Annotated in this window: 109 protein-coding genes, 2 tRNA genes and 2 riboswitches (2 of these 113 only partly in view); of the genes, 73 read left to right on the top strand and 38 right to left on the bottom strand. The window is 69.6% G+C overall.

Annotated features, from left to right (window positions below; genetic code table 11):
• Positions 1-164, top strand: the 3' portion of a protein-coding gene (locus tag ACWGI2_RS15035; protein WP_453695635.1) for a collagen-like protein. The gene continues 628 nt to the left of window position 1, outside the view; the window shows 164 of its 792 coding nt (coding positions 629-792); the start codon falls outside the window, past its left edge; it ends in the stop codon at positions 162-164.
• A gap of 90 nt (positions 165-254) precedes the next feature.
• Complete coding sequence (dacB, locus tag ACWGI2_RS15030) at positions 255-1,847, top strand: D-alanyl-D-alanine carboxypeptidase/D-alanyl-D-alanine endopeptidase (RefSeq protein ID WP_453395816.1); 1,593 nt, start codon at positions 255-257, stop codon at positions 1,845-1,847.
• Here the strand turns inward: dacB and ACWGI2_RS15025 are convergent.
• Positions 1,771-3,033 (bottom strand): MFS transporter, encoded by a 1,263-nt coding sequence (locus ACWGI2_RS15025; RefSeq protein ID WP_453695634.1) that lies wholly within the window; start codon positions 3,031-3,033, stop codon positions 1,771-1,773. The genes dacB and ACWGI2_RS15025 overlap by 77 nt on opposite strands.
• 83 nt (positions 3,034-3,116) lie before the next feature.
• Between ACWGI2_RS15025 and ACWGI2_RS15020 the strand changes: the two genes are divergently transcribed.
• The 4 genes from ACWGI2_RS15020 to ACWGI2_RS15005 all read left to right on the top strand — a co-directional run bounded on the left by ACWGI2_RS15020 (position 3,117) and on the right by ACWGI2_RS15005 (position 8,651).
• Positions 3,117-4,130 (top strand): LysR family transcriptional regulator, encoded by a 1,014-nt coding sequence (locus ACWGI2_RS15020; RefSeq protein WP_453695632.1) that lies wholly within the window; start codon positions 3,117-3,119, stop codon positions 4,128-4,130.
• Between the two features lie 341 nt (positions 4,131-4,471).
• The gene (locus ACWGI2_RS15015; RefSeq protein WP_453395813.1) at positions 4,472-5,065 is read left to right on the top strand and encodes a hypothetical protein; all 594 of its coding nucleotides are present in this window, start codon (positions 4,472-4,474) and stop codon (positions 5,063-5,065) included.
• Positions 5,062-7,362 carry a glycosyltransferase gene (locus tag ACWGI2_RS15010; protein WP_453695630.1) on the top strand — a complete coding sequence of 767 codons (2,301 nt, stop codon included), beginning with the start codon at positions 5,062-5,064 and terminating at the stop codon, positions 7,360-7,362. The genes ACWGI2_RS15015 and ACWGI2_RS15010 overlap by 4 nt, the downstream gene beginning before the upstream one ends.
• Positions 7,359-8,651 (top strand): acyltransferase family protein, encoded by a 1,293-nt coding sequence (locus ACWGI2_RS15005; RefSeq protein ID WP_453695629.1) that lies wholly within the window; start codon positions 7,359-7,361, stop codon positions 8,649-8,651. The genes ACWGI2_RS15010 and ACWGI2_RS15005 overlap by 4 nt, the downstream gene beginning before the upstream one ends.
• 51 nt (positions 8,652-8,702) lie before the next feature.
• Here the strand turns inward: ACWGI2_RS15005 and ACWGI2_RS15000 are convergent, their stop codons facing one another.
• Together ACWGI2_RS15000 and ACWGI2_RS14995 are read right to left on the bottom strand one after the other, a co-directional pair.
• Positions 8,703-9,353: an NAD(P)-dependent oxidoreductase gene (locus ACWGI2_RS15000; RefSeq protein ID WP_453695627.1), complete on the bottom strand. Its 651-nt coding sequence runs from the start codon at positions 9,351-9,353 to the stop codon at positions 8,703-8,705.
• Between the two features lie 88 nt (positions 9,354-9,441).
• Positions 9,442-10,410 (bottom strand): EamA family transporter, encoded by a 969-nt coding sequence (locus ACWGI2_RS14995; RefSeq protein WP_453695625.1) that lies wholly within the window; start codon positions 10,408-10,410, stop codon positions 9,442-9,444.
• A 130-nt stretch (positions 10,411-10,540) separates the two neighbouring features.
• Between ACWGI2_RS14995 and ACWGI2_RS14990 the strand changes: the two genes are divergently transcribed.
• From ACWGI2_RS14990 to ACWGI2_RS14980, 3 genes are all read left to right on the top strand, one after another.
• Positions 10,541-11,086 (top strand): MarR family winged helix-turn-helix transcriptional regulator, encoded by a 546-nt coding sequence (locus ACWGI2_RS14990; RefSeq protein ID WP_453695624.1) that lies wholly within the window; start codon positions 10,541-10,543, stop codon positions 11,084-11,086.
• Between the two features lie 89 nt (positions 11,087-11,175).
• Entirely contained in the window at positions 11,176-11,559 is a 384-nt protein-coding gene (locus ACWGI2_RS14985) for a hypothetical protein (RefSeq protein WP_453695622.1), read from the top strand.
• Entirely contained in the window at positions 11,556-12,803 is a 1,248-nt protein-coding gene (locus ACWGI2_RS14980; protein ID WP_453695621.1) for a hypothetical protein, read from the top strand. Before ACWGI2_RS14985 ends, ACWGI2_RS14980 begins: the two co-directional genes overlap by 4 nt.
• Before the next feature lie 322 nt (positions 12,804-13,125).
• Here the strand turns inward: ACWGI2_RS14980 and ACWGI2_RS14975 are convergent, their stop codons facing one another.
• Complete coding sequence (locus ACWGI2_RS14975; RefSeq protein WP_453695619.1) at positions 13,126-13,620, bottom strand: cupin domain-containing protein; 495 nt, start codon at positions 13,618-13,620, stop codon at positions 13,126-13,128.
• A 237-nt stretch (positions 13,621-13,857) separates the two neighbouring features.
• On the opposite strand from ACWGI2_RS14975, the gene ACWGI2_RS14970 reads away from it, so the two are divergent.
• Together ACWGI2_RS14970 and ACWGI2_RS14965 are read left to right on the top strand one after the other, a co-directional pair.
• Positions 13,858-15,204 carry a nitrate/nitrite transporter gene (locus ACWGI2_RS14970; RefSeq protein ID WP_453395804.1) on the top strand — a complete coding sequence of 449 codons (1,347 nt, stop codon included), beginning with the start codon at positions 13,858-13,860 and terminating at the stop codon, positions 15,202-15,204.
• 131 nt (positions 15,205-15,335) lie between these two features.
• On the top strand, positions 15,336-16,493 hold the full coding sequence (locus tag ACWGI2_RS14965) for a uroporphyrinogen-III synthase (RefSeq protein ID WP_453395803.1): 1,158 nt from the start codon (positions 15,336-15,338) through the stop codon (positions 16,491-16,493).
• Here the strand turns inward: ACWGI2_RS14965 and ACWGI2_RS14960 are convergent.
• On the bottom strand, positions 16,445-17,056 hold the full coding sequence (locus ACWGI2_RS14960) for an anthrone oxygenase family protein (RefSeq protein ID WP_453695618.1): 612 nt from the start codon (positions 17,054-17,056) through the stop codon (positions 16,445-16,447). The genes ACWGI2_RS14965 and ACWGI2_RS14960 overlap by 49 nt on opposite strands.
• Before the next feature lie 165 nt (positions 17,057-17,221).
• Between ACWGI2_RS14960 and ACWGI2_RS14955 the strand changes: the two genes are divergently transcribed.
• The 6 genes from ACWGI2_RS14955 (at position 17,222) to ACWGI2_RS14930 (ending at position 24,152) form a co-directional block, all read left to right on the top strand.
• Positions 17,222-17,809 (top strand): CGNR zinc finger domain-containing protein, encoded by a 588-nt coding sequence (locus ACWGI2_RS14955; protein ID WP_453695617.1) that lies wholly within the window; start codon positions 17,222-17,224, stop codon positions 17,807-17,809.
• Between the two features lie 96 nt (positions 17,810-17,905).
• Positions 17,906-18,490 (top strand): sigma-70 family RNA polymerase sigma factor, encoded by a 585-nt coding sequence (locus ACWGI2_RS14950; protein ID WP_160505321.1) that lies wholly within the window; start codon positions 17,906-17,908, stop codon positions 18,488-18,490.
• The gene (locus tag ACWGI2_RS14945) at positions 18,487-19,278 is read left to right on the top strand and encodes an anti-sigma factor family protein (protein ID WP_453695616.1); all 792 of its coding nucleotides are present in this window, start codon (positions 18,487-18,489) and stop codon (positions 19,276-19,278) included. The genes ACWGI2_RS14950 and ACWGI2_RS14945 overlap by 4 nt, the downstream gene beginning before the upstream one ends.
• A gap of 93 nt (positions 19,279-19,371) precedes the next feature.
• Positions 19,372-21,750, top strand: a complete 2,379-nt coding sequence (locus ACWGI2_RS14940) for a HelD family protein (protein WP_453695614.1) — start codon at positions 19,372-19,374, stop codon at positions 21,748-21,750.
• A 379-nt stretch (positions 21,751-22,129) separates the two neighbouring features.
• Positions 22,130-23,575 carry a malic enzyme-like NAD(P)-binding protein gene (locus ACWGI2_RS14935; RefSeq protein ID WP_453695613.1) on the top strand — a complete coding sequence of 482 codons (1,446 nt, stop codon included), beginning with the start codon at positions 22,130-22,132 and terminating at the stop codon, positions 23,573-23,575.
• Positions 23,576-23,870: 295 nt separating this feature from the next.
• A complete protein-coding gene (locus ACWGI2_RS14930) occupies positions 23,871-24,152 on the top strand; it encodes an HU family DNA-binding protein (protein ID WP_016645140.1) in 282 nt (93 codons plus the stop codon).
• A gap of 70 nt (positions 24,153-24,222) precedes the next feature.
• Here the strand turns inward: ACWGI2_RS14930 and murA are convergent, their stop codons facing one another.
• Positions 24,223-25,566 carry a UDP-N-acetylglucosamine 1-carboxyvinyltransferase gene (gene murA, locus ACWGI2_RS14925; RefSeq protein ID WP_367042395.1) on the bottom strand — a complete coding sequence of 448 codons (1,344 nt, stop codon included), beginning with the start codon at positions 25,564-25,566 and terminating at the stop codon, positions 24,223-24,225.
• Positions 25,567-25,810: 244 nt separating this feature from the next.
• Between murA and ACWGI2_RS14920 the strand changes: the two genes are divergently transcribed.
• From ACWGI2_RS14920 to ACWGI2_RS14900, 5 genes are all read left to right on the top strand, one after another.
• The gene (locus tag ACWGI2_RS14920) at positions 25,811-26,419 is read left to right on the top strand and encodes a YqgE/AlgH family protein (protein WP_453695611.1); all 609 of its coding nucleotides are present in this window, start codon (positions 25,811-25,813) and stop codon (positions 26,417-26,419) included.
• A gap of 428 nt (positions 26,420-26,847) precedes the next feature.
• Positions 26,848-27,165, top strand: coding sequence for a hypothetical protein (locus ACWGI2_RS14915; protein ID WP_453695609.1), 318 nt, complete (start codon positions 26,848-26,850; stop codon positions 27,163-27,165).
• On the top strand, positions 27,162-28,508 hold the full coding sequence (locus tag ACWGI2_RS14910) for a putative T7SS-secreted protein (RefSeq protein ID WP_453695608.1): 1,347 nt from the start codon (positions 27,162-27,164) through the stop codon (positions 28,506-28,508). Before ACWGI2_RS14915 ends, ACWGI2_RS14910 begins: the two co-directional genes overlap by 4 nt.
• 146 nt (positions 28,509-28,654) lie before the next feature.
• A complete protein-coding gene (locus tag ACWGI2_RS14905) occupies positions 28,655-29,221 on the top strand; it encodes a hypothetical protein (RefSeq protein WP_453695606.1) in 567 nt (188 codons plus the stop codon).
• Complete coding sequence (locus ACWGI2_RS14900; RefSeq protein ID WP_453695605.1) at positions 29,218-29,907, top strand: hypothetical protein; 690 nt, start codon at positions 29,218-29,220, stop codon at positions 29,905-29,907. Before ACWGI2_RS14905 ends, ACWGI2_RS14900 begins: the two co-directional genes overlap by 4 nt.
• Before the next feature lie 7 nt (positions 29,908-29,914).
• On the opposite strand, the gene ACWGI2_RS14895 is transcribed toward ACWGI2_RS14900, so the two are convergent.
• Complete coding sequence (locus ACWGI2_RS14895) at positions 29,915-30,805, bottom strand: LysR family transcriptional regulator (RefSeq protein WP_453695603.1); 891 nt, start codon at positions 30,803-30,805, stop codon at positions 29,915-29,917.
• Positions 30,806-30,934: 129 nt separating this feature from the next.
• Here ACWGI2_RS14895 and ACWGI2_RS14890 point away from each other — a divergent pair, with 129 nt between their 5' ends.
• The 7 genes from ACWGI2_RS14890 to ACWGI2_RS14860 all read left to right on the top strand — a co-directional run bounded on the left by ACWGI2_RS14890 (position 30,935) and on the right by ACWGI2_RS14860 (position 40,158).
• A complete protein-coding gene (locus tag ACWGI2_RS14890; protein ID WP_453695602.1) occupies positions 30,935-32,158 on the top strand; it encodes an MFS transporter in 1,224 nt (407 codons plus the stop codon).
• A gap of 224 nt (positions 32,159-32,382) precedes the next feature.
• Positions 32,383-32,691: a DUF3039 domain-containing protein gene (locus ACWGI2_RS14885; protein ID WP_160505308.1), complete on the top strand. Its 309-nt coding sequence runs from the start codon at positions 32,383-32,385 to the stop codon at positions 32,689-32,691.
• 112 nt (positions 32,692-32,803) lie between these two features.
• Positions 32,804-34,429: a beta-N-acetylhexosaminidase gene (locus ACWGI2_RS14880; RefSeq protein ID WP_453695600.1), complete on the top strand. Its 1,626-nt coding sequence runs from the start codon at positions 32,804-32,806 to the stop codon at positions 34,427-34,429.
• A 297-nt stretch (positions 34,430-34,726) separates the two neighbouring features.
• Entirely contained in the window at positions 34,727-35,629 is a 903-nt protein-coding gene (locus ACWGI2_RS14875) for an FAD binding domain-containing protein (protein WP_453395789.1), read from the top strand.
• Positions 35,626-37,242, top strand: coding sequence for a (2Fe-2S)-binding protein (locus tag ACWGI2_RS14870; protein WP_453695599.1), 1,617 nt, complete (start codon positions 35,626-35,628; stop codon positions 37,240-37,242). Before ACWGI2_RS14875 ends, ACWGI2_RS14870 begins: the two co-directional genes overlap by 4 nt.
• Positions 37,239-39,551, top strand: a complete 2,313-nt coding sequence (locus tag ACWGI2_RS14865) for a xanthine dehydrogenase family protein molybdopterin-binding subunit (protein ID WP_453695598.1) — start codon at positions 37,239-37,241, stop codon at positions 39,549-39,551. The genes ACWGI2_RS14870 and ACWGI2_RS14865 overlap by 4 nt, the downstream gene beginning before the upstream one ends.
• Before the next feature lie 52 nt (positions 39,552-39,603).
• A complete protein-coding gene (locus ACWGI2_RS14860; protein ID WP_453695596.1) occupies positions 39,604-40,158 on the top strand; it encodes an AAA family ATPase in 555 nt (184 codons plus the stop codon).
• Positions 40,159-40,200: 42 nt separating this feature from the next.
• On the opposite strand, the gene ACWGI2_RS14855 is transcribed toward ACWGI2_RS14860, so the two are convergent.
• The gene (locus ACWGI2_RS14855; RefSeq protein WP_453695595.1) at positions 40,201-40,725 is read right to left on the bottom strand and encodes a hypothetical protein; all 525 of its coding nucleotides are present in this window, start codon (positions 40,723-40,725) and stop codon (positions 40,201-40,203) included.
• Between the two features lie 102 nt (positions 40,726-40,827).
• A tRNA-Cys gene (locus ACWGI2_RS14850) sits at positions 40,828-40,902 on the bottom strand.
• A gap of 180 nt (positions 40,903-41,082) precedes the next feature.
• Here ACWGI2_RS14850 and ACWGI2_RS14845 point away from each other — a divergent pair.
• The 6 genes from ACWGI2_RS14845 (at position 41,083) to ACWGI2_RS14820 (ending at position 46,962) form a co-directional block, all read left to right on the top strand.
• Positions 41,083-42,537, top strand: coding sequence for an MFS transporter (locus ACWGI2_RS14845; RefSeq protein ID WP_453695594.1), 1,455 nt, complete (start codon positions 41,083-41,085; stop codon positions 42,535-42,537).
• 40 nt (positions 42,538-42,577) lie between these two features.
• Positions 42,578-42,778 carry a CopG family transcriptional regulator gene (locus tag ACWGI2_RS14840; protein WP_453395784.1) on the top strand — a complete coding sequence of 67 codons (201 nt, stop codon included), beginning with the start codon at positions 42,578-42,580 and terminating at the stop codon, positions 42,776-42,778.
• Positions 42,775-43,164, top strand: coding sequence for a type II toxin-antitoxin system death-on-curing family toxin (locus ACWGI2_RS14835; protein WP_453395783.1), 390 nt, complete (start codon positions 42,775-42,777; stop codon positions 43,162-43,164). Before ACWGI2_RS14840 ends, ACWGI2_RS14835 begins: the two co-directional genes overlap by 4 nt.
• A 116-nt stretch (positions 43,165-43,280) precedes the next feature.
• Complete coding sequence (locus ACWGI2_RS14830) at positions 43,281-45,077, top strand: DEAD/DEAH box helicase (RefSeq protein WP_453395782.1); 1,797 nt, start codon at positions 43,281-43,283, stop codon at positions 45,075-45,077.
• Between the two features lie 325 nt (positions 45,078-45,402).
• Positions 45,403-46,044 (top strand): helix-turn-helix domain-containing protein, encoded by a 642-nt coding sequence (locus tag ACWGI2_RS14825; protein WP_160505296.1) that lies wholly within the window; start codon positions 45,403-45,405, stop codon positions 46,042-46,044.
• A 111-nt stretch (positions 46,045-46,155) separates the two neighbouring features.
• Positions 46,156-46,962, top strand: coding sequence for a S16 family serine protease (locus tag ACWGI2_RS14820; RefSeq protein WP_453695593.1), 807 nt, complete (start codon positions 46,156-46,158; stop codon positions 46,960-46,962).
• Positions 46,963-47,110: 148 nt separating this feature from the next.
• Here the strand turns inward: ACWGI2_RS14820 and ACWGI2_RS14815 are convergent, their stop codons facing one another.
• The 6 genes from ACWGI2_RS14815 to ACWGI2_RS14790 form a co-directional block, all read right to left on the bottom strand.
• On the bottom strand, positions 47,111-47,710 hold the full coding sequence (locus tag ACWGI2_RS14815; protein WP_453695591.1) for an ArsR/SmtB family transcription factor: 600 nt from the start codon (positions 47,708-47,710) through the stop codon (positions 47,111-47,113).
• A 96-nt stretch (positions 47,711-47,806) separates the two neighbouring features.
• Complete coding sequence (locus ACWGI2_RS14810) at positions 47,807-48,778, bottom strand: glycine betaine ABC transporter substrate-binding protein (RefSeq protein WP_453695589.1); 972 nt, start codon at positions 48,776-48,778, stop codon at positions 47,807-47,809.
• Entirely contained in the window at positions 48,775-49,674 is a 900-nt protein-coding gene (locus tag ACWGI2_RS14805) for an ABC transporter permease (RefSeq protein ID WP_453695771.1), read from the bottom strand. Before ACWGI2_RS14805 ends, ACWGI2_RS14810 begins: the two co-directional genes overlap by 4 nt.
• Before the next feature lie 5 nt (positions 49,675-49,679).
• Positions 49,680-50,888, bottom strand: coding sequence for a betaine/proline/choline family ABC transporter ATP-binding protein (locus ACWGI2_RS14800; RefSeq protein WP_453395928.1), 1,209 nt, complete (start codon positions 50,886-50,888; stop codon positions 49,680-49,682).
• A 73-nt stretch (positions 50,889-50,961) separates the two neighbouring features.
• Positions 50,962-51,609, bottom strand: a complete 648-nt coding sequence (locus ACWGI2_RS14795; RefSeq protein ID WP_160510291.1) for an ABC transporter permease subunit — start codon at positions 51,607-51,609, stop codon at positions 50,962-50,964.
• A gap of 146 nt (positions 51,610-51,755) precedes the next feature.
• A complete protein-coding gene (locus ACWGI2_RS14790; RefSeq protein ID WP_160505290.1) occupies positions 51,756-52,226 on the bottom strand; it encodes an Lrp/AsnC family transcriptional regulator in 471 nt (156 codons plus the stop codon).
• A 133-nt stretch (positions 52,227-52,359) separates the two neighbouring features.
• Between ACWGI2_RS14790 and hppD the strand changes: the two genes are divergently transcribed.
• From hppD to nthA, 4 genes are read left to right on the top strand one after another with little or no spacing between them, the layout of a single operon-like run.
• Positions 52,360-53,529: a 4-hydroxyphenylpyruvate dioxygenase gene (gene hppD, locus ACWGI2_RS14785; protein WP_453395778.1), complete on the top strand. Its 1,170-nt coding sequence runs from the start codon at positions 52,360-52,362 to the stop codon at positions 53,527-53,529.
• A 22-nt stretch (positions 53,530-53,551) separates the two neighbouring features.
• Entirely contained in the window at positions 53,552-53,845 is a 294-nt protein-coding gene (locus ACWGI2_RS14780) for a hypothetical protein (protein WP_453395777.1), read from the top strand.
• Positions 53,838-54,128, top strand: coding sequence for an SH3-like domain-containing protein (locus ACWGI2_RS14775; protein ID WP_453395776.1), 291 nt, complete (start codon positions 53,838-53,840; stop codon positions 54,126-54,128). Before ACWGI2_RS14780 ends, ACWGI2_RS14775 begins: the two co-directional genes overlap by 8 nt.
• Positions 54,128-54,715 carry a nitrile hydratase subunit alpha gene (nthA, locus tag ACWGI2_RS14770; protein ID WP_453695587.1) on the top strand — a complete coding sequence of 196 codons (588 nt, stop codon included), beginning with the start codon at positions 54,128-54,130 and terminating at the stop codon, positions 54,713-54,715. Before ACWGI2_RS14775 ends, nthA begins: the two co-directional genes overlap by 1 nt.
• A gap of 527 nt (positions 54,716-55,242) precedes the next feature.
• On the opposite strand, the gene ACWGI2_RS14765 is transcribed toward nthA, so the two are convergent.
• Complete coding sequence (locus ACWGI2_RS14765; protein WP_453695586.1) at positions 55,243-56,811, bottom strand: tetratricopeptide repeat protein; 1,569 nt, start codon at positions 56,809-56,811, stop codon at positions 55,243-55,245.
• Between the two features lie 98 nt (positions 56,812-56,909).
• On the opposite strand from ACWGI2_RS14765, the gene ACWGI2_RS14760 reads away from it, so the two are divergent.
• Complete coding sequence (locus tag ACWGI2_RS14760; RefSeq protein ID WP_453395773.1) at positions 56,910-58,289, top strand: FAD-binding oxidoreductase; 1,380 nt, start codon at positions 56,910-56,912, stop codon at positions 58,287-58,289.
• A gap of 46 nt (positions 58,290-58,335) precedes the next feature.
• On the opposite strand, the gene ACWGI2_RS14755 is transcribed toward ACWGI2_RS14760, so the two are convergent.
• Positions 58,336-58,815 (bottom strand): SsgA family sporulation/cell division regulator, encoded by a 480-nt coding sequence (locus ACWGI2_RS14755; protein ID WP_409057942.1) that lies wholly within the window; start codon positions 58,813-58,815, stop codon positions 58,336-58,338.
• Between the two features lie 233 nt (positions 58,816-59,048).
• On the opposite strand from ACWGI2_RS14755, the gene ACWGI2_RS14750 reads away from it, so the two are divergent.
• Together ACWGI2_RS14750 and ACWGI2_RS14745 are read left to right on the top strand one after the other, a co-directional pair.
• Positions 59,049-60,512 (top strand): RDD family protein, encoded by a 1,464-nt coding sequence (locus ACWGI2_RS14750; protein ID WP_453695585.1) that lies wholly within the window; start codon positions 59,049-59,051, stop codon positions 60,510-60,512.
• Between the two features lie 149 nt (positions 60,513-60,661).
• Positions 60,662-61,312, top strand: a complete 651-nt coding sequence (locus ACWGI2_RS14745; protein WP_453395771.1) for an RDD family protein — start codon at positions 60,662-60,664, stop codon at positions 61,310-61,312.
• A gap of 57 nt (positions 61,313-61,369) precedes the next feature.
• On the opposite strand, the gene ACWGI2_RS14740 is transcribed toward ACWGI2_RS14745, so the two are convergent.
• Positions 61,370-61,663: a hypothetical protein gene (locus tag ACWGI2_RS14740; RefSeq protein ID WP_453395927.1), complete on the bottom strand. Its 294-nt coding sequence runs from the start codon at positions 61,661-61,663 to the stop codon at positions 61,370-61,372.
• Positions 61,664-62,149: 486 nt separating this feature from the next.
• Here ACWGI2_RS14740 and ACWGI2_RS14735 point away from each other — a divergent pair, with 486 nt between their 5' ends.
• Positions 62,150-64,567, top strand: coding sequence for an immune inhibitor A domain-containing protein (locus ACWGI2_RS14735; RefSeq protein WP_453695583.1), 2,418 nt, complete (start codon positions 62,150-62,152; stop codon positions 64,565-64,567).
• Between the two features lie 147 nt (positions 64,568-64,714).
• The gene (locus ACWGI2_RS14730) at positions 64,715-65,053 is read left to right on the top strand and encodes a hypothetical protein (RefSeq protein WP_453395769.1); all 339 of its coding nucleotides are present in this window, start codon (positions 64,715-64,717) and stop codon (positions 65,051-65,053) included.
• A 57-nt stretch (positions 65,054-65,110) separates the two neighbouring features.
• Here ACWGI2_RS14730 and ACWGI2_RS14725 read toward each other — a convergent pair whose 3' ends face one another.
• On the bottom strand, positions 65,111-65,695 hold the full coding sequence (locus ACWGI2_RS14725) for a nicotinamidase (RefSeq protein ID WP_453395768.1): 585 nt from the start codon (positions 65,693-65,695) through the stop codon (positions 65,111-65,113).
• A 160-nt stretch (positions 65,696-65,855) separates the two neighbouring features.
• A complete protein-coding gene (locus ACWGI2_RS14720) occupies positions 65,856-67,184 on the bottom strand; it encodes a nicotinate phosphoribosyltransferase (RefSeq protein WP_453695581.1) in 1,329 nt (442 codons plus the stop codon).
• An 80-nt stretch (positions 67,185-67,264) separates the two neighbouring features.
• Here ACWGI2_RS14720 and clpS point away from each other — a divergent pair, with 80 nt between their 5' ends.
• The 10 genes from clpS to ACWGI2_RS14670 all read left to right on the top strand — a co-directional run bounded on the left by clpS (position 67,265) and on the right by ACWGI2_RS14670 (position 75,193).
• Positions 67,265-67,579, top strand: coding sequence for an ATP-dependent Clp protease adapter ClpS (gene clpS, locus ACWGI2_RS14715; RefSeq protein WP_160505277.1), 315 nt, complete (start codon positions 67,265-67,267; stop codon positions 67,577-67,579).
• 11 nt (positions 67,580-67,590) lie between these two features.
• Complete coding sequence (locus tag ACWGI2_RS14710; RefSeq protein WP_453395766.1) at positions 67,591-68,187, top strand: DUF2017 domain-containing protein; 597 nt, start codon at positions 67,591-67,593, stop codon at positions 68,185-68,187.
• Positions 68,188-68,538: 351 nt separating this feature from the next.
• Complete coding sequence (locus ACWGI2_RS14705; protein ID WP_453695580.1) at positions 68,539-70,011, top strand: amino acid permease; 1,473 nt, start codon at positions 68,539-68,541, stop codon at positions 70,009-70,011.
• 104 nt (positions 70,012-70,115) lie between these two features.
• Entirely contained in the window at positions 70,116-70,538 is a 423-nt protein-coding gene (locus tag ACWGI2_RS14700; RefSeq protein WP_160505274.1) for a Mov34/MPN/PAD-1 family protein, read from the top strand.
• Positions 70,539-70,656: riboswitch (cobalamin riboswitch) on the top strand. It abuts the gene before it with no gap.
• 45 nt (positions 70,657-70,701) lie between these two features.
• Positions 70,702-71,661: an ABC transporter substrate-binding protein gene (locus ACWGI2_RS14695; protein ID WP_453695578.1), complete on the top strand. Its 960-nt coding sequence runs from the start codon at positions 70,702-70,704 to the stop codon at positions 71,659-71,661.
• Between the two features lie 149 nt (positions 71,662-71,810).
• A complete protein-coding gene (locus ACWGI2_RS14690; protein WP_453695577.1) occupies positions 71,811-72,839 on the top strand; it encodes a FecCD family ABC transporter permease in 1,029 nt (342 codons plus the stop codon).
• A complete protein-coding gene (locus tag ACWGI2_RS14685; RefSeq protein ID WP_453695575.1) occupies positions 72,836-73,630 on the top strand; it encodes an ABC transporter ATP-binding protein in 795 nt (264 codons plus the stop codon). Before ACWGI2_RS14690 ends, ACWGI2_RS14685 begins: the two co-directional genes overlap by 4 nt.
• A gap of 69 nt (positions 73,631-73,699) precedes the next feature.
• Positions 73,700-73,801 (top strand): putative leader peptide, encoded by a 102-nt coding sequence (locus tag ACWGI2_RS14680; RefSeq protein WP_336605789.1) that lies wholly within the window; start codon positions 73,700-73,702, stop codon positions 73,799-73,801.
• A gap of 153 nt (positions 73,802-73,954) precedes the next feature.
• Complete coding sequence (locus ACWGI2_RS14675) at positions 73,955-74,233, top strand: MoaD/ThiS family protein (protein WP_453395761.1); 279 nt, start codon at positions 73,955-73,957, stop codon at positions 74,231-74,233.
• 6 nt (positions 74,234-74,239) lie between these two features.
• Positions 74,240-75,193 (top strand): PLP-dependent cysteine synthase family protein, encoded by a 954-nt coding sequence (locus tag ACWGI2_RS14670; RefSeq protein WP_453695574.1) that lies wholly within the window; start codon positions 74,240-74,242, stop codon positions 75,191-75,193.
• 86 nt (positions 75,194-75,279) lie between these two features.
• Here the strand turns inward: ACWGI2_RS14670 and ACWGI2_RS14665 are convergent, their stop codons facing one another.
• Positions 75,280-75,741 (bottom strand): type II toxin-antitoxin system PemK/MazF family toxin, encoded by a 462-nt coding sequence (locus ACWGI2_RS14665; protein WP_160505268.1) that lies wholly within the window; start codon positions 75,739-75,741, stop codon positions 75,280-75,282.
• Between the two features lie 224 nt (positions 75,742-75,965).
• On the opposite strand from ACWGI2_RS14665, the gene ACWGI2_RS14660 reads away from it, so the two are divergent.
• Positions 75,966-76,718 carry an MBL fold metallo-hydrolase gene (locus ACWGI2_RS14660; RefSeq protein WP_453695573.1) on the top strand — a complete coding sequence of 251 codons (753 nt, stop codon included), beginning with the start codon at positions 75,966-75,968 and terminating at the stop codon, positions 76,716-76,718.
• Here ACWGI2_RS14660 and ACWGI2_RS14655 read toward each other — a convergent pair.
• From ACWGI2_RS14655 to ACWGI2_RS14645, 3 genes are all read right to left on the bottom strand, one after another.
• Positions 76,715-77,641 (bottom strand): DUF7916 family protein, encoded by a 927-nt coding sequence (locus ACWGI2_RS14655; protein ID WP_453695571.1) that lies wholly within the window; start codon positions 77,639-77,641, stop codon positions 76,715-76,717. The two genes, ACWGI2_RS14660 and ACWGI2_RS14655, sit on opposite strands and share 4 nt — an antisense overlap.
• A gap of 88 nt (positions 77,642-77,729) precedes the next feature.
• Positions 77,730-78,995 carry a PTS transporter subunit EIIC gene (locus tag ACWGI2_RS14650; RefSeq protein ID WP_453695570.1) on the bottom strand — a complete coding sequence of 422 codons (1,266 nt, stop codon included), beginning with the start codon at positions 78,993-78,995 and terminating at the stop codon, positions 77,730-77,732.
• 265 nt (positions 78,996-79,260) lie between these two features.
• Positions 79,261-80,574, bottom strand: coding sequence for a PTS transporter subunit EIIC (locus ACWGI2_RS14645; RefSeq protein WP_453695568.1), 1,314 nt, complete (start codon positions 80,572-80,574; stop codon positions 79,261-79,263).
• A gap of 178 nt (positions 80,575-80,752) precedes the next feature.
• On the opposite strand from ACWGI2_RS14645, the gene ACWGI2_RS14640 reads away from it, so the two are divergent.
• The 4 genes from ACWGI2_RS14640 (at position 80,753) to rdgB (ending at position 83,105) form a co-directional block, all read left to right on the top strand.
• Entirely contained in the window at positions 80,753-81,055 is a 303-nt protein-coding gene (locus ACWGI2_RS14640; protein WP_453695566.1) for a glucose PTS transporter subunit EIIB, read from the top strand.
• Between the two features lie 180 nt (positions 81,056-81,235).
• Complete coding sequence (gene rph / locus ACWGI2_RS14635) at positions 81,236-81,967, top strand: ribonuclease PH (RefSeq protein WP_453395926.1); 732 nt, start codon at positions 81,236-81,238, stop codon at positions 81,965-81,967.
• Between the two features lie 93 nt (positions 81,968-82,060).
• Positions 82,061-82,456: a hypothetical protein gene (locus ACWGI2_RS14630; RefSeq protein ID WP_160505262.1), complete on the top strand. Its 396-nt coding sequence runs from the start codon at positions 82,061-82,063 to the stop codon at positions 82,454-82,456.
• Positions 82,457-82,499: 43 nt separating this feature from the next.
• Entirely contained in the window at positions 82,500-83,105 is a 606-nt protein-coding gene (gene rdgB, locus ACWGI2_RS14625; protein ID WP_453695564.1) for an RdgB/HAM1 family non-canonical purine NTP pyrophosphatase, read from the top strand.
• A gap of 68 nt (positions 83,106-83,173) precedes the next feature.
• On the opposite strand, the gene ACWGI2_RS14620 is transcribed toward rdgB, so the two are convergent.
• The 4 genes from ACWGI2_RS14620 to bcp all read right to left on the bottom strand — a co-directional run bounded on the left by ACWGI2_RS14620 (position 83,174) and on the right by bcp (position 86,543).
• Positions 83,174-83,257 (bottom strand) — tRNA-Leu (locus ACWGI2_RS14620).
• 53 nt (positions 83,258-83,310) lie between these two features.
• A complete protein-coding gene (locus ACWGI2_RS14615) occupies positions 83,311-84,315 on the bottom strand; it encodes an HNH endonuclease signature motif containing protein (RefSeq protein WP_453695563.1) in 1,005 nt (334 codons plus the stop codon).
• 142 nt (positions 84,316-84,457) lie between these two features.
• A complete protein-coding gene (proP, locus tag ACWGI2_RS14610; RefSeq protein WP_453695562.1) occupies positions 84,458-85,954 on the bottom strand; it encodes a glycine betaine/L-proline transporter ProP in 1,497 nt (498 codons plus the stop codon).
• A gap of 121 nt (positions 85,955-86,075) precedes the next feature.
• Entirely contained in the window at positions 86,076-86,543 is a 468-nt protein-coding gene (gene bcp / locus ACWGI2_RS14605) for a thioredoxin-dependent thiol peroxidase (RefSeq protein ID WP_351164763.1), read from the bottom strand.
• Between the two features lie 185 nt (positions 86,544-86,728).
• Between bcp and ACWGI2_RS14600 the strand changes: the two genes are divergently transcribed.
• The 3 genes from ACWGI2_RS14600 to ACWGI2_RS14590 all read left to right on the top strand — a co-directional run bounded on the left by ACWGI2_RS14600 (position 86,729) and on the right by ACWGI2_RS14590 (position 87,958).
• Positions 86,729-87,058 carry a DUF3618 domain-containing protein gene (locus ACWGI2_RS14600; protein ID WP_160505257.1) on the top strand — a complete coding sequence of 110 codons (330 nt, stop codon included), beginning with the start codon at positions 86,729-86,731 and terminating at the stop codon, positions 87,056-87,058.
• A gap of 97 nt (positions 87,059-87,155) precedes the next feature.
• Positions 87,156-87,458, top strand: coding sequence for a GroES family chaperonin (locus tag ACWGI2_RS14595; protein ID WP_190080540.1), 303 nt, complete (start codon positions 87,156-87,158; stop codon positions 87,456-87,458).
• Between the two features lie 68 nt (positions 87,459-87,526).
• A riboswitch (guanidine-III (ykkC-III) riboswitch) is annotated at positions 87,527-87,588 on the top strand.
• 49 nt (positions 87,589-87,637) lie between these two features.
• Positions 87,638-87,958, top strand: coding sequence for a DMT family transporter (locus ACWGI2_RS14590; RefSeq protein ID WP_160505255.1), 321 nt, complete (start codon positions 87,638-87,640; stop codon positions 87,956-87,958).
• Positions 87,959-87,994: 36 nt separating this feature from the next.
• Here ACWGI2_RS14590 and ACWGI2_RS14585 read toward each other — a convergent pair whose 3' ends face one another.
• Positions 87,995-90,487, bottom strand: a complete 2,493-nt coding sequence (locus tag ACWGI2_RS14585; protein WP_453695560.1) for a transglycosylase domain-containing protein — start codon at positions 90,485-90,487, stop codon at positions 87,995-87,997.
• A 196-nt stretch (positions 90,488-90,683) separates the two neighbouring features.
• Here ACWGI2_RS14585 and ACWGI2_RS14580 point away from each other — a divergent pair, with 196 nt between their 5' ends.
• The 4 genes from ACWGI2_RS14580 to ACWGI2_RS14565 are packed head-to-tail and all read left to right on the top strand — an operon-like array spanning position 90,684 to position 94,123.
• Complete coding sequence (locus ACWGI2_RS14580) at positions 90,684-91,505, top strand: ABC transporter permease (RefSeq protein ID WP_453695558.1); 822 nt, start codon at positions 90,684-90,686, stop codon at positions 91,503-91,505.
• Between the two features lie 49 nt (positions 91,506-91,554).
• On the top strand, positions 91,555-92,319 hold the full coding sequence (locus tag ACWGI2_RS14575; protein ID WP_453695770.1) for an ABC transporter permease: 765 nt from the start codon (positions 91,555-91,557) through the stop codon (positions 92,317-92,319).
• Between the two features lie 6 nt (positions 92,320-92,325).
• Complete coding sequence (locus ACWGI2_RS14570; protein WP_453695557.1) at positions 92,326-93,291, top strand: ABC transporter ATP-binding protein; 966 nt, start codon at positions 92,326-92,328, stop codon at positions 93,289-93,291.
• A gap of 10 nt (positions 93,292-93,301) precedes the next feature.
• Positions 93,302-94,123, top strand: coding sequence for a DUF1707 SHOCT-like domain-containing protein (locus tag ACWGI2_RS14565; protein WP_453695556.1), 822 nt, complete (start codon positions 93,302-93,304; stop codon positions 94,121-94,123).
• 40 nt (positions 94,124-94,163) lie between these two features.
• On the opposite strand, the gene ACWGI2_RS14560 is transcribed toward ACWGI2_RS14565, so the two are convergent.
• Positions 94,164-95,483, bottom strand: coding sequence for an SGNH/GDSL hydrolase family protein (locus tag ACWGI2_RS14560; protein ID WP_453695554.1), 1,320 nt, complete (start codon positions 95,481-95,483; stop codon positions 94,164-94,166).
• A gap of 391 nt (positions 95,484-95,874) precedes the next feature.
• On the opposite strand from ACWGI2_RS14560, the gene ACWGI2_RS14555 reads away from it, so the two are divergent.
• The 4 genes from ACWGI2_RS14555 (at position 95,875) to ACWGI2_RS14540 (ending at position 100,366) form a co-directional block, all read left to right on the top strand.
• Entirely contained in the window at positions 95,875-97,086 is a 1,212-nt protein-coding gene (locus ACWGI2_RS14555) for a DUF445 domain-containing protein (protein WP_453395744.1), read from the top strand.
• Positions 97,087-97,262: 176 nt separating this feature from the next.
• The gene (locus ACWGI2_RS14550; RefSeq protein WP_453695553.1) at positions 97,263-98,762 is read left to right on the top strand and encodes an MFS transporter; all 1,500 of its coding nucleotides are present in this window, start codon (positions 97,263-97,265) and stop codon (positions 98,760-98,762) included.
• Positions 98,763-98,784: 22 nt separating this feature from the next.
• On the top strand, positions 98,785-99,771 hold the full coding sequence (locus ACWGI2_RS14545) for a GlxA family transcriptional regulator (RefSeq protein ID WP_453695552.1): 987 nt from the start codon (positions 98,785-98,787) through the stop codon (positions 99,769-99,771).
• Between the two features lie 79 nt (positions 99,772-99,850).
• Entirely contained in the window at positions 99,851-100,366 is a 516-nt protein-coding gene (locus ACWGI2_RS14540; RefSeq protein ID WP_453695550.1) for a hypothetical protein, read from the top strand.
• Positions 100,367-100,424: 58 nt separating this feature from the next.
• On the opposite strand, the gene ACWGI2_RS14535 is transcribed toward ACWGI2_RS14540, so the two are convergent.
• Entirely contained in the window at positions 100,425-100,736 is a 312-nt protein-coding gene (locus tag ACWGI2_RS14535; protein ID WP_453695549.1) for a hypothetical protein, read from the bottom strand.
• Between the two features lie 209 nt (positions 100,737-100,945).
• On the opposite strand from ACWGI2_RS14535, the gene ACWGI2_RS14530 reads away from it, so the two are divergent.
• Both ACWGI2_RS14530 and ACWGI2_RS14525 read left to right on the top strand, forming a co-directional pair.
• Complete coding sequence (locus ACWGI2_RS14530) at positions 100,946-102,223, top strand: FAD-dependent oxidoreductase (protein ID WP_453695548.1); 1,278 nt, start codon at positions 100,946-100,948, stop codon at positions 102,221-102,223.
• 195 nt (positions 102,224-102,418) lie between these two features.
• On the top strand, positions 102,419-102,718 hold the full coding sequence (locus ACWGI2_RS14525) for a hypothetical protein (RefSeq protein WP_453395739.1): 300 nt from the start codon (positions 102,419-102,421) through the stop codon (positions 102,716-102,718).
• 221 nt (positions 102,719-102,939) lie between these two features.
• On the opposite strand, the gene ACWGI2_RS14520 is transcribed toward ACWGI2_RS14525, so the two are convergent.
• The 5 genes from ACWGI2_RS14520 to ACWGI2_RS14500 form a co-directional block, all read right to left on the bottom strand.
• Entirely contained in the window at positions 102,940-103,452 is a 513-nt protein-coding gene (locus tag ACWGI2_RS14520; protein WP_453695546.1) for a nucleoside deaminase, read from the bottom strand.
• A 29-nt stretch (positions 103,453-103,481) separates the two neighbouring features.
• Complete coding sequence (locus ACWGI2_RS14515) at positions 103,482-104,003, bottom strand: hypothetical protein (RefSeq protein WP_453695545.1); 522 nt, start codon at positions 104,001-104,003, stop codon at positions 103,482-103,484.
• Positions 104,000-105,475 carry a hypothetical protein gene (locus tag ACWGI2_RS14510; RefSeq protein WP_453695544.1) on the bottom strand — a complete coding sequence of 492 codons (1,476 nt, stop codon included), beginning with the start codon at positions 105,473-105,475 and terminating at the stop codon, positions 104,000-104,002. Before ACWGI2_RS14510 ends, ACWGI2_RS14515 begins: the two co-directional genes overlap by 4 nt.
• A gap of 354 nt (positions 105,476-105,829) precedes the next feature.
• On the bottom strand, positions 105,830-106,027 hold the full coding sequence (locus ACWGI2_RS14505) for a DUF397 domain-containing protein (RefSeq protein WP_453695542.1): 198 nt from the start codon (positions 106,025-106,027) through the stop codon (positions 105,830-105,832).
• Positions 106,027-106,872 (bottom strand): helix-turn-helix domain-containing protein, encoded by an 846-nt coding sequence (locus ACWGI2_RS14500; protein ID WP_453695540.1) that lies wholly within the window; start codon positions 106,870-106,872, stop codon positions 106,027-106,029. Before ACWGI2_RS14500 ends, ACWGI2_RS14505 begins: the two co-directional genes overlap by 1 nt.
• Positions 106,873-107,076: 204 nt before the next feature.
• On the opposite strand from ACWGI2_RS14500, the gene ACWGI2_RS14495 reads away from it, so the two are divergent.
• A complete protein-coding gene (locus ACWGI2_RS14495) occupies positions 107,077-107,748 on the top strand; it encodes an ATP-binding protein (protein ID WP_453695539.1) in 672 nt (223 codons plus the stop codon).
• On the opposite strand, the gene drmB is transcribed toward ACWGI2_RS14495, so the two are convergent.
• Complete coding sequence (gene drmB / locus ACWGI2_RS14490) at positions 107,742-109,580, bottom strand: DrmB family protein (RefSeq protein ID WP_453395732.1); 1,839 nt, start codon at positions 109,578-109,580, stop codon at positions 107,742-107,744. The genes ACWGI2_RS14495 and drmB overlap by 7 nt on opposite strands.
• Positions 109,577-112,322, bottom strand: partial view of a helicase-related protein gene (locus ACWGI2_RS14485; RefSeq protein ID WP_453695537.1) — the 3' portion only. Its footprint extends 482 nt past the window's final position; 2,746 of the gene's 3,228 nt are visible here — the last part of the coding sequence; its start codon lies beyond the right edge, outside the window; it ends in the stop codon at positions 109,577-109,579. The genes drmB and ACWGI2_RS14485 overlap by 4 nt, the downstream gene beginning before the upstream one ends.

The following is a 112,322-nucleotide window of genomic DNA, read 5'->3' as shown; positions in this document are numbered from 1 at the left end:
GCCCCAACTGCCCCGACGGCTACAGCCTCCAGCAGCCACCGGGCGACCCCGACGCCCTGATCTGCCGCCGAACCAGCACAACCCCAACAGACCCGGCCCCCGCAGTCCTACTCCTGGCCACGCTGCTACCTCGCCGCCGCTGGACGCTGGAGGAGCCGGGCTGAGGGTGGGCAACCCCGCTCCTCCCGCCCCCGCCATACGTGGCCGGAGTGGGGGCTGTCGTGGAGGGGCGTAGTCGGGGATGCTGCTGGGTCATGAGTAGACCCGTGAGACGCGTCAACGCCCGTATGCGCCACTGGATCTGGCCCGCCGTGCTCGGCGTCGCCGCTGCCACCCTTTCCGTCAGTTCGCCCGCCGGGGCCGACTCCGAACGAAGCGGCCTGCCCGAAGCCATCGACACCATCCTCGGCGATCCCCGGATGGAGGGCGGCGCGGCGAGCGTCGTCGTCGCCGATGCCGCGTCCGGTGACGTGCTCTACCAACACCTGCCCAGCGGGCGCCTGATGCCCGCGTCCAACACCAAGCTGCTCACCTCCGCCGCGGCCATGGAGCAGCTCGGGCCCGACCACCGCTTCACCACCGATGTGCTCAGCGACGGCAAGCGGCACGGTTCCACCCTCTCCGGTGATCTGTATCTACGCGGCACCGGTGATCCGACCACCCTCGTCGGGGATTACGAGCGGCTCGCCGCGAAGATCGCCGACTCGGGCGTCCGGCGGGTCTCTGGGCGCCTCGTCGCTGACGACACCCGGTTCGACGACAAGCGCATCGGCGACACCTGGGCCGGCGACGACGAATTCGCGTACTACGCCGCCCAGATCTCCCCGCTGAGCGTCGCCCCGGACACCGACTACGACACCGGGACCGTCATCGTCGAGGCCTCGCCCGGTGCGAAGGCCGGGGACAGGCCGAAGGTGACGGTGACCCCGAAGACGGACTACGTGGACGTCGACAACAGTGCGAAGACCGTCCCCGCGGGCGGCGAGGACACGCTCACCATCGAGCGCGAGCACGGGACGAACACCATCACGGTCACCGGGACCGTACCCGTGGGAGGTGGTGCCACCAAGGAGTGGATCACCGTCTGGGAGCCGACCGGATACGCGGCCGCCATCTTCCGGGACGCGCTGAAAGCGCACGGGGTGCGCGTGAGCGGGCCCACCAAGGCCGGGATCGCCACCCCCAAGGGCGCGCGGCAGCTCGCGTCTCACGACTCCATGCCGTTGAAGGAGCTGATGATCCCCTTCATGAAGCTCTCCAACAACATGCACGCGGAGAACCTCACGAAGACCATGGGGTACGAGGCGACAGGGCGGCCCGGAAGCTGGCGGGACGGACTCGCCGCCATCAGTGGCTACTTGAAGACGGCCGGTGTCGATCCCGGCAGGCTCCGCCACGTCGACGGCTCCGGGCTCTCGCGCAAGAACAACGCCCCCGCCGACCAGCTGATCAAGCTGCTGCTCTCGGCGAAGGGCGAGCCCTGGTACGCCGACTGGTACAAGTCCCTTCCGGTGGCCTGCGACCCGGACAAGCTCGTCGGCGGCACCCTGCGTTCGCGGATGTGCGGAACTCCGGCGGCCCTCAACGTACGGGCGAAGACAGGGTCGTTGACCGGGGCGTCCGCTCTTTCGGGGTACGTGAAGGACGCGGGCGGGCGTGAGCTGGTGTTCAGCATCATCCTGAACAACTACCTGCCCTCTTCGGTGAAGGCCCTGGAGGACGCGATCGTCGTGACGCTCGCCAAGTCGACCGAGGACAAGGCCGTGTTGGTCAGGCCGCGCTCGGAGCGTGGGGCCGAGACGGGCGGGGACCTGGAGTGCTCGTGGCGCAAGCCTGCGCGATGCTGAGCAGCAGCGCGCAGCACGCGGCGGCGACCGGAACCGCGTAGCCCTGGGCGGCGCCGACGTGCTCCACCACCCAGCCGCCGCCCGCGGCGCCGCAGGCGATGCCCCCGAGGAGGCCGGTGACGGCGAGGGTCATGCCCTCGTTCAACCGGCCCTCGGGGGTGCGCTGTTGGATCAGGGACATGCCGGTGACCATCGTCGGTGCCGTCGCCATTCCGGCGACAAGGAGAGCCCCGGCGAGCACAAGGAGTGAGCCGGTGAGCGTGGCGGCCAGGAGCGGCAGCGTCATCAGGGCCGCCATCGCCACGGCGCACAGGACGTGGCGGCGGTGCGTCGGCCCGCTCGGCTCGACCGTCCCGTAGAGGAGGCCCGCCGCGCAGGAGCCCGCGGCCTGGAGCGCGAGGATCGCGCCCGCGGCGGCCTTGTGGCCCTGCGCGTCGGCGAAGGCGATCGTCACGACCTCCATCGAGCCGAAGACGGCGCCGGTGGCGAGGAACGCGGCGAGCAGGACGGGCATCCCGCGCGCGTGGAGGGGCGACTTCTCCTTGACCGTCGTACGTCCACGGGGAGGCGGTTCCGTCCCGCGCTGGGCGGCGAAGAGCAGCACGCCGGTCAGGAGGAGCACGACTCCGATGAGGGTGCCCGCCTCCGGGAAGAGCGCCCCGCACAGGAAGGCCGCGAGGACGGGGCCGAGCATGAAGCACAGCTCGTCCGCGGCCTGTTCGAAGGAGTTGGCGATGTGCACGGCCCGGTCGTCGTCCTTCAGGAGGTGGGCCCAGCGGGCCCGGGACATGCCGCCGGTGTTGGGGGTGGTGGCCGTCGCGGCGTATGCGGCGAACAGGGTCCAGTCGGGCGCTCCGTAGTGCACGCAGAGCAGCAGCGCGAGCGAGCCGAGCGCGGCGACAGCGGTGGCGGGGACGGCGATCCGCGCCTGGCCGTACCGGTCGACGAGGCGCGCCGTCCACGGGGCCACGACGGCGGTCGCGGCGAGACCCGTCGCGGTGACGGCGCCGGCGAGCGCGTACGAGTCGCGGGCCCCGGCGATCATGATGACGGCGCTCACGCTGAACATGCCCATGGGGAGGCGGGCGATGAGGTTGCCGATGGTGAAGGCGGTGGCTCCGGGTATCAGGAAGAGGCGGGCGTAAGGGTTGCGGCGGCGGGGCGCACGGGGTTCGGCGGGCGGCATGCGATCACCCTCACCGGAGCTGCGGTGTGGGGTCCAACACCTTCTGGAGCCCGACTCACGCACTTCTGTTGTAAGTTCCCCGAGTGACAGCAGAGCCACGGGTACCACCCCACGCACCCCGGGACCTGGAGCCCCGCCTCCTGCGCGCCTTCTTGGCCGTCTCCGAAGAGCTGCACTTCACGCGGGCCGCCGCCAGGCTGTACGTCGCCCAGCAGGCGCTCAGCCGTGATGTGCGGCGCCTGGAGCGGGAGTTGGGGGCCGAGCTGTTCGTGCGGACGACACGGCAGGTCACGCTGACCGCCGAGGGGGAGCGGCTGCTGCCGTACGCGCGGCGGGTCATCGAGGCACAGGACGACCTGACCGCCGCCTTCGCGCGCGGCACCGGAAGCGGCCGTGCGGCACGCCCGCTACTCGTGGACCTGAACAGCCCGGGGCTCACCTGCGGGCGCGTCCTGGAGCGGGCCCGCGAAATCGCCCCGGACTGCGAGCTGATGGCCCGCTTCGAGAGCGGGCTCACCGGGGCCGCGGCCGAGATCCTTGCCGGACGGCTCGACGTCTCCTTCGGGCGTTACGCCGGGCTCGAACCGGCGCTGCGGGCCCGGCTCGCCCAGCAGCCCGTGCGATACGAGCCGATGGCGGTGCTGCTGCCGCTCGGCCACCCCCTGGCCGAGCTCGACGCGGTGCCGCTCGGCGCGCTCGCGGGGGAGAGCGTGTACGCGGGGGCGGGAAACCCCCGGACGCTGGAGTGGACCGACCTGGCGCATCGCCTTTTCGAGGGACGCGGGATCGAGGTGGCGGCGCCCGCGCCCCTCGCCGTGGGCCCCGAGGAGTTCGGGCGGATCATGGCCAAGAATCGGACCCCCGTCCTCACCGCGGTGGACTTTCCGGCCATGCCCGAGTCGGTCCTGCGGCCCCTGATCGACCCCGTACCGCTCTCACCTGTGTCGTTGGTGTGGAGAAAGGGGCTCGCGCACCCGGGGGTCGACGCTCTGCGCACGGCCGCGGCCGAGCTCGCCGCCGCGGAGGGGTGGCTGCGGAGGCCCGAAGACGGGTGGGTTCCGGCCACAGATGCACTCATCATGATGAGCCTGGACTGACGGATTAGTACGACTGTCACCGCCGTGCGCTACATTCATGGTCCGGGCGCGGTGTGATAGGGGGGCGCTCGGACCGGGTGGGGGCCCGGTCCGAAGGCAAGTTGCCCGGAGTCGTGCGCGCCCGAGTCAGGTTATGTGGGGGGTTGTGCGTACGCATGGATAATTGGCGAGAAGATGCCCTACCGGAACACACCCATGATCCGAACGAGGTCACCGTTCAGATCGACGGGGTGGGGCGACAGCTGGCGGATCTGTCCGCCGAGAGTGACCAAGACGCGCCTGACGGGCCGGTTTTCGTCGATGAGACGGGCCGCCGCAGCCGGAGGTACCGCCGGATAGGCGTGATCGTCGGCATAGCCTGCGCCGTCTACGCGGTGATCATCGTGAGCACCCTGCTCTCGGGCAACTCGAACGCGCCCTGGCTGCCGATCGACCCCAAGGACGAGAAGCCGGCGAGCAAGGTGGACACACCGAACCGCCCGGCCGACTCCCTCGACCCCACGGCCTCACCCGGCGCGACCCCGTCGCCCGGAGCGTCGGAGAGCGGCAGCACCGCTCCCGCGACCGGCGACGACGGCAAGCCCGACCCCTCGAAGACGGACGACGGCAAGATCGAGCCCGGCGATTCGCCCGACCCCGACCCCACGGGCGACGGCAGGCCCGACCCCGACCCCACGGACGACGGCGGGAACCCCGACCCGACCGACGACCCCACGAAGCCGGACCCGGACCCGGAGCCGACCGACGACCCCACCACGCCGGACCCGGACCCCTCGACCGAGACCCCCGGCGACGCGGGCGGCGCGGGCGGAGGCGGCGAAGTCTCCGCAGTGCAACCCGTCGCCGCCCCCCAGTCCCCGCAGAGCGCCCAGGCGATCGGTCATCTGTCCCCGCGAGGCGCCGGCAAGCAGCCCTCGGAGGGCGCACAGCAATGAACTCCCGCACCAACAGGGGCCGGTCAGCCGGCTCCCGGAACAGCCACGCCCAGCCGCGGAACAGCCACGCCCAGCCCCGGAACACTCGCCCCCAGACCCGCGGCGGCGGTGGCGGTGGCGGCGGCCGACGCCGCGCGCAGCCCGCCCGCGGCGCCAAGCGGCGCAGAATCCCCCTGCGCTATCTCCTGCCCCTGCTGCTCCTGGTCGCCCTGATGGCGATGCTCATGCTGCGCGGCTACACCCACAGCGAGATCCTCGCCGACCACCGCGTGCAGCCGCCCGCGGCCACCGACAAGGTCCCGAAGAAGGTCCTCGAAGACGGCGGCCCGGTCATCGACACCCGCGGCGGCCACGAGGACACGCTGAGCGTCCCCCACCACCGCCTCGTGCTGACCTTCGACGACGGCCCTGACCCGGAGTGGACCCCCAAGGTCCTCGACGTACTGAAGAAGCACGAGGCGCACGGCGTCTTCTTCGTCACCGGCACCATGGCATCGCGCTACCCCGACCTGGTCGAGCGCATGGTGGACGAGGGCCACGAGGTCGGCCTGCACACGTTCAACCACCCCGACCTCTCGTACCAGTCCAAGAGCCGCATCGACTGGGAGCTCTCGCAGAACCAGCTCGCCCTCGCGGGCGCCGCGGGCGTCCGCACCTCCCTCTTCCGCCCGCCGTACTCCTCGTTCTCCGACGCCATGGACAACAAGTCCTGGCCGGTGACGAAGTACATAGGCAGCCGCGGCTATCTCACCGTCGTCAACAACACCGACAGCGAGGACTGGAAGCGCCCCGGCGTCGACGAGATCATCCGCCGCGCCACCCCCAAGGGCGGCAAGGGCGCCATCGTCCTGATGCACGACTCCGGAGGCGACCGCTCCCAGACGGTGGCCGCGCTCGACACGTTCCTGCCCGATCTGCAGGACAAGGGCTACCGGTTCACCAACCTCACCGAGGCCCTGGACGCCCCCAGCGCGCACGCGCCGGTCACCGGCCTCGACCTGTGGAAGGGCAAGGCCTGGGTCTTCCTGGTCGGCGCTTCGGAGAAGATCACCGGCGTACTCGTCGTCGCCCTCGCGGTGATCGGCTTCCTGGTCATGGCCCGCTTCGGCCTGATGCTGCTGCTCTCCGCGGTGCACGCGCGCAAGGTGCGCAAGAAGGGCTTCCGCTGGGGCCCCGACATCACCGAACCGGTATCGGTCCTCGTTCCCGCCTACAACGAAGCCAAGTGCATCGAGGCCACGGTCCGTTCGCTCATGACGAGCGACCACCCCATCGAGATCATCGTCATCGACGACGGTTCGTCGGACGGCACCGCACTGATCGTCGAGGGGCTTCGCCTGCCGAACGTACGCGTCGTACGCCAGCAGAACGCGGGCAAACCGGCCGCCCTCAACAGGGGCATAGCCAACGCCCGTTACGACCTCATCGTCATGATGGACGGCGACACCGTCTTCGAACAGTCCACCGTGCGCGAGCTCGTGCAGCCCTTCGGCGACCCGCGCGTGGGCGCCGTCGCGGGCAACGCGAAGGTCGGCAACAGGGACTCCCTGATCGGTGCCTGGCAGCACATCGAGTACGTGATGGGCTTCAACCTCGACCGCCGGATGTACGACATGCTCGGCTGCATGCCGACCATCCCCGGCGCCGTGGGAGCCTTCCGGCGTTCGGCGCTCGAACGGGTCGGCGGCATGAGCGACGACACGCTCGCCGAGGACACCGACATCACGATGGCGATGCACCGCGACGGCTGGCGGGTCGTGTACGCCGAGAAGGCGCGCGCGTGGACCGAGGCACCGGAGACGGTGCAGCAGCTGTGGTCGCAGCGCTACCGCTGGTCGTACGGCACGATGCAGGCGATCTGGAAGCACCGCCGCTCGGTGATCGAGTCGGGCCCTTCGGGCCGCTTCGGCCGGGTCGGCATGCCGCTGGTGTCGCTGTTCATGGTCCTGGCACCGCTGCTCGCGCCGTTGATCGACGTGTTCTTGCTGTACGGACTGGTCTTCGGCCCCACCCAGAAGACGATCATCGCGTGGCTCGGCGTGCTCGCCGTCCAGGCGGTGTGCGCGGCGTACGCCTTCCGGCTCGACCGCGAGCGCATGACCCATCTGATCTCGCTGCCCCTCCAGCAGATCCTCTACCGGCAGCTGATGTACGTCGTGCTGCTGCAGTCCTGGATCACCGCCCTGACCGGAGGGCGCCTTCGCTGGCAGAAGCTCCGGCGCACGGGCGTCCTTGGAACTCCGCCCTCGATCCCGCAGCAGCGGACGGGCAGCCCTGACCGGAGGCCCGTCGCATGACCTACCCCACGCAGCCGATGCCCCAGGTGCCGGCGCACTCCGCCGACCCCTGGGCTTCTGCGGCCCCGGCGCCTCCGGCGGCCCCGGCGGCTCCTGCTGTTGCCCCCAAGAAGCCGGGCCGCGACCGCTACTTCGACGTACTGCGCTCCCTCGCCCTGGTCCGCGTCGTCATCTACCACCTGTTCGGCTGGGCCTGGCTGACGATCCTGTTCCCGTCCATGGGCGTGATGTTCGCGCTGGCGGGCGCGCTGATGGCGCGCTCGCTGAAGCGCCCCGCGTGGGGCGTGATCAGGGGCCGAATACGCCGACTGCTGCCGCCCATGTGGGCGTTCAGCGCGGTGGCACTCTTCCTCCTGTTCTACGGCGGCTGGAACGTCACCAAGGACCCGGACCACGGCGACACCTGGGGCCTGGTGTCGATGCTCAACTACGTGTTCCCGATAGGCGCCCCGCCCTTCCCCTGGCACATCGGGGACAAGGCGGGCCTCCTGGAGGACACCTGGCCGGCCCAGGCGGCGGGCCCGCTCTGGTACATCCGCGCGTACCTGTGGTTCGTGATCGCCTCGCCGTTGCTGCTGTGGGCGTTCCGCCGGGTCCCGTGGGCGACGCTCTTCGCGCCCCTCGCCCTGACCGGGGTGCTCGCCACGGAGGTCGTCAAGATCCCCGGCGAGACGGGCAACGCGGTCTCGGACTTCGCGGTGTACGGCAGCTGCTGGGTCCTCGGCATGGCCCACCAGGAGGGCGTACTGGCCCGCGTACCGCGCTACGTGGCGGTGTCGGTCTCGGCCCTGATCATGGCCTTCGGCCTGTGGTGGGCGTCGGGTCATCTGGGCCCGGACGGCTGGGACCTGAACGACATCCCCCTCGCCCAGGCGGCGTGGTCCTTCGGCTTCGTGGTCATCCTCTTCCAGTACTCACCTTCCTGGCAGGAACTGCCGGGCCGCCTGAAGCGCTGGGACAAGCTCGTCACCCTCTCCAACAACCGAGCGGTGACGATCTACCTCTGGCACAACCTGCTGATCATGGCCACGGTGCCGATCATCGACATGGCGTACGACCTGCCGTTCATGGAGGACGAGCGTTGGAGCTCGGCGCTGGACTCGACGTACATGCTGTGGATGACGGTCCTGGTCTGGCCGCTGATCGGTCTGATGGTGATGGCCGTGGGCTGGCTGGAGGACATCGCCGCGAAGCGGAGTCCGAGGCTGTGGCCGAACGGGTCGAAGCCTGAAAAGGCCAGGCGGGCACGGGCACGGGCTGCGGCGAGGGGCGGGGCGCACCGGGGCTGAGGCTTCTCGGCTGGGACTCGTTCGGGCCCATGCAGATGGCGAAACGGTCGGTCAGTAGCCCGCGGTGAAGCGGGTGCGGTGGTGCTTGGGGCGTTCGGCCTCGTCCAGGAGCGCCACCGCCAGGTCCTCCATGGAGATGGATGACTTCCCCTCGGCGTCGACGATCAGCTCGTCGGCGCCGAGCCGGTAGGTGCCGGTGCGGACGCCCGGTTCGAGCAGGGCGGACGGGCTCAGGTACGTCCAGTCGACGTCGGTGTCGGCGGTGCGGACGGCGTCGTACTGGGCGTTGGAGGCGAGGGCGATGTGCCGCCAGGCGGTGGGGACGAAGGCGGGATCGTCGATGGCGAGGACGCTGCCGCTGCCGCTGCCGGGCACGGTGAGGCTTCCGGCTCCACCGACGATCATCAGCCGTACGCCGGTCTTGCTCAGCCCTGCGAGCAACGCCCTGCTGATGGCGGCGTGTTCGGCCTCGCGGCCGGGGGCGGGTCTGGTGGCGTTCACCACGAGGTCCTGCCCGGCGCTCAACTCGGCGACGTGCTCGGGGACTCCGGCGTCGCCGGTGCGGTGGATGGCGGCGGGGTGGAGTTCCCCGAACCGGGCGGGGTCGCGGACGACGGCGGTGACTTCGTGGCCGCGGGCGAGGGCTTCGGTGACGACGCGGCTGCCGACGTTGCCGGCTGCGCCGAGGACGGTGATGCGCATGGGTCTGCTCCTTGGGTTGGGCGGGTACCGCGGTCGGGACCACGGGATTACGAGGCCACGGGGCCACGGGGCCATGGGGTCAGGGGGGTTACGAGTGACGGGCCTTGCGGCGGCCCTGCTGCCCGACCACGACGCTCGCCACGACGAGCACGAGCCCGCCCACCTGCCAGAGGGTGAGTGTCTGCCCGAGCAGGAGCAGCCCGGCGAGGGTGGCGACGACGGGGTTGGTCAGCCCGAGGAACGACACGGACGAGGCGGGGAGCCGCTCGATGCCGCGGAACCAGAGGGCGTAGGCGACGGCGGTGCCGATGATCCCGAGGTAGGCGTATCCGGCGAGGTTGGCGCCGGTGAGGTGACCCGGCAGCCCTTCGAAGGCGAGCGCGATGGGAGCCAACACCAGCCCACCAGCGGTGAGTTGCCACCCTGTCAGGGAAAGCAGTGAGACACCTTCGGGCCGCCCCCAACGCTTGCTGAGTACGACGGCGAGGGCCATCAGCGTGGTGGCGACCAGCATGGCGGCGATCCCGACGGGGTCGACGGACGCGCTGCCGCGCAGGACGAGCAGCCCGACGCCGACAACACCGACGAGCCCGGCGACCAAGGTCCGCCGTGTGGGCCGCACCTTCAGAACCCCCACCCCGAAGCCGGCGACGAGCAGCGGCATGACGGCGCTGACGGTCGAGGCGACGCCGCCGGGAAGGTGGTAGGCGCCGAAGAAGAGGAGAGGGAAGAAGGCCCCGAAGTTGAGCAGCCCGAGAATCCCCGCCTTCCACCACCAGTCACCGCTGGGCAGCCGCCGGGTGAGGGCGAGCAGGATGAGCCCGGCGGGCAGCGCACGCAGGGCCGCGGCGAGCAAGGGGCGGTCCGGGGGCAGGAGTTCGGTGGTGGTGACGTAGGTGGTGCCCCAGGTGGCGGGACCGATGGCGGCGAGGCCTGCGGCGACGAGAGCGCGGTTTCGCGGTGCTGGACCGGGGCGGTGTTGGTCGGTGGGGCGGGGTGTGATGCGCGCGGCGCTTGCTGTGCCTGCTGTGCCTGCCTGCGGACTGCTGATGGACATGATGCCCTCCCCCTCGTTCCCTGAACGCTGTTATTCTCAACGTTGAGATAAATATGAACCCTGGGTCTGCGAACGTCAAGTATCTGAACGTTGAGAGATATTGCCCGGGGGTCCTGAGAGGAGTGCGGGAATGGCTGACCCTGTTGACCCGGCTGACCCTGAGGTGGTGGCCGACGCCATCGACGAGCTGCGCGGCCAGTGGCACCGGGAGCGTCCGGACATGGACGCGGCGGGCCTGGACGCGATGGCCCTGGTGGGCCGCATCAAACGGGCGGACCACCTGCTGAGCAAGGGAATGAAGCCGATCTTCGCCGAACACGGCCTGGAGTTCCCGGAGTTCGACGTCCTGGCGACGCTGCGGAGGGTGGGCGCCCCACACGAACTGACGGCGGGCGGCCTCATCAAGACGGCGATGGTGACCTCAGGCGCGATCACCAACCGCCTCGACAAGCTGGAACGCAAGGGCTTGATCGAACGCCACCCGGACCCGTCCGACCGCAGGGCCATCAAGGTCCGCCTGACGGAGGCGGGCCTGAAGCTGGTCGACCGTGCGGTGGTCGACCACGTGGCGAACGAGGAGCGAATGCTGGCGTCGCTGTCGGAGGAGGACCGTCGGGCGTTGGATGGGGCGTTGCGGAGGTTGCTGGTGTCGCTGGGGGATACGCATCTGGGCTGAGCTGAAAGTCCGGTGAGAAGAGAGAGTCGCCGTCTCCGACAGCATCCGACGACGGGGTCGAGCGGCCGGAGATCAAGCTGCCGAAGGACGTGAAGGACATCTTTGATGACAGTGAGACCGGTGACGCGAAGAAGGATGCGGTGCTGGCGGACAACGCGCGACGGCTCAGTTCGGTGACTGGGGCGGTCACTGTCGATGCGCCGAACCACCCGGCGCTTAAGTTCTATTCGTCCGGTGACGCGCTGCTGTCAGCAGCGAACCACGTTCAGGGTTACCTCAAGAAGAGCAAGAGCTTCGTCGGAACCACTCGGTATTACGACCGCGAGGTCACGTTCCTCAAGGACGGCGCCGCCGCGGTGACGTACTGCAAGGACACCAGCAAGACGTATCCCAAGAACCGTAAGACCGGCAAGGTCGATAGGCAGACGACAACCGTTTTGACCACGACGGCGGCAAAGCGGTGCATGCCGTGAACCAGTTTCGCGCGGCACCGCTTCCCGAGGGGCCCCGGTCGGCCGATTCCTGGCCGGACCGTGCCGCCCTTCTGCGGGCGCAGTCAGAGACCCTCAACGGACTGGTACGCGAGGATCTCTCACGTGGCCGTGGCCTTGCCTTCTTGCTGTGCTCCGGGGTGGTGACTCTGGTAGCCATACTGATTCCGGTCCTGGCGGCTGAATCGACCACGAGTGAAGACGGCGACGCCGCTGGGGTGGCGGTCACGGTTGCCGGGTGCTTGCTTCTGGTGGTCCTCGCGCTCCCCGCGCTGCTGGTCCTGCGTTCCCTGCGTGCTAGAGGGCTGCGGCGAAGTCAGCTGTTGAGCCAATGGGCCGCTGTGGATCGGGGCCACGACTCCGAGTTCCCCTCGGGCTACGGCTCGCAGGGCTCCCCGCACTCCCGCTTCTTCAACGCGGCACTGGTCCTCACTCTGGCGTTCATCTTGACGGTCGTGGTGCTGGCGAATGCGTCTGATGCAAACGCCCTTGTGATGCTGCCTGGGCTGATGGTCGCAGCAGCCTTTTCCTGGGCAACGGTGAGGAAGTACGCCACCCGCTATGGCTGGGCCGCGCGGGAGATGGTGATCCGGGGCCGCGAGCGCAGGCGACATCAACTCCGGGAGCGGATGTCCGGAGCGGTAGAGGCCCAGTTCAAGTCGCCTGGTATCCGTCCCGCCCTGCTCTACGTCGCTCTGTGTGTACCCGTTGCCATCGTCGCGGTGATTTTCGCGATCGCACGCCCGAGGAACGTACTAGGCCTGCTGCTGATCGCTCTCCTCGCCTTGGCCCTGGTGGTGATCGGCCTTCCGATGGCGGTGCTCAAGCGGCGCCGGGAACGGACTCGACTCGCAGGGGCCGCCACTGCTTTGGCCGGCTCTTTCGGCGCTGGAACCGTCGTGCATCCCATCCGCTACGGGCTCGGCGAAGCCGCTGGGCAGCGTCCCGCTGACGGGCCTGTCTCCTGGGACTGCGGCCCACCACGCGACGGTGTCGTGGCGCTCGGCGCGGGCATTTTGCACCTCCGTGGTGCGGATGGAACAGCGCTGGATCTCCCCTTCGCGGACCTTGTGGGCGTGGCCCATCTCGCTGCCACGGTGTCCTGGCTGGACCCGACCCTCGACCTGCTTCTTCGCTCCGGCGAGTCGATCGAGATCCGTACGGCCGACACCAAGGAGATCGCCGAGTCGCTGTCGAGCGCGGGGGTGCGGACGGTCACCGGGTAGGTGGCTGCCTCCACGGGGGCGTGTCTGTTGCAGGAAAGTCTCGGGGGTGCGCGGTATGTAGTGGTGTGTCGCTGGGATTTTCTTGCAACCGGTCAGAGGGCAGTGGCTTTGCGGGCGCGTATCAGGGCTTGGAGTCGGTCCGGGGTTGTCGTGAGGGTGTGAGGGTGAACTTCTGCCAGGCGAGTATGTGGTGGGTGGGCGTACGGGCTTGATCCCTTTAGCGGCGGTGCGCCGGGAGCGGGGAGTGGGGGGAAGTTGTTGTGGTTCGAGGTGCAGGTGCCTGTGGGGTGCGTGGGTGCGGCGGCCGGAGGGCTGGGAAGCTCTAGAAGATGAGGCCGTGCTTCGTGATGAGGGCCATCGTCGCTTCCATGTCCATCGAGCAGCCGTAGAGACCCGCCTCCCGCTGTACGGCCTCCGGGCTCAACTCCTCGTCCTGGTGGTCGATCCAACGGAACAGTTCCTCCAGGCCACCCGGAGAGATGATCTCCAGCAACCGAGCCGGGGCGTCACCCGCGTTCCAGAACGTGTGCCACTCGTCGCGCGGCTTGAAGACGAGGTCGCCGGGTCCGGCCACCACCTCCTCGTCACCGAACCTCGCACCGACCGAGCCTTCGAGGATGAAGCTGAACTCGTCCTCGCGCGTGTGCTTGTGCACCGGTGCCGCGAGAACCCTCGGCGGCAGACGATGCTCGACGAGCGCGAAGCGGCCGCCCTGCCCCCGGCTGTCGATCAGGAACCGGTCCCCGCATGCCCGCTCCGGCTGATGGAGCTCACCGTCCTCCGGCCCCAATATCCGATGCTCGATCACTGGGTCCACCGCCCTTCGGCCTACTTCGAAGGTACGCGTGCGGCCCGCCTCGTTCCAGGCAGTGGGTGAACAACTCCTGAAACAAGGCCTGACCTGCGCCGACGCCTCCCCGCAGCGCCCCCTCACCGCCCACCCCACCGCCACGTGAGAGCGAAGTTCCCCGCCGGTCACCGCGTGCCACAAGGCTGAAACCCGGCCTCCCTACCTTCGGGGCATCAGCCGCAAGCCGTGGAGATGAGGCCTGTCATGTGGATCCAGCGGTGGGACCCGGAGGACGAGAAGTTCTGGAAGGAGGAGGGAGGCGAGCGCGTCGCCCGGCGGAATCTGGTGTTCTCGATCCTCTCGGAGCACATCGGGTTCTCCATCTGGACCCTGTGGTCCGTGATGGTCCTGTTCATGGGGCCGGAGTACGGGATCGATCCCGCCGGGAAGTTCTTTCTCGTGTCGATGGCCACCCTGGTGGGGGCCGTAGTCCGCGTCCCTTACACCTTTGCCGTCGCCCGCTTCGGCGGGCGTAACTGGACGATCATCGCGGCCAGCGCGCTCCTTCTCCCGACCGTCGCGGCCTTCGTCGTCATGGAGCCCGGCACCTCCTACACCACCTTCATGGTGTGCGCCCTCCTCACCGGCGTCGGGGGCGGGAACTTCGCTTCTTCCATGACCAACATCAATTCCTTCTTCCCGTTGAGGAAGAAGGGGTGGGCTCTTGGGCTCAATGCCGGTGGCGGCAACATCGGCGTGCCCGTCGTGCAGCTCGCCGGGCTCGGGGTCATCGGGGCCGGAGGCGGGCCGCGCGTGCTTCTCGGGATCTACATCCCCTTCATCCTCGTCTCCGCCATCTGCGCCGCCCTCTTCATGGACAACCTCGCCACCGTGAAGAACGACACCGGGGCGGCGAAGGAGTCCGTCCGGGACGCGCACACCTGGATCATGGCGTTCCTGTACGTGGGGACCTTCGGATCCTTCATCGGGTACAGCTTCGCGTTCGGGCTCGTCCTTCAGACCCAGTTCGGGCGTACGCCGCTGCAGGCCGCCTCCGTCACCTTCATCGGGCCGCTCCTCGGCTCGCTGATCCGGCCCGTGGGCGGGCGGCTCGCCGACCGGTTCGGCGGGGCCCGCATCACCCTGTGGAACTTCGTCGGGATGGGCGCGGCCACCGCCGTCGTCGTCATCGCCTCCATGCGGGAATCGCTCGCCCTCTTCGTCGCCGCCTTCGTCGTGCTCTTCGTGCTCAGCGGCCTCGGCAACGGGTCGACCTACAAGATGATCCCGGGGATCTTCCAGGCCAAGGCCGTCCAGAAGGGGCTCGTCGGGGAAGCCGCCGCGGCCTACGGGCGGCGGCTCTCCGGGGCCTCCATGGGGCTCATCGGCGCCGTCGGCGCGCTCGGCGGGCTCGGGATCAACCTCGCCTTCCGGCAGTCCTTCCAGACCGTGGGGTCGGGAACCGGTGCCTTCGTCGCCTTCCTCGTCTTCTACGCGGCGTGCTTCTGCGTCACGTGGGCCGTATACCTTCGCCGCCCCGCGCCCGCCCCGGACTCCGGGCAGAGCGCCGACGCGGAGACGAAGCCCCAGCTCACGTACGCGGAAGTCTGACGGAAGGGTGGTCGTACGCTGGTGTAACACGTACGACATCGTGATGATCCGGGGTTGTCACGCGCCGTTGGCAGGCTCGTCCAACCCCGGACCACCCATTGCGCAGTACTAGCGGGACGAGAGCAGCTGCCATGCACGCGACCCCTCAGAACGGTCAGCAGAACCAGAACGGCCCCCTCGCCGGATTCACCGTCGGCGTCACCGCCGCCCGGCGCGCCGACGAGCTCGGCGCGCTGCTCCAGCGGCGTGGCGCCACCGTCCAGCACGCTCCCGCACTGCGCATCGTTCCACTCGCCGACGACAGCGAACTCCTCTCCGCCACCAAGGAGTTGATCGACCACGCGCCCGACGTGGTGATCGCCACCACCGCGATCGGGTTCCGCGGCTGGGTCGAGGCCGCCGACGGGTGGGGGTTCGGGGAAGCGCTCCTGAAGTGCCTGCGGGGCGTCGAGCTGCTCGCTCGCGGACCCAAGGTCAAAGGCGCCATACGTGCCGCCGGGCTCACCGAGAAGTGGTCGCCCTCCTCCGAGTCCATGGCGGAGGTGCTCGACCGGCTGCTCGATGAAGGCGTCGACGGCAAGCGCGTCGCGCTCCAGCTGCACGGCGAACCGCTGCCCGGCTTCGTCGAGTCGCTGCGTGCCGGGGGAGCGGAGGTGGTCGGCGTGCCCGTCTACCGGTGGATGCCGCCCGAGGACCTCGCGCCCGTCGATCGGCTCCTCGACGCCACCGTCGCGCGCGCCGTCGACGCGCTGACCTTCACCAGCGCACCCGCCGCCGCGTCCTTCCTGGCCCGCGCCGAGGAGCGCGGCATGTCCATCGAGCTCTTCGCCGCACTCCAGCACGACGTCCTGTCCGCCTGCGTGGGCCCCGTCACCGCGCTGCCGCTCCAGGCCCGCGGTGTCGACACGGTGCAGCCCGAACGCTTCCGGCTCGGCCCCCTCGTACAGGTCCTGTGCCAGGAACTGCCCGCCCGCGCCCGTACGTTGCCCGTCGCGGGGCACCGCGTCGAGATCCGCGGCCACGCCGTCCTGGTCGACGACGAGCTGCGGCCCGTGCCGCCCGCCGGCATGTCGCTGCTGCGGGCCCTCGCGCGGCGCCCGGGGTGGGTGGTGTCCCGCGCCGAACTCCTTCGCGCGCTGCCCGGCACGGGGCGCGACGAGCACGCCGTGGAGACCGCGATGGCCAGGCTGCGTACGGCACTTGGCGTTCCGAAGCTTGTCCAGACGGTGGTCAAGCGGGGCTACCGGCTCTCGCTCGATCCGGCCGCCGAGTCGAAGTACGCGGACTGACGCGCGCTGTCGCGGTCCGCACTGTCGCGCTCCGTGCCGCCCCGCCCCTCCCGTCCCCGCAGCACCAGCGCCCGCGCGAGCAGGCCGATCGCCACGGTGGAGAGCAGGGCCCGTACGGCGTTCCAGGCCAGCCACGGGCCCTCGAACTCCTCGCGCACGGCGGCCGGATCGCCGATCTTCGACGGATCGCCCGCGTCCGCGAGTTCGTCGTTCAGCGGCACGTTCACGGCCGACGTGATCACGAAGACCACGAGATAGGCGACGAGCGCGGCGAGGACCCACCGGTACGAGCTCGTGCCGCGCAGCTGCCACGCGGAGACCGCCGTGAAGAGCAGCGCCCCCATGAAGCTCGCGAAGAAGACCGGGTTGTTGAACGCGTCGTTCATGTTCTGCATGACCTCGATGAAGACGCGGTCGTCGCTGCGTCCGAGGCCTGGCATGACACCGCAGGAGAAGATGTAGAAGGTTCCGGAGATCAGGCCCATCGTGACGATGGCGGCCCCGAGGACGGCCCCGGCGGTGCCCTGTCCCCGTTGGTTCGTCTCGCGCCTCTTGTCTTTCATGGGACCAAGTCAACCGGGCGGCCGGACGCCGGACCATCGCTGCGAAGCGCACCCCCATAAGCGGGCGTCTCACCCGCGCCCGGTGGCAGGGGTTCCGCGCCCGCCCAAGGCGAGGCACTGTAGGGGGAGCACTCACCGGTAACCCCACAAGGCGGTGACAGGCGCATGGCACTGGGCATGGACCCGGCCACGTACGAGCTGCGATTCGACTCCGGGCGGAGCTGTCTGGACCTCGTGGCGACGAACCATCCCGTGGAACGGCTCGACACCGTGGACCGGCTGCGCGCCTGGCTCGCGGGCGCCGGGCTCATCCCGGATCGCACGGCACTGCCGGGTGCGGGCTCCGTATGGCTCGCGGCCTTCCGTGAACTGCGCGGCCACATCGGGCAGTTGGTGCTCGCCGAACTCGAAGGGCGGCCCGCCGACACCGCGTTGGCCCGGGTCAACGCCCTCGCCGCGGCCGCGCCGCCGGCCCCGCTCGCCGTCCGGCGCCCCGACGGCAGCCTCGCCCGCGCCCTGGACGGCGACCCCGGCTGCGCGGCCCTGCTCGCCGCCGTCGCCCGGGACGCCGTCGACCTGCTCACCGACCCCGCCGCGCGCGCCCTGCTGCGCCAGTGCGAGGGCGACAACTGCCCCATCGTGTACCTGGACACGTCACGCGGGCGCCGCCGCCGCTGGTGCTCGAGTGAGGTGTGCGGCAACCGCGAGCGGGTGGCCAGACACCGGCGGCGGGCGGCGCTCGCGCGGGCCTGATCAAATTTCTTCGGCGCACGGTTGAACACATCCGTTCCCGCCTACGTACATCCCCGGTGAGCCAGCCAAGACGAAGAGCGGACACCGGAGGCAGACGTGCGCAAGGATTCCGCCGTGGCCGATGAGCGCCCGCAGGAACGTCCTCGCCGACATCGCCTGGTCCCCCAACGCAACGGACCGGACGAGGAGTTGATGCGCGCCCTCTACCGCGAGCACGCGGGTCCACTTCTGGCCTATGTGCTCCGCCTGGTGGCGGGAGACCGGCAGCGCGCCGAAGATGTCGTACAGGAAACGCTCATCCGTGCCTGGAAGAACGCCGGTCAGCTCAATCGTGCGACCGGTTCGGTACGCCCCTGGCTGGTGACGGTCGCACGGCGCATCGTCATCGACGGCCACCGCAGCCGGCAGGCCCGGCCGCAGGAGGTCGATCCGTCGCCGCTGGAGGTCATCCCCGCGGAGGACGAGATCGATAAGGCGCTGTGGCTGATGACACTCTCGGACGCGCTCGACGACCTGACTCCCGCGCACCGGGAGGTACTTGTCGAGACCTATTTCAAGGGGCGTACGGTCAATGAGGCGGCCGAGACACTGGGTATACCGAGTGGGACGGTGCGCTCGCGGGTCTTCTACGCGCTGCGCTCGATGAAGCTGGCGCTCGAGGAGCGGGGGGTGACGGCATGAACGAGTCCGACTACACCAGTCATGGCGCGCAGGGCGACGTGCACGAGACCGTCGGCGCCTACGCCCTCGGCATCCTGGACGACGCGGAGGCCACGGCCTTCGAGGCACATCTGGCGGGCTGCGAGTTCTGCGCGCACCAGCTGGAGGAGTTCTCCGGCATGGAGCCGATGCTGGCCGCGCTCGCGGACTTCCCGGGGGCACACGGCGTACCGGCGATCGGCGAACAGCTCGCCGCCAGGCCGAGCCCGCGCCTCGCGGACCGGCTCGTGGACGAGGTCTCCGTGAAGCGTGCGCACAAGCGCAGGCGCGGCATGTACCTGGTGGCCGCGGCGGCGGCGCTGATCGTGGGCGGGCCGCTCGCGGTCCTCGCGGTGAACGACGGCGGCGGCACGAAGGACGTGGCGGGCGAGCCGCACCCCACGAGCCCCGCCGAGGACGCCTTCTTCAACCACATGGACGACAAGATCAAGGCCACCGACCCGACGACCAAGGTCAGCGCCACGGTCGGCACGGAGAAGAAGGCCTGGGGCACGCACACGGTCCTGGAGCTGAAGAACGTGAAGGGCCCGCTCAAGTGCTCCCTGGTCGCGGTCGGCAAGGACGGCGAGAAGGAGACGGTCACCACCTGGTCCGTCCCGAAGTGGGGCTACGGCATCGAGAACAGCCCGAACAAGTGGGCGCGCAGCCCCCTGTACGTCCACGGGGGCGCCGCGATGGACCGGAACGACATCGACCACTTCGAGGTGACCACCTTCGACGGTGACCGCCTCGTGGAGGTGGACGCGTAGGAGAAGCGCATACGGAGGTCACACAGGGGCCCCCTTTCGCGTACGGTAGACGGCTGCTCGATTGGGCAGCTGCACGTCCGGAAAGGGGCCTCGGTGGCCGACGTACGCGACCGCGAGATCAGCGTCGAACAAGAACATCTCGACCAGGTCTACCGGCGTCTCGAGGAGAAGATCCACGAGGCCGAGTTCCTCATGACCGACGCGGCCAAGCGCTCCCAGGTCGGCACGCCGGGCGCGCTCGCCGAGCGGGACGCGCAGGTGTTCCGCGCGGGAGTGCATCTCAACCGCCTGAACAACGAGTTCGAGGACTTCCTCTTCGGACGGATCGACCTGCTGCTCGGCAAGGACGGCAAGAAGGGCCCGGACGGCGCGTACACGTCGGTCGAGCCGGCCGAGGACGCGGTCAGCGAGAACAACACCGCCCAGATCGCCGAGACCCTGCACATCGGCCGCATCGGCGTCCTGGACGCCGACTACTCCCCGCTGGTGATCGACTGGCGTGCCCCGGCCGCCGCGCCGTTCTACCGCTCGACGCCGGTCGACCCGGGCCGTGTCGTGCGCCGCCGGGTCATCCGCTCCAAGGGCCGCAAGGTCCTCGGCGTCGAGGACGACCTGATGCGCCCGGAGCTCAAGGCGACGCTGAACGGCCAGGAGCTGCCCGTCATCGGCGACGGCGCCCTGATGGCGGCGCTCGGCCAGGCCCGCAGCCACACGATGCGGGACATCGTGGCGTCGATCCAGGCCGAGCAGGACATGGTGATCCGCGCTCCCGCCGCCTCGGTGACGTACGTCGAGGGCGGCCCCGGCACCGGCAAGACCGCCGTGGCCCTGCACCGCGCGGCGTACCTCCTCTACCAGGACCGCAGGCGGTACGCGGGCGGCATCCTCATCGTCTCGCCGACCCCGCTGCTCGTGGCCTACACGGAGGGCGTGCTGCCCTCGCTCGGCGAGGAGGGGCAGGTCGCGATCCGCTCGGTGGGCGCGCTGGCCGACGAAGCCGCGCCCGAGGGAGCGACGGTCTACGACTCTCCCGCGGTGGCCCGGGTCAAGGGCTCGTCCCGGATGCTGCACGTCCTGCGGAAGGCGGCACGGGGGGCTCTGGAGGGCGGTACGGCTGCCACGAAGGCCGCCTCGCAGGAGGGTCAGCTCTCCTTCGGCGAGGACGACGACGCCGATGACGGCCCTCAGACCCCCGCCGAGACCCCCACCCGCCTCCGCGTGGTCGCCTTCGGCCGCCGCCTGGAGCTGGAGGCCGACGCCCTGGGCCGCATCCGCCGCAACGCGCTCAGCGGCACCGCCCCCGTCAACCTGCTGCGTCCGCGCGCCCGCAAGCTCCTCCTGGACGCCCTGTGGTCGCAGTCCGGCTCCGCGGGCCGGCACAACGACCCGGAGCTGGCCGCCGAGCTGCGCTCGTCCTTCGACGAGGACATCACCTCCGAGGACGACTTCATCCGCTTCCTCGACGCCTGGTGGCCCGAACTGACGCCGCGCGCCGTGCTGTCCGCGATGGGCGACGAGCGGCGCCTGGGCCGCTGGGCGCGCCGCGTCCTGAACCCGGGCGAGGTCCGCAAGGTCGCCCGCTCCCTCAAGCGCGACGCCCTGTCCGTGCACGACGTGGCGCTCCTGGACGAGCTCCAGTCGATTCTCGGTACGCCGCCGAGGCCCCGTAAGAAGAAGGACCTCGACCCCCTCGACCTGCTCACGGGCCTCGACGAACTGATGCCGCAGCGCGAGGAGTCCCAGCGCGAGCGCGCCGAGCGGCTCGCCGCGGAGCGCACCGAGTACGCGCACGTCATCGTGGACGAGGCGCAGGACCTGACCCCCATGCAGTGGCGCATGGTCGGCCGCAGGGGGCGGCACGCCACGTGGACGATCGTCGGCGACCCCGCCCAGTCCTCCTGGTCCGACCCGGACGAGGCCGCCGCCGCCCGCGACGAGGCGCTCGGCAGCCGCCCGCGCCGCCGCTTCACCCTGACCGTCAACTACCGCAACCCCGCCGAGATCGCCGACCTCGCCGCCAAGGTGCTCGCGCTGGCGATGCCGGGCTCCGAGTCGCCGTCAGCCGTACGGTCCACCGGGGTGAAGCCCCGTTTCGCCGTCGTACGCGGCAAGGATCTCGGCGCGTCCGTGCGCGATGAGGCGGCGCGGCTGCTCGACCAGGTGGACGGCACCGTGGGCGTCGTCGTGGCGATGAACCGCCGCGAGCAGGCGGCGCGCTGGCTCGCCGGGCTCGGCGACCGTGTAGTGGCGCTCGGCAGCCTGGAGGCCAAGGGACTTGAGTACGACGCGACAGTCGTCGTCTCCCCGGCCGAGATCGCGGACGAGTCCCCGGCGGGGCTGCGCGTCCTGTACGTGGCGCTGACGCGCGCCACGCAGCAGCTGACGGTCCTGTCCGGCGAGCGCGACGACCCCGACGCGGAAGGCGTGCCGGACCTGCTCCGGGACGACGTGCCGGACCTGCTCCGCGAATGACTTCGGAGACTTGTCGGGACGGGAATTGCCTTACGGGGATCGTTTGTTACCGTTGATGTGGCACCGGCCCGATCCAAGCCCCCGGGCCCAACCATCGTCGCTACGAGCGACCACTTGCCGCGAGGCGAGCATGGCGGGTCGGTGTCACTAAGCGTTCGGAAGAGGCCCCCGTCACCACGTGGCGGGGGCCTCTTCCGGTTTCAACCACCGGTTTCCGTTTCCCTCTACCGAGTGCCCCCAACTTCTCGTATGGTGGAAACTAGTTTCCGAAAAGCCGGTGAACGAAAAGTTCGCAATCCGAGGCGGCTACCACGTACTCAGTGGTAGGTGCGACGATCGGACGGCAAGAGCAACACGGTGAAAGCAGAGGAAGTCGGCCATGGCAACGGCGCCCAGCGTCTCCTACTCGAACACGGTCCGGTTGGAGGTGCCCGCGAGCGGCACCGCGGTCTCCCAGATCACCACGGCCGTCGAGTCCCACGGAGGCTCGGTGACCGGCCTCGACGTCACGGCTTCCGGCCATGAGGCACTCCGGATCGACGTCACGATCGCGGCGACCTCCACGACGCACGGCGACGAGATCGTCGCGCAGCTGCGCACCATCGAGGGCGTCACCGTCGGCAAGGTCTCCGACCGTACGTTCCTGATGCACCTCGGCGGCAAGATCGAGATGCAGTCGAAGCACCCCATCCGGAACCGCGACGACCTCTCCATGATCTACACCCCGGGCGTGGCCCGCGTGTGCATGGCGATCGCCGAGAACCCCGAGGACGCGCGCCGCCTCACCATCAAGCGCAACTCCGTTGCGGTCGTAACGGACGGTTCAGCTGTTCTCGGCCTCGGCAACATCGGCCCGAAGGCCGCGCTGCCCGTCATGGAGGGCAAGGCCGCCCTCTTCAAGCGCTTCGCCGGCATCGACGCCTGGCCGCTCTGCCTCGACACCCAGGACACGGACGCGATCGTCGAGATCGTCAAGGCGATCGCCCCCGGCTTCGCGGGCATCAACCTCGAGGACATCTCGGCGCCCCGCTGCTTCGAGATCGAGGCGCGCCTGCGCGAGGCCCTCGACATCCCCGTCTTCCACGACGACCAGCACGGCACCGCGATCGTCGTGCTCGCCGCGCTGACCAACGCACTTCGCGTGGTGGGCAAGGGAATCGGCGACGTACGCGTCGTCATGTCCGGTGCGGGCGCGGCCGGTACGGCCATCCTCAAGCTGCTCATCGCGGCGGGCGTCAAGCACGCCGTCGTCGCCGACATCCACGGTGTCGTGCACGCGGACCGCGAGGACCTGGTGGACGCCGCGCCGGACTCGCCGCTGCGCTGGATCGCCGACAACACCAACCCCGAGGGCGCCCGCGGCACCCTCAAGGAAGCGGTCGTCGGCGCCGACGTCTTCATCGGCGTATCGGCCCCGAACGTCCTGAACGCGGACGACGTCGCGGCCATGGCCGACGGCGCCATCGTGTTCGCGCTCGCGAACCCGGACCCCGAGGTCGACCCCGCGATCGCCCGCCAGACGGCGGCGGTCGTGGCCACGGGACGCTCGGACTTCCCGAACCAGATCAACAACGTCCTGGTCTTCCCCGGCGTCTTCCGCGGCCTGCTCGACGCCCAGTCGCGCACCGTCAACACGGAGATGATGCTGGCGGCGGCGGGCGCCCTCGCGGACGTCGTCGCCGAGGACGAGCTCAACCCGAACTACATCATCCCCAGCGTCTTCAACGACAAGGTCGCGGGCGCGGTCGCCGATGCGGTGCGCAGCGCGGCGAAGGCCGCCGGGGTGACGGCCGGGGTGGCTGTGACAGGCGCCACGGCCCAGTAGTACGGCGCGTCGCGGAACGCAGGGCCCTCAAAGGCCCTCTAGGGTGGCGTGGAAGCGCGCCCCCGACTGCCACCTTCCAGGGGCGGTGAAGCTTTTCGTGTGACCCGCAAGGGGCCCGGATTGGCTTTCCCGCCGCAGGTGGGGGCAGGATGCCTTTCTGGGCGCGAGGGTCTGGACGACGGACCCGGGTCCGGGGCCTGACCGAGGACCCTGGCAGCATCGGCTTCGCTGTGCCCATCATGCGGCCCCGCCGCGTGGCACGCCTCAACGGCAAGAAGAACACGGGAGTACAAACATGAACCGCAGTGAGCTGGTGGCCGCGCTGGCCGACCGCGCCGAGGTGACCCGCAAGGACGCCGACGCCGTGCTGGCGGCGTTCGCCGAGACCGTCGGCGAGATCGTTGCCAAGGGCGACGAGAAGGTCACCATCCCCGGCTTCCTGACCTTCGAGCGCACCCACCGTGCCGCTCGCACCGCCCGGAACCCGCAGACCGGCGAGCCGATCAACATCCCGGCCGGCTACAGCGTCAAGGTTTCGGCGGGCTCCAAGCTCAAGGAAGCAGCCAAGGGCAAGTAGCCTCAGGCAGTACATGGAAGGGGCGGCCACCCGGTTGGGTGGCCGCCCCTTCTGCGTGCTTGAGGAGGCGTCAGCCGAGCGTCGCCCTGCCCGGCAGTTCCACCTTGGCGCCGAGCTCCACGAGCTTGTCCATGAAGTTCTCGTAGCCGCGGTTGATCAGGTCGATGCCGTGGACGCGGGACGTGCCCTGCGCCGCGAGGGCCGCGATCAGGTACGAGAAGCCGCCGCGCAGGTCGGGGATGACCAGATCGGCGCCCTGGAGCTTCGTCGGGCCGCTCACGACCGCCGAGTGGAGGAAGTTCCGCTGCCCGAAGCGGCAGTCGGAGCCGCCGAGGCACTCGCGGTAGAGCTGGATGTGTGCGCCCATCTGGTTGAGCGCGGAGGTGAACCCGAGCCGCGACTCGTACACCGTCTCGTGCACGATCGACAGACCCGCGGCCTGCGTCAGGGCGACGACCAGAGGCTGCTGCCAGTCCGTCTGGAAGCCGGGGTGCACGTCCGTCTCCAGGGCGATCGCGTTGAGCGAGCCGCCCGGGTGCCAGAAGCGGATGCCCTCGTCGTCGATCTCGAAGGCACCGCCCACCTTCCGGTAGGTGTTCAGGAACGTCATCATCGAGCGCTGCTGGGCGCCGCGGACGTAGATGTTGCCTTCGGTCGCCAGGGCCGCGGAAGCCCAGGAGGCGGCCTCCAGGCGGTCCGAGAGGGCGTGGTGGTTGTAGCCGCCCAGGCTGTCGACACCGGTGACCCTTATGGTCCGGTCGGTGTCCATCGCGATGATCGCGCCCATCTTCTGCAGTACGCAGATGAGGTCTTCGATCTCGGGTTCGACGGCGGCGTTCGAGAGCTCCGTGACGCCTTCCGCCAGTACGGCGGTCAGCAGGACCTGCTCGGTGGCGCCGACGGACGGGTACGGGAGCTGGATCTTCGTGCCGCGAAGCCGCTGCGGGGCCTCCAGGTACTGGCCGCCTTCGCGCTTCTCGATGGTGGCGCCGAACTGGCGGAGCACCTCGAAGTGGAAGTCGATCGGCCGGCCGCCGATGTCGCAGCCGCCGAGGCCGGGGATGAAGGCGTGCCCCAGGCGGTGCAGGAGCGGCCCGCAGAAGAGGATCGGGATCCGCGAGGAGCCCGCGTGCGCGTCGATGTCCGCGACGTTGGCGCTCTCCACGTGCGAGGGGTCCATGACCAGCTCGCCCGGCTCCTCACCGGGGCGGACCGTGACGCCATGCAGCTGTAGCAGCCCGCGTACGACGCGCACGTCGCGGATGTCCGGGACATTGCGCAGCCTGCTCGGAGCGCTGCCGAGCAGCGCGGCGACCATGGCCTTGGGCACGAGGTTCTTCGCGCCGCGGACACGGATCTCGCCCTCCAGCGGGGTTCCGCCGTGGACAAGCAGTACATCGTCGGTGACGGTCATGAATCTCGCGTTCCGATTGGATGGACGGGTGGACCAAAGGGCAAGCGTAATGGGCGTGTACCCCCCTTCCGTAAGGCCAAGGGTCCGCAAAACACGTCAGGAGTTCGTGACAACACGAACCGTTCGGAACCGGACACTCCGGGTCACCGCCGAAAGTGTGCGCTCCAGCCGCTTCAGTGCGCCCTGAGCTGCATTCACTCCCGTAAGGGCATTGCCTCCCCGGATGGGGCAAAGATGCGGGATCATGTGGTCCATGACCGAGGTGTCCTCGCTCACAGGGCGGCTGCTCGTGGCCACGCCTGCCCTGGCGGACCCGAACTTCGACCGCGCGGTGGTGCTGCTTCTCGACCACGACGAGGAGGGCTCGCTCGGCGTGGTTCTCAACCGGCCCACGCCGGTGGACGTCGCGGACATCCTGGAGGGCTGGGGCGATCTGGCGGGCGCGCCGGGCGTGGTCTTCCAGGGCGGCCCCGTCTCGCTCGACTCGGCGCTGGGCGTGGCGGTGATCCCCGGGGAGGAGGGGGCTGCCGGCGGTGCCCGCCCGCGGCCGGGCAGAGGGGAACCCATCGGCTGGCGCCGCGTGCACGGCGCGATCGGCCTGGTCGACCTGGACACACCTCCGGAGCTCCTGGCCCCGGCACTCGGCTCACTGCGGATCTTCGCGGGCTATGCGGGCTGGGGCCCGGGCCAGCTGGAGGACGAGTTGGCCGAGGGCGCGTGGTACGTGGTCGAGTCCGAGCCGGGGGACGTGTCGTCGCCGGATCCTGAGCGGTTGTGGCGAGCGGTGCTTCGGCGGCAGCGGAGTGAGCTGGCGATGGTGGCTACGTATCCGGATGATCCGTCGCTGAACTGAGGGGGCGGCGGGGGCTGGCCCTCAACTGGGTTCGTCGGCGTCCGAGTTCGCTGTGGGTTCGTTCGTACTTCTGTGCGTTGCGAACGTAATCCTTCTGGTTGTTTGGCTCGGAAGGGGACTTGTCGATGGCGAGCCCCGGATGTCGTCACCGAGCCGGGCGGCGGTTCAGTCCTGCTCGGGAGTTCGAGGCCCATGGCGCCCCCCTCCCGTCGATGGCCTCGGTCCAAGGGTGATGCCGTATGCCTCCTGGAACGGGCTCATCGTGCGTCCCCGCAAGAGAGTTCGCTGCGGCGAAGGTGAGGACCAAGCGGATAGCGTGGCCCCGCATGCCTCAGCCCCCGCCCGGAGTCATCCTCGGGCGCGGAGACGGCGCAAAGGGCCGCTGACCGAGCCTCACGCGGTGTGACGGACGGCCTCAAGGGGTGGGAATGGCCGACAAGTTGAAGGTCGACGGGGACGAGCTCGAGAACTTCATGAAGCTGCTCAATAAGTCGAATGACTCGTTGAAGGGGCTGCACAAGGCGCTCAGTGAGGCAACGATCACCGGCCTTGGCACCGATGACCTCGACTCCGCGTGTGAGGACTTCCAGGAGGACTGGAAGTACGGCACGGAGCAGATCGGTGAGCAGAGTGAAGACCTTGCCAAGATCATCGGCAAGAGCAAGGACGCCTACCGCGAGGTCGACAAGGCCCTGGAGGAGAACTTGAAGGAGAAGGGCAAGAACGGGGGCGGGGGCTCGAAGTGACGGTCACGCCGGGTACTGAGAGCGACCCCTTCGCCGGTTCGCCCGCCGCCAGGAACGGCCCCCTGCCACAAGGCCTGAAGTCTTCCCCGGACATCCCGAACCCCAATTATCCGGACCTGGGATTCAATCCGGTTCCCGGCGACTGCGACATCGTCAAGGCGCTGCACAAGAAGCTGACCGGCTGCGCCAAAGTCCTCCATGAGACGCATGGCGTTGTCACGAAGCTGATGGACGGCAGCTACTGGGAGGGCGATGCGGCGGTCGCCTTTCGCGAGCAGATCGACGGCGGTCCGCTGCCGAAGAACCTGCAGAATGCGGCGAACTCCCTCAGCAAGGCCGCCAAGCATCTGAACCGCTGGCACGGCGAGCTCGACGAGTACCAGGGCCGCGCGAAACGCCTGAACGCGGACGCGAAGGAAGCGCGGGCCGCCCTTGAGGCGGCGCAGGGGCGAGCGGACACCGCGGGCAAGGACCCTGACCTGGGCAAGAAGGGCGCCGGGCAGGTTCAGGCGAAGAAGGCGGAGACGCGTGCCAACAACAAGGTGGATGACGCCCAGGCGGAACTCGACCGGATCCTGAGGAAGGCCCGCGACCTCGCGTACGAGCACGAGGAGAGGTCCGGGTACCGGGCGGGCAAGATCCGCGATGCGACACACAGGCTGGCGCCGCACGAGCCGGGCTGGTTCGACGAAACGATGGACTGGGTCAAGGAGAACCTGCCCGACATCCTGAGCAGCGTGGCCGCCGTCGTCGGGCTTGCGGCGCTGTTCGTGTTGACGGGTGGGACGGCTGCGGCGGTGTTGTTGTTGGCTGCGGCGGCGTTGAGCGCGACTGCTCTGACACTGCGGGTTACCCAGGACCCCACGGTGTGGGCGTCTTTGAAGGACGGCTTCACCAAGGGGGAATTGGACACGGACTTCTGGAGTAACGCAGTGACGCTGGGCGGGGACGCCCTTGGTGCCGTACCGGGAATCGGCGCGGCGTGGAAGGGCGGTGCGGCGGCCCTGCGTGGCGTAGGCGAGGCGGGGGAAGCCGTCACGCTGGGCACTCGACTGGCCACCGCCGGAGCATCGACGATGGCACATGCGAGAGCCATCTCGACTCTGGACAACTCCCTGCTCGGTCTGACCATTCGGGGCGCGCGAGCCGAGCAGGTCACCAGGACGGTGGAGGTCACGTCGGCTGCGGTTGGTGTGGGCACCGCTGCTTTCGGTGTGGCCATGAAGCTCGTGGACGCCGACGACGACGGAATCAAGGACGGCGCCGTGGCAGGGGTCGATGGTACGCGGCTCGGTGTCGACAGCGGCAGCCTCGTCGATATCGCCCGGCATGTTTTCCGCTGACCCTCTGTGCAGAGAAAGCTACTTGAATGCATTCCACTGACTCCCCGACCGCCTGGGACCACCCGCCGACCCGTAACGCCTGGATCTGGCACATGACCTTGATCGTTGGGCGTCTCATCGCTTGGATCGCAGTCTGGTTCGCTTGCTTGGCCGTTCCGGTGGTGTTCCTGTCGCCGGGCTACTTCCTGTTCTTCCTCCCTGTCATGCTCTACGCGACCTTCCGCGCCTTCCTCCAACTCGGCTACTTCCCCTGGTCCCTCAACATGCGGCGTGTCCTCGCCCAGTACCCCTGGCAGCACCTCAAGGACGTCCCCCGAGGCCGGAACAAGCACCCGGAGGCCCAGGAGGACGAGATGTGGTACGAGCTTCCCAATCCCGAGAAGCCGGATGAGCGGATCCCGCTGCTCTTCATGGCCAACATGCGCACCTTTTGGTGGATGCGGCGCTTCGGTACGAACAAGACCAAGCCCGAGCTGAAGGCCCAGATCGAACCGCTGTGGTTCGCCGGCGATCCCCGTTTCTACGCCGTCATCGCGGCGCCGGGGCGAGGGGGCGACGTGCCCAAGCGGCTGCACTTCCTCTACCAGCGTCCGGCCCGGCCCAGCTGGAAAGCTGCCCCGGTCGGCTGGGGCGCCGGCCCCGCCGCGCTCGAACGTGCGCGCCGGGCGGGGGCCAAGGTTCCCGACGGCGTGACGCAGGACGAGGTGCGGTGATCGCCGCTACCCGTTTCGTGGTCGACGAGTCGGCCGATGACCCCGGCGCTGACATCTGGTTCGCCGAACCTGCCGGGTTCACCGCGATCCCGCTGGCCGCCCTGCTGAACCTGCCCGATGCCCCTGGCGCCGACGGGCTGCGTGCCGCCCTCGGCCCACTCCTGGAAACAGCTCCTGACGGCGTCACCCGCGAGCGTTTCGTCGCGCAACTTGGCGCGGCGCAGCAGATGTTGGCCGCCCTGTGCGAAATCGGCACCGTCCACTGCTCGATCGGCCTGCATCGTGACGACGTGGCCGGTGCCGGTGGTGGCGAGGTCGGCGGGCGGCCCTTGCTCTCCTTCTTCACCCTCTCCTGGCGTGACACAGCCGTCGCACCCCCCGCCGTCACGGCCGCCCGCGCCGTCACCCCCGCCGAGCACCACACCCGTATCGAGTACCTCGAGCTGCCCTGCGGCCCGGCCACCCTCAGCGAGTCTGTACGTACGCCCACAGAGGCCAGCGGCCTCCCTCCGGAGCCGCTCCTCCAGGTCCACGCGCACCTACCGCATCCGGACGGCAGGCGTCTGGTGGTGCTCGTCATGAGTACGACGGCCGTCGAGCGACGCGACGACTACCGGTGCCTGCTCCGCCAGATCGCCGAACTCGTCAGCTTCGACAACCCTCTGGACGAGGCAGCGGCGAGCTGAACCCGGCTCACTGACCGGGCTCACCCGGGGTGAGCAAGTACCGTTCCGCCAGCGGATGCGCGTCCCGTGCTGGGATGGCCAGGTGTACCGGCACCGGTGGTGCGTTCTTCAGGCGTATGTGGCGTAGGCCTGGGTGGGCGTGTCTGCGGGCCAGTGGTTCTGGGGCCACTCCTACGCCATGGCCTGCCGCTACCGCTTCCAGCCATTCGTCGAAGTTGTCGGCCGTGCAGGCCAGTTCGGGGCGGTGGCCCTCGGGCCAGAGTTCGGGGCGTGTCGTCCCCGTGACCGTGTTCACGACCAGGGGTAGATCGGCCAGTTCCGTCCAGTCCACGACGCGGCGTCCCGCGAGTTCGGCCGCGCCGCGTGCCACCACCGCTATGCGGGGTTCGTGCAGGAGTACGCGGGTGCGTACCGCCGTGCCCGGCGGGATGTCTCCTCGTACGACCGCGACGTCGCAGTCCCCTGACGTGAGGCCCGCGAGAGGCGTGTCGCGCCGGACCAGGCGGATGCCCGCGCCCGTCGCGGCCTCGAAGGCGGAGTTCCGTGCGGCGCAGGCCTCCGGGAGGAGGGACGTGAACCCGAGGCGCAGGAGCGGGGGTTCACTCCCGGCGGCCTCGCGCAGCGTGGCGTCCAGGCGGGCGAGGAGCGGGGCGATGCCGTCGCGGAGGCGGTGGCCCGCTTCGGTGAGTTCCACGTGACGTGTGGTGCGGGTGAGCAGGCGCGCGCCCACCGCTTCCTCCAGGGCGCGGATGGTGCGGGTCAGCGCGGGCTGACCGGTGCGGAGGGTCGCCGCAGCGTGCGTGAAGCTCAACTCGTCCGCCACGGCGAGGAATCCGCGCAGGTGGCGGAGGTCGACCGAGGCGAGGTCACCGGCCGGGGCGCGAGCGATGTGATCCATGCCGACCCAGCATAAATGTGCCTCCGCGGGCATTTCCCCGGGCGTCCGGGCGGTGCCTACCTTTCCCACTCCGCGGCGGCTCGCAGGCCGCGCCGCGGTCGCGCCGTACGAGGAGTGGGAGTTGTCGCTGTGCGCAAGATCTGGCTGCTGATCCTGGGGGCCTTCACGCTGGGGCTCGACGCCTATGTGATGGCCGGGCTGCTGCCGGTGGTGGCCCGGGACCTGGGAACGACCGTCTCGCTCGCCGGGCAGATGGTCACCGTCTTCACCCTCGCGTACGCGGTGAGCGCGCCCCTCGTCGCCGGGCTGATGTCCGGCGTACGTCCCCGGACGCTGATCATCGCCTCGCTGGGCGCCTTCACCCTCGGGAACGGGCTGACGGCACTGGCGCCGTCCCTGGCCGTGCTTCTCGCGTCCCGCGCGGTGGCGGGGGTCGGTGCCGGGGTCTACTCCGCGCTCTCCACCGCGGCCGCCGCCTCCCTCGTCCCCGAGGAGCGGCGCGGGCGGGCGCTGGCCCTGGTGATGGGCGGGATGAGCTCGGGGACGGTGCTTGGCGTCCCGCTGGGGGTGCTTCTCGCCGAGAGTGCCGGGTGGCGCGCCACGATGTGGGCGGTGACCGGGCTCGGGGCGATCGCGCTCGCGGGGCTCGCCGTGTGGCTGACGCCGGTCCCGGCGGAGCCGCCGGTGCCGGTACGGGCGCGGCTCGCGGCGTTGACGGACCGCGCGGTGGTGCCGGTGGTGGGGGTCTCGTTCCTGGCGGCCGTGGCGAGCCTGGGCCTGTACACGTATCTGGCTCCGGTCCTGTCATCGGCGGGCGGAGTGGAGGAAGCGGGCGTCGCGCCCTACCTGTGGGCGTGGGGGATCGGCGGAATCCTGGGCAGCGTCGTCGCCGGCCCCCTGGTGGACCGCACGGGCCGGGTGATCACCCTGGTGGCGGGCGTGCTGCTGGCCCTGGTGCTCGCGGAGGCGGTCCTGCCGCTGCTCGGCGCGGCGGCGTTCCCCGCCCTGGTGCTGTGGGGCGCGGCGGGCTGGGCGCTCCAAGTCCCGCAACAGCACCGCCTGTTGGCGCTGCGAGCGGAGCGGGGCACGGTGGCTCTGGCCCTGAACAACTCGGCCCTGTATCTGGGCAGCGCGGTCGGCTCGGGCGCGGCGGGCCTCGCCCTCTCCATGGGCCTCCCGGCGACCGGCCTGCCGTGGGCCGCGGCCACGGTGGCGGGGGCGGGCCTCGTGCTGCATCTCGCGGGGGCGGCATCTCGCGGGGCGCGGGCGCGACGGGAGGCGGGCGCGACGGCTGCGGCGCCCGACGAGGCCGGGGGAGAGGCTGCCGGCAAGGCCGGGTGCGGGGCGGCCTGAGGGCGCCTGGCCGGTATGGGGGTTGCGCGGCTGGGCGGGGTTGTTCCGTTGGCCCGGTGTCCGGGATGCCGGTAGCTGGTGTGCGTAGGTCCGGCGCGGTTGCTGTCGCCCCCTGCGTCCGGGTGATGCCAGTAGCCGGGGTGCCTAGGCTCGGCGTGGTTGTGCCGTCGGCGCTGTGTCCGGGCGATGACCGGAACCGGTGAGCGTAGGTACCCTTGGATGCCATGAGCACTCTTGAGCCCGAGCCCGAGCGCGGGGCAGGTACGGGGACCCTCGTTGAGCCGACGCCGCAGGTGTCGAGCGGTGACGGTGACCACGAGCGCTTCGCGCACTATGTCCAGAAGGACAAGATCATGGCGAGCGCGCTCGACGGTACGCCCGTCGTCGCACTCTGCGGCAAGGTGTGGGTGCCGGGTCGCGACCCGAAGAAGTACCCCGTCTGCCCCATGTGCAAGGAGATCTACGAGTCCATGAGCGCCGGTGGCGACAAGGACAAGGGCGGCAAGGACGGTAAGGGCGGCGGCAAGAAGTAGCCCCCCGGCCCCCCCGGCCTCCGGGCGCGGTCCTTGGCCCTCCTCGCGTAGGGGCGTTGCGTGTACCGCAACGCCCCTTTTGCGTTGTGCAATCGCGTGGCAGATTCGCCGCATGACCTTTGAGCAACTGATCCCCGCGCCGATCAGTACCCACTGGGTACCGCCCACACAGGGGGCCGTTCCCCTGGATGACGAGACCGTGCTGCACGCGCGACCCGGCACCGAGGGCGTCGCGCGGTGGCTGCGCGACACGGTGGGGGCGGCGACGGGGCTGCCGCTCCCGGACGGGGAGAACGACAACGGGATCGTGCTCGGGATCGATCCCGCGATGGCGGACGAGGCCTACCGCATCGTCGCAGACGGCTACGCGGTCCGAATCGAGGGCGGCAGCGCCGCAGGCGTCTTCTGGGGCGCGCAGACCCTCAGGCAGTTGCTCGGCCCCGAGGCCTTCCGGCGCGCGCCGATCGACACGGGGCGGCAGTGGACCGTACCGATGGGTGTCATCGAGGACGCCCCCCGCTTCCGCTGGCGCGGCATGATGCTCGACGTGGCGCGGCACTTCATGCCCAAGGACGGCGTCCTGCGCTATCTGGACCTCCTCGCCGCCCACAAGCTGAACGTCTTCCACTTCCACCTCACCGACGACCAGGGCTGGCGCATCGAGATCAAGCGCCACCCCAAGCTGACGGAGGCCGGTTCGTGGCGGCCGCGTTCGAAGTGGGGGCACCGCGCTTCCGAGCTGTGGAACGACACCCCGCACGGTGGCTTCTACACGCAGGACGACATCCGCGAGATCGTCGCGTACGCCCATGAGCGGCACATCACCGTCGTACCCGAGATCGACATCCCGGGGCACTCGCAGGCCGCCATCCACGCCTACCCCGAGCTCGGCAACACCGACGTCGTCGACACCTCCTCGCTCGGCGTCTGGGACACCTGGGGCGTCAACCCGAACGTCCTCGCCCCGACCGAGAACACCCTTCGCTTCTACGAAGGGGTGTTTGAGGAAGTGCTTGAGCTCTTTCCCTCCACCTTTATCCACGTCGGGGGAGATGAGTGTCCCAAGGACCAGTGGAGGCAGTCGCCCACCGCTCAGGCCCGCATCAAGGAGCTCGGCGTCGGCGACGAGGACGGGCTGCAGAGTTGGTTCATCCGGCACTTCGACGCGTGGCTGACCGCGCGCGGGCGCCGGCTCATCGGGTGGGACGAGATCCTGGAGGGTGGTCTCGCCGACGGTGCCACCGTGTCCTCCTGGCGCGGGTACGGGGGTGGCATCGCGGCGGCCAAGGCCGGTCACGACGTCGTCATGTGCCCCGAGCAGCAGGTGTACTTGGACCACCGACAGGACGGCGGCCCCGACGAGCCCGCCCCCATCGGTTTCGTACGCACCCTTGAGGACGTCTATCGGTTCGAACCGCTGCCGCCGCAGCTCACCGCCGACGAGGCCCGGCACGTGCTCGGCACCCAGGCCAACGTCTGGACCGAGGTGATGGAGTACCACGCACGCGTGGACTACCAGGTGTTCCCGCGCCTCGCCGCCTTCGCCGAGGTCGCCTGGAGCCCGCTCCCGCCGTCCGCCGAGCGTGACTTCGCGGACTTCGAGCGGCGAATGACCCCGCACTACGCGCGACTTGACGCACTCGGCGTCGACTACCGCCCGCCGGGCGGCCCGTTGCCGTGGCAGAAGCGCCCGGGAGTGCTCGGACGCCCGATCGACGGGGCGCCCCCGAACGTGTGAGGCACACCCCATAGTCCGTGTGTCGGCCCGCCCGCGCTGAGAGCGTGGGCGGACCGACGAAAGCCGTACAAGAGTCACCGAAGAGTGGCAATTCCCGCTGACCGGCAAGGGCGTGTGAAACCGGCACATCCCCCAGGTCTGCGGACGAATGGCTCCTAGCGGACCCCCGCGCCGGGGGCCGGGGAAGATGTGCCAGAGTTGCCACGTCCGGGCTGTGAGCACGTACCGTACGGCGGAACAGGCGTAACGGTGAGAACGGCGAGAAAGCCGCCGGGCATCGGGAAGGGGCAGCCGGTTTTGACCACGCACGCACCGCAGGCGGCGCAGACCGCGCAGACGGCGAAGCTGCCTGGGACATTGGACGAGGCCGTGGAGGCGCTCGCCGCGATGCCCGCCGCCGTGCCCGTAGCTGGCGGCACCGACCTCATGGCCTCCGTCAACGCGGGCCTCCTGCGCCCCGCCGCGCTCGTCGGCCTCGGCCGCATCAGCGAGATCCGCGGCTGGCAGTACCAGGACGGTCACGCGCTGCTCGGCGCGGGCCTCACCCACGCACGCGTCGGGCGCCCCGACTTCGCCGCCCTGATCCCCGCGCTCGCCGCGGCCGCGCGCGCGGCAGGACCCCCGCAGATCCGCAACGCGGGCACCCTCGGCGGCAACATCGCCACGGCGGGACCGACCGGCGACACCCTGCCCGTCCTGGCCGCCCTGGAAGCCGTCCTCATCATCGCGGGCCCCGGCGGCGCACGCCGCGAGGTCCCCGTCTCGCACCTCCTCGCGGGGATGGACATGCTTCGCCCCGGCGAACTCATCGGCTTCGTACGGCTGCCGCTCCTGCACGCACCGCAGGTCTTCCTGAAGGCCACGGGGCGCACGGGCCCCGGCCGCGCCATCGCGTCCGTCGCGCTCGTCCTCGACCCCGCACGGCGCGGCGTGCGCTGCGCCGTCGGCGCCGTCGCACCGATGCCGCTGCGGCCCCTGGAGGCCGAGCAGTGGGTCGCCTCGCTGATCGACTGGGACGGCGAGCGGGCGATCGTGCCGGAGGCGCTCACGGCCTTCGGTGAGTACGTCGCCGCCGCGTGCATCCCCGACCAGCCTCCGGCGGAGGACGGCTCACCGCAGCCGCTGCCGCCCGCCGTACTGCACCTGCGGCGCACTGTCGCCGCGCTGGCCCGACGAGCACTGGGGAGGGCGCTGTCGTGAGCGACGACCAGAACAACACCCACGGCGGCTGGCAGCCGCATCCACAGGGCGAGTACGACTCGGACGCCACGGCCTTCGTGCAGCTGCCGGAAGGCGCCCTGGACTTCGACCACTCGCCGCTCGCCGCGCCCGGCCACGGTTACGTGCCGCCGCAGATAACGGTCACCCCCACCACGGCCGACGCGACGGACCCGGCGGGCACGGGTGTCTGGGTCATGCCGCCCGAGGTGACGGGCGCGGGCACCGGTGTCGCGGGCGCCGGAGTCCAGAACGTGCAGTGGCCGGACGCGGGCGGCGTGCCCGAGCCCGAGGCGCCGGTCCACGAGCCGGAGCACGCGTACGACCCCCGGGCCACCGGGCAGTGGAGCTTCCACGAGGCGGAGGGGCACGCGCCCGCCGCCCCTGCCCCGGCCGATGTCACCGGGCAGTGGTCGATTCCGGTCGCCAACGGTGATCTTCCGGACGAATCGGGTGAGTTCACCACGTCTTCGCTCGCGGCACAGTGGGGCGGTACGCCGCCCGCGACGCTGCCGGGCGGCGCGGCGGCGCCCTGGGCGACCGGTGGTGCGGGCGCGGGCGCACCGTGGTCGGAGCCGGTGCAGGAGCCGCACGCCGAGCCGTATCCGCACGCCGACCCGCACCCGCACCCGCAGCAGTACGTCGAGCCGCAGCACCACGAGCCCGTGGTGCCCCCGGAGCCCTTCGTCCCTGAGCCGCCCGTCGCTCCTGAGATGCATGTGGTGCCCGAGGGGCCTGTGGCGCACGAGGCGCCCGCAGAGCCGGAGCCGACGCCGGAGCCCGAGCCCGAAGCCGAGGTGGAGGCCGACCCCGTCAGCGCGGCTCCCGAAGCCGAGGCCGCGATCGAGCCCGAAGCGGACGCCGAAGCGGAAGCCGAGGCCGAGACTGAGGCTGAAGCCGAAGCGGACGCCGAAGCCGAAGCCGAAGACCCCGAAGAGGCGGCCGCCACCACCCCCCTCTCCGACGAACACCCCCTCTGCTCCTACGTCCTGCGCGTCAACGGCGCCGACCGCCCCGTCACCGACGCCTGGATCGGCGAGTCGCTCCTCTACGTCCTGCGCGAGCGCCTCGGCCTCGCGGGCGCCAAGGACGGCTGCTCGCAGGGTGAGTGCGGCGCCTGCAACGTCCAGGTGGACGGCCGTCTCGTCGCCTCCTGCCTGGTGCCCGCCGCCACCGCCGCCGGGAGCGAGGTGCGCACCGTCGAGGGTCTCGCCGTCGACGGCCGCCCCTCCGACGTGCAGCGGGCGCTCGCGGCCTGCGGTGCCGTCCAGTGCGGCTTCTGCGTACCGGGCATGGCGATGACCCTGCACGACCTCCTTGAGGGCAACCCCGCCCCGACCGACCTGGAGACCCGCCGCGCCCTGTGCGGCAACCTGTGCCGCTGCTCCGGCTACCGCGGCGTGCTCGACGCCGTGCAGGAGGTCGTCGCCGAACGCGAGGCGTCGGCCGCCGCCGCGGAGCCCTCGGCGCAGGACGACCACGTGGGCGAGGCACGCATTCCGCACCAGGCGGGGCCGGGCGCCGGAGGGGTCAACCCGACGGCGCAGGGCGGATCGTACGAAGGACCTTACGGACAGGACGGAGGCCAGGCGTGAGCAACGAAGCCGCGGGCACGGCGAACACCGCGACCGCAGTGGAGACGCAGCCCGGCCCCGAGCCGCTGCCGCACGGCATCGGCGCGTCCCTGCCGTCCGCGGAGTCCCGCGCCAAGACCGAGGGCACCTTCCCCTACGCGTCCGACCTGTGGGCGGAGGGGCTGCTGTGGGCGGCCGTCCTGCGCTCGCCGCACGCGCACGCGCGCATCGTCTCCATCGACACGTCCCAGGCGCGCGAGATGCCGGGCGTGCGCTCCGTCGTCACGCACGAGGACGTGCCCGGCGACGCGCTGCACGGCCGCAAGACCGCGGACCGCCCGGTCTTCGCCTCCGACGTCGTACGCCACCACGGCGAGCCCATCGCCGCCGTGGCCGCCGACCATCCCGACACGGCGCGGATGGCCGCCGCCGCCATCTTCGTCGAGTACGAGATCCTTGAGCCGGTCACGGATCCGGAGAAGGCCTTCGCGGCCGAACCCCTGCACCCCGACGGCAACTTGATCCGGCACATCCCGCTGCGGCACGGCGACCCTGAGGCGGCGGGCGAGCTCGTCGTCGAGGGTCTCTACCGCATCGGCCGCCAGGACCCGGCGCCGATCGGCGCGGAGGCGGGGCTCGCGGTACCGCGTCCCGACGGGGGCGTGGAGCTGTACATCGCCTCCACGGATCCGCACACCGACCGCGACATGGCCGCGTCCTGCTACGGCATCGATCCCGGCATCGTGAAGGTCGTCGTGACCGGTGTCCCCGGCGCGACGGCCGACCGCGAGGACGCCAGCTTCCATCTGCCGCTCGGTCTGCTCGCGTTGACCACCGGCTGCCCGGTGAAGCTGACGGCGACTCGCGAGGAGTCCTTCCTGGGCCACGCCCACCGTCACCCGACGCTGCTCCGCTACCGCCATCACGCGGACGCCGAGGGCAAGTTGGTGAAGGTGGAGGCGCAGGTCCTGCTCGACGCGGGCGCGTACGCGGACACGTCGTCGGACGCGCTCGCCGCGGCCGTCTCCTTCGCCTGCGGTCCGTACGTGGTGCCGAACGCCTTCATCGAGGGCTGGGCGGTCCGCACGAACAACCCGCCGTCCGGGCATGTCCGGGGCGAGGGCGCCATGCAGGTGTGCGCGGCGTACGAAGCCCAAATGGACAAGATCGCCAAGAAGTTGGGCATCGACCCGGCCGAGGTGCGGCTGCGCAACGCGATGGCCACCGGCGACATCCTGCCCACCGGCCAGACGGTGACCTGCCCTGCCCCGGTCGCCGAACTCCTCGGCGCCGTACGGGACTTCCCGCTGCCCGAGCTGCCCAAGGACACCCCCGAGGACGAGTGGCTGCTGCCCGGCGGCCCCGAGGGCGCGGGCGAACCGGCGGCCATCCGCCGGGGCGTCGGTTATGGCCTCGGCATGGTCCAACTCCTGGGCGCGGAAGGCACGGACGAGGTCTCCACGGCCACGGTCAAGGTCCACGACGGCATCGCGACCGTCATCTGTGCGGCGGTCGAGACGGGTCAGGGCTTCTCCACGCTCGCCCGCCAGATCGTCCAGGAGACGCTGGGCATCGACGACGTCCGGGTCGCTCCCGTCGACACCGACCAGCCGCCCGCCGGGCCGAGCTGCCACGGCCGCCACACGTGGGTGTCGGGCGGTGCGGTGGAGCGCGCGGCGAAGATGGTCCGCACACAGCTTCTCCAGCCCCTGGCCCACAAGTTCGGGATGTCCACGGAGCTGCTCCAGATCACCGACGGCAAGATCACCTCGTACGACGGCGTGCTGAGCACGACGGTGACGGAGGCGATGGACGGCAAGGAACTGTGGGCCACTGCCCAGTGCCGCCCGCACCCCACCGAGCCGCTCGACGACGCGGGCCAGGGCGATGCCTTCGTGGGCATGGCGTTCTGTGCGATCCGCGCGGTGGTGGACGTGGACATCGAGATCGGTTCGGTACGGGTCGTGGAGCTGGCGGTCGCGCAGGACGTGGGCCGCATCCTGAACCCGTCCCAGCTGAAGGTGCGTATCGAGGCGGGCGTCACGCAGGGAGTCGGCGCCGCGCTGACGGAGAACCTCCGTACGCCGCGCGGTCTGGTCCGCCACCCGGACCTCACGGGTTACGCGCTTCCCACGGCCCTGGACACCCCGGACATCCGCATCGTGAAGCTGGTGGAGGAGCGTGACGTGGTCGCGCCCTTCGGCGCGAAGGCGGCGAGCGCGGTGCCGGTGGTGACGACTCCGGCGGCGGTGGCCTCGGCGGTGAGGGCGGCGACGGGGCGCCCGGTGAACCGCCTCCCGATCCGTCCGCAGGCGGCGGTGGCGCAGTAATCCGGAGTAATCCGGAGGCGAGAGGGCCGGCTCCCTTGGCACGATGGGCGCCATGACTACCTCTGACCCCGATGGCGTCGTCGTCATCACCGGCATCATGGCCTCGGGCAAGTCCACGGTGGCGCAAGCCCTCGCCGAGCGGCTGCCGCGCGCGGCGCACGTGCGGGGTGACGTCTTCCGCCGGATGATCGTGTCGGGCGGCCAGGAGTACGAGCCCGGCGCGTCGGACGAGGCGGAGGCCCAACTCCGGCTGCGGTACGGCCTGTCGGCGGCCACAGCCGACGCGTACGCGGCCGCGGGCTTCGTCGCGGTGGTCCAGGACGTCATCCTGGGCGAGGAGTTGAAGACGTACGTGGATCTGCTGCGTACGCGACCCGTGTACGTCGTCGTGCTCGCCCCGAGGCCGGATGCCGTCGCCGCGCGGGAGGCCGGACGCGGGAAGACCGGGTACGGGGCGTGGACCGTGGAGGACCTGGACGCCGGGCTGCGGTCCACGACCCCGAGGATCGGGCTCTGGCTCGACAGCTCCGACCTGACGGTCGAGGAGACGGTGGACGCGATTCTCGCGGGGCTCGGAGAGGCGCGGGTCGACGAGGCGCGGGTCTAGAACCCGGGCCCCGGCCCAGCCCAGCTCAGTCCCGGGAGGCTCCTACGCCTCGCGCGCCGTCCGTACGGCCTGCTGGATGCCACCCGCCGACCACGTCGACGTCGACGCCAGGCTTTCGACCACCCGGTCCAGCCAGTCCGTGTCGGCGAGCCGCCGGCCCTCCTTCGCGGCGACGGTCTGCCCGAGCAGTTCTGCCAGGATGGAGACCTCCAGGAGCCGGTACCAGCGGGGGTGGCGGTGGAAGTCCAGCCGCCGGTCCTCGTACGGGTGCCGCAGCGTCATGTCCAGGTGGCCGGTTCCGCGTCCTCGGAGTCCCGGCACGCCGACGAGGAGACCCGTCAGCGTGAAGTCGCCGCCGTGGGTCGGGTATCCGCGCCCGATGGTCACGCGAATGCCGAGCAAGATCCTCGGCCAGGGGGTCAACTCGCCCTCCCCTGCGCCCGCGTGCCGGTAGAGGCCGTCCTCGCGGAACTCCACCCAGGTGCGCCCGGGCCGCACCGCGTCGCCCACACCCCACCGGCCGTCGACCCGCTCCAGGGGCCCCAGGGACGCGTGTATGCCAGTCACCGGCTCATTGGATCACGGGGGTGATCCCCGTGGGGGCCGCACGACGAAGAGGCGGCCCCGGACGGGCCGACCCCTGGGCCAAACCCTTGAACGGTTGCCTGCTGGAGGCCGTGGCGGGAATCGAACCCGCGTTACTGGATTTGCAGTCCAGCCCCTCAACCACTCGGGCACACGGCCGAGGTTGAACTCGACTCCTTGAACCTAAGCGGCCGCGACCGGCGCCTCAAGGGAATCACCGCCCCCGCAACGGGACTGCCACACCGCGTTCATGAACGGGCGGTCGTACGACCAAGGGACCAGGATCCTCCCGCCCCCGGACAGGGGTCACCACGCGCCACGCCCCTTACCCTGGCCGACATGAGCGCTCTGGAACCACGCGACGCCGAAGTCGCCGCCGCCCCGATAGCCCCGCCGTCCGAGCTCAAGGGCGGAGTGCTCCGCGCGCCCTATCGCGCCCTCAGCCTCGGCATCGTCTCCGTGGTGCTGCTCATCGCCTTCGAGGCGACCGCCGTCGGGACCGCGATGCCGGTGGCCGCCCGTGAGCTGAACGGCGTCTCCCTCTACGCCTTCGGCTTCTCCGCGTACTTCACGACCAGCCTCTTCGGCATGGTGCTCTCCGGGCAGTGGGCCGACCGGCGCGGGCCGCTGGGGCCGCTGGCCACCGGCATCGGCGCCTTCGCGGCGGGCCTGGTCCTTTCCGGGACCGCCCAGGCCATGTGGATGTTCATCCTCGGCCGTGCCGTGCAGGGGCTCGGCGGCGGTCTCGTCATCGTCGCGCTGTACGTCGTCGTCAGCCGCGCCTACCCGGAGCACCTGCGGCCGTCCATCCTCGCGGCGTTCGCGGCCAGCTGGGTCGTGCCGTCCGTGGTGGGCCCGCTGGTCTCCGGGACGGTCACGGAACACCTCGGGTGGCGGTGGGTCTTCCTCGGGATCCCGGTGCTCGTCGCGGCGCCGCTCGCGCTCGCCCTGCCGCAGATCCGGCGCCGGGCGGCCGGGCCTGTCTCCGACGCACCCGCCGGGCCCTTCGACCGCCGCCGCATCCGCCTCGCGCTCGGGATCTCGCTCGGGGCTGGCCTCCTCCAGTACGCGGGTCAGGAGCTGCGCTGGCTCTCGCTGCTGCCCGCGGCGCTCGGCGCGGTCGTCCTCGTGCCCGCAGTCCTCGGGCTGCTGCCGCGCGGCACGTACCGGGCGGCCCACGGCCTGCCCTCCGTGGTGCTCCTGCGCGGCATAGCCGCCGGGTCCTTCATCGCGGCCGAGTCCTTCGTGCCGCTGATGCTCGTCACCCAGCGCGGGCTCTCGCCGACCATGGCCGGGCTCTCGCTCGCCGTGGGCGGTGCGACCTGGGCGTTCGGGTCCTTCGTACAGTCGCGGCCGGGCATGGAACCGCACCGGACGCGGCTCATGGTCGCCGGGATGCTCCTGGTCGCCGCCGCCATCGCCACCGCGCCCACGGTCCTGATCGACGCGGTTCCGGTGTGGATCGTGGCGGTGGCATGGGCCTTCGGCTGCCTCGGCATGGGCACGGTCATCGGCTCGACCAGCGTGCTGCTCCTTCGCCTCTCGCCGCCCGAGGACGCGGGCGCGAACTCCGCCGCCCTCCAGATCTCCGACGGCCTCTCCAACGCCCTGCTCCTGGCCGCGGGAGGCGCCGCGTTCGCGGCGTTGGGCGGCGGCATGATCGGCGCGCACGGCTCCGCCACGGGGGCGGGCGGCTCGCATCCGGGGGCGTTCGTCGCGGTGTTCCTGCCGATGGCCGGGGTGGCACTGGTGGGGGCCTGGGTGGCGGCGCGGGTGCGGGAGCGATCGCTCTGAGCGGTATGACGGTGACCCTCGGTGACGGTACCGTTTTCGCGTGGCCATGCACCTGAATCTTCGTGACGATCAGACCGAGGCGCTGAAGCGCCACGCCGCCGAGGAGGGCACGAGCGTGCACGCCATCGTGCTGCGGGCGGTGGACGACTACCTGGCCGGGACGGTCCACGAGACTCGCGTGCGCACGGCTGCCGACGAGCAGACAGCCAAGTGGGCCGAGCTTCTGGAGCGGCTCAAGTGAACTGTGTTCATCTGGTCGCCGAGGACGTTCTGTTGATCGCCGAGCGGGTGGCCGGCGGCCCACCCCCGCGTGTGCGTGACGTGGGTCTTGTGGCGTTTGCGGTGCACCGCCATGGGGCGGTGGTGTCCGGTCGGGATGCCTACGCCGGTGTGTTCGAGAAGGCAGCGGCACTGCTCCAGTCACTTGCCGCGAACGGCCCTTTCGTCGATGGCAACAGGCGCACCGCGTGGGTGTCGTGCGTCGTCCTCCTCGCCATGAACGACGTGCAGTTGCGGCCCGACATCGACGCGGCCGAACGCCTGGTCGTCGCCGTCGCCGCGGGTGAAGTGGACGACGTGAAGGTGATTTCCGAGGCGCTGCGTGAGCTGGCCGAACCGCCGGTGTGAGACCTGTCGCACCCGCCCGGCTCCCCGTGCCGGACTCCGCGGCGCGTCAACCTTCACCGGTAGGGTGGCCCGGTTGTCATATGTAGCCGAGCCGCCCGACCCAGACCACGGAGACCGTGACTACCACCGCCGCCAACTCCGCGTCCCACCACCTCTCTCCCGCCTTCCCCGGCCGCGCCCCCTGGGGCACCGCCAACAAGCTGCGTGCCTGGCAGCAGGGGGCGATGGAGCGGTATCTCCAGGAGCAGCCGCGTGACTTCCTCGCCGTCGCGACACCCGGCGCCGGCAAGACGACGTTCGCGCTGACCCTCGCGTCCTGGCTGCTGCACCACCATGTCGTGCAGCAGGTGACGGTGGTCGCGCCGACCGAGCACCTGAAGAAGCAGTGGGCGGAGGCCGCGGCCCGCATAGGCATCAAGCTGGACCCGGAGTACAGCGCGGGCCCGCTCAGCAAGGAGTACCAGGGCGTCGCCATCACGTACGCGGGTGTCGGCGTGCGGCCCATGCTGCACCGCAACCGCGTCGAGCAGCGCAAGACCCTCGTGATCCTCGACGAGATCCACCACGCCGGTGACTCGAAGTCGTGGGGCGAGGCCTGCCTGGAAGCCTTCGAGCCCGCCACCCGGCGCCTCGCGCTCACCGGTACGCCCTTCCGCTCCGACACCAACCCGATCCCCTTCGTCGCGTACGAGGAGGGGAACGACGGCATCCGGCGGTCCGCCGCCGACTACACCTACGGATACGGCAGCGCGCTCGGCGACGGCGTTGTCCGGCCCGTCATTTTTCTCTCCTACTCCGGCAACATGCGGTGGCGTACCAAGGCCGGCGACGAGATCGCCGCGCGGCTCGGCGAGCCGATGACCAAGGACGCGATCTCGCAGGCGTGGCGCACCGCGCTCGACGCCCGGGGCGAGTGGATGCCGAATGTGCTGAAGGCTGCCGACCAGCGGCTCACCGAGGTACGGAAGGCGATTCCGGACGCCGGTGGCCTCGTCATCGCCTCCGACCAGGACTCCGCCCGCTCCTACGCCAAGCTGATCCGCGAGCTCACCGGGGAGAAGGCCACCGTCGTCCTCTCCGACGACGCGGGCGCCTCCAAGCGGATCGACGACTTCACCGCCAGCACCGACCGGTGGATGGTCGCGGTCCGCATGGTGTCCGAGGGCGTCGACGTGCCGCGCCTCGCGGTGGGTGTGTACGCCACCACCATCTCGACGCCGCTCTTCTTCGCCCAGGCCGTCGGACGCTTCGTGCGTTCCCGGCGGCGCGGCGAGACCGCGTCGGTCTTCCTGCCCACCGTCCCCGACCTCCTCGGCCATGCCAACGAGATGGAGGTCGAGCGCGACCACGTACTCGACAAGCCGAAGAAGGAGGGGGAAGAGGACCCCTACGCCGAGTCCGAGAAGGAGATGGACGAGGCGAACAAGGAGCAGGACGAGGACACCGGCGAGCAGGAGCAGTTCTCCTTCGAGGCCCTTGAGTCCGACGCCGTCTTCGACCGGGTCCTCTTCGACGGCGCCGAATTCGGTATGCAGGCGCACCCGGGGAGCGAGGAGGAGCAGGACTATCTCGGCATCCCCGGCCTCCTCGAACCCGACCAGGTGCAGATGCTGCTCCAGAAGCGGCAGGCCCGGCAGATCGCGCACAGCAAGAAGCGGCCGGACGAGGAGGCGGATCTTCTCGAACTGCCCGCCGAGCGGCGGCCCGTGGTCTCCCACAAGGAGATGCTGGAGCTGCGGAAGCAGCTGAACACGATGGTCGGCGCGTACTCCCACCAGAGCGGGAAGCCGCATGGCGTGATCCACACCGAGCTGCGGCGCACGTGTGGCGGGCCGCCGAGCGCGGAGGCCACCGCCGGGCAGCTGCGGCAGCGGATCGCGAAGGTCGGGGAGTGGGCCACCCGCATGAAGTGAGGGCCCCCGGGGGCGCCGGATGGGGCCCGGAGAGGGGAGCGGTGTGTTCCGTGTGTGCGGGAGTCGTGCACACCCCTGCCGGAGTGCCCCGCGTATGGGGCATTGCGCCCCTAACAACCGGTCTCGTGCCCGGATTCTGGACGGAGTCTTCCGCTGAGCGGGACGGCCTCGCTAATGTCCCCGCAACGTACACGCCCCGTGGCAGCGCCGCCGCGGAGCGCAGCCGGAGTTCCGACCGGCGGCCTCTGACGCGCGTCGCCCACGGGACCGGCGACGCAACCGCCGCGTAAAGGGGCCGTCGACCCTCACCTAAGGAGTGGGCGTCGTGACCGCGGAGACTTCTCAGACCCTCGACCGAGGGCTGCGTGTCCTCAAGTTGTTGGCCGACACCGATCACGGGCTCACCGTCACCGAGCTGTCGAACAAGCTCGGTGTGAACCGGACCGTGGTGTACCGCCTCCTCGCCACCCTTGAGCAGCATGCCCTGGTCCGCCGTGACCTGGGCGGCCGGGCCAGGGTCGGCCTGGGGGTGCTCCGCCTGGGCCGCCAGGTGCATCCGCTGGTGCGCGAGGCCGCGCTGCCCGCTCTGCGCTCCCTCGCCGAGGACATAGGGGCGACGGCACACCTGACGCTGGTCGACGGCACCGAAGCGCTGGCCGTCGCCGTCGTCGAGCCGACCTGGACGGACTACCACGTGGCCTACCGGACCGGCTTCCGGCACCCCCTGGACCGGGGCGCCGCGGGCCGCGCGATCCTCGCCGCCCGGCAGGGCCTCGCCACCGACCCCGGTTACGCGCTGACGCACGGCGAGCTGGAGGCCGGCGCGAGCGGGGCCGCGGCGCCTCTGGTCGGCGTGACCGGGATAGAGGGGAGCGTGGGTGTGGTCATGCTGGCGGACTCCGTGCCGGAGCGGGTGGGGCCGCGGGTGGTGGACGCGGCCCGCGAAGTGGCGGATGCGTTGCGCTGAGGCCGCGTGGGCGAGCCGCTTCTCCTGGGCGCCGTCGGTCACCGGCTTCGCCGAGTTCGTCCTCAAACGCCGGACGGGCTGATCCATTCCCTCGCACGTTAGATTGAACCCGTGTTCTCCCTCTCCAGCCTCACGCGCCCCAAGGCCCTCGCCGTCTGTGCCGCCCCCGTGGTCGCCCTGCTCGCCGTCGTCGGCCTCGCGCCGTTGCCGTTCGCCGTGGCCCAGCCGGGGTCGACGGCGAACGTACTCGGCGAGAGCGAGGGCAAGCCGGTCATCACGATCACCGGAGCGCCCACCCGCGAGACGGAGGGGCAGCTGCGGATGACGACGATCGTGGCCACGGGGCCCGACGTGGACGCGAGCCTGGGCGACGTGGTGGACGGCTGGTTCCGTACGGACCGTTCCGTGATGCCCAAGGACTCGGTGTACCCCACCGGCGACAACGTCAAGGAAGTCGAGAAGCACAACCTCGGCGACATGAAGAAGTCGCAGGACACGGCCACGCGGGCCGCGCTCTCCTACCTCGACGCGAGCGGCGTCGACGGCACGGACAAGGTGAAGGTGAAGGTCGACCTCGGCAAGATCGGAGGCCCCAGCGCGGGCCTCTTCCTCTCGCTCGGCATCATCGACATGATCGACGGCAACGGCAGCGGCGGGGACCTGACGGGCGGCCGGAAGATCGCGGGTACCGGAACGATCTCCGACGACGGCAAGGTCGGCCCGGTCGGCGGTGTCTCGATGAAGACGCAGGCCGCGAAGCGTGACGGCGCGAGTGTCTTCCTGGTCCCGAAGGCGGAGTGCTCGGACGCCGAGGCGGAGCTGCCGAAGGGGCTTCAGCTGATCCCGGTCACGACACTGAAGGGCACGGTCGACGCGCTGCGTTCCCTGGACCGGGGCGGGAAGGTCCCGAGCTGCTGACCAGGCGGAGGCCTAACTCGACCATGGTCCAGCCCAGTTGAGTACGAAGGTGGGGGCGGCGCTTCTGTAAGGGTGCCGGTCGGTGGAGTTCGGCGGCGTGGGTGTGGTGCAGCAGCAGGTGTATGTCGGGATGCATGGCTGAGGCCTCTCACTCCGTGTAGTGCGTGGGGAAGACATGGGTGTGCAGGCGCACCTTGGCGGAACCCGGAGTGCTCTCGTCGACCGCCGATGCCCGGTAGCTCTCGATGAGTTCGTTGATCTTGCCGTTCAGTTCGGCGGTGATCTCGGGCGTGAGGCGCAGTGTGTAGTCGCTGATGTCCGAGCTGTCCGACCACTCCTGCGGCCAATCGTGCTGCGTACCGATCCAGGTGGAGAGCTCTGCGGCGTGGAACGTCGCGACCTCGTGGAGGTAGACGCTGACGGCACCGCGCACCGTCGGGTCCGGGTCGTTCATCAGCGCCTCGTCCAGTCGCGTCCCCTGGTGCGTCGACTGCCACCACCGCTCCCGCCCCTTGCCCCGCCCCGGCGCGTCCTCGACGAAGCCGTGCGCGGCGAGCTGGCGCAGGTGGTAACTCGTCGCGCCGCTGGACTCGCCCAGGCGGGCGGCCAGTTGGGAGGCGGTGGCCGGGCCCTCCTTCCGCAGTGAGGTGAGCAGCTGGATGCGCAGGGGATGGGCCAGGCCTCGCAGGGAGTGCGGGGTGAGGGTGTGGATCTTGCGGCTCTCGGGATCTGTCGTGCCGTCCGTCATGTCCTCACCGTAGGCATGCAAAGACTCCGTTGCAACCCCTTCTTTGCAGCGGAGTCTTTGTAACTTCCCGGCGGCCGACGAGCCGTGCCCGGCCCGCTACCCCTCCTTCACGAACCCCTCCTGCACCAGCCAGTCCAGCGCCACCTCATGCGGATCCTGACCCTCCACATCCACCTTGGAGTTCAGCTCCTGGGCCACCTTGTTGTTCAGCTTCTTCGTGATGGGGGCAAGGACCTCCGCCATCTCCGGGTGCTCGTCGAGCGCCTTGCTGTTGATCTCCGGGGCGGCGTTGTAGTTCGGGAAGAAGTGCTTGTCGTCCTCCATCACCGCCAGGTCCATCGCCTTGATGCGGCCGTCGGTGGTGAAGACCTCGCCGAACGTGCACGACCCCTTGGAGACCTGGGTGTAGATGATCCCGGTGTCCATCTTGGTGATGTTGGAGTTGGGGATCTTCATCCCGTACTCCTTCTGCATGCCCGGAAGGCCGTCCTCACGCGAGGAGAACTCGCTCTCCACGCACAGCGTGACCGCACCCGGGTCCTTCTTCGACAAGGTCGCCACGTCCGAGAGGGTCTTCGGCTTGTACTTGGCCTCGTTCTTCCGGTTGATCGCCAGGGCGTAGGTGTTGTTGAGCTCGGCGGGCGGCAGCCAGGTGACGCCGTTCTTCGCGTCAGCCTTGCGCACCGCCTCCCACTGCTTCTGCGGGTCGTCGATGGGCTCGGAGTTGCCGAGGTACGTGATCCAGGCGGTGCCCGTGTACTCGTACATGGCGTCCGCGTCACCGCCCTTGACGGCCTCGCGTGCGCCGATCGAGCCCTGGATGCCCGTCCGGTCCAGGACATCCGCGCCGGCCGCCTCGAAGGCGATGCCCATGATCGCGCCGAGGATGAGCTGCTCGGTGAACTCCTTGGACGTGACGGTGAGATCGGCGCCCTTCAGCGGCTCCCCCTTGCCGATCGTGCCCGGCTTGACGTCGTCCACCATCGGGCTGCCGCTGGTCAGGCCGCAGCTCACGAGCAGGGCGCAGCCCACTACACCCACGGCCGCCGTACGCAACGTAACCCTCATGACCCGGCCTCCAACCCACGCGGACGCAAGGTCAGTTCGGCCAGCGAGGCCAGCCAGTCCACCAGGAGCGCGAGCGCGATCGTCAGGATCGAGCCGAGCATGAGCACCGGCATCCGCTGGTTGGTGATCCCGGTGGTGATGAGGTCACCGAGCCCGCCACCACCGCCGAAGGTGGCGAGCGTCGCCGTGCCGACGTTCAGGACGAGCGCGGTGCGTACACCCGCCAGGATCAGCGGCACCGCAAGCGGGAGTTCGACCTTGCCGAGGACTCCCCACGCCGACATGCCGATGCCGCGCGCCGCCTCCAGGAGGGTCGGGTCATTGGCGTTCAGGCCCGCGATCGTGTTGGAGAGGACCGGCAGGACGGCGTAGATGATGATGCCGATCAGGGCCGCCTTCTCGCCGATGCCGATCCAGATCACCAGGAGGGCGAGGAGGCCGATCGCCGGCGTCGCCTGGCCGATGTTGGCCAGGGCCATCGCGCCGGGCGCGGCCTTGCGGAGCTTCTTGCGGGTCAGCAGGATGCCCAGCGGGATCGCGATGATCAGCACGAAGAAGGTGGAGATCACCGTCAGTTGGATGTGCTGGCGGAGCCTGAGCCAGACATTGCCGTCCGCCAGGGCGTTCTTGGAGATCGAGTCCAGGTCGGCCTGCTCGAACCACCACCAGGTCAGCACCAGGACGACGATGAGGAACGCGGGCAGGATGGTGAGCTTCTGCCAGCCGATCCGCCGTGCCCGGTCTGTGGCCGCCGCCGGGGCCGGGGGCTCCGGCTCGGCCTCGCCCGTGTCGCGGAAGTGATGGCCCTTGACGTCGTGCTCGCCCTCGGGCCGTGGGCCGGGCCCGTCGTCGGGGGCCGGTGTGTGGTCGGGGATCCGGGGGTTGCTCCCGGGGATGCCTTTCACGCCTTCGCCTCCCCTCCGGGGCCTTCCTGCTCGTGGTGGGTCAACTCGGCCCGCTGCTCCTGGAGTTCGTGCTGGTGCTCCACCGCGTCGAGCCGGTCGGCCTCCAGCATTTCGTGGACGGAGTTCATCAGCGTCTCCATGTCCACCACGCCGGTGTACTCGCCGCGCCGCCCGGTGACCGCGACCCGCCCCGCGTTGTCCGTCAGGACCGCTTCGAGCGCGTCGCGCAGGGTGGCGTCACGGGTGACCGTGTCGTGGACGAGGGTGCCCGCGCGGGCCAGCGAGCCCCTGGCGCGCATCAGGTCGCCGCGCCGCAGCCACTTGTAGGGGCGGCCGCGTTTGTCGAGGAGCAGCAGTTCGTTCGTGCCGCTTTCCCGCAGCTTGTCGAAGATGTCCTGGAGCGGGTCGTCGACGGTCACCGTCGCGAAGTCGGCGATCTCCACGTCGCGTACGCGGGTGAGGTTGAGCCGCTTGAGGGCCGCGCCCGCGCCCACGAAACCGGAGACGAAGTCGTCGGCGGGGTTCGTGAGGATGGCTTCCGGGGTGTCGAACTGCGCGATGTGCGAACGCTCCCGCAGGACCGCGATCCGGTCGCCGAGCTTGATGGCCTCGTCGAAGTCGTGCGTGACGAAGACGATCGTCTTGTGCAGCTCGTGCTGGAGCCGGATCAGCTCGTCCTGGAGGTGGTCGCGGGTGATCGGGTCGACCGCGCCGAACGGCTCGTCCATCAGGAGGACGGGCGGATCGGCCGCCAACGCCCGTGCCACGCCGACGCGTTGCTGCTGGCCGCCGGAGAGCTGGCGCGGATAGCGGCCGTGGAACTCGGCCGGGTCGAGCCCGACGAGGTCGAGCATCTCCTCGACCCGGTTCTTGATCTTCGACTTTCCCCAGCCGATCATCCTCGGCACGATGGCGATGTTCTGGGCGACCGTCATGTGCGGGAAGAGCCCGGACGACTGGATCGCGTAGCCGATCCTGCGGCGCAGCTTCACCGGGTCCATCTCGGTGACGTCCTCGCCGCCGATGCGGATGCGGCCGCTCGTCGGCTCGATGAGCCGGTTGATCATCTTCAGCGTGGTCGACTTCCCGCACCCGGACGGGCCGACCAGGATGACGATCTCGCCTGCCTTGATCTCCATGCTGACGCTGTCCACCGCGGGGTCGCCGCTGCCCGCGTACCGTTTGGTGAGGTGTTCCAGCTCGATCGTCGCGCCCGTGGGGGAGCTCGGGGCCGCCGCGTCCTCGGCCGTCGCCCCGTCGGTGGAAGTCGCGGTGGTCTCAGACACGGATACCCCTCGAAATGGTCAGGCGGCCGATCAGGACGTACGCGGCGTCGAAGAGCAGGGCCAGGACGATGATCCCGAGCGTGCCCGCGAGCACCTGGTTGAGCGCGTTCTTGCTGCCGAGCGAGCCGATGCCGCGGAAGATCTCGTTGCCGAGGCCGGGGCCCGACGCGTACGCGGCGATGGCCGCGATGCCCATCAGCATCTGCGTGGAGACGCGGATGCCGGTCAGGATCGGCGGCCAGGCGATCGGGAGCTCCACCTTCATCAGGCGTGCGGCACGCGACATCCCGATGCCCTTCGCCGCGTCGACCAGCGAGGGATCGACGCCGCGCAGGCCGACGATGGCGTTGCGCACGATGGGGAGCAGGCCGTAGAGGGTCAGGGCGATGACCGTCGGGGCGACACCGAGGCCGACGACGGGGATCAGCAGACCGATCATGGCGAGCGACGGGATGGTCAGGATGGTGGAGGTCGCGGTCGTGGCGAGATTGCCCGCCCACTCGCTGCGGTACGTGACGACGCCGATCAGTACTCCGATGACGGTCGCCACGACCATGCACTGGAAGACTGCGCTGGCGTGCTGGTACGCGTCCGTCAGCAACTGCTGGTGGCGGTTGCCGAGGTAGTCCCAGAAGTTCACTGAACTGCTCACCTGCCCAGGCGCGGTTCAGACGGCGACGGGAGTCTCCCGTTGCCCGCGTGCTGCGTACGTCGTGCTGCGTAGTTCGTGCTGGGTAGTTCGTGCTGTGTACGTCGTGCGGCTGTTCGCAGTTGTATCTACCCGCGTCAGGTGTCCTCTGACGCCTGTTCGACAAGCGGGATGATCCGCAGCGGAACAGGGTTCTCCATGACGATCGCCGTGGAGGCCCGGACGATGCCATCAAAACCCACCACCCGGTCGATCACACGTTGGAGATCCGCGTTCGAACGGGCCACGAGACGGCAGAGCATGTCTCCGTGGCCGGTGATGGTGTGCAGTTCGAGCACCTCGGCGACGGTCGCCAAATGTGCCCGTACGTCGGCGCCCTGACCCTGTTTGATCTCCAGCGTGGCGAAGGCCGTGACGGGGTAGCCCAGGGCCGCCGGGTCGACCTCCGGGCCGAAGCCGCGGATGACTCCGTTCGACTGAAGGCGGTCCATCCGGGCCTGTACGGTCCCGCGCGCGACGCCTAGGCGGCGGGACGCCTCCAGGACGCCGATGCGGGGCTCGCGGGCGAGCAGCACGATGAGCCTGCCGTCCAGATGATCGATCGTCATGGTGCGCTCATCTCCGCTTCCGAGGTGGTCATCATGTACAGATAGCCAGCTGTTCCCGGCCCTCTGCTATGCAGATTGCCCACTGAATACGCAAACTATTGCGCACCTTGCGATACGGCGGGAGCCTGCGGACATGGCAGCTACCGCGAACACCCAGCACACGACGGCCCCCTCTGGCACCCCCCACACCGCGCGTGAGGCAGACCCCTTCCCGGTCAAGGGAATGGACGCGGTCGTCTTCGCCGTGGGCAACGCCAAGCAGGCGGCCCACTACTACTCCACGGCCTTCGGCATGAAACTCGTGGCGTACGCGGGCCCGGAGACGGGCAGCCGCGAGACCGCCTCGTACGTCCTCACGAACGGCGGGGCCCGCTTCGTGCTCACCTCCGTCATCAAGGCCTCCACGGACTGGGGCCACTTCATCGAGGGCCACGTCGCCGAGCACGGCGACGGCGTCGTCGACCTCGCCATCGAGGTGCCGGACGCGCGCGCCGCGTACGCGTACGCCGTCGAGCACGGCGCCCGCGGCCTCACCGAGCCGTACGAGGTCAAGGACGAGAACGGCACGGTCGTCCTCGCCGCCATCGCGACGTACGGCAAGACCCGCCACACGCTCGTCGACCGCAGCGGCTACGACGGCCCCTACCTGCCCGGTTTCAAGGCCGTGTCCCCGATGGTCGAGCCGCCCGCCAAGCGCACCTTCCAGGCGATCGACCACTGCGTGGGCAACGTCGAGCTCGGCAAGATGAACGAGTGGGTCGCCTTCTACAACAAGGTCATGGGCTTCACGAACATGAAGGAGTTCGTGGGCGACGACATCGCGACGGAGTACAGCGCGCTGATGTCGAAGGTGGTGGCCGACGGGACTCTGAAGGTGAAGTTCCCGATCAACGAGCCCGCCATCGCCAAGAAGAAGTCCCAGATCGACGAGTACCTCGAGTTCTACGGCGGCGCGGGCGTCCAGCACATCGCCCTCGCCACGAACGACATCGTGGAGTCCGTACGCACCATGCGCGCGGCCGGGGTCCAGTTCCTCGACACCCCGGACTCGTACTACGACACGCTGGGCGAGTGGGCGGGCGAGACGCGCGTCCCGGTCGACACCCTGCGCGAGCTGAAGATCCTGGTCGACCGCGACGAGGACGGCTACCTGCTCCAGATCTTCACCAAGCCGGTCCAGGACCGCCCGACGGTCTTCTTCGAGATGATCGAGCGGCACGGCTCGATGGGCTTCGGCAAGGGCAACTTCAAGGCGCTGTTCGAGGCGATCGAGCGGGAGCAGGAGAAGCGCGGCAATCTGTAGTGCAGGCCTCTAGAGTGCGGGCATGGCCAGGATCAACGACGTCGGCGGGATGACGGGCTTCGGGCCCATCGACACCACCGACGACACGGAGCCCTTCCACGCGGACTGGGAGGCGCGGGTGTTCGCGCTCAACAGTGCGCTGGTGCGTGAAGGCGTCTACAACCTGGACGAGTTCAGGGACGCCGTAGAGACGATGCCGCCGGGGGAGTACCTGGCGGCTTCGTACTACGAGCGGTGGTTCCATGCGATCCGGGTGCTGTTGGTGCGCAAGGGCGTGGTGACGGTGGACGAACTGGCGGGTGAGCTGGATGCCTGACCGTTTTGCCGCGGGCTCGGAGGTCCGCACCGTCCACCACGACCCGCCCCACCACACCCGCCTGCCGCGGTACGCCCGGGGCAAGCGGGGCGTGGTGATCGAGCCGGAGGGGCGGCATGCGCTGGCGGACGCCCGCGCGCAGGGGCGGGGGGACGCGCCCGTGGAGCAGGTGTACGCGGTGCGGTTCGCGGCGCGGGAGCTGTGGGGTGAGGGGGAGCACGGGGTGGTGCTGGACTTGTGGGAAAGCTACTTGGAACCGGAACCGGAACCGGAGGGCGACTGATGTCCGGTACGCATTCGGATGCGCTGATCTCCCGTCAAGTGCGGCAGCTGGAAGCGCTGTTGGAGGAGCGGGAGATTGTGGCCGGGGCGGCTCTGGACGAGGCCCTGGACGCGTTCCTCGCGGGGTCGTCCCCGCTGAACGGGGCGCGGGTGGTGGCGCGGGCGTGGACGGACCCGGCGTTCAAGGAGCGGCTCCTTGAGGACGGTACGTCGGCGGTGGCGGAGCTGGGTTACGCGGCGGGCGGCGTCCAGCCTCAACGCCTCCGGGTGGTGGAGAACACCGCCCGCGTGCACAACGTCATCGTCTGCACGCTGTGCTCCTGCTATCCGGTACGGCTGCTCGGGCCGTCGCCCAGCTGGTACAAGAGCGAGGCGTACCGGTCGCGGGTGGTGCGTGAACCGAGGGCGGTGCTGGCGGAGTTCGGCTTCGATGTGCCGGTGGGGACGGAGATCACGGTCTGGGACTCCAGCGCGGAGACCCGCTACATGGTCCTGCCCCGGCGCCCTCCCTCCACGAGTGGTCTCCCGGAGGCGGCCCTGACCGACCTGATCACCCGCAACGCGCTGATCGGCACGGCGGAGGTGTAACTCGCCTGGGGCGGGGTGGGGCGGGCGGATGCTCCCCACCCACCCGCGGTGTGGTTGTGGCCGGGGGGTCTCGTCGCTTGCTTGCGGCGGGTGGGTGGCTGCCCTGTTCCGGCGCTGCGCGCCGGGTCTTTCCCGCCCACCCACCCGATTGCCCTGCGGGGTGATCGGGTGGGTGGGCGGGGGTAATCCGGCGCGGAGCGCCGGGCTGTCTGTTCCGTGGGTGCCCGCTCACCCGGCTATCCGTGTTCCGGCGGGGCGGGCCGACCCGCCCCCCGTGCCCCCCCGTGCTGCGGGGTGATCGGGTGGGTGGGCGGGAGAGATCCGGCGCGCAGCGCCGGGCCGTTTGGGCCGTGGTTTCCCACCCATCCGGTTGTTCGCGTCCCGGCGGGCCGACCCGCGCCCCGTGCCCCCGTGCTGCGGGGTGATCGGGTGGGTGGGTGGGAGAGATCCGGCGCGGAGCGCCGGGGCAGGGTGGCGGCGGCCCGCAGGCGCAGGCGCAGCCGGGGCGTGGATCGGCTCGGGCGGGCTCAGCTCTGGGCGGAGGGTTTGGTGGGGGAGGGCTTGGGGCTGGGGGAGGGCAGCGGCGCCGGCCGCTCGCCGGGCGGAGCGTACATCTGCTCCGGCCCACCCTTCGGAGGCTCCCCCAGGGATTCCATCGCTTCCCGCGCCGCAGGAGCCAGCAGCGGCGAGAAGTAGGGGTTGATCAGGAGCGCCTCGCGGATGTGCCGGCGAGCCGCCCCGTACCGCTCCAGAGACCGCTCGATCTCCCCCCGGTGGTACGCGAACACAGCGACCCGCGGCCCCTTGTCCGTCGCCCGCGTCGCGAACTTCAGGCCCTCCTCACTCTCACCGGCCCGATGCAACGCCCAGCCCAGCGCATCCGCCACCTCCGGACTCCCGTGCCGCTTGAACTCCGCACGGAGCCGGACCACCGCCGCCTCCGCGTCCCCGTGGTCCGCCTCGTACAGGCCAAGGATCCGTTCGTCGTTGACGCCGTTGACCCCCTCCTGCTTCACCCGGGCCCGCAGCACGTCGTACTGAGCCCGGGCGGCCGGGGCCAGCTTCAGCGACTCGTACAACTCGCCGAGCGCCAGGGCGTACTCCGGTGCGGGTTGTCTGACCAGCGCGCTCTGGTAGGAGCGCAGCGCCTCCGACGTACGGCCCAGGGCAGCCAGCGCGCGGCCCTTTCCGGCCAGGGAAGGGTGGTGGTCGGGGTCCGAGACCAGGGCCGCCTCGTAGTAGCGGAGGGCCTCCGCCGGCTCGCCCCGCTCCCACGCCAGCTCGCCCACCCGGTACAGGCACACCGCCTTCTCCGCGGGCCCCTCCGCCAGCGCCGCCGCGTCCATCAGCTTCGAGGCGGCGTCCTCGCGCCAGCCGCGGTCCCGGTAGACCTGTCCGGACCGCGCCATCACGGCGGGGGCGTCCGAGTTCAGCTCCCGGAGCGTCTCCAGGGCCTTCTCCACGCCCTTCGCGTCACCCAGACCGCTGTACGCGTCGATCAGCGCGGGATACGCCGACCACCGCTTCGGCGTCAGCTTCACCGCGCTCTCGGCCCACCTCTTCGCCCCGCGGAAGTCGTGCCGCGCGTTCGCGAGCGTCGCCATGCCCGTGAGCGCCTGCGCGTTCCCCACCGGGCGGGTCTTGAGAGACGTACGCAGAGCCTGCTCCGCCTTGGGGTAGTACGCGGAGTCCGCGGTGCGAAGTCCCCGCTCGACGTAGGCGGCCCCGAGCACCGCCCACGACTCGTCGTCCCCGGGATGCTTCCGCAGATGCGCCTCCCGCTCCCCGATCAGCACGGTGAGGTCGGGCAGCGCCGCCGGAGCCCCGGCACCCGCCGCCGCCATCGCCCGCCCGGCCGGCCCCAGGGCGGGCGGCGCGCCCTTCCCGCCCGTGTCGAGCCGCAGCAGCACCACCGCGCCGCCGAGCACCACGCACCCGGCGACGGAGACGGCGAGGGCCCGCCGCACGGAGGGGGAGCGGCGCGAGCTCCGCCGCGGCGACTCGCTCCAGATGGCGGGCGCGGACGGCAGACGCTGGCCCGTCGCGTCCTTCGCGTCCTTCTGGGTCACGGACTCGGACCCGGTCTCGATCTCCATGGCGCTCACTGTGCGTCAATACGAAGAGCACATCCCGGCACACGGACGGGCGTCGCACACGGGTTCACACCGATGGCCCCGGGTGCGAGGCTGTGATCATGAGCCGCACACTCATCGAACGCCTCTGTGTCGGTCGCGAGGCCCTCCCGGCCGACGCCGTCCTCACGGACCCCGACATCACGTCCTCGTACGCGAACGACATGGCCAGCTTCTGTGAAGCCGGCACCCCGGCCGTCGTGGTCCTGCCACGTACCGTCGAGCAGGTCCAGCACGTCATGCGCACGGCGACAGAGCTGCGCGTCCCGGTGGTCCCGCAGGGCGCCCGCACGGGCCTCTCGGGCGGCGCGAACGCCAGCGAGGGCTGCATCGTGCTGTCCCTGGTCAAGATGGACCGCATCCTGGAGATCAGCCCCGTCGACAGGATCGCGGTCGTCGAGCCGGGTGTCGTCAACGCCGCGCTCTCCCGCGCGGTGAACGAACACGGTCTCTACTACCCACCGGACCCGTCCAGTTGGGAGACCTGCACCATCGGTGGGAACATCGGCACGGCATCGGGCGGTCTGTGCTGCGTGAAGTACGGGGTGACGGCGGAGTACGTGCTCGGCCTCGACGTCGTGCTCGCCGACGGACGGCTCATGAGCACCGGACGGCGCACGGCCAAGGGCGTCGCCGGCTACGACCTCACACGCCTCTTCGTCGGCTCCGAGGGCAGCCTCGGCATCGTCGTCCGCGCGACCCTCGCCCTGAAGCCGCAGCCGCCCCAACAGCTGGCCCTGGCCGCCGAGTTCAGCTCCGCGCAGGCCGCCTGCGACGCCGTATGCAAGATCATGGAGGGCGGGCACGTCCCCTCACTCCTTGAACTGATGGACCGTACGACCATCAGGGCCGTGAACGCGCTGGCCAACATGGGCCTCCCGGAGAGCACCGAAGCGCTGCTCCTCGCGGCCTTCGACACCTCGGACCCCGCCGCGGACCTCGCGGCCGTCGGTGCGCTCTGCGAGGCCGCGGGCGCCACCCAGGTGGTCCCGGCCGAGGACGCGGCGGAGTCCGAACTGCTGCTCCAGGCACGGCGGTTGTCACTCACCGCGCTCGAAGCCGTCAAGGGCACGACGATGATCGACGACGTGTGCGTGCCGCGCTCGAAGCTCGCCGACATGCTTGAAGGCGTCGACCGCATCGCCGATAAGTACAGCCTCACGATCGGGGTCTGCGCGCACGCGGGCGACGGCAACACGCACCCCACCGTCTGCTTCGACGCGGCGGACGCCGACGAGGGCCGCCGCGCCCGCGAGTCCTTCGACGAGATCATGGCCCTTGGCCTCGAACTCGGCGGCACCATCACCGGCGAGCACGGCGTGGGCGTCCTCAAGAAGGACTGGCTGGCGCGCGAACTCGGCCCGGTGGGCGTGGAGATGCAGCGCGCCATCAAGGCGGCGTTCGACCCGCTCTCCCTCCTCAATCCCGGCAAGCTGTTCTGATTCCTGGTGCCGTGCGGCTCCGCTCTCGCCCCCGTGGCGGCGGAGTTCACTCACCGTCCTTGGACTCGTCAGAGGGCCAGGGGTCGCGCAGCCACAGCTCGTCGGCGCGGCCCGTGGTCGGCGTGAGCAGCTCGGCGAGGCCGTCGTCGATGCCGAGCCGCTCAGCCTCAGAGCCCGGAGGGACCACCCGCAGCGTGCGCTCGAGCCAGGCGGACACGGCGGGCGCCGGCGCCTCCAGGAGAGCGTCACCGTCGGGTGAACTCAGCGCCATCAGAACGACGCTGCGCCCCTCGACCTTGGTCGGCCAGACCCGGACGTCGCCGTGCCCGCAGGGCCTGAACACCCCCTCGACCAGAAGCTCGCGGGCGAACGTCCAGTTCACGGGGTGCTCGGAGCCGATGTGAAAGGCGATGTGGACGGCGTAGGGATCGTCGGTGCGGTAGGTGAGGCGGGCCGGGACGGGGATGGCGCGTTCCGGAGAGAGGACGAGTTTGAGCTCAAGCTCGCGTTCCACCACGGTGTGCATGTCGGTGCTTTTCCTTCCTCGTACGGGGCCCTGGAGCGGGCCCGTGCAAGGAGAGAGCGCGGTGGGCGCGGAGCATTACGCGGGTTCCGGAAACTTTTTCCGTACGCGGTTGATACGTGGTTGAACTGTGCCCGGAAAGTGGTCTGTAGGGCAGGAGACGCACAGGGGGACGCGGAGGTCTGATAGATGTGGAGCCTCCAAAAAGACCCCCGAGCAGATACGGGACGACGGACATGAGCGCCCCAACTCCGGCCCCAGGCGACGACAGGCCCCGCGAAGGCTACTACCCCGATCCGTCCATTCCCGGATATGTCCGGTACTGGAACGGCGCGGCCTGGGTGCCCGGGACCAGCCGTCCCGCCCCGACCGACGGTGAATCGCTCCCCGCGCCTCCGGGGGCGGGAGCGGCGGCGCCCGCGCCCGCGGAGGAGACCGGGCCGCACTTCTTCGACGAGGACCCCCTGTCGGCGGCCGAACCGGCGGGCGGCGCGGTCGATGCCGACGCCTCGCAGCACGGGGCGAGGCCCGAGCCCGCCTCCGCGTGGCAGGCGGACGCCGCTCGGCAGACGGGGCTCAGTGGCGAGCAGGAGCGGCGGATCTCCTGGGGCGGGCCCGAGCAGGGGAGCGCTCCGGGAGCTTCGGGGGCCGTGGACCCGCGGGTGCCGAGCGGGTCGACCCCGGCGGAGAGCTCTCCCGCCTCCTCCTCTCCTTCGTCTCCTCCTCCGGAGGGGAACGGGCCCGGCACGGTGCAGATCCGTGCGATCAAGCCGGGTGGGTCGGGTACGCCGCCGAAGCAGGAGCAGCCCTCGACGGAGGGCACCGTGACGTTCCGCAGGCCCGCGGGTCCGGTGCGGCCCGCCGCGGCCCCGCCCGCCACCGAAGGCACCATGGCGATCCGGGCGCTGCGCCCGAAGTCCTCCGGCGCGGCGGCGCAGACTCCGGCGCCTCCGCAGGCCGCCGTACCCCCGCAGGCAGCCGCGCCCGCGCCGGCACCTGCGCCCGCGCCTGCCCCCGTTCAGCCCACCGTCCCGCAGCAGGGCGGTGCGCCGGGTGGCGCGGCCTCGCCCGTGACCTCGGGGCCCGGTGGCGGCTCGCCCTCGTGGGCGCAGCAGGTGCACCAGCTCGCCGAGGGGGACGGACAGCAGCAGCCGCCGGTCGTGCCGTGGAAGCCGGTGGCCAGCGACCCGTTCCTCGCGATGGCGCAGAACCAGGCGGCGGGGCGGCCCGCGGGGCTCGGCAAGCGGTTCGCGGCGCGGCTCATCGACACGGTCGTCCTGGCCGTCGTGACCGGCGCCGCGGCGCTGCCGCTCGGCACGAAGGCCGCCGACCACGTCGACAGCAAGATCGACGCGGCGAAGATGTCCGGCGAGAAGGTCACCGTGTGGCTGCTCGACGGCACCACCGCGGGATACCTGGGAATGGTCCTGGGCGTCCTGCTCCTCTTCGGCGTCCTCTACGAGGTGCTGCCCACGGCCAAGTGGGGGCGGACGCTGGGGAAGAGGGTGCTTGGGCTTCAGGTGCGGGACATGGAGGAGCACGAGACGCCGTCGTTCGGGGCGGCGTTGAAGCGGTGGCTCGTCTATGCGCTGCCGGGGGTTCTGGTGGTGGGAGTCGTCGGGGTGGTGTGGTGTGTGTTCGACCGCCCGTGGCGCCAGTGCTGGCACGACAAGGCTGCGGGAACGTTTGTGGCGGGCTAGTTCTGGCCCCTGGGCCTCTGGATAGTTCCAGCCCGGCCGGCGTTTGAGGCCATCTTGTACGGGGTCTGGGGCGGAGCCCCAGGTGCCGTCTTAACCCAGACAGCCGCTCGCCGGATGCGCCCCCGGCGCACTCGCGGTCCACTCGGCCCATGAGTACCGAACCGCCGCAATACCCGCCGCCCCCCGACGACAACGACCCCTTCAGGAAGCAGCCCCCGCAGCCCCCGCAGGGCAGCGGCGGCTCCCCGTACGACGCACCCCCGCCACCCCCGCCGTACGGCGGAGGCGGGGACCCCTACGGCGGAGGCGGAGCCGGAGGCCCCTACGGCGGTGGGAACGACCCTCTCGCCGGCATGCCACCCCTGGCGGACAGCGGCAAACGCGTGCTCGCCCGCCTCCTCGACATGATCCTCGTCGGCATCGTCGTCTGGCTGCTCTCCTGGGGCTTCGGCACGAGCGAGTTCGACGTCGACCCGGACAAGGTCGAGTACGGGAAGAGCTTCGGGCAGTCGCTGCTCGCCGCCGTGCTCTACATCGCGTACGACAGCTTCATGATCTCCAGGACAGGGCAGACCCTGGGCAAGAAGTGGCTGGGGCTGAGGGTCGCGAACCTCAACGACGGGGCGACCCCCACCCTGCAGACCGCGCTCGTCCGCGCGGCCGTCCTCTGGCTGCCGTTCGCGTTCTGCTGTGCCTGCATCTGGACAGCGATCTGCGGCGGCTGGAGCTTCTTCGACAAGCCCTACAAGCAGGGCCTGCACGACAAGGCGGCCAAGACGGTGGTGGTCAGCACCGGCTGACCACGGGAGACCGCCGTGGCGGCGGCAAAAGCGGCAGTTCCGGCGGGCTCGTGATCCTTACGGGCCCGCCGGCTCGCGTACGGATTCGGCCAGTACGGGAGCGGGGGCACGCTGGACCGGGACGCGTTCGTCGGTGGCCCTGGCGGAGGGAGCGTGGCGTGCGGCCGGTGAGGCCGCGGGTTTCGGTTGGGGAACCGTCATCGCCACCAGTAATCCGAGGACGAGCGCGGCCGCGGTTATCACCGCGACCCCGATGCCCGAACTCGTCTGGGAGAGCAGCAGCATGGCGAGCGTCGAGAAGACGACGGTCAGCGTGCCGTAGGTCATCTGGGCGGGGGTCGGACGAGGCAGCGGCATGGGACGAGGCATGGCGTAATCCGTCCTCGGGACAGCGGATGCGGGGGTGGTCGAGCCCAATGTGAAGCTGTAATACGAATCAAAGGGTGCTCGGCTGCGGCGACTTGAGATCTGCCGCCTCGCGCTGTAGCGCACCGTCGATTGACTCTATTCCGCTGCATGCCCGACGGGAACGGGCGGTAAGCGTGACCTAACCCACGGTGCGGCAGCACAGGGGGCGCACGGGTTCATGGCGTCCATCAAGTGGACGGTGGGACGCGCCTGTTGACCATGCCGGCGGGCGGGCGTACGCGTCCGGGGCGTGTCCGGATAGCGGATCTCCGGGCCTGCATAGTGCACTTGGCCTGTTCAAGTCAAGGTCTGTCTTTTCTCCCGCATCTCCGGTCGAATGTCGTCACTTGTGACGCGTATCGCGCGCGGACCTCCTCCGACCGGGACCTCGGCCCGCCTTCGCGCGGACGCGGGGGAGGACAGCATCAAGTGACAGTCAGAAGACGGACGTTCAGAGCCACCGCGGCTGCCGTGGCGATGGCCGCGGCAGCCGCCACGTTCTCGGCAGCCACCGCATCGGCGGACGAGGACAGTGGGTCGACCGGAGCTCCAGCCATTGACCGGCAGGACCCGAGCAGGACCAAAGCGCAGGTCGACCACGACCTCGAAGGGCCCTTCAGCAAGGAGCAGGCCCAGCAGCGCAAGGCCGCCCTGCAGCAGGTCATCGAGGGCGACGCCAAGGTCCAGAAGCGCGGCGGCTCCCAGGTCGTGAAGCTCGACGACAAGAAGTACGTCGAGCTGGGCCGGGAGAAGACCGACAAGATCTTCACGATCCTGGTCGAGTTCGGGGACAAGGTGGACGACACCACCATGTACGACCCCGACGGTCCGGACGGCCCCGAGGCGCCGGTCAAGAAGTACGGTGGCAAGCCCGGCCCGGCGCACAACAAAATAGCCGAGCCGGACCGTGCGAAGGACAACAGCACGGCCTGGCAGAAGGACTACAACCAGAAGCACTTCCAGGACCTCTACTTCGGTGAGGGCAAGGACGCCAAGGGCAAGACCAAGCACTCCCTGAAGACCTACTACGAGAAGACCTCCTCCGGCCGCTACTCGGTCGACGGAGAGGTCTCCGACTGGGTCAAGGTCGACTACAACGAGGCACGGTACGGCTCCAATTACTGCGGCGACACCAACTGCGCCAACGTCTGGGACGCGGTGAAGGACGGCGTCACCGCCTGGACCAAGGACCAGAAGGCCCAGGGCCGCACGGACGCCCAGATCAAGGCGGACCTCGCCAAGTACGACCTCTGGGACCGCTACGACTTCGACGGCGACGGCAACTTCAACGAGCCCGACGGGTACATCGACCACTTCCAGATCGTTCACGCGGGCGAGGACGAGTCGGCCGGCGGCGGCGCCGAGGGCACCAACGCCCTCTGGGCGCACCGCTGGTACGCGTACGGAAACGACGCGGGCAGCACCGGCCCCTCGGACAACAAGGCCGGCGGCACGCAGATCGGCGACTCGGGCATCTGGGTCGGCGACTACACGATGCAGCCGGAGAACGGCGGCCTCGGCGTCTTCGCCCACGAGTACGGCCACGACCTCGGCCTGCCCGACCTGTACGACACCACGGGCAAGGGTGAGAACTCGGTCGGCTTCTGGTCGCTGATGTCGGCCGGTTCCTGGCTCGGCACCGGCAAGGACGCCATCGGTGACCTGCCCGGCGACATGACCGCGTGGGACAAGTTCCAGCTGGGCTGGCTCGACTACGCCAAGGCCAAGGCCGCGACGACGTCCGAGCACAAGCTGGGCGTCGCGGAGTACAACACCCGCCACCGCCAGGCGCTCGTCGTCGACCTCCCGAAGAAGCCCGTCACCACCACGGTCACCAAGCCCACCGAGGGCTCCAAGCAGTGGTGGAGCGACCAGGGCGACGACCTCAAGAACACCCTGACGCGCTCGGTCGACCTGACCGGCAAGTCCAAGGCCGCGCTCTCGCTTGACGGTTGGTGGGACATCGAGGCCAACTACGACTACCTCTACACCGAGGTGTCGACGGACGGCGGCGCCAACTGGACGCCGGTGGACGGCACTGCGGACGGCAAGGCCATCCCGCGCGACGCCGGTGACAAGCCCGCGTTGACCGGTGCGTCCGGGGCGTACAAGAAGCTCGCGTTCCCGCTCGACGCGTACGCCGGCAAGAAGATCGACGTCCGTTTCCGTTACTCGACGGACGGCGGCGCGGGCGGCAAGGGCTTCACGGCCGACGCGCTCGCCGTGACGGCGGACGGCGCCAAGGTCTTCGAGGACGGCGCCGAGGGCGACGACAACGGCTGGACGGCGAAGGGCTTTTCGCGCATCGGCGAGTCCTTCACCAAGAACTACGACCAGTACTACCTCGCCGAGAACCGGCAGTACGTGTCGTACGACAAGACCCTGAAGGTCGGCCCGTACAACTTCGGCTTCTCCAAGACCCGTCCGGACTGGGTGGAGCACTACGCGTACCAGACCGGCCTGATGGTCTGGCAGTGGGACACCTCGCAGAAGGACAACAACACCAGCGCGCACCCCGGCCAGGGTCTGATCCTGCCGGTGGATGCGCACGCCAAGCCGCTGAAGTGGGCGGACGGCACCCTCCTGCGGAACAAGATCCAGCCGTTCGACGCGCCCTTCAGCAAGTTCGCGACCGACAAGTTCTCGCTCCACAACGCGGACGTCGCGCTGAAGATCAAGTCCCAGAAGGGCGTCCCGGTCTTCGACGACCGCAAGGGCACCTACTGGTACAAGGAGAACCCCACGGGAAGTGTCAAGGTCACTGACACCAACACTCAGATCAAGATCATCAAGCAGCCGAAGGATGGCTCCTCGATCACGGTCCAGGTGGGTCCCTCGACGAAGTAGTTAGCGTTTTCGCAGGTCAAGCCATGATCGGCCGTCGCCCTCTAGCGGGCGGCGGCCGATCGTGTTTAGGTGCGTCCTGTGGATTTCTTATTGACACGGGGTCCGGCCAGGGGCTCCGTGCGTCGTCTCACGGGGGTGTGACCAGCCATGTCCGCAGGAGGTTTCAGCAAGCTGCCGAACGGCAGCGTGGTGGTGGCCCTGACGCTGCCGAACCCTGCCCTGGGTGGCGGCAATGTCCGCATGATCGTCCACGCGGTGAACCGCGCGAGGGCGCTGACACGCCTGCGGAACCTCGGCTTGCGAGCCGTCTATCTGCGGGGCAACGCGGAGCCGCCGACGCCGGACGAGATCACGGCGGTGCTGCATCACCCGGACGGGCTCATATGGCGTACGGCGCCGGACGCTGCCGCTGAGCTTTGGCATCCCATCAGGGCCCTGAAGCGGCAGAGACCCGGTTACCCGGAGGCCAGCCCTTCGGGGGTGTGACGGGACCTGCGGGCCCGGTGGGGGCTTGTCGCGCAGTTCCCCGCGCCCCTTACGGGGCTAGATCACCGGCTTGCCCGTCAGCTCCACACCGGCCGTCGTCAGTTCCTCCAGCGCCCGCTCGGTCGTCTCCTCGGAGACCCCCGCGGTCAGGTCCAGCAGGACCGTCGTGGCGAAGCCCTCGCGCACCGCGTCGAGCGCGGTCGCGCGTACGCAGTGGTCCGTGGCGAGCCCCACCACGTCCACCTCGGTGATCTTCCGGGCCCGCAGCCAGTCGGCCAGCGAGACGCCGTTCTCGTCGGCCCCCTCGAACCCGCTGTACGCGGCCGAGTAGGCCCCCTTGTCGAACACCGCGTCGATGGCCCCGGACGCCACGACCGGCGCGAAGTTCGGGTGGAAGCCGATCCCCTCGGTCCCCGCCACGCAGTGCGGCGGCCAGGAGTGGGCGTAGTCCGGCCGGTCGGAGAAGTGGTCGCCCGGCTCGATGTGGTGGTCGCGGGTGGCCACCACGTGCCGGTAGCCCGCCGGCGCCTGGCCGATCAGCTCGGTGATCGCGGCGGCCACGTCGGATCCCCCGGCGACCGCGAGGCTGCCGCCCTCGCAGAAGTCGTTCTGCACATCGACGACGATCAAGGCGCGGCGCATCGGGTGTCCTTCGGCTCGGCAAGGCTCGTAGACGTTTGAGGAGGGAGAGGGGGACTCGGCCGGATGAACCGAGCGTAGAGACTTCGAACGCGATGCGGGAGAGGGCGTTCGAACGCCCGCTCTCCGCTCCGGCGCACACTCCAGGTGTCGTCCATCGGTATCAGACGTATTCCGTCGGAATGACGGCCTCGCCCTTGGACAGCTGCGTGGCCGACAGGGGAAGCCGCTCCCGCGCCGCCGCGTGCCGGTCGCGCACGGTGTCCAGCGGCTCGCGCGCCACCACCTCACCGCCCTTGATCAGCTCGACGAGGAGCTGGTGGTCGGCGAGCTCCACCGGTACGGGGCCCGTGCCGATCACCTCGGCCTCGGCGACCCCGTGCTCGTCGGGCCGCCGCGCGGCCCACTTGCGGCCGCCCACCGACGACTTGGCGCCGAGCGACTTCTTGGCCACCGGCTCCAGGCGGGCGTGCGGGTCCGCCGAGTGGGCGCGGGCCACCAGCTTGTAGACCATGGAGCAGGTCGGGTGCCCGGACCCGGTGACGAGCTGCGTGCCCACTCCGTACGCGTCCACGGGCGCCGCCGCGAGCGAGGCGATGGCGTACTCGTCGAGGTCGGAGGTGACGACGATCTTCGTCTTGGTCGCACCGAGCTCGTCCAGCTGGTCGCGCACCCGGTGGGCGACCAGGAGCAGGTCACCGGAGTCGATGCGCACGGCGCCCAGCTCGGGCCCCGCGACCTCGACGGCGGTGCGGACGGCCTCGGTCACGTCGTACGTGTCGACGAGCAGGGTGGTGCCGGGGCCCAGGGAGTCGACCTGGGCCTGGAAGGCGTCGCGTTCGTTGTCGTGCAGGAGGGTGAAGGCGTGGGCGGACGTGCCGACCGTGGGGATGTCGTAGCGGAAACCGGCGGCCAGGTCGGACGTGGTGGTGAAGCCGCCGACGTACGCGGCGCGCGAGGCGGCGACGGCCGCCAGCTCGTGCGTGCGACGTGCGCCCATCTCGATCAGCGGGCGCTCACCGGCGGCCGAGGCCATCCGGGAGGCGGCGGCCGCGATCGCCGAGTCGTGGTTGAGGATGGAGAGGATCACCGTCTCCAGGAGCACGCACTCCGCGAAGGAGCCCTCGACGCGCAGGATCGGCGAGCCCGGGAAGTAGACCTCGCCCTCCGGATAGCCCCAGATGTCGCCGCTGAAGCGGTACGAGGAGAGCCACTGGAGGGTGTCCTCGTCGACGACACGGCGCTCGCGCAGGAAGCCGATGACGTCGGCGTCGAAGCGGAAGTTCTCCACGGCGTCCAGGACACGGCCGGTTCCGGCCACCACTCCGTAGCGGCGTCCCTCGGGCAGTCTGCGCGTGAAGACCTCGAAGACGGAGCGCCGGTCGGCGGTGCCGGCCTTCAGCGCGGCCTGCAGCATCGTGAGCTCGTAGTGATCCGTGAAGAGCGCGGTCGACGGAACATCCACCGGCAGCCCAAGGTCCGCTGTGTTCATATGAAGGATGCTACCCCGCATCTCGTCACTCTGACGATTTCCTGAGTCCATTTGTGCGAGGGGCCCCTGCGGGTGGCAGCATGGGACAAGTGAGTACGGCTCCCGCAGAGATCACCCGCCCGGAATCGGACGAAGAGACCTTCGCCGTCCCGGAGCCGGATGTCCCATGGATCACGCTCGTCCATAACGACCCGGTCAATTTGATGAGTTACGTGACCTATGTGTTCCAGTCCTACTTCGGGTACTCGAAGGAGAAGGCCACGAAGCTGATGATGGACGTGCATCACAAGGGTCGCGCTGTCGTCTCCACCGGCTCCCGCGAGGAGATGGAGCGCGACGTACAGGCCATGCACGGATACGGTCTGTGGGCCACCCTCCAGCAGGACCGGAAGTAGCGACGCATCTGATGCCAGGACAATTCGAAGCCATTCCCGGGGGCGGCGCTGCCGTCGCGCTCGACGAGGTCGAGATCTCGATCATCCGGTCCCTGGCCGTCCAGCTCCTGGAGCTGATCGGTCCGGGCCCGGCCGAGGACGCGCCCGACGACCCCCTCGCGGAGCTGTTCTCGGAGGGCCCGAGCGAGCCGCCCACCGACCCCGTTCTCCAGAGGCTGCTGCCGGACGCGTACGGCGGCCCCGGCAGCGAGGAGGCCGACGAGGACGAACTGCGGGCGTACTCCTCGGAGTTCAGGCGCTTCACCGAGAACGACCTGCGGGCCAAGAAGCGCGACGACGCCCTGGTGGTGATCCGCTGCCTGGACGCCCTGACGTCGAAGGGCGAGGGCGGCGCCGTCCTGAAGCTGTCCGCCGACGAGTCGCGGCACTGGCTCGGCGCGCTCAACGACCTCCGCCTCGCGATCGGTGCCCGTCTCGAGGTGACCGACGAGGACGACACGGACCTGCTCTACCAGCTGCCGGACTCCGACGCCCGCAAGCCGATGGTGATGGCCTACCTCTGGCTCGGCGGGTTGCAGGAGACGCTGGTCGGCACGCTCATCGGTTAGAAGTCACACGGTCGCACACGCAAAGTCGTTGTATCTAGCAGCCGATACTCTTCGTTCGCTCAGCGGACGCTCAAATCCGGATAACGATCGCGTCACTTCAATGACCTCTTTTGACGCGTCAAGGGAATTTTGTCCGGTTCTTCTCGTGGTGTGGGCCACACGTGCCGCGGTCGATCACTATTGCGGCCGTGATAAATCTTCACGACCACTCGGTGACGCCACCCATGTCACCGGTGGCGCTCGGGCCGGCAGACCGCCGGTAGCACTCCATCCATATCCGGGGGGATCAGGACCTGATCCGTGGCCATACGCAGACTGCGGGCACGGATCAGCGTGGAGAAAGGCGTCACCATGACCTCAGTGCAGGTCGAAGAGCATCACGACGGCAATGAGGCCGACGGAGCGGGCGGTTCGTCCGGTTCGTCAGGCGAGGGCTATCAGCGCGGGCTCGGTGCCCGGCAGATCCAGATGATCGCGATCGGCGGTGCCATCGGCACCGGCCTGTTCCTCGGCGCGGGCAAGGCCATTCACAAGGCCGGTCCGAGCCTCATCCTGGCGTACGCCATCGCCGGCCTCGTCATCTTCTTCATCATGCGGGCCCTGGGCGAGCTGCTCATGTACCGCGCCGTGTCGGGCTCCTTCTCGGAGTACGCGCGTGAATTCATCGGCCCGTTCTTCGGGTACGTGACCGGCTGGACGTACTGGCTCTTCTGGGTCGTCACCGGCATCACGGAAGTCACGGCCGCGGCCCAGTACATGCAGTACTGGACGCACAACTCCATTCCACAATGGGCCTACGCGCTGATCTTCACGGTCATCCTGTACGGCGCCAACCTGATCTCCGTGAAGCTCTTCGGTGAGCTCGAGTTCTGGTTCTCGATGGTCAAGGTCACCGCGATCATCGGCATGATCCTCATCTGCGCCGGCATCCTCACCATCGGCTTCTCCGACGCCGGTGACACCGCGTCCGTGAGCCACCTGTGGGACCAGGGCGGGTTCTTCCCGAACGGCATCGGCTCCACGCTGATGACGCTGCAGATCGTGATGTTCGCCTTCCTCGCCGTCGAGCTCGTCGGCGTCACCGCGGGCGAGTCCAAGGACCCCAAGACCGTCCTGCCCAAGGCCATCAACACCGTGCCGTGGCGCATCGCCGTCTTCTACGTCGGCGCGCTCATCATGATCCTCTCGGTCGTGCCGTGGACCACGTTCCAGCCGGGCGTCTCGCCGTTCGTGGCGGCGTTCGAGGAGATGGGCCTGGGCATCGGCGCCGCGATCGTCAACTTCGTCGTCCTGACGGCCGCGCTCTCCTCCTGCAACTCCGGCATGTACTCCACCGGCCGCATGCTGCGCGACCTCGCGCTCAACGGCCAGGGCCCGAAGTTCTTCACCAAGCTGACGAAGAACGGCCTGCCGCTGGTCGGCACCACGTTCTCCGCCACGCTGATGCTGGTCGGCGTCTGGATCAATTACCAGTGGCCGGGCGAGGCGTTCAACTACGTCGTCTCCTTCGCGACCATCTCCGGTATGTGGGCCTGGATCATGATCCTGATCTGCCAGATCAAGTACCGCCGCAAGGCCGACCGCGGCGAGCTGCCGCAGTCGACCTTCCGGGCGCCGGGCGCTCCGTTCACGAGCTGGTTCGCGCTGGCCTTCATCGGCATGGTCATCGTGATGATGGGCATCGACAAGGACGCGCGGATCTCGCTCTACGCGGCTCCGGTGTGGGCGCTGATCCTCGGCGTCGGCTACCTCGTCATGCAGAAGCGCAACGCGCAGCCGACGGGTGGCGGCGAGGCGGACAAGAAGGACGCGATCAAGTCCTGACCGCCACGTCCTGACCGCCGGGTCATCACCGCTTGATCCCAGCATGTGGGCCGGTCCGTACCACTCTTCGGTACGGGTCGGCCCTTCTGCTTATCCTGGCTGCCATGCTGACCCTGACCCAGGCCCTCCACGACCAGATCGTCGCGCACGCGCGCCAGGACCACCCCGACGAGGCCTGCGGTGTGGTCGCGGGCCCGGAGGGAACCGGCCGCCCCGAGCGCTTCATCCCCATGCTGAACGCGGCCCGCTCGCCCACGTTCTACGAGTTCGACTCGGGCGACCTCCTCAAGCTCTACCGCGAGATGGACGACCGCGACGAGGAGCCGGTGATCGTCTACCACTCGCACACGGCGACCGAGGCCTACCCCTCGCGTACCGACATCTCGTACGCCAACGAGCCCGGCGCCCACTACGTCCTGGTCTCCACGGCCGACACCGACGACGCCGGCGACTTCCAGTTCCGCTCCTTCAGGATCGTGGACGGCGAGGTCACCGAAGAAGAGGTGAAGGTCGTCCAGGCATACTGAGCCCACCGAGAGGCGGCAGGACCCAGGAAGCCGGTGCGAATCCGGCACGGTCCCGCCACTGTGACCCCACCCTCCGCGGGTGGGGCAGTCAGGAACTGACCTGCCGCCTTCTTCTCCCACGACGCAGGGGACGCGGAAATCCCCTGGAGGAGGCAGCTCAGCCATGTCCCGTTCCATACGCATGCTCCTGGCCGCGGCCCTGCTGGCCCCGCTCGCCGCGTGCTCGTCCTCCGACGGCACCGAATCGAAGCCGGAGTCCAAGACGCCGGGCTTCCCGTACACGGTCACGAACTGCGGCGTGAAGACGACGTACGAAGCGCCCCCGAAGCGCGCCGTGACGATGAACCAGCACGTGACGGAAGTGATGCTGGAACTGGGCCTCAAGGACCGCATCGCGGGCACGGCCTACCTGGACGACAAGGTCCTGCCGAAGTACGCGAAGGCGTACGCGGACACCCCGGTCCTCGCCAAGGAATACCCCTCGTACGAGAAGCTCCTGGCCGCGAACCCCGACTTCGTCTACGGCGGCTACGCGTCCGCCTTCCTCGCGGGCGAGGGCCGCAGCCGCGGGGCCCTGGCGAAGTCCGGCATCGAGAGCCGCCTCAACGTCGAGGGCTGCGCGAAGCGGGCGGTGTCGATGGACGACGTCTACAAGGAGGTCCGCGAGGTCGGCAGCACGTTCGGAGTGCGGCCGCGGGCGGACAAGTGGGTGGCCGCGGCGAAGCGCCAACTGGCGGACGCCGCCGGGGACTCGAAGGGCCGTGAGCCCGTCCCCGTCTTCGTCTACGACAGCGGCGACAAGACCGCGTTCACGGCGGGCGGCCGGGGCATCGGCAACGACATCATCGAGCGGGCGGGCGGCCGCAACGTCTTCGCCGACCTGGACAAGGCCTTCGGCGACGCGTCCTGGGAGTCGGTGGTCGACCGCAAGCCCGAGGTGATCGTGATCCTCGACTACGGAGGCACGACGGTGGCCCAGAAGAAGAAGCGCCTCCTGGACGACCCGGTCCTGGCGGCCATCCCCGCCATCAAGAACAAGCGCTTCGCGGTACTGCCGCTGTCGGACACGGTGGTGGGGGTGAGGGCACCGGGGGCGGTGGGGAAGCTGGCGGACCAGCTGTGAAGGGGCAGGGGGTTCAGCCCGTCCGGCGTTTGAGGACGAACTCGGCGGAGCCGGTGATTGCGGCAAGCAAGGCCCCCGCGCCGAGCGGGTTTTCGGGAAGGGGCGGGGTTGGGGAAGGTCCCGCCAGGGTCACACCACCCCGCAGACGAGTGGGCTACGCGACAGTCATCGCGGCGCTCTGCGCAGCCTTCGCGGCAGCGGTCGTCGCCGGCCTAGCCCTGGGGTCCGTCCGGATCCCCCCGGCGGACGTCCTGGAGATCCTCGCCGGAAGGGCGGAACCCTCACCCTTCCGCACGATCGTGCTGGACGTCCGCCTGCCCCGCGTCCTGCTCGGCGCAGCCGTAGGCGCAGGCCTTGCCGTCATCGGCACCGTCCTCCAGGCCCTGGTGAGAAACCCCCTGGCCGACCCCTTCCTCCTCGGCGTCTCCTCCGGCGCCTCCGCGGGAGCCGTCGCCGTCATCGTCCTCGGCAGCGTCTTCGGCCTGGGCGCGGGCCTGGCCACCACCGTCACCATCCCGGCCGCGGCCTTCGCCGGCGCCCTGCTCTCGCTGCTGGTCGTCTACACCCTGGCCAGATCCGGCGGCGGCGGATTCGCCACCGGGCGCCTGATCCTGGCCGGAGTGGCCGTCTCGTACATCCTCTCCGCCCTGACCAGCCTCATCCTGATCATGGCCGACAGCGCCGACCACCTGAAGGAAGTCCTGTACTGGACCCTCGGCGGCCTCGGCAGCGCCCGCTGGGACATGCTCGCCCTGCCCGGCGCGGCCCTCGTCGTGGGCACGGCCCTGCTCGTCGCCCTGGCCCGCCCCCTCGACCTGCTCCTGGTCGGCGAGGAGGGCGCCACCGTCCTCGGCCTGGACACCGCCCGCTTCCGCGCCGCCGTCTTCGTCCTCGCCTCGCTCCTGACCGGCGTACTCGTCGCGTACAGCGGAGCCATCGGCTTCGTCGGCCTGATGGTGCCGCACGCGGCCCGGATGCTGGTCGGCGCCGCCCACCGGGCGCTCCTGCCGGTGGTGGCCCTGATGGGCGCGGTGTTCCTGGTGGCCGCCGACCTCGCCGCGCGCACGGTCGCGGCGCCGCAGGACATCCCGGTCGGCGTCCTGACGGCGCTGACGGGCGGCCCGTTCTTCCTGTGGATGCTGCGCAAGAACCGTACGGAGGAAGGGGCACCCGCATGATGATGCGTACCGAGAACCTCACGTACGAGACGCCCGGCGGCCTGCGCCTGGTCGACGACGTCACCCTGCACGCCGCCCGAGGCGAGACCATCGGCCTCGTCGGCCCCAACGGCAGCGGCAAGACCACCCTCCTGCGCTGCGTCTACGGCACCCTCACGCCCACCGGCGGCCGCGTACTCCTGGACGGTGACGACCTGGCGGCCCGCTCGGCCAAGGACCGCGCCCGCCGCATCGCCACCGTCCCGCAGGACGGGCACACCGGCTTCGAGCTCACCGTCCGGCAGATCGTCGCGATGGGCCGCTCCCCGCACAAACGCTTCTGGGAGGCGGACACGGCCGAGGACGAGAAGCTGGTGCTCGACGCCCTGGAACGCGTCGGCGCGGCGGACCTCGCCCACCGCGTCTTCGCCGGGCTCTCCGGCGGCGAGCGCCAGCGCGCCCTGGTGGCGAGGGCGCTGGTGCAGGAGCCCGCGGTCCTCGTCCTGGACGAACCGACCAACCACCTCGACATCCGCTACCAGCTGGAGATCCTCACCCTGGTCCGCGACCTCGGCACCACGAATCTCCTGGCCCTGCACGACCTCAATCTGGCGGCGTACTACTGCGACCGTCTGTACGTGCTCGACGCCGGCCGTCTCGTCGCGTCAGGCGCGCCGAAGGAGGTCCTGACCAGCGAGCTCCTCGCCGAGGTGTACGGGGTGACGGCGGAGGTGGCGGTGCATCCGGCCACGGGCGCTCCGACGGTCACGTACCTGCCCTCAGCTGCGCCCCGCCTCCCGGCATCCACGTGATGGACGCAAATCGTCCAGCATGCGAGATCACATTCCAGAACCCGGACCGGGAATCGATACGATGACCGCATGGTTCCCCACGACGTGAGCGACAAGATGCCGGGCATGCTGCTCGTTGCGCGTCTGCACGTCGATTTGTGCAGGCTCTCCAGCGCGATCTGTTCGCGCTGACAGCCGCCGCCGTACGGCCGTGAGCCGCGGCGCCACCTCCGCGTAACGCCGGATGCCGGACACCTGACGCCTTACGCACTCGAACTGACGCACCGCACGACCGGGCCGCCGCGCGCCCACCCACGTGACATCTCCCGACAGGAGCCCCCAGCCATGGCCATCGAGGTCCGCATCCCGACCATCCTCCGCACCTACACCGACGGCGCCAAGGCCGTCGAGGGCAGCGGGGACACCCTCGCCGAGCTCTTCAGCGACCTCGACTCGCGGCACGCGGGCATCGCCGAGCGCATCGTGGACGGCGACAAGCTGCGCCGCTTCGTCAACGTGTACCTGAACGACGAGGACGTCCGCTTCCTGGACGGCATCTCCACCAAGCTCACCGACGGCGACAACGTCACGATCCTCCCGGCCGTGGCCGGCGGCATGGTCTGATCGCGGATGCCTCGCTACGACTCCCCGCTGGCGGCCGTGGGTAACACGCCCCTGGTCCGCCTGCCGCGGCTCTCCCCCTCCGACGACGTCCGCATCTGGGCGAAGCTGGAGGACCGTAACCCGACCGGTTCCATCAAGGACCGCCCGGCGCTGCACATGGTCGAACAGGCGGAGAAGGACGGGCGGTTGACGCCCGGCTGCACGATCCTGGAGCCGACGTCCGGCAACACGGGCATCTCACTCGCGATGGCGGCCAAGCTCAAGGGCTACCGCATCGTGTGCGTCATGCCGGAGAACACCTCGCAGGAGCGGCGTGAGCTCCTCGCCATGTGGGGCGCGGAGATCATCCCGTCCCCGGCGGCAGGCGGCTCGAACACGGCCGTACGCGTCGCCAAGGAACTGGCGGCCGAGCACCCGGACTGGGTGATGCTTTACCAGTACGGGAACCCGGACAACGCGGGCGCCCACTACGCGACGACCGGCCCGGAGATCCTCGCGGACCTCCCCTCGGTCACCCACTTCGTGGCGGGCCTCGGCACGACGGGCACGCTGATGGGCGTGGGCCGCTTCCTGCGCGAGCAGAAGCCGGACATCAAGATCGTCGCGGCGGAGCCCCGCTACGACGACCTCGTGTACGGCCTGCGGAACCTCGACGAGGGCTTCGTCCCCGAGCTGTACGACGCGTCGGTCCTGACCACCCGCTTCTCCGTCGGCTCGGCGGACGCGGTGACGCGCACCCGCGAGCTCCTCCAGCAGGAGGGGATCTTCGCGGGCGTCTCCACCGGGGCCGCGCTGCACGCGGCGATCGGCGTCGGCAAGAAGGCCCTGGCCGCGGGGGAGTCCGCCGACATCGTCTTCGTCGTGGCCGACGGCGGCTGGAAGTACCTCTCGACGGGCGTCTACACCGCCGAGACGACCGAGGCGGCGATCGAGACGCTGCAAGGCCAACTGTGGGCTTAGAGGGTCAACTGTGGGCTTAGAGGCAGACGCAGGAGAACGCCGGGCGGGCTGGACACATCCAGCCCGCCCGGCGTCTTCGTTGCCGCTCAACCCGCCAAGTACCGCACCTGATCCCACAGCGCCGGATCCACGATCCCCGCCCGCCTGCGGAACTCCCACACCGGCACATCCCGCAGCTCGTCCGTCTCAAGGAAGCTGGGCCGCCCCCGCGCGTCCCCCACCGACCCGGGCGGCAGCGGAATCACCCCGGCCCGCTCGTCGTGGTACTTGCTGGTGATCTTCGCGACGACCGCGCGCTCGCCCCGCACGGACAGCACAAGACAGGGCCGATCCTTGGTGCCGGGCCCGTCCTCGTAGGGCACCTTCGCCCACCAGATCTCCGCGGGCTTGGGCGCGGGCAGCCTGCGCCGCGGCCCGCGCGGCCTGCCCGGCGGCCGGGTGGTCCGCCCGCGGGGCCCGCGGCCGCTACGGCCCCGGCCGTCCACCAACGCGGCGACCGCCGCGAGCACCACCACGGCGGCAAGCGCGAGCCACCATGACGTATCCATACCGCAGACGGTACCGGCGCGCACCCCGCCCCGCGCGCCCCCCGAACCGGTGACAGCGCAGGTGAGTTCTCCCACAACGGCCCACGACGGAGGAGCGACCTGACCTTTTGCGCCTTACGCTCGACGGACCGCAGAACTCCTCGAAGAGCCTCTCGCAGGCCTCTTCGCAAGCCCCCCGCAACGCCCCGCACAACCCCCGTTTCGCCCCCGGAGGTTTCCGCTCCATGAAGCTCACCGTCGTCGGCTGCTCGGGGTCGTTTCCGTCCGCGGACTCGGCCTGCTCGAGCTACCTCATCGAGGCCGACGGCTTCCGGCTGCTTCTCGACATGGGCAATGGCGCCCTGGGCGAGCTGCAGCGCCATGTCGGTCTGTACGACCTGGACGCGATCTTCCTCAGCCATCTGCACGCCGACCACTGCATCGATATGTGCGCCTATTTCGTGGCGCGCTACTACCGGCACGAAGGCGGCCGCTGCGCCCCCATCCCGGTCTACGGCCCCGAGGGCACCGAACAGCGCCTGACCACCGCGTACGCCGACACCCCGTCCGCCTCCTCGATGAGCGAGGTCTTCGACTTCCACACCGTGAAGCCGGCCTCGTTCGACATCGGCCCCTTCTCGGTCCGTACGGAGAAGGTGTGCCACCCCGTCGAGGCGTACGGCATCCGCGTCGAGCACGGGGGCACGTCCCTCACGTACTCGGGAGACACGGGTGTGTGCGGCGCGCTGGACGAACTGGCCGCCGACACCGACCTGTTCCTCTGCGAGGCGGCCTTCACGCACGGCAAGGAGAACATCCCCGACCTGCACCTCAACGGCCGTGAGGCGGGCGAGTCCGCCCAGCGCGCGAAGGCCGGGCGCCTCCTCCTCACCCACATCCCGCCGTGGACGGACCCCCAGGTGAACCTGGCGGACGCGCGCGCCGTGTACGACGGCCCGGCCGAACTCGCGAAGCCCGGCCGGAGCTACGAGATCTAGCGCTCCTCCGTCGAGCGCCTGCTGCCGCGGCCGCCCAGCGCCATCCTGTTCCACGTGTGGCGGCGGCCGCGGATCGCGACCGAGTACGCGTACATGACCTCCGGATCGCACATGCCCGGAAGGTAGGAGTCGCCGAAGTGGTGGGCGTCGACGCCCACTTCCTTCGCGTTCAGGGCCAGCTGCGGCACGACGTTCGCGTGCGAGCCCTCCTGGCTGGTGCCGATCGCCCCCATCACGACCGCCCCCAGGTCCTGCACCGCGGCCACCGCCCCCGCGGCCAGCTCCTTGGTGACGCCGGGCAGCGTCCCCGGCAGCGGCATGACGACACCGTCCGTGCCCGCGTCCACCAGCGAGGTGAGCCGCGCGGCCGTGACCCGCTCCGGGTGACCGGCGTGATGCATCTTGCCGCTCCACAGCGCGACGTCGTCCCCGAGGCCCTGCCGCAGCTCCTCCGTCACCCGCGCGAGACCCTCGTACGAACCGCCCGTCCCCGGATTCGCCGTCAGGCAGAGCATCGCCGCGCCCATGTCGATCAGCCGTTTGGCGTACTCGGGCTTGGCCCGGCGGATCTCGGGCACATCACCGGGCTCCAGATTGATGCCCACGGGCCGGCCGATGAAGGCCGCGAGCTCGGCGATGGAGGCGAACGCGCCGAGCCCCGGCAGATCGAGCCGCTCGCCGTCCCAGGCCCGCTCGATCAGGTTCAGTACGACGATGTCGGCGCCGAAGGCCGCGACGAGCTCGGCGTTGTGCACACCGGGCATGCCCGGCACGGGGACGAGGGCGGCCCGGTCGGCGAAGACCTCGCCGACCATGGTGCGCCCCTCGGCGGCGGCCACGGAAGCGGTCAGGGCGCGACCGCGGAGGGCGGCGAGGCCGTCGCGGTCGAGGTCGAGGATGCGGGGGGTCCGGGGGGTGGTCATGTCTCCGACCGTAAGCGGACGGAACGGACAAAGCCCCGCACCGTTGGTCGCAACGGTGCGGGGCTTACGTCCCGAAGTGGGGCGGAGGCTACTTGGCCTCGGCCTTCTGGAGCTCGGCGAGCTCCTCGTCGGACTCGCGGCCCGGCGTCGGGAGGTTCCACTTGGTGATCGCGAAGCGGAAGACGACGTAGTAGAGCGCGGCGAAGCAGAGGCCGACCAGGGCCAGGCCCAGCGGATTCTTCGCGATACCGAAGTTGATGGCGTAGTCGACGAACCCGGCGGAGAAGCCGAAGCCGTCCTTCATGCCGAGCGCCCAGGTCAGCGCCATGGAGACACCGGTGAGCACCGCGTGGATCGCGTACAGGACCGGGGCGATGAACATGAACGTGAACTCGATCGGCTCGGTCACACCGGTGACGAACGCGGTGGCCGCGAGCGAGAACATCATGCCGCCGACGACCTTGCGGCGCTCGGGACGGGCGCAGTGGACGATCGCGAGGCAGGCCGCCGGAAGGGCGAACATCATGATCGGGAAGAAGCCTGTCATGAACTGGCCCGCGGTCGGGTCGCCCTCCAGGAAGCGGGCGATGTCGCCGTGCTTGCCCTCGTAGTCACCGGCCTGGAACCAGGGGAAGGAGTTCAGGAGGTGGTGCATGCCGACCGGGATCAGCGCGCGGTTGACGACGCCGAAGATGCCCGCGCCCACGGCGCCGGAACCGACGAGCCACTCACCGAAGTTGTGCAGACCCGTGCCGAGGACCGGCCATATGTAACCGAAGATGATGCCGATGAACAGACCCGCGAAGGCGGACAGGATCGGGACCAGACGGCGGCCACCGAAGAAGCCCGCCCAGTCGGGCAGCTTCGTACGGTAGAAGCGCTGGTAGATCAGGGCGACGACGATGCCCATGACGACACCGCCGAGCACGCCCGCGTCGACGGCCTTCTCGACCAGCACGATCTTGCCGTCGACGACCGACTCCTCCTTCGGCAGGTTGCCGTCGGTGAAGGTGGCGAGGACGTTCTTGAAGACCAGGTAGCCGGTGACGGCGGCCAGGGCCGTGGAGCCGTCCGACTTCTTGGCGAAGCCGATGGCGATGCCGACGGCGAACAGCAGCGCCATGTTGTCCATGATCGCGCCGCCGCCGGCGGCCATGAAGCTGGCAATCTTGTTGATGAAGTCGGGCATGGACGGCTTGCCGAGCATGTCGTCGTGGCCCAGACGGACCAGGAGCGCTCCGGCGGGCAGCACGGCGACCGGCAGCATGAGGCTGCGGCCGATGCGCTGCATGACAGCCATCACGCCGGCGCCCTTCTTCTTCTCGGCCGCGGGGGCGGAACTGGCCGTGGACACAACTTCCTCCAGTGGGCAAGGCGCCGCCTGGGACATGGAAGAGGGGACGGCGGCGTCTCCGGGGGCCGCGGCGGACGGCCGCGTGGTCTACACCATTAAGTGGTGTAGACCTGTTGTAGCACGGTGAAGGTGACGTAAGGAACCCACGAGTTTTGTGGGGTCGGCCATAACGTGAAATCAACGGCAAAAGACCCCCGGACCCGAGGGTCCGAGGGCCTTCCGCATGCGGCCGCGCGCGGGGGTGCGGACTCCGCCCGCGCTGGGGCTAAGCCTTGGTCTGCTCCGCGTCCTGTGCTTCCGCTTCCTCCTCCGGTTCTCGCCCCGGCGTATGCAGGTCGAACTTGCGGATCACGAAGCTGAACAGGACGTAGTACACGACGGCGAACACGAGCCCGATGGGAATGATCAGCCAGGGTTTGGTCGCCAGACTCCAGTTGATGACGTAGTCGATCAGACCCGCCGAGAAGCTGAAGCCGTCCTTGACCCCCAGGGCCCATGTCACCGCCATGGAGACACCGGTGAGGACCGCGTGGATCGCGTACAGCGCGGGCGCGATGAAGAGGAACGAGTACTCGATCGGTTCGGTGATGCCGGTGACGAACGACGTCAGGCCGACCGAGAGCATCAGGCCGCCGACCACCTTGCGGCGCTCGGGACGGGCCGCGTGCGTGATCGCGAGGGCCGCGGCCGGCAGGGCGAACATCATGATCGGGAAGAAGCCCGACGTGAACTGACCGGCCGTCGGGTCACCCGCCAGGAAGCGGTTGATGTCACCGTGGACCATCGTGCCGTCCGGCTTCTCGTAGTCGCCGAACTGGAACCAGACGAACGTGTTCAGGAACTGGTGCAGGCCGACCGTGAGCAGCGCGCGGTTGGCCACGCCGAAGATTCCCGAACCCAACCACCCAAGGTCCACAAGCCACTTGGAGAAGCTGGTCAGCCCGTCACCGATGGGCGGCCAGATCCACACGCAGAGCCCCGCGAAGACCAGACCGACGAAGGCCATGATGATCGGCACCAGACGGCGGCCGTTGAAGAAGCCCAGCCAGTCGACCAGCTTCACGCGGTGGTAGCGCTGCCAGAACCACGCCGAGAGCAGACCCATCACGATGCCGCCGAAGACCCCTGGGTTCTGGTACGCGGCTTGCGCGACCGTCCCGTCCTCCGCCACGCAGACGCCGCTCCACAACCCCGCGGCGCCGAACGTGGTGTCGGTGGGGCAGTCGTCGGGGAAGGCGCGAAGCACCGCGTAGTAGACGAGGAAACCCGTGACCGCCGCGAGCGCCGTGGAGCCGTCCGACTTCTTGGCCATGCCGATCGCGACACCGATGCAGAACAGCAGGGGCAGACCGAGGGTGGAGTCCAGGAGGGAGCCGCCCGCCGCCGCGAAGACCTTGGCGACGTTGTCCCAGCCGAGGCCGTCGGCACCGAAGACGTCCGGCTGTCCGAGGCGGTTGAGGATGCCGGCGGCGGGCAGGACGGCGATGGGGAGCTGGAGGCTGCGGCCCATCTTCTGGAGGCCCTGGAACAGCCCGTTCCACCACTTCTTCTGCGGCACCGCTGCAGCTTCGGAACTCATCGGCGTCCCCTCCGGAACAAGCCAGGTTTGGCGGTCGTTGAAAACTGGTGTAGACCAGTTGCGGAACGAGTGCGGTGCCGTCCCGGCAGGCATGGCCTGAGGAAGGGCATGAGGGATGGCACCTTGATCGCCATCATTGGGTACGAGTGCCGTAGCCGCCCGCGAAGATGCTCCAACCGTGCGTTACCGTGACAAAGCGGACCTACGGTGTGGTGAGGCCGCGTCCTTTAAGAACAGGGAGAACACCATGGCCAGCAAGGCTGAGAAGATCGTTGCCGGGCTCGGCGGCATCGACAACATCGAAGAGGTCGAGGGCTGCATCACCCGCCTCCGCACCGAGGTCAAGGACCCGGGCCTCGTCGACGACGCCGCGCTGAAGGCCGCCGGCGCCCACGGAGTCGTCAAGATGGGCACCGCGATCCAGGTCGTCATCGGCACCGACGCGGACCCCATCGCCGCCGACATCGAAGACATGATGTGAGCAACTGAGCTCACCCGCAGAGGGCCCTGCCGACGACCGGTGAGGGCCCTCTGCCATGTGCCGATACGGGCCCCTCGGCCCCTCAGCCATGTGCCGATACGGGCCCCGCGGTCATGAGCGGATACGGCCCCTCAGCCATGTGCCGATAGGGTCAGCCGCATGTCCTCCACGCCTCTCTCCGTGCCTCGCATCGACGGCCGCACCCCCGAACAGCTCCGCCCGATCACCATCGAGCGCGGCTGGAGCAAGCACGCCGAGGGCTCCGTCCTCATCTCCTTCGGCGACACCAAGGTCTTCTGCACCGCCTCCGTCACCGAAGGCGTCCCGCGCTGGCGCAAGGGCAGCGGCGAAGGCTGGGTCACCGCCGAGTACTCGATGCTGCCGCGCTCCACCAACACCCGCGGCGACCGCGAATCCGTACGCGGCAAGATCGGCGGCCGCACCCACGAGATCTCCCGCCTCATCGGCCGCAGCCTCCGCGCCGTCATCGACTACAAGGCGCTCGGCGAGAACACCATCGTCCTCGACTGCGACGTCCTCCAGGCCGACGGCGGCACCCGCACCGCCGCGATCACCGGCGCCTACGTGGCCCTCGCCGACGCCGTGGCCTGGGCCCAGGGCAAGAAGCTCATCAAGGCCGGCCGCAAGCCCCTCACCGACACCGTCTCCGCCGTCTCCGTCGGCATCGTCGGCGGCGTACCGCTCCTCGACCTGCGCTACGAGGAGGACGTGAAGGCCGACACCGACATGAACGTCGTCTGCACCGGCGACGGCCGCTTCGTCGAGGTCCAGGGCACCGCCGAGGCCGAGCCCTTCGACCGCAAGGAACTCAACGCACTGCTCGACCTCGCGGTCGGCGGCTGCGAGGACCTGGCAGCGTTCCAGCGCAAGGCACTCGAAGCGACCGAATAAGCAACCATCAGGCCCCTTAGGGGCGTTCTAACGAGTACGGGCGCGCGGGCCAAGCCGTGCGCCCGTCCGTACCCCCTGGGGAGGGACCGAACCATGGCCGCGCGCCACCGCCGTATCGCCACCGCTGTCACCGCCGTCCTGATCGCCGTGCCGGCGGGCATCGGCCTCGTCGGCTGCGACGCCGTCAACAAGGCCCTGGACTGCGTCCAGACCGCGGACGCCATCGCCGACAGCGTCACCGACCTGCAGCAGGCCGTCGAGAAGGCGGGAGACGACCCCACGCAGGCCGACAAGGCGCTCGACGACATCGACAAGAACATCGACGAGATCGGCGACAAGACCGACAACACCGATGTGAACAAGGCGGTTGACGACCTCGACAAGGCCGTCGACAACGTCCGCAAGTCCATCGACGGGGGCGACGCGACGCCCGACCTCAGCCCCATCACGGACGCGGCGGGCGAACTGACGAAGGTCTGCACGCCGTAGGGTCCGGGGGCTCGGTGGCGCGGGGGCTTGGATACTGGTCGACATGACCCGCCTAATCCTCGCCACCCGCAACGCCGGCAAGATCACGGAACTCAAGTCGATCCTCGCCGACGCAGGTCTCCCTCATGACCTCGTCGGCGCGGACGCCTACCCCGAGATCCCCGACGTCAGGGAAACCGGCGTCACCTTCGCCGAGAACGCCCTCCTCAAGGCCCACGCCCTCGCCAAGGCCACCGGCCTCCCCGCGGTCGCCGACGACTCCGGCCTCTGCGTCGACGTACTCGGCGGCGCCCCCGGCATCTTCTCCGCCCGCTGGGCGGGACGCCACGGCGACGACGCCGCGAACCTCGCCCTCCTCCTGGCCCAACTCGGCGACATCGACGAGGACACCCACCGCTCGGCCCACTTCGCCTGCGCGGCAGCGCTCGCCCTGCCGGACGGCACGGAGAGGGTGGTGGAGGGCCAGCTGCGCGGGGTACTACGCCACGCCCCGTCGGGCACGGGAGGCTTCGGCTACGACCCGATCCTCCAGCCGGAGGGCGAGACGAGGACGTGCGCGGAACTCTCCCCCGAGGAAAAGAACGCGATCAGCCATCGGGGGAAGGCGTTCCGGGCGTTGGTGCCGGTGGTACGGGAACTGCTGGGCTGAGAACCCACACGTACGCCGAAGGCCCGCCTCGCGGGGTACGCGAGGCGGGCCTTCGGCGTGAGGAGCGGTGCGGCGGAAGGGATTCGAACCCTCAAACCCTGTCACGGGTCACTGGACCTAAACCAGCTGTGTCGCCATTGCACCACCGCCGCTGGTAGTCAGCATGCTAACGGGCCGAGGGTTCGAGCGGCACGTGGGCCGTCGATCAGGTATTCGCGAGGGGCGCTTTCCGCCCTCTGTTTCTGCACCACGTCTCCGTCAGCGCATGGCAGTTGGGGCACAGGTACCGCAGGTTCTCCCGCCGATTGTCGCGCCAGTCTCCGTTGACGTGGTCGATCTGCAGGGTGATCGGTTCTCCCAGCCATTCGCCGGTGCTGCCACACGGCACGCACCTGTACGGGACTCCGATCTCTGTCAGAGCTCGGTGGAGCTGAGACCTGTTGGTCCGCCCGGCATGGTCCGGCAGGACGATCAGCACCCGGTGAGCGATGGGCGGGGGTGCGGGGCGCTCCGGCTGTCCCCAGGCCCGGCGCTTGAAATGGCTGGTATCGAGACCGAGGCGGGCTGCCGCGCGCCTAATGCGGCGGTGATTGGTGTCGCTGAGCTCCATGTCGAGGCCGCGCATCACGTCGGCGTAGCTTGTGGAGTTCCTGATGAGGTCGCGGAGTTCCTCTTCGGGAATCAACACACGCTGGTGGGAGAAGTGCCCAGTGTCGATGTGGTGGGCGCGCATCATGCCGCCCAGCGTTGCGCGTGAACGGCTGTCGTCCGGCACTCCAAGTGCGCGTGCCACGCCGCGCACGCTGGTAGCTGCCGCGGCCGCTGTCCGGAGCTCCTCGGGGGTGAAGGGGAGGTCCAGCTCAGGGCGGTCGATGCCGGGGAAGTGGCTGATGTCGATGCCTGCGGCGCTGATGCGGCGGCGGATGTGGGAGAGCGTCCCGGTGGCCGGTGTGGCGCCCAGCGCCAGTGCCACTTCGCGCAGCGAGGACGACGACGCGACCGCGTCGGCAATGGCGGCGTCCGGATACTTGCGCCAAGGGCTGCGCTTGGCGAAGTGGCTCGTGTCGAGCCCGTGACCGGTCACCTTTTCTTGCAGCACACGCCGCTGCCCTCCGCTCGTCCCGAGGCCGAGGCGCCGCATCAGGTCAGTCCAGTTGCGTGCCTCAGCGACGCCCGACGTCAGTCGATCCTTGCTGTACGGGTCCGGCATCGTCCCCCTCCGCATCCGGCCGCACGTTGCAGCCTCGTACGGGCTAACGAACCGACAATCGGATCGTCACGTCCGGAATGCGGAACAGCCCGCCTCACTTTGGTGTGGGGGCGGGCCGGTCGGGAGGGAGGGGGAGGGAGTGTCAGAAGCGCGGTACGGGTGCTGCCGACTCCACCATTTCCGCCGCCTCCTCCTTCGTTTCCACCGACGGCGGCGAACCCGACAGCGGCTTCTGGGCCGTTTCCTTCATGCAGGCCACCGCGATGATGCCGACCAGCGCCGCCGCCATCGAGTAGTAGGCAGGGATCATGTCCGTCCCCGTAATGCTGATCAGGGACGTGATGACCAGGGGAGCCGTGCCGCCGAAGAGGGATGCGGAGAGGTTGTAGCCGACCGACAGGGAGCCGTAGCGGACCGACGTGGGGAACAGGGCCGGGAGCGTTGCCGACATCGTGCCCAGGAGGCAGACCAGGGAGAGGCCCAGCAACAGCATGCCGGCGGAGACCGCGAGCAGGCTGCCCTGCTTGATCAGGAGGAACGCCGGGATCGAGATGACCAGGAAGCTGATCATGCCCGTCATCAGGAGCGGCTTGCGGCCGAAGTGGTCGGAGAGTTTCCCCACCTGATTGATGATCAGCATCAGGACCACCATCGTGCCGATGAGGATCAGCAGGCCGTGCGAGTCGTCGTAGCCGAGCTCGTCCGAGAGGTACGTCGGCATGTACGAGAGGAGCATGTAGTCGGTGACGTTGTACGCGCCCACCAGGGCGATGCACAGGACCAGCATCGGCCAGTGCTCGCGGAAGATCTTGGCGAGGTCGCCCTTGGCCGTCGTCTCCACGGTGGACGCGCCCTCGGCCGCGGAGTGGAAGGTGGCGTCCTCCATCTTCTGGAACGCGGGCGTCTCGTCGAGCTTCAGCCGCAGGTAGAGGCCGACGAGGCCGAGCGGGCCCGCGACGAGGAAGGGGATGCGCCAGCCCCACGACTCCATGGCGTCCGAGCCGAGCGCGGTGTTGAGGATGAGGACCAGGCCCGCCGCGCCGGTGTAGCCGGCGAGGGTGCCGAGTTCGAGGAAGCTGCCGAAGTAGCCACGGCGCTTGTCGGGGGCGTACTCCGCGATGAAGGTCGACGCGCCGCCGTACTCACCGCCCGTGGAGAAGCCCTGGACCAGGCGGAAGAAGATCAGCAGGACCGGCGCCCAGAAGCCGATCGCGGCGTAGGACGGGATCAGGCCGATGGCGAGGGTGCCGATGGCCATGAGGATCATGGTCAGGGCGAGGACCTTCTTGCGGCCGATCTTGTCGCCCATAGGGCCGAAGACCATGCCGCCGATGGGGCGCACCAGGAAGGACACCGCGAAGGTGGCGAACGAGGAGATCAGCTGGACCGTGTCGTTCCCGGAAGGGAAGAAGACGTGTCCGATGGTGACGGCGAGGTAGCTGTAGATGCCGAAGTCGAACCATTCCATGGCGTTGCCGAGCGAGGCTGCCTTGACCGCCCGCTTGACCGCCGCCTCGTCCGTGACCGTGATGTCAGTGCGGCGCAGCGGGGGGTCCTTGCGCCGTTTGACGGCCCGGAAAAGCGTGCGGTGGCGCTTGATCGCGTCGGCGTCGGCCTCGGCTTCTTCGTGGGCCGCCATGAAGTAGATCCTTCCGTTCTGCGAACAGTCCTCCAGGGATCACTTGCTCGAACATGGCCGATGCAAACGAAAGCCCCCTTGAAGGGGGCTTCGTCACAGTCTTGGTGGCTGGGAGGTCAGATCAGATGCCCAGGTCCTTGATGATCTTTGCTACGTGGCCCGTCGCCTTGACGTTGTAGAACGCGTGCTCGACCTTGCCCGCCTCGTCGACCACGATCGTGGAGCGGATGACGCCGGTCACGGTCTTGCCGTACAGCTTCTTCTCGCCGAAGGCGCCGTACGCCTCCAGGGTCTCCTTGGACGGGTCGCCGACCAGGGTGACCTTGAGGTTCTCCTGCTCGCGGAACTTCGCGAGCTTCTCCGGCTTGTCGGGGGACACGCCGATGACGTCGTAGCCCGCGCTCGCGAGGACGTCGAGGTTGTCGGTGAAGTCGCAGGCCTGCTTGGTGCAGCCGGGGGTGAGGGCGGCCGGGTAGAAGTAGACGATGACCTTGCGGCCCTTGTGGGCGGCCAGGGAGACCTCGTTGCCGTCCGCGTCCGGCAGGGTGAAGGCCGGGGCCGTGTCGCCGGGGGTGAGTCGCTCGCTCATCTTCGGTCTCCTCGCACAGGATGTTCGTATCGCAGTTCGTATCGCACAGGGTGCTCGTAAAACGTGTGGTGACGGAGTCGAGCGTAATAGGGGTGCCGTGGGGTGCGGTGCGCGCGGAGCTGACAGACTGTCGGCGACACGTACAGAAGGAACAGACAGCCGGACACGACCACGGAGGCAGCGCGGTGTCGGACACGTCGGACAGCAGGACCCCGGCGCAGATCGAGGCGGACATCAAGCGCCGCCGCGTGACGCTCGCCGAGACGCTCGACGAGATCGGGGTGCGGGTCCACCCGAAGACGATCGTGGGTGACGCGAAGGCCAAGGTCGTCGCCAGGGTGGACAACTCCCTCGGGCGGGCGTACGTCGGCGCGAACCGCGTGGTCTCCGATGTGCGGGGCCAGTTGGTGACCGAGGACGGTGCGCCGCGTCTGGAGCGCATCGTGCCGGTGGCGCTGGTGGTCGTGGGGCTTGTGGGGATGCTCGCGGTGAGCTCGCGGCGCCGCAAGGACTGACCCGGCATCGTCCGGGAGGTCCTTCGGCAGGTAGGTTCGGGGCGTGAGCGCCAAAAGCCAGGGACACAGCACCCACGACGACAAGCTGCCCATCCGGATGCTGCACGACCGTGTGCTCGTGCGGCAGGACACCGCCGAGGGCGAGCGCAAGTCGGGCGGCGGCATCCTGATTCCCGCGACCGCCGCTGTCGGCAGGCGTCTGGCCTGGGCGGAAGTGGTCGCCGTCGGGCAGAACGTGCGCGCGGTGGAGCCGGGTGACCGGGTCCTGTACGACCCGGAGGACCGGGCCGAGGTGGAGGTGCGGGGTGTGGCGTACGTGCTGATGCGCGAGCGCGATCTGCATGCCGTGGCCGCCGACCGGTTCGAGGGCTCCGAGGATTCGACGGGGCTCTACCTGTAGGCGCGTAGGCGCACGAGTGTGGGTAAGGGGCTGGTGACCATCGTCACCAGCCCCTTACCCGTGTCGTTTGCTACCTTTTAAGGACCCCGACGAGACGCGCCGTACCGGGTTTCCGCAAAGACGACGCACCCCCATTGAAGTGACGCGTTCTCGCGTCTCTACGTGTCGGAGGTGCCGTCGTGGCCTGGGTTCTGTTGATCGTCGCCGGTCTGCTCGAAGTGGGCTGGTCGATCGGGATGAAGTTCACCGAGGGGTTCACGCGGCTGTGGCCGAGCGTGTTCACCGGACTCGGGATCGTCGCCAGCATGATGCTGCTCTCGCACGCCGCCAAGACGCTGCCCATCGGTACGGCGTACGGCGTGTGGGTCGGTATCGGTGCGGCCGGTGCGGCGGTGGTCGGGATGATGGTGCTCGGTGAGCCCGCCACCGCCGCCCGGATCTTCTTCGTCGTGCTGCTGCTGGTCGCCGTCGTGGGTCTGAAGGCGACTTCGGGGCACTAGTAGGCCGGCGCTACTCGGGGCACCAGCAGGCCGGCACTAGTAGGCCCCTGGCCACCCGGCGGTCTCGCCCTTGCGGCGGGCGGCCGTGCCTTCCGTGAGGCCGCCCATGGCTCCCGCGTCGTCGCCCGTTCCGCCGTCCACGGTGGAGCCGTCGGTCTGGCCGCCCTGGGCGGTGCCGGGGTCGGTGGGAATGCCTCCGTCGGTCGCTCCGCCGTCGACGGTGGCACCGCCGTCCGTCTGGCCCTGCGTCTGCCCTTGGTCCTGCCCCTCGGTCTGGCCCTGGTCCTGGCCCTGCGTCTGGCCCTGGTCCTGACCCTGGGTCTGGCCTTGGTCCTGCCCTTGGGTCTGGCCCTCGTCCTGGCCCTGCGTGTCGTCGCCGCCCGTGGCCGCGCCGCCGGTGGCCGGGTCCTCCTCGACGTCCGAGGGGTCCGGGACCACCGGCACGTCGGCGCCCTCCTCCAGTTGCAGGTCGAAGTCCTGCAACGGCTCGCCCTCCAGGGCGTCCCTGGTGAACTGCGCCCAGATCTGCGCCGGGTAGGCGCCGCCGTTGATGCGGGGCTGGCCGAGCGCCCCGTACAGCGGGGTGTGCGCGCCGGTGTCCGGGTTCTGGCCCATCACGGAGACCACGGTGGCGAGTTCGGGGGTGTAGCCCGCGAACCAGGCCGCCTTGTCCTCCTCGGCGGTGCCTGTCTTGCCCGCCGCGGGGCGGCCCGCTGCCTGCGCGGCCGTGCCGGTGCCGCCGTCGACGACGCTCTGCAGGATGGACGTGGTGGTGTCGGCGGCCTCGCGGCTGACGGCCTGCGCGGTCTTCTGCTCCGGCAGTTCGACCTCCTGGCCGTCCTTGGTGACCCGCTCGACCATCGTGTACGTGGGGTGCTTGCCGTGGTTGGCGAGCGTCGCGTACGCCTCCGTCATGTCCAGGACGGAGGCCGTCGAGGGGCCGAGCGCGATGGACGGGGACGCGGTCAGGTCGGGGGTGGTCTCGGGGACGCCGAGGGCGACCGCCGTGTCCTTGACCTTGTCCGAGCCGACGTCGACGGCCATCTGCGCGTAGACCGAGTTGACGGACTTGTCGGTGGCGGTGCGGACGGTGATGTCGCCGTAGTCGACGTCGTCCTCGTTCTCGGGGGCGTACGTCCCGCCGTCCCAGCCCTGCACCGGGCGCTTGTTGGTGCCGTCGTAGATGGTGTTCGGGTTGATCGGGCGGCCGTCCTGGGTGACCGAGCCGTTCTCCACCGCCGAGGTGAAGACGAACGGCTTGAAGGTGGAGCCCACTTGGTAGTCGCGGCGTGTGGCGTTGTTGACGTACTGCTTCGTGTAGTCGATGCCGCCGTACATCGCGACGACCTTGCCGGTCTTCGGGTCGATGGAGGCGCCGCCCGCGCGGACGTTGCGGTCGACCTTGCGGGCGTCCTTGTCGACCTTGGACATCACCTGGTCGTCGACGGCCTTCTTGAAGGCGTCCTGGCGGTCCTTCTGGAGGGTGGTGGTGATGCGGTAGCCGCCCTTGTCCAGGGTGTCCTCGTCGACGATGTCGTTGGCCGTCAGATAGTCCTCGACGGCGTCGACGAGGTATCCGCGCTGCCCGGAGAGGCTGGACGCGCCCTTGGCCTCCTTCGGCGCCGGGAACTTGGTCTTCGCGCGGTCGGCGGCGCTGAGCCAGCCCTCCTTGACCATGCCGTCAAGGACGTAGTTCCAGCGGCCCACGGCACGCTGCTTGTTCTCCGGGTGCGTCGCCACGTCGTACGCGTTGGGGGAGTTGAGGAGCGTCGCCAGGTAGGCGCCCTGGGCGGTGTTCAGATTCTTGACGTCCTTGCCGAAGTACGCCTGGGACGCGGCCTGCACGCCGTACGCGTTGCGCCCGAAGTAGCTGGTGTTCAGATACCCGGCGAGGATGTCGTCCTTGCTCACCTCGCGGTCCAGCTTGATGGAGATGAAGAATTCCTTGGCCTTGCGGGTGATCGTCTGTTCCTGGCCGAGGTAGTAGTTCTTCACGAACTGCTGGGTGATCGTCGAACCGGACTGTTTTCCCTTGCCGGTGACGGTGTTGTAGGCGGCGCGGATCATTGCCTTCGGGTCGACCGCTGACTCGCTGTAGAAGTCGCGGTCCTCGGCGGCGAGCGCGGCGTGCTGGACTTCCTTGGGGATCTGGCTCAGCGGGACGTTCTCGCGGTTGACCTCGCCGTCGCGGGCCAGTTGGCTGCCGTCGGCGTAGAGGTAGACGTTGCTCTGCGCGGTGGCCGCCGCGTTGGCCGGCGGGATGTCGACGATCATGTAGCCCGCGGCGAAGCCGCCGACGCACAGCAGGATCAGCAGGATGAAACCGCCGAGCACCATGCGCCAGGTGGGGAAGATCCGCCGCCATCCCTTGCGCTTGGGGCGCTTCTTCTTGCCCTTCTCGCCTTCGGCGGCAGGTGCCGCCGGACCGTCAGGGGTCTCATCGGGGGCCTCCGGGTCGTCCACGGGTTCGCGGGGCGCCCATCCCTCGGATCCTTTGGCGCCCTGCTGCTGCGGCTCGTCGCTGCTCATGTCTCGTGGAACTCCCGGTTCGCGTCGTACGTCACGTACGCCTCGTACGACCCATTGCACACTGTCGCTTCATGCGTTCCCTGCCAGGCACGCGCCGTGCGCCGAAAATGCCTGGCACGAGCGATGACGACCGCACTAGGCTCCGTCCCTTTGGCCCGGACCGGGCAAGGTCGTCGTCAAGACTCTCTTAAAGGGGATGCGTGTGCGTACAGGACGGTTCCGCTTGTACGCGGCCGTCGCCCGAGCGGGCTTCAGGCGTTACGCCACGTATCGGATCGCCACCATGGCGGGAGTGTTCACCAACACCGTCTTCGGGCTGATCCTGGCGTACACGTACATCGCGCTCTGGGACGAGAGGCCCGGGCTCGGCGGCTACGACCAGTCGCAGGCCCTGACGTTCGTGTGGCTGGGGCAGGGGCTGCTCACGGTGATGTCGTTGATGGGCGGCGGTTTCGAGGGCGAGCTGATCGAGCGGATCCGCACCGGGGACATCGCGATCGACCTGTACCGGCCCGCCGACCTCCAGGCCTGGTGGCTGGCGACCGACGTGGGCCGCTCCCTGTTCCAGCTGCTCGGGCGCGGTGTCGCGCCGATGGCGGTCGGCTCCCTCGTCTTCGACCTGGCGCTGCCCACCGAGCCGCTGCGCTGGTTCGCCTTCCTGCTCGCCGTGTTCCTCGGCGTGGTGGTCAGCTTCGCGATCCGCTTCCTGGTGGCGCTCTGCGCGTTCTGGCTGATGGACGGCGCGGGCGTGACCCAGATGGCGATGCTTGCGGGCGTCTTCTTCTCGGGAATGCTGCTCCCGCTGAACGTCTTCCCCGGCGCGCTCGGCGAGTTCGCCCGCGCCCTGCCCTGGTCCGCGCTGCTCCAGGTGCCCGTCGACGTGTTCCTCGGCAAGCACACCGGCGTCGGCCTGCTCCAGACGTACGCCTTCCAGCTCGGCTGGGCGGCGGCGCTCCTCACGGCCGGACGGCTGCTTCAGGCGGTCGCCACGCGACGGGTGGTGGTCCAGGGTGGCTGACCTGGCACAGGCACGGGAGGGGCTGCGCGCCTACCGGCTGATCTCCGGCATGTGGATCCGCTCCCTCATGGCCTACCGCCTGTCGTTCGCGATGACCGCTCTCGGCAACCTGGCGGTGACCGCGTTCGACTTCGCGGCCATCCTGCTGATGTTCTCCCAGGTGGACCGGCTCGGCGGCTACTCGCTGCCCGAGATCGCCTTCCTGTACGGGGCGTCAGGCACCGCGTTCGGGCTCACCGACCTCGCCATGGGGTCCATGGACCGTCTTGGGAAGCGGGTGAGGGACGGCACGCTCGACACGCTCCTGGTGCGGCCCGTCCCGGTGATCGCGCAGGTCGCCGCCGACCGGTTCGGGCTGCACCGGATCGGGCGCGTCGCCCAGGGCGCGCTCGTCCTCACGTACGCGCTCGTCGTCCTCGACATCGAATGGACCCCGCTGAAGGCCCTGATGATCCCGCTGATGCTGATCAGTGGTGCGGGGATCTTCGCGGCCCTGTGGGTGGCGGGCGGGGCCTTCCAGTTCCTGGCGCAGGACGCGGCCGAGGTGCAGAGCGCCTTCACCTACGGCGGCAACACGCTGCTCCAGTACCCGCCGACCGTCTTCACCAAGGACCTGGTGCGCGGGGTGACCTTCGTGTTGCCGCTGGCCTTCGTGAACTGGGTCCCCGCCCTGTACGTCCTTGGGCGGCCCTATCCGCTGGACCTGCCGGCGTGGGTGGCGTTCACGCCGCCGCTGGTGGCCGTCCTCCTTCTCGCGCTCGCGGGCCTCGCCTGGCGCACGGGCCTTCGTTCGTACCGCAGCACAGGGAGCTGAACTGCCGTGGAAACAGACCTCATTGAGCTGGACGGCGTCGAGAAGGTCTTCGACGTACGCAAGAAGACGGGCTTCCTGCGGCGCGAGAAGCACGAGGTGCGTGCCGTGGACGGCATCTCCTTCACCGTGCCGCGCGGCGAGATGGTCGGCTACATCGGTCCGAACGGCGCGGGCAAGTCCACGACGATCAAGATGCTGACGGGGATCCTGACCCCGAGCGGCGGCCGGTTGAGGGTCGCGGGCATCGACCCGTCCCGTGAGCGCACCCGCCTCGCGCGCCGTATCGGCGTGGTCTTCGGCCAGCGCACCACCCTGTGGTGGGACCTGCCGCTGATCGACTCGTACCGCCTGATGCACCGCATGTACCGGATCCCGGACGCCCGCTTCAAGGAGAATCTTGACCGCTGCGTCGAACTCCTGGAGCTGGGCGCCCTGTTGGATGTCCCGGTGCGTCAGCTCTCGCTCGGCCAGCGGATGCGCGGTGACATCGCGGCGGCGCTCCTGCACGATCCGGAGGTGCTGTACCTGGACGAGCCGACGATCGGCCTCGACGTGATCAGCAAGGCCAAGGTCCGTGAGTTCCTGCGGGACTTGAACGCGGAGGCGGGCACGACGGTCCTGCTCACCACCCATGACCTGACCGACATCGAGCAGCTCTGCAAGCGGGTGATGGTCATCGACCACGGCCGTCTGATGTACGACGGCGCACTCGCCGGGTTGCACGAGGTGGGCGAGAGCGAGCGCACCCTGGTCGTCGACCTGGAGCGCGAACTGCCGCCCATCGAGGTGGAGTCGGCGCGGGTGGTGAAGGTGGAGGGCCCGCGGCAGTGGCTCGCCTTCCCCGCGGCGGAGTCCGCAGCTCCGCTTGTCGCCCTGGTCGCGGCCCGCTATCCGATGGTCGACCTCTCGGTGAGGGAACCCGACATCGAGGCGGTCATCGCCAAGATGTACGCGGAGAAGGCGACCTCGTAGGCTGCTTCGTATGACCGACGAGCAGCCTCATCTCCCGGACCTCCGGGCCGCCGACGCCGACCGTGAGCGCGTCGCCGAACGACTCCGTGAAGCCGTGGCCGAGGGCCGCCTGGACATGGAGGAGTTCGGGGAGCGCCTGGACGCGACGTACAAGGCGCGTACGTACGGCGAGCTGGAGCCGATCACGCGGGACCTGCCGGCGGCGGGCGCGAAGCTCTCCATGGTGAAGCCGAGCTCCGCGCGCGAGGGCGAGATCGACTGGCCGTCCCGCGTCGGCGGCGAGGCGACCTCCACGGGCGGCTTCGCGTTCTGGAGCGGGTTCATGCGCAAGGGCGGCTGGACGGTGGGCTCGCGGTTCACCGCGTTCGCGATGTGGGGTGGCGGCGATATCGACCTGCGCGAGGCGCGGTTCGCGGACCGTGACGTGGAGATCCGCTGCTTCACGATCATGGGCGGCATCCAGGTCACCGTGCCGCCCGAGCTGAACGTCCAGGTCAAGGGCTTCGGGATCATGGGCGGCTTCGACGACAAGGCCACGGGCGAGGGTACGCCCGGCTCCCCGCGCGTGGTGGTCACGGGCTTCGCGCTGATGGGCGGGGTCGGCGTGGAGCGCAAGCTGCCGCGGGCGGAGCGCCTGCGGATCAAGGAGGAGCGCCGCCGCGAGAAGCTGGAGCGGCGTGAGGAGCGGCGGGCGGCGCAGCTGGAGCGGGGAGAGCGGGGGGAGCGAGGAGACCGGGGGGAGCAGCGGCGGAAGCGGCACGGGGAGCTGCACCGCAGGTCCGACTCCTCGCATCCGGCGCCGGGTGACTACGGCGCCGGAAGCGGCGACTAGCGACTCGCGACTAGCGGCTTGGGGCGAACAGCGGCCGGGCCTAGAGCTCGGCGGCCGCGGAGCCCCGCAGGTGCGCCAGGTTGAACGTCTCGGCCATCTTCCGGTAGCCCGAGTCGCTCGGGTGCAGGTGATCGCCCGAGTCGTACTCGCCGCGCAGCTTGCGGGGGTCGTACGGATCCCGCAGCGCACGGTCGAAGTCGACGAACTCGTCGAAGACCTTGCCGTCGCGGATCTGCTCGTTCACCGCCTGGCGCACGTTCTCCAGCTCGGGCTCGTACCCCCGGTGCCCGCCGAAGGGCATCAGGGTCGCCCCGACGACCCGAAGACCGCGCGTGTGCGCCTGGCGCGTCAGCTCCCGCAGGCCCTCGACGATGCGGTCGGGGTTGTTCTGGTGCGGGTTGCGCAGGATGTCGTTGACACCGAGCGCGACGACGACGGCCTTGACGCCCGTCCGGTCGAGCACGTCACGGTCGAAGCGCGTGAGGCCGCTCGGGTTGTCCGCCGGGGTGCCGTTGCCGTCCGAGAGGATGCGGTTGCCGCTGATCCCCTCGTTCACGACGCCGTAGCGCGGGGCGCCCGACTCGTCGCGGAGGCGGTCGGCGAGGGTGTCCGTCCAGCGGGCGTTGGCGCCCATCGTGGAGGAGATGCCGTCGGTGAGCGAGTCACCGAAGACGACGACGGTGCCGTCCGACTCGTTGGACAGGACGTCCACGGCCGAGAGGTAGCGCCAGGAGGTGCTCTGCTGGGTGTACGCGGCGCCGTTCGGGTCCTCCGTACGGTCGCCCTCGGCGACGTAGCTGACCTGGCGCGCGTGCGGGTGGAAGGTGACCGGGCCCGAAGGGGTCGGCGAGAACGTCGTGACCAGGAGGTCGCCGTCGTGCGGCACGCGCAGCCGGACCGCGTCGCTCGTCACCTGCTGGCCCGCGGGGATCACCACGGACGTGTTGCCGTTGAAGTTCAGGCGGCGCAGGGTGCCCGGAGCGGCCGCCGGGTTGTTCGCACCCACGGCGACGGCGATGGAGGCGTGGGTGATGCTCAGCGGGGTCTGTCCGTACAGGTTCGACAGGGTGATGCGGGCGCTGTCGCCGCCGACGCTGGTGTGCACGACATTGCGGATGGAGCGGCCCGCGAAGCCGTTGCGGTGCGTGTTTGGTTCGGCGGCCGCGGGGGATGCGGCCCAGGAGCCGACCCACGTTCCGGCGGAGGCGGGAGCCGCGGAGTTGCGCGGGCTGCGGGGCCCCGCGCTGATGGTGTCCTGAGATCCGTCGTCGGTGGATACACCGAGGTATATGGCGGCGGAAATCACCACTATTACCGCGAGGACCGCGGCAAGCAGGGCATAACCGTGACGCTTGGTCATGCGGGCTGTGTCTCCTCGAGCAGGGGGAGCCTGATCGAGGCTCCGATGTGATCACCCCATGATGCGTCATGGGCCGTGAGGCGGCCGACACTGCCCCCCTCCGACCATTCAGACGCCGGGAACTTGTGGTCCGTTCCAGGAGTCGGTCAGGAAGGGACGCAGAGAGACGGGGACAATACGTATGAGGACGCCGCGAACCACGCGAACGGGCCAGGTGGAGTGAGTGGAACGTACTAGTCGATCAATCCCGGAGGGTGCGCCCGAAGCGGATGCTGCCGGACAGCATGCCCGCGGGCCCCGCCCTCCAAGCGGCGTCCCGTCCGGCCCCGGCACGGGCGGTGGTTTCACGTACAGCCCCGCCGACGAGGAGAAGCGGCGCGGCGTCCGCCGGATGAAGATCACGGCGACGGGCCTCCTCGTCTTCGTCGCGCTCGTCTACGTACTCGCCAAGTGGGCCCAGAACTCCGGCGCGGGCGCCTGGGCGGGCTATGTCGCGGCGGCGGCCGAGGCAGGCATGGTCGGCGCGCTCGCCGACTGGTTCGCGGTGACGGCGCTCTTCCGCCACCCGCTCGGCCTGCCCATTCCGCACACGGCGATCATCCCGAACAAGAAGGACCAACTGGGCGCCTCTCTCGGCGACTTCGTGGGTGAGAACTTCCTCTCCTCCGATGTCGTACGAGGCCGGCTGCGCGCGGTGGGCATCGGCAGCCGCCTCGGCACCTGGCTGGCGGACCCCGAACACGCCGACCGGGTGACGGCCGAGCTGGCCACGGCGCTGCGCGGCGCCCTGACGGTCCTGCGCGACTCGGACGTCCAGGCGGTCGTCGGCGAGGCCATCACACGCCGCGCGGATGCCCAGGAGATCGCGCCGGGCATCGGGAAGATGCTGGAGAAGGTCGTCGCGGACGGCGGCCACCGGCGGGTCGTCGACCTCGTCTGCGTACGCGCCCACGACTGGCTGGTCGAGCACGACGAGTCGGTCATGGACGCGGTGCAGGGCGGCGCCCCCGGCTGGACCCCGCGGTTCGTCGACAAGAAGGTCGGCGAGCGCGTCTACAAGGAACTGCTCCGCTTCCTCGCCGAGATGCGGGACATGCCCGAGCACCCCGCCCGCGGCGCCGTCGACCGCTTCCTCGCCGACTTCGCCGCCGACCTCCAGTCGGACTCCGACACCCGCGAGCGCGTGGAGCGCCTCAAGCGTGAGGTGCTCGGCCGCGGCGAGGTGCAGGACCTGATCGCCTCCGCCTGGTCGGCGGTGCGCCAGATGATCGTGGCCGCCGCCGAGGACGAGCGCAGCGAGCTGCGCCTGAGGGTGCGGGCCTCGCTGCTCTCGCTCGGCGCGCGGATGGCGACCGACGCACGGCTCCAGCAGAAGGTGGACGGCTGGGTCGAGGGCGCCGCGGTGTACGTGGTGACGACGTACCGCGACGAGATCACCTCCCTCATCACCGACACGGTCGCGGGCTGGGACGCTGAGCACACGTCGAAGAAGATCGAGGCCCACATCGGCCGCGACCTCCAGTTCATCCGGATCAACGGCACGGTGGTGGGGGCGTTGGCGGGGCTCGCGATCTATACGGTGTCGCACGCGTTGGGGGCGTAGGCGGGTGGGCGGGGCGGTGGCGGACCCGCGTGGGTGCGGCGCCCGGCGGCTTCAGTGGGCGTGAGGGCGCGGTTGCTGGGCACTCTGGAGGAGTTCTCTCGACGCCGAGAGGGCCGTCGCCCGAGCTGCGGGAGCAGCAGGCCGCGACGTGGGAGCAGCGGAAGGAGCCGCCCGCCATGACCGCGTCGTCCACGCCCGCCCCGCCGCCGCCCGACCGGAAGCGCACCGACGGCGAGACCGGCACCGTCACCACCGCCGTGCCCGCCCGTCTCGACCGGCTGCCCTGGTCCCGCTGGCACTGGATGATCGTGATCGGCCTCGGCACGGTCTGGATCCTGGACGGCCTTGAGGTCACCGTCGTCGGCAACATCGCGAGCCGCCTCTCCGAGGAGGGCAGCGGCCTCGCCATCAGCTCCGCCCAGATCACCGGCACCGCCGCCGCCCTGTACGTGGCGGGAGCCTGCGCGGGCGCCCTCTTCTTCGGCCGCCTCACCGACAAGTTCGGCCGGAAGAAGCTCTTCATGGTCACCCTCGCGGTGTACCTCGGCGCCACCGCGCTCACCGCGCTCTCCTTCGACGCCTGGTGGTTCTTCCTCTTCCGGTTCCTCACCGGCTTCGGCATCGGCGGCGAGTACGCGGCCATCAACTCGGCCATCGACGAACTGATCCCGTCCAAGTACCGCGGCCGCGTGGACCTGATCATCAACGGCAGCTACTGGCTGGGCGCGATCGGCGGTTCGCTGCTCTCGGTCGTCATGCTGAACACCAGCATCTTCCCGAAGGACGTCGGCTGGCGGCTCACCTTCGCCCTCGGCGTCGTACTCGGCCTGGTGATCCTGCTCGTACGGCGCCATGTGCCGGAGAGCCCGCGCTGGCAGTTCATCCACGGCCACGGCGAGAAGGCGGACGCCCTCGTCACGTCGGTGGAGCGGGAGATCGAGGAGGAGAAGGGCGAACGCCTGCCGCCGCCCGACCGTGAGATCACCATCCACCAGCGCAAGAGCATCGGCTTCGGCCTCATCGCCAGGACCGTCTTCCGCGACTATCCCAAGCGCGCGGTGCTCGGCCTGTCCCTCTTCATCGGCCAGGCGTTCCTCTACAACGCGATCACCTTCGGCTTCGGCGCGATCCTCACCAAGTTCTTCGACGTCCCCTCCGGCAGCACGGGTTACTACTTCGCCGTCATCGCCGCGGGCAACTTCCTGGGCCCGCTCTTCCTCGGCAAGCTCTTCGATACGGTCGGCCGCCGGATCATGATCTCGTCGACGTACATCGTGTCGGGCGTCCTGCTCTTCGGCACGGCCTGGCTCTTCGACCGTGGTTCGCTCAGCGCGGCGACGCTCACGGCCTGCTGGTGCGTGGTGCTCTTCTTCGCGTCGGCGGGCGCGAGCAGCGCGTACCTCACGGTTTCCGAGATCTTCCCGATGGAGACCCGTGCCATGGCGATCGCCTTCTTCTACGCCATCGGCACGGCGGCCGGCGGCATCAGCGGCCCGCTGATCTTCGCCAAGCTGACCGAGTCCGGCGTCGTCGGCGACACGGTGCTCGCCTTCCAGATCGGGGCGGGCCTGATGTGCGCGGCGGGACTTGTGGCGGCGGTGTTCGCGGTGAAGGCGGAGAGGCGGTCGCTGGAGGACATCGCGCGGCCGCTTTCGGAGGCGAAGGCCTCCGGGTGATGCGGATGGGAAGATCCGGGGCATGAGCGGAGAGGAAGCAGTGGGCGGCCACCGGGTGGCCGTGCTCGTGCGCGACGGCGTGCTGCCCATGGAACTCGGCCTGGTCCACCAGCTGTTCGGCAACGCCCGCTCGGCACAGGGCGCGCGCCTCTACGACCTGACGACCTGCGCCCTGACCCCCGGCCTCATCCGCACGGACGCCGACTTCCCCGTCCACGCCGAGCACGGCCCCGAAGTGCTGGCCGCCGCGGACACGGTGATCGTCCCGGCATCGCACGAGGAGGACGAGTCGCTGGGGCCGGGCGGCCTTTCGCCTGCGCTGGCGGGCGCGCTGGAGTCCGCCACCGGCGCCCGTATCGCCTCCATCTGCACCGGCGCCTTCGTCCTCGCGGCAGCGGGCCTGCTGGACGGCCGCAGGGCGACGACGCACTGGCTCTCGGCGGACCTCTTCGCCCGTACGTTCCCGACCGTGACGGTGGACCCGGACGTCCTGTACGTGGACGAGGGCCCGGTCCTCACCTCCGCGGGCGAGGCGGCGGGCATCGACCTGTGCCTGCACATGATCCGTGGCGATCACGGGGCGGCGGTCGCGGCAGACGTGGCCCGCCGCAATGTCGTACCCCCGCACCGCGAGGGCGGCCAGGCCCAGTACATCCGGCGCCCGGTGGCGGAGCCCCGCCTGACGTCGACGGGCCGGGCCAGGGAGTGGGCCCAGCAGCGCCTGTCCGAGCCCTTGACGCTGGCCGAGATGGCCGAGCGGGAGTCGATGAGCGTGCGCACCTTCAGCCGCCGCTTCCGCGAGGAGACGGGCCTGACGCCGATGCAGTGGCTGACCCAGCGCCGCGTGGACCGGGCCCGCGAGCTCCTGGAGGAGACGGACCGCACGGTCGACCGCATTGCGGCGGATGCGGGCTTCGGCACGGGCGCGTCGCTGAGGCAGCACTTCCAGGCGGGGCTGGGGGTGTCGCCGGGGGCGTACCGGGTGACGTTCAGGGGGACCCGGGGCTGACCGCTCCGGCGCGTGAGGAGTCCCGTTCTGAGTACGCGTACTCTGTCGCGCCCCCGGCCGGGTCGGCAGGCTCGTCCGCATGACGGCAAAGTCGATGAACATGAGCCCGCGCATGAGTCCGCGCCGCATAGGCCGGCGCATGAGCCCGCGCCACGAACTGAGCCCCATCAGTGCGCGGAACCTGCTGAAGCCCCTGCCCGGGAGCCCTCCGCTGAGGCGCTGGACGACGCGCGCCGTCGGCGCGGGCCTCGCGGCAGCGGCGTACCTCCTCTGCCTGCCCTGGGACCTGCGCAACCGCCCTGAAACGCCCGGGGCGATCAACGAGACGTCACCGGTAACGGCGCTCGGGATCGCCGGCCTGACCGTCGCGATGCTGTCCCTGGCGGCCTACTTCGGCTTCCGCGACCGCCTCGGCCTGGCGCTGCTGATCGTGGCGGGCCCGCCGGCGACGCTGATGTACGTCTCGTTCGACAGCCACCCGGAGCCGGACGCGGCGGTGTGGCCGCTGGCGTGGGGGTTCTTCGTGCTTGTGATGGGGGCGGGGGTGCTAGCGGTGGCGGGGTTCGCGCGCTTGTTCAGGGATACCGAGGCCTGAACTTCAGGGGTACCGAGGCCTGAGCGAGTCCAGGGATGCCGAGGAAGCCTGAGCGAGTTCAGACGGACGCCTGGCGCCGATCGGCAAGCACCCAAGAGGCAAGCCCCACACCCCCCGCGACCGCGAAGACGGCGGGCCAGGCCCCGACCTTCTTGGCGAGCGGATGCGACCCGGCGAAGGCGGCGACGTAAGTGGCACTGAGCGCGGCGGCGGTCTTGCCTCCCGCAGTGGCACGCCACTGCTGAGCGGCGGCGGCTCCCGCGGCGGCGAGAACGACGCCACCGAGCGGCCGCTTCTTGGTCCACCGGGCGACGGCGAACCCGCCGACGAGCCCACTGGCGGCCACTGCTGCTGCGGGTACCTGTGCCATGCCTGCCTCGCTTCCACTTCCACGGCTGCCAGCTGATGCTTCCAACTGACGCTTGCAGCCGATACGTCCCTCGATGGTCCGTCGCCGAGGCTAACGCGCTGCCGGGAAGCCTTGCGGCGAGGGGGCCCGCGCCGCGTAGGTTGGTGAGGGTGCGCGCTGCGGCCGAGCGGCGCGACCGAAGGCGCACCGACGAGGGACCGATAGTAGAGATGACCGCGCGAACCACTCCTGACCACCGCACCAGCCGCACCCGAACCGCCCTGGTCATCGGGGGTGGCATCGCAGGCCAGGTGGCGGCGATGGCGCTGCGCAAGGCGGGCATCGAGGCGACGGTGTACGAGGCGCACGAGACGTACGAGACGTACGACGCCAAGTCGAGTGGCCGGGGCGGTGGGATGACGATCGCCCCGAACGGCATTCAGGCGCTGGAGGCGATCGACGCGGCGGAGACGGTGAGCGCCATCGGCACCCCGGTGACGGCCCTTGGCCTGCGTAGCTGGACGGGCAGGCACCTGGCCCAACTGGCCCCGCCCGCTGACCTCCCCACCACACGCTTCGTCTGGCGGACGGAGCTGCACGAGACGATCGCGGCGGAGGCGGAACGCCGCGCGATTCCCATTTTCCGGGGCAAGCGGCTGCTGGACGCGACGGACACGGGCACGGGGGTGACGGCCCGTTTCTCGGACGGCTCACTGGCGAGGGCGGACGTCCTGATCGGCGCGGACGGCTTGCGCTCGACGGTGCGCACGCTGATCGACCCGTCGATCCCGAAGCCGCACTATGCGGGAACGCTCACCTTCACGGCACGCGTACCGAGTACGGAACTCCCTTCAACGGAGGGGGTGTTGTACATGTGCTACGGCAAGAGGGCGTACTTCGCCTACCAGATCTTCGACGACGGTTCGGCGGCCTGGTTCGCGAACCTGCCGCACCGGGAGCCGATGACGTCGGCGGAGGCGCAGGCGGTGGGTGCGGGGGAGTGGCTGAAGCGCCTGGGGGAGGCGTTCGCGGCCGACCGCACCGCGGCGCCGGACTTGGTGCGGGACACGCCCGCGGAGGACTTGCTGATCACAGGCCCCACGGAAACGATGCCCCCGATCCAGACGTGGAGCCGGGGCCGCATGACCCTGATCGGCGACGCGGCACACGCGACGCCACCGACATCGGGCCAGGGTGCGTCGCTGGCATCGGAGAGCGCGGTGGAACTGGCCCGCTGCCTAAGGGACTTGCCCCCGGGCAAGGCGTTCAAGGCGTACGAGACCCTGCGCCGCCCCAGGGTGGACCGCATCCTGAAACACACGACGGCGACGGCGACGGCCACGTCGGCGGCAGCCCGCACAGCTACGCCGAAGCCGGCGGGCCCAGTGAGCCGAGTCCTCCGAGACGCCCTGCTGCCGGTGGCGACGAAGGTGGGCGGGGCGGGGGGAGCGGTGTGGGGGGCGTGGCAGTTCGAGCACCGGATCGACTGGGACGAGAGGGTCGGATAGACAGGCGACGTGTGCGCCCGTCCGCGGAGCTCAGCGCCCGTCCACGGCGGTAGGCGCCCGTCCGCGGCGGTCGGGCGGCGGTCGGCGGCTGTCCGGGTGAAATGCGGCGGGGCAGGGTCTGTGCGGTCGGGGAAGAGGGCAGTCCCTTGGACACACCCCCATGATCGCGATGATCACGTACCTGAAAGGGACCCCATGCGTATTCGTACCGCCTTGGCTGTCACCGCTCTCGCCGCCACCGCAGTGCTGGGCGCCAGCGGCACCGCCCTCGCCGACGACGACCACGACAGGGGCTGGCGGGCCGGCTTCGCCTACGAGAACCTCGGCGGCCCCGCCGGAATCACCAAGGCCGCCGGCCACGCCGAAGGCGGCCACCACGACGGGGGCTGGCATCGAGGCTTCGCCTACGAGAACCTGGGCGGCCCGGCCGGAATCACCCATGCCGCGGGCTACGGGGCAGGCAGCCACGACGACCACGACAACGACAACGACTGACGCACCTCTCAAGCACCACATGGAAGAGGGCCCGCCATGAGCGGGCCCTCTTCCGTGTGTCCGTGTCCGTCCGGCACCGGGACAGGGCGGAGTTGATGGTCTCGAAAACTGACGCAGAGGGCGGTGGCACGGTCCTCTACTACGACCAGGTGCTACGGCTAGCCCGTTACTCAACGCTGCTTCCACTGACCGGCGGGCTCCCTGCCCCCTGCCCCGGAGGGTCAGAGCTTCGGCTCCACGGGGAACGGCAGGGCGCCCGACCACTCGCCGAGAGCGCCCGCGGCAGTGGAGCGCAGCTCGCCCGCCACAGGCACTTCGGCAAGCAGCTGCCGCTCTGGGTTCGGGAGGGCCAACTCGCGGTAGAACTGCAGGTCTTCGAAGCCATTGAGGGCGACGTCGTGGCTGGTTGCGGCGTACACGAGCCGGGGGATTCGGGCCCAGTAGCAAGCGGTGAGGCACATAGGGCAGGGCTCACTGCTCGCGTACATCACGCCGTCGTCCATGAGATGACTCCCGAGCCGCTTGCCCGCGTCACGCAACGCCATGACCTCGGCGTGCGCGGACGGGTCCTGGAGCTCGACGACGGAGCTGGTACCCGTGCCCGCGACCTCCCCGTGCACCACCACGACAGCGCCGAAGGGTGTCTTGCCCTCGTCCTCCAGGGCCTTCCGGGAGATGGCGATGGCCTGCTCCAGGAACTTGCGGTCCTGCTCGGTCTCGGGTGCGTAAGGCAACGGAATCTCTCTCCTTCGCGTCGTACGTGTCACATGTGGACCGACGGGTCCGAATCGCTGAACGGCCCATCCAGGTTCACGTCGTAACTGGTCAGAGGCGTTGTCGCACCGGGCCTTGAGATGATCCGCAGGACCTGATCGGTGCGCGGCGCATCGCACCACCGGCCCTCTTCCTGGACATCGACCATATCCGGAACGGATGCGCCAGATTCGCTTCCTTCGATGATGAGCCGCTGGATGTGCGGGGAGGGCACTTGGAGGAGTGAGGCGGACGCGGCGAGGCGGTGGTTCCACTGGCTGAAGGACTGCGCCATGGCCGGGCCCTCGGGCCCGTCACTGACGACGGCCGGAAGATTGTGGAGCAGGACGCGGGTGATCCGCAGAGAAGTGTCCCCGCGCAACTGGGCCTTGATGAGCGCCTCGTCGACTGCGTTGCGTAGGGGCAGCCGTTCCGGCCTCAGCCAGTCCAGGCTGCACTGAACGACAAGGGCAGCCTGCACGTCGGCAGCGCCGATGCGGTCGATGGCCGCACCCCATTCCTCATAGTTCACGGCGCGCTCCCGGTATGTGCGCCGACGAGCTGGAGAACACGCAACCCGGTGACGACCGCCTCTTGCGGATCATCGAAGTCTGCGGCGCCGGGCAGGACGCGATGCGCGAGACCGGCCGCAGCGTTCAGCGCGGGGGCGGACAGCCCACCGAGGAAGGACCGGAGTTCGTGGTCCGGATCGCCGGGGGCAAGGGGCGCCAAGCGCGCGGCGATGATGAGGAGCATGGCCGCGGGCCGGACATGAGGCGCAGCGCGGGGAGCGGGCGTACGAATGACTGACCGCTCCCGTCGCCGCTGTACCTGATCCCAGGGCGAGTCGGAACCGTCGCTGCGCACCATGAGAATCAGCAGAGCCTTCTGTGCGTCCGCGGCGGTGTCGAACCAGCGATGACTGGCGAACGTCCGTAGATACGCGCCGAGAAGCTGCGGGTCGGGCGTGAACTCGGGCCGGATGAGCTCGGGAGGATGCTCGGCTCGTACGTCGCGCAGGGTCGCGAGGGCATTGACGGAGACGAGGGCCCAGAAACGGTCGAACTCAGCGAGACTGCCGAAGAGTTCCCGCGACCGCCGGGCCTCGGGAGTGCCGGCCGGAGGGTCGCTGACGCTGCCGTACAGGACGGCCCGAGTCTCACTCAACACGGATGCACCGTCCCAGTAATTCCCCATGAACTTCCGTCCGGTGAGGAACTGGTGGATCCCATAGAAGGCACCAGCCTGATCCGAACCATGAAACTCGGTGAAATCCTGAGCCCAGAGCAGCATGGCTTCCGGACTCTCGAAGACAGACCCCATATCGGCGGAACTGCTCACGGACACCGGATCGGGGTCGGCCTGGCGGAGAACGAGCCGACGGCTGTCGACCGACGTGGCGACAAGTTCCCGGGCGGCGCGCTTGGAGGCGATGCCGCGCTGGGACATCAGTGTCGCTGTGCTGCCGAGCCAGGCGAGATACCGACTGGCTTCACCGAGCGCGACGGCGGGATCGGGCAGCTTCCGTACGCGCTGTATCAAGGATTCGACGATCGACTCTGCACACCCGACCACGACGACGGGATCGGTACCGCGCACGAGCGCGGCACGACAGAGCCGGTGCAGAACTTCCAGGTGGAGAGCGGCGATGTCTTCGCTCACGGGAGCAGGCGCTTGGGTACTGGTCAGCTGAAGTACGAGATTGCGTATGCCGTTGGGGTCGTTGCCGCTGATGACTTGATCGAGGGCGCCGAGGTAGGAGGCGACTACGGGATCATCGCTGAGCCCCTGATGTTCTTGCGCCAGGGGTGTCTGCCGAGCCCGCAGCTCGGTGAGCCCGAGGGCGAGGGTGCGCCGCAGCAGCCGATTGCGCCCACCGATGCTGGCGAGCCCGAACAGCCGCGCAAACGAGAAGATTCCGAAGCAGTTGGCGAGGAGGAAAAGGAGCGCCCCGTAGGTCGTACTCCGCTCACTCTGCCCGAGGATCCCACCCGCGGTGAACATGGCGGCCACCCAACCGGCAAGGACCCACTCCCTGAAGGCGATATGGCTGTCTATGGCGCGGAGGGAGGGCCATGAACTGGCGGCGGAAAAGGAGAGCGCGAAGATGACGGCTTCGCCGGTGAGGAGGGTGGCGAAGAAGGCGATGGTGAACTGGGTGGCATCGACCGCGTCGTCCCGCCCGACGGGCCACTTCCACGCCACGGTCCCGAGGACGAGAGCCCCAACTGCGAGTGCTGTGCGCCGCCTCGTGTGGCCCATGCCCCCGTCTGCCTCTGCTCCCTGAGCTGGATTTGTTCGAGCAACTGTGCCAGGGGGCAGGGGGGTTGCCAAGCCAAGCCTGCAGTGTCGTCAGGGTCAGGGGCGCGGTATGTCTCGTATGAATGCTACGAAGTTGGTCCAGATGTGCGGCTCGACGGCGAGTCGATCGTGGGTGGCGCGCTTGGAGTCTCGCACAAGGACCCTGTGCTCAGTCACTGCTACCTCGACGCATTCGGTCCCGGACCCCCCGCTGTAGGAGGACTTGAACCAGTGGAGAGGGCGTCGGGCGTCCATCACAGCTCCCTGAGGATTCGGCGAATGGCTTGGCTGGATGATGGCAGATCAAGGGCCTGGGCAAGAAGGTAATCGAACGCCAACCTGTACCGCTCGAGCTCTTGGGGCTTCTCCATGAAGAGCCCGCCTCCGAGGAGATCGACGTATACAACGTCCAAGTCCTGGCTCTGGCCCCGCAGAAGCGCGAAGCTTCCCACGGCGGCTGCGTGGGCGCCTGCCGAGAACGGCAGTAGCTGAACCGTCACGTGTGGGGTCTCGGCCAGCTCCAAGAGGTGCTGGAGCTGCTCCCGCATGATGTCGGCTCCACCCACGACGCGGTGGACGGCAGCTTCGTCGATGACGGCCCAAACGTGGGGAGGCTCGGGGCGCTGAAGGATCTCCTGTCGCTTCATGCGAATGTCGACCATGTGCTGCACCTCGCGGTCCGAGCAGCCCATCTCTGACGCCCGGTGCACGGCCTCGGCATACGCCCTGGTCTGGAACAGGCCCGGGATGTACATGCATGCGTAGTGGTCCTCGCGCACCACCTCGTCCTCAAGGGTCAGCATGAGGTTCATGGACTCGGGGACGGGGTCGGCCAGGGAGCGCCACCACCCTTGGATCCGAGCACCCTTTGCGAGTTCGACCAGAGCCGTACGTACGTCGTCGTCGGCATCGTACTCGCGACAAAGGGCATCCACCGCAGGCCACTTGACCGTGCCCTCCTTGGTCTCGTATCGGCTGAGGGTGGCTTTGGAGATGCCTACGCGGGAGCCTGCTTCCTCCAGCGTGAGGCCCTTGCGTTCCCGTAGACGACGGAGGTCGGCGCCTAGTTGGCGTCGGCGGGTGGTAGGCCCAACTGCCATCTTCTCGGCCTCTCTTGTTGATCGATCCGTGAGTGCCCGCGATTGACCGGCGGGACGAGGGCGCACGGCCCGGGGCGCGCAAGGAGACCCCGTGCTCCCGTAACTCGTCTGTGAGAGTTCCATTTTGAGAGTTCCACTGCAACCCTAAGTGAGTGGACGGGCGCAAAGAGTAGTGCCTGCCCGATGTGAAGGGGTTGATCGAGCATGCCTGACTGTCGGTGCGAGGTGCTGCGGAAGGGATGGGAACTACCCTTTCTGGCCGAGCCCGAGGAAGTGGCAGCGCTGCGGCGCATCGTGCGACTTCATCTGACTCAGTGGGGTTTGCCGGACGTCGTCGAAGCGGCACAGCTCTGCGTCAGCGAGCTCGTTGCCAACGTCATCACGCGCGTGGGACTACAGACGCCCACGACGTTCGGACTCACGATGCAGGACACGTGCGTTCGCATTGAGGTCAGCGACCCCGATACCCGTGCTCTGCCGACACTGGTCGCGGCTGAGGCGAACGCGGAGAGCGGCCGAGGCATGGCCCTTCTCGATGCCACCGCCGACCGATGGGGCGTGATCCTTCGGAGCGATTCCAAGATCACCTGGTGCGAACTGGCCACAGGGCTCGGGTCGCCGACGGGTCACACAGGCGGTCTGCGGGTTGATCGCGCTGAGGCCTTGATCGGCCTCTACGGCGAGGAGTCCGTTCCGAGGAGCGGGGCCTGCTCGGTTCTGGGCGTCGCCGTTGCGGAAGAGGCCGCGATCGATGTCATCGCGGACCTCCTCCACTGGCTGCGGGCTCATGGCTGCGATCCGGACGAAGCCTTGGATCGAGCACAGATCCACTTCGAGACCGAGGTGGAGGAGGCCGAGTGGGCGATCGGTCAGTGAGCCAGGGCATCCCGGAAGAACCCTATGGACGGATCTTCCGGAATGCCCACGAGCAGGGCCCGATCGAGCAGCCCGTTGTTCAGCTCGCAACTCGTCTCGGGCAGCAGGACGCAGGCGTGGCAGGCGGCAAGGTTGACACTGCCTGCTCCGCCGGCCTCCGACTCGATGCAGAGCGGGTCGGCGGAGCACCACCCCGCGCGTTGCAGGGCGGATCGCAGGGTGGCGGCCAGGCGCTCGGGTTCGCCTTGGGCGACAAGGCCACCGAGGCTCCCTGCCGAGTCGCTTGTCGCTGTGTAGATGAGCAACCCGGCCATGGTCTCGTCCGAGTAGAGGCGTTCCCGAAGCGCTGCGGCCGGATATCCGCCGTCCAGGCTCCACTCGTTGATCAGCACATGCGCCAGCGTATGGAGCAGCACCAAGCGAGGGGTAGCAGGAGATTCAGGCGCCGCCGCAGGGTCCGAGGCCCGCTCGCGGAGTTGTCGCTGATGGTTGCGCCGCATCCGTTCCACCCTGGCGGCGACCGCCACATTCCGTGCCCAGGAGTCGATTCGTTCCGCATCGACGCGGAGGAACACCCCCTCGCCCTGAACCTCCATGGCGGGAAGCCAGTCGAGATCGGCCAGGGACAACCGAGCCTCGTGGACCTCCGCGTTGGCGTCCGGGGCCTCCACCCGGGAGAAGGCCTTGAGGGCCCGGACCTCACGCAGCCGCTTGGCCAGCATCGGCCCGGTCAGACCCAGGTGCGCCAGGTCTGCCGACTGGGTGGCCGGTGGTTCGCAGACGAACTGCTCCTGCTGGTTTCCCTCCCCCTCGGTGTTACCGCTGCGCAGGTGGGCGTACTCCTGGTTACGCAGAGCGAGATACGCCTCTTCGTCGTCGGTCCGCTCACCTCCCACTCCATCGTTCTGCTCGGCGTCGAGAAGGGCCAGTACCGCGTCCGCAGGGAGCTCGACACCGTCCCGCATCGTCTGGATCTTCAGGTAGAGGGGGATCTCGGAGCGATCCAGACTGCGGAGGTCGTCCCGGTAGGGCGCGAGGCGGTCCGCCAAACCATCGTTCCCCGGTGGAATGGGGATGGAGAGTGCGGACTTCACGATCGGTAGCCAGGCCGCGGACGAACCGCGTTGGAGGGTACGGGGCTGTTCGGCGCAGAATTCAGCAGGTGCGTCCTTGAGCCACGGTCGCTTGCCCTCGCACCGCACTGCGAGGCCGGCCAACGCGGTGCGTCGGAATGCCCCTTCCATCGAGACCTCGGGAATGCCGCAGGTGCACGAGATGAGAATGGAGCGCAAAGAAGCGGTCCGGCCGCTGGTCCGCAGACGCATCTCGCCCCCGCAGTGCCCCGTCGCTCCCTCCGCGCGGTTTCCTCGGTGTGCCCATCTCCAATACGGGAAGTCGTCGATGTGCCCGTGGGCGCAAGCCATGACGAAGCGCGAGGGGACCAGATCTTCCTGGCAGTCGCCGCATTCGTTCTTGCCCGGGGGAGAGTTGAAACCCCGGACATGCTGCAAGGAGCCGCAGCTCGGGCAGGAATGCCAGAGAGGAAAACGGCGTACTCGGACGCCGTCCTTACTGGTGTCGTCCGAAGCGGGAGGCAGGCGGAAGTACCGCACGCCTAGTACTCGCGCGAGCCGGGGCTCGTGGATCACGGGAGCTTCTTCGATGTTCCAGGAGTCGGTGCCTGCCACGATGAACGATTCGTTCTCGACAGCGATCAGCGAGCCGACGCCGTACGTCGTGATCAACTGCGCTCGACGGACGGAGCCGCGTCGCGGGTAGCTGCGTTCGGGAGCGCTTGAGCCGCGGCGGCGTCGGGCGGGGGGCGGGGTCATCGGGACGCCTCCATGAACAGTGCGGTCTCTGCGTCCACATCGCGCAGGCTCCACAAGGTTTTCCAGCCGTTGCCCTTCGACTCGTCGTCGAAGTTGGAGAGAAGGGAAGGGATTCTCTTGCCGCGGACCGGTGCGTAGTAGAGGCCACCGTGCGCCTCTGCCTCCCCGACCCACCAGTCGACGAACGCGTCGAAGGCGCGGGCGGTCGCCTCGTACTCCTCGTCGTCGACTCCCCGCACACGTTCCAACAGGATGGGTCTGATCACCCGTCGGAGTTCGCCTTGGAACTCGTCGACGCGCCCCGCTCCATCATTGGGGCGGGCAGTAGGGATCAGGATGCGGGCGAGAGCGACGACCACGGCGTGGAGTCCGCGATCGCGGGAGCGGGCGGAGAAGGGAGTCACCGAGGTGGACTCCACCTCGCGGTAGAGCGCCGAGTGATAGTGCAGGAAGCTCTCGTAGTGCGAACGGTCTCTGGACCGTGCTGAATTGAGCATGACCGCAACGAGGCCGGGGTGGCTCCGACCTACCCGACTGGTCGCCTGGATGTATTCCGCGGTGGTCTGAGGCTGACCCATGACGGCCATCAGCCCGAGACGGTCCACGTCGACACCGACGGAGATCATGTTCGTTGCCAACAACACATCGACCGTCTCATCGTCCGGGTACCGCTTCTCGATCTGCTTGAGACGGGCGGGGATCTCACTGGAGGTGGCCCGGCTGGTGAGCTCAGTCATCTCCTTGATGAGCCGCTTGCCGGTGCCGTTGCGCTCGGCCAGATATTCCAGATACGCCTCGACGTCGTCCCTGACCTGCAGATCGGCGGCCGCCAGCAGCCGGAGGCTGTTGAAGTAGCCGACCAGGGTCCAATAGGCGTCACGCACCTCTTGCGGAGTGTCGGTGTTCATCGCGTGGTGCAGCAGCGTCGCGTAGGTCCGGATGAGCAGGGTCGACTGACTCGTGCTCGGGGTGAGCAGACCGACGTACTGTCGGCTCGCCTTGCTCTCGCGGGGTGTCTCCACGGCGAACCAGGAGTCCCTGGAGTCCAGTCCGGCCGGAGGGAACTGTGAGACCGAGCGGGCGAAGAGCGCTTTGCCCTGATCGCTCGCCCGCCGGATGGTCGCGGTCGAGGCGATCACCTTTGGTCGGTCCGCGAGGGCGTCCACTGCGGTTTCGTACAGTCCGGTGAGAGTGCCCAGCGGGCCGGAGATGAGGTGGAGCTCGTCCTGGACGATCAGTTCGGGAGGAGGCGTGCCATCCGCCCGGTCCCGATTGAAGAGCGCCGCCGTCTCCTCTCGCCAGGGCATGGACGCGAATTTGTCCACGGTGGCGATCACAAGAGTGGGGCGGGCGTCGTAGACGGCGTCGTCCACCAAGTGGACCGGGAGCCCGTCATGAAAGTCGCAAGCGAGGTCGGGGCAGCGCACGTGCATGCGGCGCGCTTCCTCTTCCACCTCGTACTGATGGGCGTCGAGGCGAGTGCCGCACCAGGGGCAGCTGTGGAGTTGGACCGGATTCTTCTCCTGGAGGGACTTGCCCTTGCGGAGCTCCACCAGGCTTTCCGCTGCTACGTCCAGCTTGTTCGGGGTCGCGGACTGGCCGACCCACATTCCGATGGAAATCGGCTCGTCTCCGAGCAACTCCTTGTACGCGAGCCGCATTTGCTCCATGGCACAGATGAGGATGGCAGCGCGCTCGAACTGCTGCAGGGTCAGCAGCCGCAGCGTGTATCGCATCAGCACGGTGACACCGGCTCCATGCGTCCGCAGTCGCATGCGACGTAGGAAGGTGGTGAAGGCGATCAAGCCCAGGTACGCCTCGGTCTTGCCACCACCGGTGGGGAACCAGAGCAGATCAGCGGTCCTCCGGTCCTCGTGTTCGGGGTCGACGATCCCTTCGAGGCAGAGCAGCACAAAGGAAATCTGGAAGGGGCGCCAGCGACCCGACGACAGGTCGGGCATACCCGTGCGGCCGCCCTTCACCCAAGCGCTACGGGCCCGCTGCTGGGCCATGGCCTCGTTGGCGAGCTTGAACGCTCGCATGATCTCCGGCCTTTCCCGGTCCGCCAGGAGTCGGATCCCTCGTCGCATCCGACCAAGGGCCGCACCGCACAGTTCGATCTGCTCCCGGGCGGGTGTCTCGAACGGAGTGCCGACCAGTTCCTCTGCCTCGGCCATCTTCCGGTCGATCCAATCCGCGTAACCCACGAGGAGGCCTTCGAGAGCCGAAAGGATCTCGGTGTCCGGGCGGGACGCAAGTCCGAGCATGGTGAGGGCCGAGGCGTCGATCTCCGGGTTGGAGTCGGTCAGCAGAACCTCATGGGCGGGAACGAACTCGGTCCGGACGTGGTCGATCGCGGCACGGTCGAGGAGCGGGGAGCCAATGGGGGGAGGCGTCCAGTCCCAGTCGGCCGCGCATCCGTGTCCGGTCGCGAACGTGGGCGCGTGCCGATGAAGCAGTCTGCTGGTGGCCTGCTCGGGGTCGACGGCGTTGGAAGTGGGTTGTCTCTCCACGAAGGCGCGCTCTCCGGCAGGGGTGCTGACGGTGAGGCGAGGTTGGAACAGGCTGAAAGCGTCCTGCAGTTCACGTTCACTGACACGCCGCTCGTTGACCAACGAGATCGTGACGGTGACGGTGCCGTCGGGCGATGGAGCGCGGACCAGGGCGCGGACGCTCACACCGTCCGCCACGGTTTCCGAAGGTCGCGGAAGGGAGTCGGTCACGTCAACTGTGACGGGAGGG

Source organism: Streptomyces sp. NPDC054866, assembly GCF_053610745.1.
Note: the sequence above shows the minus strand (reverse complement) of the source record. Positions and strands in the feature narration are given on the sequence as shown.

Bases quoted from the DNA above. Each gene is read 5' to 3' on its own strand.
- dacB (WP_453395816.1), top strand. From the start codon at position 255: ATGAGTAGACCCGTGAGACGCGTCAACGCCCGTATGCGCCACTGGATC.
- ACWGI2_RS15025 (WP_453695634.1), bottom strand. From the start codon at position 3,033: ATGCCGCCCGCCGAACCCCGTGCGCCCCGCCGCCGCAACCCTTACGCC.
- ACWGI2_RS15010 (WP_453695630.1), top strand. From the start codon at position 5,062: ATGAACTCCCGCACCAACAGGGGCCGGTCAGCCGGCTCCCGGAACAGC.
- ACWGI2_RS15005 (WP_453695629.1), top strand. From the start codon at position 7,359: ATGACCTACCCCACGCAGCCGATGCCCCAGGTGCCGGCGCACTCCGCC.
- ACWGI2_RS15000 (WP_453695627.1), bottom strand. From the start codon at position 9,353: ATGCGCATCACCGTCCTCGGCGCAGCCGGCAACGTCGGCAGCCGCGTC.
- ACWGI2_RS14995 (WP_453695625.1), bottom strand. From the start codon at position 10,410: ATGTCCATCAGCAGTCCGCAGGCAGGCACAGCAGGCACAGCAAGCGCC.
- ACWGI2_RS14990 (WP_453695624.1), top strand. From the start codon at position 10,541: ATGGCTGACCCTGTTGACCCGGCTGACCCTGAGGTGGTGGCCGACGCC.
- ACWGI2_RS14970 (WP_453395804.1), top strand. From the start codon at position 13,858: ATGTGGATCCAGCGGTGGGACCCGGAGGACGAGAAGTTCTGGAAGGAG.
- ACWGI2_RS14965 (WP_453395803.1), top strand. From the start codon at position 15,336: ATGCACGCGACCCCTCAGAACGGTCAGCAGAACCAGAACGGCCCCCTC.
- ACWGI2_RS14960 (WP_453695618.1), bottom strand. From the start codon at position 17,056: ATGAAAGACAAGAGGCGCGAGACGAACCAACGGGGACAGGGCACCGCC.
- ACWGI2_RS14955 (WP_453695617.1), top strand. From the start codon at position 17,222: ATGGCACTGGGCATGGACCCGGCCACGTACGAGCTGCGATTCGACTCC.
- ACWGI2_RS14945 (WP_453695616.1), top strand. From the start codon at position 18,487: ATGAACGAGTCCGACTACACCAGTCATGGCGCGCAGGGCGACGTGCAC.
- ACWGI2_RS14935 (WP_453695613.1), top strand. From the start codon at position 22,130: ATGGCAACGGCGCCCAGCGTCTCCTACTCGAACACGGTCCGGTTGGAG.
- ACWGI2_RS14930 (WP_016645140.1), top strand. From the start codon at position 23,871: ATGAACCGCAGTGAGCTGGTGGCCGCGCTGGCCGACCGCGCCGAGGTG.
- murA (WP_367042395.1), bottom strand. From the start codon at position 25,566: ATGACCGTCACCGACGATGTACTGCTTGTCCACGGCGGAACCCCGCTG.
- ACWGI2_RS14920 (WP_453695611.1), top strand. From the start codon at position 25,811: ATGTGGTCCATGACCGAGGTGTCCTCGCTCACAGGGCGGCTGCTCGTG.
- ACWGI2_RS14915 (WP_453695609.1), top strand. From the start codon at position 26,848: ATGGCCGACAAGTTGAAGGTCGACGGGGACGAGCTCGAGAACTTCATG.
- ACWGI2_RS14895 (WP_453695603.1), bottom strand. From the start codon at position 30,805: ATGGATCACATCGCTCGCGCCCCGGCCGGTGACCTCGCCTCGGTCGAC.
- ACWGI2_RS14885 (WP_160505308.1), top strand. From the start codon at position 32,383: ATGAGCACTCTTGAGCCCGAGCCCGAGCGCGGGGCAGGTACGGGGACC.
- ACWGI2_RS14880 (WP_453695600.1), top strand. From the start codon at position 32,804: ATGACCTTTGAGCAACTGATCCCCGCGCCGATCAGTACCCACTGGGTA.
- ACWGI2_RS14860 (WP_453695596.1), top strand. From the start codon at position 39,604: ATGACTACCTCTGACCCCGATGGCGTCGTCGTCATCACCGGCATCATG.
- ACWGI2_RS14845 (WP_453695594.1), top strand. From the start codon at position 41,083: ATGAGCGCTCTGGAACCACGCGACGCCGAAGTCGCCGCCGCCCCGATA.
- ACWGI2_RS14815 (WP_453695591.1), bottom strand. From the start codon at position 47,710: ATGACGGACGGCACGACAGATCCCGAGAGCCGCAAGATCCACACCCTC.
- ACWGI2_RS14810 (WP_453695589.1), bottom strand. From the start codon at position 48,778: ATGAGGGTTACGTTGCGTACGGCGGCCGTGGGTGTAGTGGGCTGCGCC.
- ACWGI2_RS14790 (WP_160505290.1), bottom strand. From the start codon at position 52,226: ATGACGATCGATCATCTGGACGGCAGGCTCATCGTGCTGCTCGCCCGC.
- hppD (WP_453395778.1), top strand. From the start codon at position 52,360: ATGGCAGCTACCGCGAACACCCAGCACACGACGGCCCCCTCTGGCACC.
- ACWGI2_RS14780 (WP_453395777.1), top strand. From the start codon at position 53,552: ATGGCCAGGATCAACGACGTCGGCGGGATGACGGGCTTCGGGCCCATC.
- ACWGI2_RS14775 (WP_453395776.1), top strand. From the start codon at position 53,838: ATGCCTGACCGTTTTGCCGCGGGCTCGGAGGTCCGCACCGTCCACCAC.
- nthA (WP_453695587.1), top strand. From the start codon at position 54,128: ATGTCCGGTACGCATTCGGATGCGCTGATCTCCCGTCAAGTGCGGCAG.
- ACWGI2_RS14765 (WP_453695586.1), bottom strand. From the start codon at position 56,811: ATGGAGATCGAGACCGGGTCCGAGTCCGTGACCCAGAAGGACGCGAAG.
- ACWGI2_RS14760 (WP_453395773.1), top strand. From the start codon at position 56,910: ATGAGCCGCACACTCATCGAACGCCTCTGTGTCGGTCGCGAGGCCCTC.
- ACWGI2_RS14755 (WP_409057942.1), bottom strand. From the start codon at position 58,815: ATGCACACCGTGGTGGAACGCGAGCTTGAGCTCAAACTCGTCCTCTCT.
- ACWGI2_RS14750 (WP_453695585.1), top strand. From the start codon at position 59,049: ATGAGCGCCCCAACTCCGGCCCCAGGCGACGACAGGCCCCGCGAAGGC.
- ACWGI2_RS14745 (WP_453395771.1), top strand. From the start codon at position 60,662: ATGAGTACCGAACCGCCGCAATACCCGCCGCCCCCCGACGACAACGAC.
- ACWGI2_RS14730 (WP_453395769.1), top strand. From the start codon at position 64,715: ATGTCCGCAGGAGGTTTCAGCAAGCTGCCGAACGGCAGCGTGGTGGTG.
- ACWGI2_RS14725 (WP_453395768.1), bottom strand. From the start codon at position 65,695: ATGCGCCGCGCCTTGATCGTCGTCGATGTGCAGAACGACTTCTGCGAG.
- ACWGI2_RS14720 (WP_453695581.1), bottom strand. From the start codon at position 67,184: ATGAACACAGCGGACCTTGGGCTGCCGGTGGATGTTCCGTCGACCGCG.
- clpS (WP_160505277.1), top strand. From the start codon at position 67,265: ATGGGACAAGTGAGTACGGCTCCCGCAGAGATCACCCGCCCGGAATCG.
- ACWGI2_RS14710 (WP_453395766.1), top strand. From the start codon at position 67,591: ATGCCAGGACAATTCGAAGCCATTCCCGGGGGCGGCGCTGCCGTCGCG.
- ACWGI2_RS14705 (WP_453695580.1), top strand. From the start codon at position 68,539: ATGACCTCAGTGCAGGTCGAAGAGCATCACGACGGCAATGAGGCCGAC.
- ACWGI2_RS14700 (WP_160505274.1), top strand. From the start codon at position 70,116: ATGCTGACCCTGACCCAGGCCCTCCACGACCAGATCGTCGCGCACGCG.
- ACWGI2_RS14695 (WP_453695578.1), top strand. From the start codon at position 70,702: ATGTCCCGTTCCATACGCATGCTCCTGGCCGCGGCCCTGCTGGCCCCG.
- ACWGI2_RS14685 (WP_453695575.1), top strand. From the start codon at position 72,836: ATGATGATGCGTACCGAGAACCTCACGTACGAGACGCCCGGCGGCCTG.
- ACWGI2_RS14680 (WP_336605789.1), top strand. From the start codon at position 73,700: ATGGTTCCCCACGACGTGAGCGACAAGATGCCGGGCATGCTGCTCGTT.
- ACWGI2_RS14675 (WP_453395761.1), top strand. From the start codon at position 73,955: ATGGCCATCGAGGTCCGCATCCCGACCATCCTCCGCACCTACACCGAC.
- ACWGI2_RS14670 (WP_453695574.1), top strand. From the start codon at position 74,240: ATGCCTCGCTACGACTCCCCGCTGGCGGCCGTGGGTAACACGCCCCTG.
- ACWGI2_RS14665 (WP_160505268.1), bottom strand. From the start codon at position 75,741: ATGGATACGTCATGGTGGCTCGCGCTTGCCGCCGTGGTGGTGCTCGCG.
- ACWGI2_RS14660 (WP_453695573.1), top strand. From the start codon at position 75,966: ATGAAGCTCACCGTCGTCGGCTGCTCGGGGTCGTTTCCGTCCGCGGAC.
- ACWGI2_RS14655 (WP_453695571.1), bottom strand. From the start codon at position 77,641: ATGACCACCCCCCGGACCCCCCGCATCCTCGACCTCGACCGCGACGGC.
- ACWGI2_RS14645 (WP_453695568.1), bottom strand. From the start codon at position 80,574: ATGAGTTCCGAAGCTGCAGCGGTGCCGCAGAAGAAGTGGTGGAACGGG.
- ACWGI2_RS14630 (WP_160505262.1), top strand. From the start codon at position 82,061: ATGGCCGCGCGCCACCGCCGTATCGCCACCGCTGTCACCGCCGTCCTG.
- rdgB (WP_453695564.1), top strand. From the start codon at position 82,500: ATGACCCGCCTAATCCTCGCCACCCGCAACGCCGGCAAGATCACGGAA.
- ACWGI2_RS14615 (WP_453695563.1), bottom strand. From the start codon at position 84,315: ATGCCGGACCCGTACAGCAAGGATCGACTGACGTCGGGCGTCGCTGAG.
- proP (WP_453695562.1), bottom strand. From the start codon at position 85,954: ATGGCGGCCCACGAAGAAGCCGAGGCCGACGCCGACGCGATCAAGCGC.
- bcp (WP_351164763.1), bottom strand. From the start codon at position 86,543: ATGAGCGAGCGACTCACCCCCGGCGACACGGCCCCGGCCTTCACCCTG.
- ACWGI2_RS14595 (WP_190080540.1), top strand. From the start codon at position 87,156: ATGCTGCACGACCGTGTGCTCGTGCGGCAGGACACCGCCGAGGGCGAG.
- ACWGI2_RS14585 (WP_453695560.1), bottom strand. From the start codon at position 90,487: ATGAGCAGCGACGAGCCGCAGCAGCAGGGCGCCAAAGGATCCGAGGGA.
- ACWGI2_RS14580 (WP_453695558.1), top strand. From the start codon at position 90,684: ATGCGTGTGCGTACAGGACGGTTCCGCTTGTACGCGGCCGTCGCCCGA.
- ACWGI2_RS14575 (WP_453695770.1), top strand. From the start codon at position 91,555: ATGTGGATCCGCTCCCTCATGGCCTACCGCCTGTCGTTCGCGATGACC.
- ACWGI2_RS14565 (WP_453695556.1), top strand. From the start codon at position 93,302: ATGACCGACGAGCAGCCTCATCTCCCGGACCTCCGGGCCGCCGACGCC.
- ACWGI2_RS14560 (WP_453695554.1), bottom strand. From the start codon at position 95,483: ATGACCAAGCGTCACGGTTATGCCCTGCTTGCCGCGGTCCTCGCGGTA.
- ACWGI2_RS14555 (WP_453395744.1), top strand. From the start codon at position 95,875: ATGAAGATCACGGCGACGGGCCTCCTCGTCTTCGTCGCGCTCGTCTAC.
- ACWGI2_RS14550 (WP_453695553.1), top strand. From the start codon at position 97,263: ATGACCGCGTCGTCCACGCCCGCCCCGCCGCCGCCCGACCGGAAGCGC.
- ACWGI2_RS14545 (WP_453695552.1), top strand. From the start codon at position 98,785: ATGAGCGGAGAGGAAGCAGTGGGCGGCCACCGGGTGGCCGTGCTCGTG.
- ACWGI2_RS14540 (WP_453695550.1), top strand. From the start codon at position 99,851: ATGACGGCAAAGTCGATGAACATGAGCCCGCGCATGAGTCCGCGCCGC.
- ACWGI2_RS14535 (WP_453695549.1), bottom strand. From the start codon at position 100,736: ATGGCACAGGTACCCGCAGCAGCAGTGGCCGCCAGTGGGCTCGTCGGC.
- ACWGI2_RS14530 (WP_453695548.1), top strand. From the start codon at position 100,946: ATGACCGCGCGAACCACTCCTGACCACCGCACCAGCCGCACCCGAACC.
- ACWGI2_RS14525 (WP_453395739.1), top strand. From the start codon at position 102,419: ATGCGTATTCGTACCGCCTTGGCTGTCACCGCTCTCGCCGCCACCGCA.
- ACWGI2_RS14510 (WP_453695544.1), bottom strand. From the start codon at position 105,475: ATGTTCACCGCGGGTGGGATCCTCGGGCAGAGTGAGCGGAGTACGACC.
- ACWGI2_RS14505 (WP_453695542.1), bottom strand. From the start codon at position 106,027: ATGGACGCCCGACGCCCTCTCCACTGGTTCAAGTCCTCCTACAGCGGG.
- ACWGI2_RS14500 (WP_453695540.1), bottom strand. From the start codon at position 106,872: ATGGCAGTTGGGCCTACCACCCGCCGACGCCAACTAGGCGCCGACCTC.
- ACWGI2_RS14495 (WP_453695539.1), top strand. From the start codon at position 107,077: ATGCCTGACTGTCGGTGCGAGGTGCTGCGGAAGGGATGGGAACTACCC.
- drmB (WP_453395732.1), bottom strand. From the start codon at position 109,580: ATGACCCCGCCCCCCGCCCGACGCCGCCGCGGCTCAAGCGCTCCCGAA.